Genomic DNA, 112,644 nt, shown 5'->3' with positions numbered 1-112,644 from the left:
TCGGCGGCGGACAAACCCGCCGGGCCAGAGCCGATGATTCCCACCGACAGACCGGTCTTGCGCGCCGGGCGGATCGGCTTGACCCAGCCGTTCTTCCACGCGGTTTCGATGATGAACGTCTCAACCGAGCCGATAGTGACCGCGCCATGACCCGATTGCTCGATGACGCAGGCGCCTTCGCACAACCGGTCCTGAGGGCAGATCCGGCCACACACTTCGGGCATGGCGGAGGTGGCGGAGGAGCGCTCATACGCTTCTTCCAGACGCCCTTCAGCGACCAGCATCAGCCAGTCGGGAATGTCATTGTGCAGCGGACAGCCCGATTGGCAGAACGGCACCCCGCATTGCGAACAGCGTTCGGCCTGCGCCTCACCCTGCTCCAGGCTGAAAGGCGCATAGATTTCGTCAAAGTCGGTCCGGCGCTCGTCTGCGGACCGTTTGTCCGGATAGCGCTGGTCCGTGCTTGTAAACTTCAGCACAGCCGTCTCCTCATGCCTGTCCGCGGCGTCTTTGTGGCGCTCTTTGTCCGGACGTTCTTGCTGCATTGCATCATGAGAAGGCCATCTCGCGCAAGCGTGAGCCCGTTCAATCAGACACGGCTCGCTTCAGAATCCAGTGAAACAAGGGCGTTTACACCTGATATACTTTTGACAGTCGCGCCCTCCAGATCGCCGTTGACACTCATTCGCAAGAATGGCTATGTTAATTGCGAATGATTTGCGGACACACTCGCAACCCGCATCACGGATCTGCTCCATGTATGTTTGCCTCTGCAACGCGCTGAAATGCACCCAGTTCAAAGCCGCCGCCAAAAACGGCGCGGGCGATGTCCCAAGTGCGTTCAAGGCCTGCGGCGCCAAGCCCCGCTGCGGGCGGTGCTTTGAAGAAGCGGCGCGTGTGATGGGCCATGACCGAGGGGAAGCGGCCGGAGCCGCGGCCTGAAGGGGTCAATCCTGCAACTTAGTTTCAGTGACGAACATAATTGGCCCAACCCTCTTCCCTCATTGACCGAACGCAGTAGCCTGACAGCCTGAATTCATCACGATGGAGACGGCCATGAAGGGCGATCCCAAGGTTATCGAGCACCTCAACAAGGCGCTGCGCCTGGAACTAACCACGGTCAACCAGTACTTCCTTCATGCGCGCATGTTCAAGGATTGGGGCTTCGCGAAGATCGCCAAGATCGAGTACGAAGAATCCATCGACGAAATGAAGCATGCGGACGCGCTGATCGAACGCATCCTGTTTCTCGAAGGCCTGCCGAATGTGCAGGATCTGGGCAAGGTTCTGATCGGCGAGACCCTCAAAGAGTGCCTGGAATGCGATCTTGAAGCGGAGCGCCGCGCGCATCCGGTCTACAAAGACGCCATCGCCTATTGCGAACAGGTCGGCGATTACGGCAGCCGTCAGCTGTTTGATGAAATCCTGAAATCCGAAGAAGAGCATATCGACTATCTCGAAACCCAGCTCGGCCTGATCGAGAAAGTGGGCGAGGCGCGCTATATGCAAAGCCAGATGTCGCCCGGCGAAATGGGCTGAGCCTGTCTTTAAAACCAGACGCTGAAACGCCGCCCCCTATTGGGCGGCGTTTTCGTTTTCAGACCCTGCATCGGGCTCAAGAGGCGACCTCACAGCCCAGCGCGCTTGCCCCTTTAGGTCACAGCCGCTATCAGAGTGAAACAATATAACACTCAGGTGTCCCGCTTCCGTGTCTGCCGCTTATCTCCTCACACTCAGCCTTGGGCTGACCGCCGCGCTTGTTTGCGCCCTGGCGCTCGTGCTGGTGCATCGCGCCAGCGGTTTCACGCGCGCCAACGCGCCCCTGTTCGCCGCGTTCTCCGGCGGCGTGGTGGTGACCCTGGCGCTGGTGCGGCTGATCCCCGAAGCGCTGGTCTTGCACCCTTATGCAGGATGGCTGGTGCTGGCCGGATTCGGCTTCGGGCTGGTGCTGCACGTCCTGGTGGGCGCCACCATGCAGACGCAGACAAGCGCCGGACGCATGCGGGCGCTGGCGCCCGTTCTGGCGATCGCCGTGCATTCCACCTTGGATGGGACCGTCTACGCCGTCACCTCCGCCATGGATCCCTACACGGCGATCAGCACGGCGACCGGACTGATCCTGCATGAGATGCCCGAGACGCTGATCTGCTTCTTGCTGCTTCAGCGCGGCGGCTTTTCAGACCGCGCGGCGACTGTGATCGCATTTCTGGCGGCGGGCGCGACCACCCTTCTGTCCGCCGTCATTTCAGGTCCGTTCGCCCTGAGCGTGGATCCGGCCTTGCTGGGCATGCTGTTCGCTGTGGTCGCGGGCCTGCTGTTGCAGGTAGGCGCGTCGCATCTTTTGGGCGAAACCGCGCAGGCGGGCTGGCTCAAAGGCTTGAGCGCCGTCTTCGCCGGCGCCGCCGTCGCCGCCGTCATGACGCTGGGTCATTCAGACGGCCATTCGCATGACTCCCATGGACATGCGGCGTCTATCCTGCCTGACTTTCGTCATTCCCATCCCGAAGGAGACCGCTGATGCGCCTTGGTATCGTCTGCCTCACCGCCTGCTTTCTGTCTTCCCCCGCTCTGGCTCAGAATGCGGACCCGATGCGGCAGCTGGGCGCGCATGTGCACGGCGCGGCCCAGCTGGCGATCGCCGCGGACCCCGAGGGCGCCGTTCTGGCCGAACTGACAACCCCCGCCTTCAATCTTTATGTGTTCGAGCACACGCCCGAAACGCCAGAAGAGCGGGCCGTGGTCGCGCAAGCGGCGCGCACGCTGGCCAGCTCCTCCATGATCGCCCTGTCCAGCGCCGCACAATGCACGCTCACACAGACGCAAATGGGTGGCGGACCTGCCGACGCGTCAAGCGAGCATCACCATGACCATGAATCTGAGCATGAGCACATGCATGAGGATGCATCCGCCCACCATGATCAGAATGACCACCATGATCATCATGATGATCACGGCGACCATGGGGACCACGACGACCATGCCGGTCACGGCCATGCCGATGTGGTGGTGAGCTGGACGTTTGAGTGCGCCCGCCCCGAGCGCCTCTCTGACATCGATCTGTCAGGCCTGTTTGAGGCGTTCAACCAGTTTGAAACGCTGGAAGTGCAGTATTTTGACGGTGCACGCGCCGCGGCCCAGGATCTCAGCCCGGCCCGGCCCGTCCTGCGTCTGGACTAGGACGCGCACTCTTTTCAGCCTCGTAACTTGCGCTTGAGCATCGGCGAGCGCATTTTGCGAGGCATGATGCGCAAACTTCTTCTCTCCGCCTTTCTGGCTGGCGCCGCGCTGACCGGCGCGACCGCAGCCTTTGCCACGGACAGCGCCGAGGCGCAGTCCACACCCCAATTCCTGGATCTGTCCTGGGCTGATCTGTTGCCCGAAGGCGAAGCCGAGCGCATCGCCCAGCTGCAACAAATGCAGGCGGTGCAGAACGGCATGGACCATTTCGGCGCCGAGCGGATGCCGCAGGTGCAGACTTTCAATACGGTGGATGCGCTGGACGGCCAGATCGTGCGTCTTGGCGGTTACGTCCTGCCGTTTGACTTCACCGGGTCGCGCGAGATCAGCCGTTTCTTGTTGGTGCCCTATGTGGGCGCCTGCATTCACGTGCCGCCGCCCCCGCCCAACCAGCTCGTCTATGTGCATGCCGAAGAGCCGATCCAGATCCAGGGTTTGTGGGATCCGGTCTATGTCAAAGGCGTGATGCACACCGATCGGCATGACAATGATCTGGGCGACACCGCTTATACGATCGAGCTGACAGAACTGCTGCCTTACGAAAGCTAGAACGCACGGTTTCGTGTGCGCTTGTCCTATTTTCGGCGCCGTGTCGAACAGTTCCGGACACAGAGTTTCGCGAACGTGTATTGGCTGAGCTGCACGCTCTTTGCGTGTACCAGCTTGGGGCTCGTCTTGCGTGTACCAGCGCGGCACACAATCGTCAGAGGGGGGCGATCGAAGCCTGCGCGACCGCTCGGCGGGTCCCACCCGCGCCTGCTCTGTCACGCAGTGGCGGGCCGGTCCCTCCAGTACAGCGTCACGGGCGTTCCGCCCAGATCCGCCGTCTCCGCTCGCCCGAAACCCAGCTTCTCCGCCACACGGATCGAGGCAAGATTCTCGTCCTGGATAATCGCGCAGGTCAGCGGCGCCTTGAGCACGTCATCCGCCCAGCCCATCACCGCCCGCATGGCTTCAGTCGCGTAACCACGGCCGTGAAAAGCCGGCGAGAACACGTAACCGGCATCGGGAACGCCTTCGATGGACGGGGTCATGTCGCGCTTGAAATCAGCCAGCCCGGCCTGGCCCACAAAGCGGCCGGTTTCGCGCTCGATCACGGTCCAATACCCATAGCCCAGCAAGGCCCAGAGCCCCGGAAAGCGCAGCAGCCGCGCCCAGCTTTCACTGCGGCTCGACGGCCTGCCGCTGATATAACGCACCACGCTGTCATCGCCCCACAGCGCCGCGCTGGGCTCAAAATCCTCATAGAGGGTCTCGCGCAGGATCAGACGCTCGGTGGTCAAAGTTGGGCAAGCGGTCGCGGTCATAGAGGTCAGCTCCGGGACTGGCGGACGGTGAAGAGGAGAACAAGCGGGATCAGCCAGGGGAAGATGCGCTCGAACGGATCGCCGGGCACGCCAGAGAGACGCGACAGAAGCGCCGGAAGCCCCCCCATGGCGGCGCCATCCACCTGCCCGAACACATAAAACACCACCGTCAGCGCAAAGCCGGTCACGATCGAGGCCAGAATGGCCAGCCCGCGCGGCTCTACTCCGCAGACGCGCATTAAGATGACAGGCCCGAAGGCGGCGCCCAGCGCCGACCAGGAGAACAGCACCCGGTCAAAGATTGAAGCGGGCAGGCTGAGGGTGAGCGCCACCGCCAGCGCGCATAAAACAGACATCACCGAGCGGCTGATCAGCATTTCGCGACCCGGAAACCGCTGCGCCAGACCCAGATCATTCACCGCCGCCGCCGAAGCTGCGATCAGCAGCGAATCCACCGTGCTCATCACCGCAGACAATACCGCGGCGATAACGATGCCCGCCAGCACCGCCGGCAAGACCATGGCGGCGATCTGGTAAAACAGCGCCTCGCCATCCGCGGCGTCCATGACGAGCGCCCGCCCCGAAAGCGCCAGGATGGCCATGCCGGCGTGGACAATCACGCCCCAGCCGATGGCGATTGCGAAGCCGCGCTTGCGCGCCGCGTCATCACGCACCGCCATCAGACGCGCCAGCAGATGCGGCTGGCCCAGCGCGCCCAGTCCGATCGAAGCGAGCCCGGTCGCAAAGCCGATAAACGCGAACAGGCCGCGCCCGCCCATGGGATCCAGATACGCGGCGGGCATGGACGCGGACAGCGTTGTCCAGACGCCGTCAATCCCGCCCGCGCTGATCAATGCCAAAAGCGGCAGCACCACCGAGATCACCGCCATCACGCCCGCTTGCAAGGTGTCGGTCAGCGACACCGCCCAAAACCCGCCCATCAGCGCATAGATCAAGATGACCCAGGCGCCCAGCAGCACGCCTTCCCAATGACTGATGTTGAACTGGCTCTCAAATGCGATCGCCGCCGCGCCGAACTGGGCGGCGATATAGACCATGAAGGTGAGCAGCACGAGCAAACCCGCCAGGCTCCGCACCCAGACTTTCCAACGCCCCGCGCCCGCCGCCATGTAATCGCTGGCGGTGATGTGCTTGTCCTTGGCGGACGCCGCCCGCAGGCGCGGACCGAAAAACAGCCAGATGACCGCATAGGCGCCCAGAATGCCCGGCACCATCCACAGGGCCGACACCCCCTGATCATAGACAAAGCCGGTATAGCCCAAGAGCACCCAGGCCGAAGAGGTGGAGGCGGCGTAGGACAGACCCGCCACCCACGGCCCCATCTTCCGACCGCCCAGAAAGAAGTCGGTTTCGTCATGGGTGAAGCGCGACGCCAGGACGCCGATCAGGATCAGCCCCAGCTTGTAGGCGATCAGTGTGATCAACACGACGCCCGCGGTCGCTCCAAGGTCATCCATGCGTGTTCCCCATGCCTGAGCATCGACTATGCAAACTCAAAGCGTTATCGCACAGCCCTTTTCTGAGTCGCGCGCACGATCACAAAACTGGACAAGCTTGCCAATGGTCCAGCAAATGGCTCGATCTGATTGCGCTCACTCTTTGTCCAGGCGTTCGCCTATGCCGCTGTCTTCGTCTTCGCGCCTGCAAATCCCCGGTGTCGCCGTACTGGCGGTCAGCGCGGCCATTCTGGGCTTCGCCTCCATCCTGGTGAAAGCGTCAGACCTTGGCCCGCAAGCCATCGCCTTCTGGCGCTTGTCGCTGGGATTGCCGCTGCTCGCGGCGCTGCTGGGCCGACGCCTCTGGGCCAGGCGGCGCGCAGGCGAACCGTTCGCACTCAAACCGCCAGGATGGCGCGCCCTGGCGCTGGCGGGCGTGTTCTTTGCGGGCGATCTCGCCTTCTGGCACGCCGGGATCAAGATCACCACCGCCGCCAACGCGACCTTGCTGGCCAATCTGACGCCCATTCTGGTGGCGATCGCCGCCTGGTTCCTGTTTCAAGAAAGACCCACGCGCGGCATGTTCATTGCGGGCGTGCTGGCGATTTTGGGCGCGATTTGCCTGGCGGGCGGCAATGTACGCTTCGCGCCAGAGCGGGTCAGCGGCGACATTCTCTCCGCGCTCACCGCCGTCTGGTACACCGGATACATTCTCAGCATCCGGGCCGCACGCAAGGCGGGCGCCGCGACGGTCGAGGTGATGTTCTGGTCCACCTTCGTGGCCACACCCATCGCACTTCTCGTGGCGACCGGTTTTAACGAACCGCTCATGCCGCCCGATCCGTCGGGCTGGTGGCCGCTATTGGCGCTGGCGCTGATCGTCCATGTGGGCGGACAGGGCGGGGTCGCCTACGGGCTGGGCCATACGCCCGCCGCCCTCGCCACCTTGATCATCCTGATTCAGCCCGTGGTCTCCGCCTTTGCGGGATGGGTCTTGTTCGGTGAAGCCTTTACGCCTTTGCAATGGATCGGCGCCGCGCTGGTGATGATCGGCGTTTACGCCGCACAACGCGCTGGCGTTCAAGTCTCGACCCCGGGCGCAGGCGCGGCTAAACCCGATCCATGACCGACACCGCCGCTCCCGCCTCCGCCAGCGCCCAAGGCGCCTCGTCCACGCCCAAGACCGGCGACGATCCGTTCCGCGCTTTGGGCGGCCCGCTGATCCGCGACATCTGGTATGTGGCGATGACGTCTGACGAGCTGAAGGCCGGCAAGCTCTACAAGAAAAAATTCCTCGGCGAGCCCATCGTCATGGGACGCGATGGCCGCGGCGCGGCGTTCGCTCTGCGCGATCTGTGTCCGCACCGGGCCGTGCCTTTATCTTCAGGCCAGATGCTGGACGCGCCTGATGGCGGCAAGACCGTGGAATGCCCCTATCATGGCTGGCGCTTCCGCACCGATGGCGGCTGCGCGCATATCCCGTCTCTCGTCGAGGGGCAGCCCTTTGACCTCAGCAAGATCCAGGTGCGCAACTACGCCCTTCGCGAACAGGACGGGCTGATCTGGATCTACATGCCTACCGACCCGGCGGGCATGCCTGACAGCGATCCGCCGCGTTTTGAAAACATGGTGCTTCACAAAGGGCAGAGCGAAGGCAAGGTGAAGTTCGTCCAGCGCGCCGAGCTGGCCTGTCATCAGGACCACGCCGTGATCGGCTTACTGGATCCAGCTCATACACCCTTCGTGCACAAGAGCCCGCTCTGGCGCAGTTCCAAGACGCTCAAGGAAAAAGAAAAGCATTACGCGCCCAGCGAAATGGGCTTCACCATGCTCTCTCACAAGCCGGTCAATTCCTATATCTACAACATTATCGGCGGCGAGATCCGGGTGGAGATCCAGTTCCTGCTGCCGGGCCTGCGCTCAGAATCCATCCGCAACGAGAAATACGGCTTCATCGGGCTGGCGGCGATCACGCCGATTGATGACACTCTGTGTGAGATCCGCGAGATCATGTACTGGGACGTGCCGATCCTGAACCTGGTCAAGCTGATCGCGCGCCCCTTCACCCACGCCTTCTTGCAGCAGGACGCCCGGATCATGAAACTCCAGGGCGAAGGCCTGTCCTATGATCCGCCGCTGATGCAGATTCCGGACGCAGACACTTTGATGGTCTGGTACCGCCGCCTGAAGCGCGAATGGATGAGCGCGAAGGCGGAAGGTCGGGCGTTCAAGAACCCCGTCAAACCCGCCGTGCTGCGCTGGAGAACCTAGGCGTCTAGCGCGTCAGGATTCCCTCGATCACCAGACGGACGCGCTCCTCGAGAGAGACCATGGGACGGTCTTCGTATTCGCTACGGCGTTTGGCGCGCATCGCCCCCAGAAACTGATCACTGAGAACGGCGATAATCGTGTCAGGATTAGCATCCTGTCGCAATTCGCCAGAGGCGATGCCGGATTCAATCACGCGCCGGATAGGCCGCCAGGCCAGTTCCATCTGATCAAATGCAGCTTGATACGTGGGATCAGCCACCATCCAGCTATGGCCGACAGCGGCGGCGAACAGCTCGCTATTGCGCGACTGAGCTTCAAGCATGATCTGCAGCAAAGCGATGATCCGGTCCGTCAAACCGCCCGATAGCGCCGCTTCCATCTGCTCGACGGATTCTGCAATGATCTCGACTTCATTGCTCAAGATCGCCATGAGCAAAGCGGCTTTTGAAGGCTCGGCGTTCAGCACGGTGCCCGGAGACACGCCGGCTTCATCGGCGATGGCCTTAATGGTGGCCCCTACATAACCTTGAGACAGGAAGACTTTTTCAGCCGCTTCAAGTACGGCGGCTTTCGTCGCTTCACGCCTCATATCACGGCGCGTCACGCGGCCTCCGGCAAGATCACGCATTTCGTTCGTCCTGGCGTTAAATGCATTCATCGATTCGCGGAGTATGAGGGCTTTCCATTTAGATGAACAGGTAGCGCATTCATTATGCTCGCAAAAGGCGAGTATAATTTATCCTATCGCGGAGGTAGTGCGGCTTTCTGGCGGGTCTGAGGCCGCGCCATTGCCTCTCCTGACCTTCCAGCCTAAATGAGCGGCATGATCACATTTGTCGATATTCTGCTCTACGTCTTGCTTGCTGTTGTCTTCGTCGTCCTGTGCGTCGGGATTTTCTCGCTGTTCAAGGGCGGCGATTTCGGCCGATCCTGGTCCAACAAGCTCATGCGGGCGCGTGTGGCGATTCAGTTCATCGCCGTTCTGGTGCTGGTCGCCGGCTTTTGGCTGAAAAACCAGCTGGGCGCCTAAGGCGTCTCCCCTTCCAGCATTTGCGACAGCGCCTGCCCCAGCACCGGCGACATCTGCTGGATGCGGCCATCATTGACGACGGCCGCCGCGGCGCGGCCTTGCACCGGATCGATCCGCGCCCGGATCAGCCACATGGTGTTCGAGCCGCTATGGCCCAGCGCGCCCTCTGAGGTGACGCCCCAGCCCATGGCGTAAGCTTCCTCGCCCACCGGTCGATGCAGGACTTCCCAGCTTCGAGCGCTCAAGTAGGATGCGTCTTCAGCGTCCAGATGCACCTGAAGAAAGTCCAGCACGTCATCAAGGGTCATATGCGCCCGGCCTGCCGAGTTCAGCACAGGCGGGTTGTCCGCTCTCTCATCCGGCTCTCGCGCTGACAGACCGCCAAACAGGCCCGCGCCATGACCGCGCGGCTGGTCGTTCGCGCCCATTTCGCCCGGCGGCCCCCAGCCCGCGCTCTCCATGCCCAAAGGGGAAAACACCTCTTCGCGCATCAAGGTCTCGTAGGACCGGCCTGCAGCCTGCTCCATCATCAGAGCGGCGATGACATACCCGGCGTTGGAATACACGAACGCGCCGCGAGACTGGGCCGGTTCTTGCGCCAGAAGGATTTCGGCGTAGCGCAAACGGTCCACCTGAACGTCGCGGCTGTCATCTGAGCCCAGAAAGCGGATCGTGGAGAACCGCCCCAGATTGGCCGGCAGTCCGGACCGATGGTGCAGCAGGTCCGCCAGCGTCACCGGGATGAACTCAGAGCTGATCTCAATCCCCAGCTCTGACAGCGCCTCGCCCAGCGTGGTGTCCCAATCGAGCACGCCCGCTTCCACCAGACGCGCCGCAAGCGTCGCCGTCATCGCCTTGGTGTTCGACCCCAGATGCCAAAGATCATCCGGCGTCACTTCATCGGGCGCGTCCTGACGGCGCACGCCTGCGACCGCGACGCTGCGCGCTCCATCACGCGACACCCGCGCCACGCCTGCAGCCGGAGCGCCGCTTTCCGACAGGACCGAATCTGCAACGGACTGCAGCGCCGTCAGGGGCTGCGCCTGGGCGACCGACAGACAGGCCAGCGCCGCCGTAGCAAACAGAACTTTCATGTCAGGCTCCTCAGAAAGGTTACGCAAAGGTGACTTTTTGAGTTTTGCCAGCCTGGATCGAACCCGTCAAGAGTAACTTCAAGGTGACACCGCAAGGCGACAGCTCGCCCATTGTCCAAGTCGGGTCGGCTCGATAGTTTGCCCATTCAATCAAAGGAGAGCGCCATGGTCCGGCTCACGAAAATCTACACGCGCACCGGTGACACGGGCCGCACCCGGCTGGGCGATATGAGCGAGACCGACAAGCACGACCTTCGGGTCGAGGCCTATGGCGCGGTGGACGAGCTGAACGCCGCGTTGGGGCTGGCGGTTTGCGGCGCGGGCGAGAACCACCCGCTGACGCCCGAGCTGACGCGCATTCAGAATGACCTCTTTGATCTGGGCGCCGATCTGTGCGTGCCCGATCGAGGCGAAAAACTCGACTGGGAGCCATTGCGCATGACGCCTGCGCAGACGGACTGGCTGGAAGCGCGCATCGACGCCCACAATGAAAAGCTCGAACCGCTAGACAGCTTCATCTTGCCCGGCGGCGCGGAATTGTCCGCGCGGCTGCATCTGGCCCGCACGATCGCCCGCCGCGCCGAACGCCGGACCGTCGAGCTGGCGAGCCGGGGCGACATCGTGGGCGCACCGGCGATCACCTATCTCAATCGGGTGTCTGACTATCTGTTTGTGGCGGCGCGGATCGCCAATGATAATGGCGCGCGTGATGTGAAGTGGGTTCCTGGCGCGAACCGCTGACGCTCTTTACCGCCGCCCGCTCACCCTCTCGTGAAGCGTTTCCATTCCGGAAACAACGAAATTCACGCCTGACGGGTAGCAAAGTGCGGGCGCCCCTCCCTATGTATCAGCATGCGGCCTGTCGCCGCAGTTTCGCCGTTCACAATTAGGGACAGAGCATGATGAAGACCGCATACGCCGCCGCCTCGCTCGCGGCCTTCCTGGGCGCCGCCGCCCTCACCCCCACCGCTTTCGCCGATCCGGTCGAGTACGAGTTTGACAAGACCCACACCGCGATCCGCGCCACCTGGACCCATCTGGGCTTCTCCCATCAAGCCATCCAGTTCACCGACTTTGACGGTGTTCTGATGCTGGACTTTGAAGAGCCTGCGAACTCCACCGTGGACGTGACGTTCAACCTTTCAGACGGCTTCTGGGTCGGCGCCGATCAGGACCGCTTCGTGGGCCATCTGAGCTCGCCGGACCTGTTCAACATCGCCGAGCATCCGACCGCGCGCTTTGTCGCCACAGGCTTTGAAACCGAAGACGGCGAGACCGGCCAGATGATGGGCGATCTGACGCTGTTGGGTCAGACGCATCCGGTGACATTGGACGTGACGCTGAACCAGCGCGGCCCGAACCCGTTCTCGCAAACCCCGACCGCGGGCTTCACCGCAACGGGCGAGATTTTGCGCTCGCAATGGGGTCTGGGCTATGCGGCCCCGGCTGTCTCCGATGAAGTCCGCATCGAGATCAACACCGAGCTGACGGTCGTCACTGAAGAATAATCAGCCAGACGCCACATGTTTCTGATGGCGTGATCAACGGCCGGCCTCCATAGCGAGCGCCGGTCGTTTTCATGTCCGCTCCCCGCAGGTTGAGGCGGCTGTCGCAGGTTCCAAGTGCTGCGCTGCACCGCCTTGTCCGGACCTTGCCGCATGCCGCGTTGACTTATGGGGGTGGCAAGGGCAGTTTCCGCGCCTAAGTTCAAGCCTGACCATAGTCGGCGCCAGGTTTCGGGAGCAATCGGCTCCCTCGCGCCGAACAGTTCAAACGAAGAGAAACCGGAGCCGTCGATGAAGATCCTCGTCCCCGTCAAACGGGTAGTCGATTATAACGTGAAGGTCCGCGTCAAACCGGATCAGACCGGGGTCGACCTGGCCAACGTCAAGATGAGCATGAACCCCTTCTGCGAGATCGCTGTCGAAGAAGCGATCCGCCTGAAGGAAAAGGGCGTCGCTGAAGAGATCGTCGTGGTCTCCATCGGTCCGGCCCAGGCTCAGGAAACGATCCGCACTGCGCTCGCCATGGGCGCGGATCGCGGCATCCACGTGACCACGGATGCGACGGTCGAACCGCTCGCCGTGGCGAAAATCCTCAAAGGCGTGGTGGAAGCGGAATCCCCCGAGCTGGTCCTTCTGGGCAAGCAGGCGATCGACGACGATTCCAACGCCACCGGCCAGATGCTCGCCGCCCTGATGGGCTGGCCGCAGGCCACCTTCGCCTCCGAAGTCGAGAAAACCGACACAGGCTTCAACGTCACCCGCGAGATTGACGGCGGCCTTCAGACCCTCGCCATCCCGGCCCCGGCGATCATCACCACCGATCTGCGTCTGAACGAGCCGCGCTATGCGTCTTTGCCCAACATCATGAAGGCCAAGCGCAAGCCGATCGACGCCAAGACCCCGGACGATTTCGGTGTGGACATCACGCCGCGTCTGGAAGTCGTGAAGGTCTCCGAGCCGCCCAAACGTGAAGCCGGCGTCAAAGTCGAGACCGTGGCCGAGCTGGTCGACAAGCTGAAAAACGAAGCGGGGGTGATCTAAAATGACTGTTCTGGTTATTGCTGAGCACGACAACGCGGAACTTAACGACGCTACGCGCGCCGCTGTGACCGCGGCCTCGAAAATCGGCGGCGACATCCATGTGCTGGTCGCCGGCAAGGGCGCGAGCGCTGTTGCTGACGCCGCCGCCAAGCTCGACGGCGTTGCCAAGGTGCTGCACGCGGATTCCGCTGACCTCGAGAAAAAGCTCGCCGAAGCCATGGAAGCCGTCGTGGTCTCCATCGCCGGCGATTACGACGCCATTCTGACCCCGGCCACGACCGTGGGTAAGAACTTCATGCCGCGCGTCGCCGCCAAGCTCGACGTGATGCTGATCTCCGACATCACCGCTGTTGAAAGCGCCGACACCTTCGTGCGCCCGATCTATGCGGGCAATGCGATGCTGACGGTGAAGTCCAACGACGCCAAGAAAGTCATCACCGTCCGCCCGACCACGTTTGAAAAGGCGGGTGATGGCGGTTCGGCCTCTGTCGAGAGCCTCGACGCGCCTGCGGCTTCAGCCAATTCCGAGTTCGTCTCCGAAGAGCTGTCCAAATCGGACCGCCCCGAGCTGACCGCCGCCAAGATCGTCATCTCCGGCGGTCGCGGCATGGGCAATGGCGAAAACTTCGCCATTCTCGAAAAGGTCGCCGACAAGCTCAACGCCGCCGTCGGCGCCTCGCGCGCCGCTGTGGATGCGGGCTTCGTGCCGAACGACTATCAGGTCGGCCAGACCGGCAAGGTCGTCGCGCCTGAGCTGTACATCGCCGTCGGCATTTCCGGCGCGATCCAGCACCTGGCCGGCATGAAGGACTCCAAGGTCATCGTCGCGATCAACAAGGACGAAGAAGCGCCGATCTTCTCCGTCGCTGATTACGGCCTGGTCGCGGACCTGTTCACGGCCGTGCCCGAGTTCGAAGCCGAATTGGGTAAAGTCGGCCTCTAAGCCGCCTTCCGACCGAATAGAGAAAACCCCGGAAGCCGTGCTTCCGGGGTTTTTTTAATGGCGCGCTTCGAACGCGCGCTCGACGGGCCAGTCCTCGGTTTCTGACCGCCAGGCGAGGCTCGCGACCTTCCACACCCCGTCCTGCCGGGCCAGCACAATGGTGTTCACGCCGGTCGCAATCGTTTCGCCCGTATCAGCGCGCGTGGCTTCATAGGCGCTGAGGATCGTGGCGAGGCCGCCATAAATGTGGGTCTGACGACGGGTTTCGGCTTCGGTGAAGCCCATCTGCGATAAACGCTCGCTGTTACGCTCGACATAATCCTCGACGGTCAGGGTCACCACGCGCTCCTCGCCTTCGGGCGTGGGCGCCAGCACGGTCATCTGCGCGCCCTCAAGGAACATCGCCCGAAAGCGATCCCAGTCCCGCGTCTCGCCCACCGGACCGGAGATGACGTCATAGAGCGCCTCTACGGCCTCGCCCGGCGTCTCCTGAGCGTGCGCAGGCATGACCCAGCCCAGTGCGGCGGCGCCCGCGCCAGCGATCAGCAGATATTTCATGACAGCGTCCTCCCCAGACTGAAAGCCGCATTGGGGACGCTCTATCGCGTAAAAGGCAAGTGAAGCCGCGTTAATACCGCTCCAGCGCCGCCTCGATCAGGGCATAGGCGTCCGGGCTGTTCCACTCGGCCTCACCGGCGACGCGGCCGATCTCGATCCCGTTTCGATCATAGAGAATGGTCAGGGGCAGACCGCGATTGGCGCTGCCCATCACGCCAAAGGCGATGCTCATGCCCGGATCGAAATAGAAGTTCAGATGCTCAAGATCGTGCTCTTCAAAAAAGGCCTGCGGCTCTTCGATCCGCCGGTCCATGGAGATCGTCACGACTTCAAACTCGTCCGAGCCATACGCCCCTTGCAGGTCGTTGAGATAGGGCATCTCCACCACGCAGGGCGCGCACCAGGTCGCCCAGAAGTTCACCAGTAGAATCTTGCCGCGCATATCGGCCAGGGTGATCTCTTCGCCCTCGCCGGTGATCAGCGTATTGCGTGGCTGCTCGGGCGCTTCGGGCACGGTGCGGAACTTTGACATGGCGCCAACGGCGTAACTGTCGAGTGGACCATGAGTGGAACTGACAAGGGCGCTGGAAATGACGTATAGGATTCCCAGCACGCCAATCGCGCCGACTGTGAGAATGCCTGTTTTCAAACTCGGCGCTTTCATAGCGACCCTCTTTTCTATCGGTTCCGCTCCAGAACCCCGCCCAAGGACGCATCGCCCATGACCGAAGATGTAAAATCCCAGAACGCAAAAGCCAGCGGCATCTGGGGCGGCCGATTTAACGCCGGACCTTCCGCCGTGATGCAAGCGATCAACGCGTCTGTGGACGTGGACAAACGACTTTTTGAACAGGACATCGCCGGATCCCTCGCCCATGCCCGGATGTTGGCCGCTTGCGGCGTGATTTCAAGCGAGGACGAGCATGCCATCTCGTCCGGCCTTATCGCCATCCGCGATGACATCATCGCGGGAGAGTTTGAGTGGAAGCCCGAGCTTGAAGACGTCCACATGAATATCGAGGCGGCGCTGCGAGAAAAGATCGGCGCGCCCGCGGGACGCCTTCATACCGCGCGCTCGCGCAATGACCAGGTCGCGACCGATTTCCGTCTCTGGCTGCGCGGCGCGCTCGATGACGCCGCCAAGGGTTTGCGCGCCTATCAAGAAGCGCTGGTCAAACAGGCTGAAACCCATGCCGACTGGGTGATGCCAGGCTTCACCCACCTTCAGACCGCGCAACCGATTTCGCTGGGACACCATCTTTTGTGCTGGGTCGAGGCCGCAGAGCGCGACCGGGGCCGGCTTCTGGACGCCCGTGATCGTCTGAATGAAAGTCCGCTGGGCGCTGCGGCGCTGGCGGGCACCGCCTTTCCGATTGATCGCAGCATGACCGCCGCCGCGCTTGGCTTTGACGTGCCGATGGCGAACTCGCTGGACGCGGTCTCCTCACGTGATTTCGCGCTGGAAGCGCTGGCGGCTGCGACCATCACGGCGGTGAACCTGTCGCGCTTCGCCGAAGAGATCGTGCTGTGGACGTCGGGCCGGTTCGGCTTCGCCCAGCTGACCGACGCCTTCTCCACCGGCAGCTCCATCATGCCGCAAAAGCGCAATCCGGACGCCGCCGAGCTGGTCCGCGCCAAGCCGGGCCGGATTTCAGGCGCGCTGCAAGGCCTGATCATCGTCTGCAAGGGGCTGCCGCTCGCTTATTCCAAGGACATGCAGGAAGACAAGCAGCTCGTCTTTGACGCGTTCGACGATCTGGCGCTCGCTATTGCGGCGATGAGCGGCATGGCGGCCGATCTGAGCTTTAACCGCGAAACGCTGGAAGCGGCGGCGGGGGAATCCTATTCTGACGCCACAGACCTCGCCGACTGGCTGGTGCGCGAGCTGGGCATGCCCTTCCGCGACGCCCATCATGTGTCCGGGTCTGCCGTCAAAGCCGCCGAAGCCAAGGGCGTCCCGCTCAAGGATTTGCCGCTGTCAGACTATCAGGCCATCGAGCCGAAGATCGATGACCGGGTTTTCTCGGTCCTGTCCGCCCGCGCCTCCATGGAAAGCCGCACCAGCTATGGCGGCACCGCCCCGGTCCGGGTTATGGAACAGGTCAAAGCCTGGCAGGAGCATTTCGAATTCGAACTGGACCTGTATGACACGGGCGATGATGGAGAGATGGCATGAAACGACTGACCCTCGCCTTTCTGGGCTTCGCGGCGGCTCTGGTGCTGTCAGGTTGCGGCATTCGTGGCGACCTTGAACGCCCGCCGCCGTTCTGGGGCGCGGATGAGCGCACCGCAGACGAACGCGCTTTTGAGAGCGAAGAAACCACGCAAGAGACCGAAGCCGAGCCCACTGCAAGTGAGCAAACGCGCTAGGCCATTCCCCCGTGCAAAGCCGCCTCTGACGGTCTAGCTTTCATCACATGCGACGCGCCACCGCCTTCTTTCGAGCCCGCGCCGCGCTTTTATGGGAGCGCGCCGCCCCGGTGCTGATCGGCCCGGCGGCATTGCTGGGTCTGTATCTGACCCTGGCGGTGTTTGGGGTTTTCGAGCGTCTGGGCGATCCTTGGCGGCTGATCAGCCTGGCGCTGACCCTGGGCGCCGCCGCCGCCTTTATCCGCTGGCGCCTGCCCGCCTTTTCCTGGCCCGATCAGACCGAAATCGAACGCCGGATCGAAGATGATAGCGGCCTGACGGACCGTCCGTTCGAAGCGTTGCGAGACGTCCCTGCTTCGGGGGACCCCGCCCTGTGGGACGCGCATATCACCCGTATGCAAGCCCGACTCGCGCACGCGACAGCGCGCCGGCCCAAATCGGCCTGGGGCCGACTTGATCCTTATGGTCTGCGCGCCAGCGTGATCCTGGTGCTGATCACCGGCGTGTTCCTGTCCGGCGAGCTGGCGGGCCCGCGCCTGTCGGACGCTTTTGCGCCGCGCCTTTTGGCGGGCGGCGGACAGGATGCGCGCGTGGATCTGTGGGTCGAGGCGCCAGACTACACCAATCGGCCCGCCTTGTTCCTGCGTGACCGGCGCAGCGCTGAAATCCCTGAAGGCTCGGTGCTGTTCGCCCGCATCGCAGGTCTGAACCGCCCGCCCAGCATTTCCGGCGCGCCGTCGAGCACCGAAACCCTCTCTGACGGCGTGCAACTGGCGCGCATCGAACCGCAATCAGATGGCGTGATCAGCCTGCGCGCCGGGCGCTTGCGCGACAGCGTGGACCTGACCCTGATCGAGGATACGCCGCCCCATCTGACCTTTGCGGCGGAACCCGAGGGCGATGCGCAAGGCCGACTCAAGCTCGAATTCGTCGCTGAAGATGATTACGGGCTGGAGACGGTTTATCTTGAATACGCCGAGGCGCCGGACAGCGAAGACGCAAGCGTGTCAGACTTCAAGCGCTACGAGATCAGCCCCGGCCAGATCCGCCCCTCCGAAGAGGACGGTCTGAGCCTGGCTGAGATCGACTTGTCGCGCGACCCGTTGGCGGGCGAGCGCGTGGTGATCCGGCTGGCGGGCGTGGATGGCGCGGGTCAGCGCGGGCAAAGCGGCGAGATGACGATCACCCTGCCCCAGCGCGTGTTTCTGGACCCGCTGGCCCGCTCGGTCGCTGGCGAACGCCGCCGCTTTCTTCAGGTCTCAAATGATTATGCGGCGATGCCTGATGGTCCGCCGCGCAATACCGGCTTTCTCGACGACCAGCCCCGTCGCCGTCTCGAACGCGCGCCCAATGAAGTCCAGCGCCTGGCGCTGGCGCTCAACGCCGCCAGCGACGCCCCGCCGCGCTATTTTGACGACCCCGTTGTCTGGATGGGGCTGCGCACCGCCTTGATGGAACTGCGCCGGGCGCGAGAGCTGGGCGATCTTGAACATCTGGAGAGCGATCTGTGGGAGATCGCCTTGCGCGCGGAGCTGGGCAGTCTGGCGGATGCGGAAGCCGCCCTCGCCGCCGCTGAACGCGCTCTTGCGGACGCGTTGGCGCGCGGGGCGGACCAGATCGAGATCTCCGCCCTGCTGGATGCGTTCGAGCAGGCCATGGACCGCTATATGCAGCTTTTGATGCGTGAAGCCGCTGAAGCGGGCCGCTTCGCCGAGGGCGGCGGAGGCGGCGGCATGAGCGCGGACATGCTCGAACAGCTGCTTGAGGCCCTACGCGAAGCGACGGAGCTGGGCGATACGCAAGGTTCACGTCAGGCCCTCGCCATGCTCGCGGAGCTTCTGCGCAACATGCAGGTGACCCTGGGTCAGGGTGATGGCGACGGCGAAGGGGAAAGCGCTGCAGCGCAGGCCTTGCGCGAAGCTCTGGAAGAGCTGAGCGACACCATCACCGAGCAACGTGGTCTGATGGAGGATACGTTCAACGCCCAGCGTGACAGCCAGCAGGACCAAAACGGCGACTCCGGCCGTGATCCCCTGTCTGACCCGCTGGCGCCGGGCGAGGCCGAGCCAGGCGGATCTGTGGATGACGGCGAACAGAGTTTTCAACGTCAGGACGATGGCGCTGGCCCGAGCCTGCGCGATCTGGCTGACCCTCAAGAAGATTTGCCCGGCGGTTTAGGCGATCTGGACGATGCGCTGCCCGGCGGCGAGGCTGGAGAAGAGGCGCGTCAGGCGCTTGATGACGCCCGCCGCGCCATGGAAGGCGCCGCCCGCGCCCTGCGCGAGGGCAATGGCGAAGACGCCCTGGCCCTTCAGGATGATGCGCTGGATGGGCTGCGCAGCGCCGCCCAGTCCGCTGCTCAGGCGCTGGAAGACGAGTTGAGCCAGGGCGAGGACGGCGACGGCTCAGATCCGCTCGGCCGCGGCGCCGCCGAGGGTCAGGACACGAACCTGCCCAGCGAAAGCGAGCGCCAACGCGCCCGTGACATCTTGGAAGAATTGCGTCGCCGCGCCGCTGAACGCGGCCGCCCCCAGGAAGAGCTCGATTATATCGACCGCCTGCTGGAGCGCTTCTAGACTTTAATGATGCCCCGTTGCATGCGGCTCGGCTTACCGAGTCTCACCATGCTCTGAGGCGTCATGAGCGTCGTCATGAGAGGGCGTTGTGTGATCAGTTTCCTCCGCGGCAGGAGCGGCAGGACTGTGATTCGCAGACACATCCTCTTCCGCGATGATCACCTCCACCCGGACCGCGCCTTCGGGGACGGCCTCGAGATGAGTGTAGAACCGCTCCGCACCGCCGGCAGGCAGGGCTGCGGATTCCAGCTGCACCGGCCAGCTGTTCAGAACAGCGCCTTGGGCGTCAAGCACACGGGCGTTGAGCGGCACGGTCGGGCGTTCCCCGCCTGTAATGTTTTCCAGCACGCCTTCCACATACAGTCCGCCGTCTTCAAAACTGGCGGTCAGCATGCCCACTTCCAGACCATAGGGATTGATGTCCAGGCCCACCGCCGCATAGGCGCCGGCGGTGCGCGGCCAGGTTTCAACGATATTGACGCGAAAAATCACCGCGCTGATCAGGGCGACCGCGACACAAGCGGCGACGCCGGCCCAGCCCGCGCCTTCAACGGCCATGGCTTTCTTGCGGCGCTGCTGCTCGGCGCGAGCGCGCACAGCGGCGGCCGGCTTCTCCCGGATGGAGGGCGCAGGGTCTTCTTCAAACTCGGGTGCAGACGGCTCCGGCGCGACTTCATCAGCCTCAAAGCTCGGCTCCACAGGTTCGTTCAGCGTCAGACCTTCATCTTCCACGACCCAGGAGTGTGCGCAGGCGGCGCACTTCACCTTATTGCCGCGCGCGGCCAGGGCTGCTGCATCCACGCGATATTTCGCCTCGCAGCTGGGACAGGTCACGATCATGGACGGACGCCTCGCTTGTCCTGCATAGTCGAATTCAAATTCTCGCCAAGCTGCGGTACGCCAGACCCATGAGCTCAGACCCGAACGATATGACGCCCGAAGCTCAAGCCAATGAGACGACGGTGCGCTTTGATTCCGTGGGCATGCGCTATGGTCGGGGGCCCGAAGTGCTCAGCGACCTCAGCTTTGATTTACCAAGCGGAAGTTTCCATTTCCTCACCGGTCCGTCCGGCGCGGGAAAGTCTTCGCTGTTGCGACTTATTTATCGCGCTGAGCGCCCCTCCCGCGGGTTGATCACTCTGTTCGGTCGCGACGCCTCGGTCTTGCCGCGCGATGCGCTCCCCGCCTTGCGTCGGCGAATCGGCGTGGTGTTCCAGGATTTCCGGCTTCTTGACCACCTTACCGTGTTTGACAATGTCGCCTTGCCGCTGCGCGTCGCAGGTCAGGCGCGCTCCGCCTATGCCGAGGATGTGGCGGAACTGCTCGCCTGGGTAGGGCTGGGCGACCGTATGGACGCCTTCCCCTCGACCCTGTCAGGCGGCGAACAACAGCGCGCCGCCATCGCGCGCGCCGTCATCTCAAAGCCGGACCTGCTGATCGCGGACGAACCCACCGGCAATGTCGACCCTGAAATGGCGCGCCGTCTGCTGCGCCTGTTTGTCGAGCTCAACCGGCTGGGCGCGACCGTGCTGATGGCCACCCATGATCTGACCCTGGTCAACAGCCTGAACGCCCCGGTGCTGGAGCTGTCAGATGGACGCCTTGTGGGCAAGGTGCGCGCCGCATGAGTGAGAAGCAGAACAAATCCCCGCGCGTCGCCCCCTTGCTGCCCCCTGATTCGGGGCGGGATCGTCCCTTGTTTGCGGTGGCGGCCATTCTGGTCTTTCTCGCCTGCCTGTCCGCCTTTGGCGCGGCGGGCGCCTGGCGCGCCGCGGATGGCTGGACGGATCAGCTGACCGCTGAGATCACCGTCCAGATTCTGCCCGGCGATGGGCGGGACGCAGATGCGGACGCCGTGGCCGCTGCGGAGGCCATCGCTCGCCTGCCCGGCGTGACCGGGGTCACCGCGCTGGACCGGGCCGAAGCCGAGCGCCTGGTCAGCCCCTGGCTCGGCTCGGCGGATTTACCTGAAGACCTGCCGATCCCGCGTCTGGTGGCGGTTCAGATCAACGCGGAGGCGCCGCCGGCCACAGGCGCGATTGAAGCGCTGCTGTCCGATGAGCCCTATGAAATACTGGTCGATGACCATCAACGCTGGGAAGATGCGGTGCAGCGCGCCGCCAACGCCGTGCGCTATTTCGCTCTGGGTCTGGTGCTGCTGCTCACCGTCGCCGCCGCCGCTGTGGTCGCGTTCGCCGCTCGCGCATCGCTCGCCGCGCGCTGGGATGTGGCGGAAGCCCTGCATTTGGTGGGCGCGCCAGACCGCTATGTCACCGGTCTGTTTCAGGAACGGTTTTTCTTTCTCGGCCTGAAGTCGGGGCTGGCCGGCTCGGTCGCCGCAGCGCTCGCAGCGCTGGGCTTGGCGCAAGCCGGCGCGGCGTCAGGCGGTTTGTTTTTCGTTCCCACGCTGGAGCTGGGCTGGAGCGCCTTGCTGATCCCGCCGCTGGCCGCCTTGATTGCGGCGCTGATCGCCGCCCTGGCGGCGCGCTCCGCGGTCTCAAGCGATTTGAAGGCGCGATGGATATGAGCAGTGGCCGGTTTTTGCGCCTCACAGCGTTCATCCTGCTGACCGCCTTTGTGGTCGGCTTCGCCCTGTTTGTGCGCCAAGCGCGCACCTTCACGCCCGACCTGACGGTCAACGCAGAGGCCATCGTGGTCCTGACAGGCGGCCCGAACCGGGTCAGCACCGCCACCGCTCTGTTGCGAGACGGGTCAGGTGACCGCCTGCTGATTTCCGGGGTGAATCCTGACAGCCCGCCCGCCGACATCGCCGCCGCCGCCGGCGCGTCCGAAGACCTGTTCGCATGCTGCGTGGATATCGGACTTCAGGCGGCCGACACCATAGGCAATGCCGCCGAGACCGCCGCCTGGGCGCGGTCGCACGGCTATGACCATTTGATCGTGGTGACCAGCGATTACCATATGCCGCGCGCGCTGCTGGAGCTGCAGGCGGCCATGCCGGATGTGCGCCTGAGCGCCTATGGCGTACCGGCGCCGGCGCCCTGGAGCGGCGGCCATGAAGCCCGGCGCTGGATGGTTGAGTATGTAAAATACGCCGCCGTCTATGGACGCGAGCGCTTTCGCACGCTTTAAGCCCTTCTGAACCATCAAGGAGATGTTTGTGGCCGCACTCAGGTCTGCGATCTTTGTATTCTGGATGTACGGGCTGATGCTGGTGATGGGGATTTTATGCGCCCCGTTCCTGCTGGGTCCGCGCGCGGGCGTGAAGGCGTGCATGCGGCTCTATCTGGCGCTGGTGTTCGGCGGGCTCCATTGGATCTGTGGCATCCGCTACGAAGTGCGCGGCCGCGAGCATCTTCCTGAAGGCGGGGCGCTGATCGCTTCCAAACACCAGTCCATGTTTGAAACCCTGGCCTTCTGGGCGATCCTCGACGATCCCGCGATCATCTTGAAAAAAGAGCTGTCCTACCTGCCCGTCTTCGGCTGGTACGCGATGAAGCTCAAGAACATCAAAGTGGACCGCGCCGCCGGGGCCAAGGCTCTGCGCAACATGCTCAAACAAGCGCGGGAGCGGGCGTCTGAAGGTCGGCAGGTGGTGATCTTCCCGCAAGGCACCCGACTGGAACCCGGCGAGCACGACACCTACAAGCCTGGCGTGATCGGACTGTACAACGCCATGAAAACGCCTTGCGTGCCGGTGGCGCTCAATTCGGGCCTGTATTGGCCGCCCCATGGCTTTGTGCGCAAACCCGGCCTGATCATTGTCGAGTTCCTGCCCGCCATCGCGCCAGGGCTGGGCAAAGACGCCTTCATGGCCGAACTCCAAACCCGAATTGAAACAGCGTCTGACGCGCTGTTGGCGGACACCCCCAGGAAAGACGCAGCATGATCGGCAAACCGGCCAATGACACACCGCCGACAAGGCTTGGCCTCTACGTGCCTTTCGGGCTGCTGGCGGTCGCCATTCTCGTGCATGCCCTCTACTGGGTCTTGATGTCCGGCCAGATCCATCAATCGGCGCAAACCTGGATCGAAGACAAGATCGAAGCGGGATACGCGATCAATTACAGCGCAATGACTGTGCGCGGCTATCCGTTCCGCTTCACCCTGCATCTGTCAGACAATGAAATCGCCGCGCCGGCGGACGCCGGCGGTTGGCGCATCGCCGTCGATCACGCCACCGCCAGCGCCCAGTTCTACAATCTCAACCATTGGATCGTCAGCCTGAACGAGCGCGTTGTGCTGGACACAGCCGTCGAAGGAGAGCCTGCGCAGTACGAACTGCTAAGCGAGCAGGCTCGGTTCAGCCTGATCACGCGCAACGGCGTCACCCGCCAGATAGGCGCTGAGATCACTGCGCTCCAGGTGCTAGCGCTGTCAGGCCCGCAACCGCTCGCCTCGGCGATTGAGCGGGTCGCCATGACCGGCCGCATCTCGGAAACCGGTGAATTTCTGAGCGGGATCATCGTGGAAGGCTTGCACTTTGACGACTCCCGGCTGGACAATCCGCTTCAGGCCGCATTTGGAGACACCGTCCAGCTCTATCAGCTCGACAGCGTCCTGACCGAGTTTGACACCTTGTCGCTGGCGGGCGATCCGCTGGCCTGGACCCGTGCGGACGGACGCCTGATCATCCGCCAGACGCGTCTGGACTGGGGCCCGGCTGCGCTGACAGGGGCTGGCGAAGTGGCCCTGGATCGTCAGATTCGCCCGGCCGGACGGCTGAGCGTTGTCGTGTCGGATCCTGAAAGCCTGATCTCGGCGATGGAAGACGCCCGGCTTGTCTACGACGAACAAGGCGCCGCTTTGCGCCTCGCCGCGATGATGGCGCCGCGGCGGGATGACGGCATCGCTCTGCCCTTCCTGCTGCAAGATGGCGGTCTGTTCCTGGGGCCGGCCCGGATCGGTGATCTGGGCGCGCTGGACTAGGCGTCACCGACTGTGCTCCATAAAAGAACCCCGGACGGCGACCGTCCGGGGTTTTTTGCTGGATCAGGGATGATCGCCTAGCCCTTCGTGAAGGCCTCAAGCGCCTCCACCACGGCGCGGTTATGCTTGTCCAGACCCACCGAGATCCGAAGGGCGTTCGGCAAGCCATAGGGCTGCACGCCGCGCACGATCAGGCCTCGCTCAGCGAGAAACTGGTTGGCGTCTTCGGCGGTCTTGCCCGGCGTTTCAGGAAAATGCACCAGCACGAAATTACAGACCGACGGCGTCACGTCGAAGCCGAGCCCGCCTAATTGCTGGGTCAGGAACGCCAGCGACTGGTCGTTATGGGCTTTTGATTTCGCGACGAACTCAACATCCTGGATCGCCTCAACGCCGGCCTCGATCGCGGGCAGGTTGACGTTGAACGGGCCGCGGACGCGATGGATGACGTCAACGACCTCTTGAGGGCCATACATCCAGCCCAGACGCAGGCCGGCGAGCCCGTGAATCTTCGAGAAGGTGCGCGTGACGACCACATTTTCGTATTCGCTCACGAGCGCCAGCGGATCTTCATAGTCAGGCGCATCGACAAACTCGCCATAGGCGCAGTCGACCACCAGCAGCGTGGAATCCGGCAGGCCTTCGCGAAGACGGCGGATTTCCGAGCCCGGAATCCAGGTGCCGGTAGGATTGTTGGGGTTGGCCAGGAAGACAATCTTGGCGTCGTCGCCCGCCGTCTCGATCAGCGCATCCACATCCGCCGTGTAATGCTTTTCCGGAGCCGAGACGATCTCGGCGCCCGATTGCATCGCCACCAGGCGATAGACCAGAAAGCCGTATTGGCTTTGAACGACCTTGTCACCGGGCGCCAGATAAGCCTTGCCGATCAGTTGCAGCAATTCATCAGAGCCAGCCCCGCAGACGATCTGCTCCGCCTTGATGTTTTCCACCTTGGCGATTGCGTCGCGCAGCGCGGTCGCGCCGCCGTCGGGATAGGTGTGCAGGACGCTCGCTGAGGCCTTGAACGCTTCGGCGGCTTTCGGACTGCACCCTAGCGCGTTCTCGTTGGAGGACAGCTTCACCGCTCCCTCGGGCGCAGCGGCGCCGGGCACATAAGGTTTGATGTCGAGAAGACCGGGACGGGGCTGAAGCGTCATGATGCGCCTTTCTGCTCATCTGAATGCGACGTCGTATCTGAGCGAGGAGATAGCGCGGGCCTTGTCGCACCTTCAAGGCTCTTTCTGCGCACACGCTGCGTCGCGCCGCCCGGGCGCACCGCGCCCACATGTTTGACCGCCTCACTGAGGATCAATCCGCCAAAGGCCGGCCACAGCCGCTCGCCCGTCGATTCGAAGGCGCGCACGGTCTTCGGGCCGCAAGCGAACCGCCAGGGCGGGGCGTAGAGCGCGCGCGACCAGGCGACCGGCTCAAACAGAGCATCGCTCAGCAAGCCCCCAAGCTGGCTGCGCGAGAACGGGCGGCCATGCCCGAACGGGGTCGAGTCCACACGCGACCACAGACCGGAGCGATGCGCGGCGATCACCAACAATCGCCCTTCCGGGGCCATGACTCGCCACACCTCACGCAAAAGACGCGCGGGATCAGCCGCTTCTTCAAGGGCATGCACCAGGATGACGCGGTCAAAGAGGGCCTCTTTGAAGCCAAAACGCTGTTCATCGCCCAGCATGGTCAGCCCGCCCTTGCCGACGCCCTGGGACGGCCAGGGCACCGCGCCCTGAGCGGCGGGCATGAAGGCGATGGTGCGGCGCGCGCCATCTCTGAAAGGCTCAAGGAAAGGCGGCGCATAGCCGAAACCGAGCATGTCCAGCCCATCCACATCGGGCCAGAGCGCCTGGATCCGACGCTGCACCATATCGCGCGCCGCCCGACCGGGGGGCGTGCGGTAAAAGCGGGCGATGTCCAGCGCGTCGGTTCGCATCAGTCAGCTCATGGAAACACGGTTCAGCCCCATGCTAGGCTGTTCCTTTGATCTGGGTAAGGCTTGGCTCCATTCAAAGAGTCCAATCTGTGAAAGGCGACGTCATGGCGCTCGAAATCCGTCAGTTTCCCTGCCTACAGGACAATTACGGCTTTCTGGTCCGGTGTTCTGAAACCGGCGAAGTCGCTGTGATCGACACGCCCGAAGCGGCGGTGATCCTTGAAGAGGCTCAGACGCTGGGTTGGCCCATCACGGCGATCTGGAACACCCACCACCATTGGGATCATGCCGGCGGCAACGCGGCCATCGCCAAAGCCAGCGGCGCACAGATCGTCGCGCCACGCGCCGAACAGGCCACAATTGGTCATGTGGATCAGCCGGTCAGCCCCGGCGACACGGTGATGCTGGGCCATGAGCGCGCGCAGGTGATTGATGTGGGCGGCCACACGCTGGGCCATATCGCCTACTGGTTTGAGGATGCGGGCGTGGCCTTTGTCGGCGACAGCCTGTTCGCCTTGGGCTGCGGACGCATGTTTGAAGGCACGCCCGAGCAAATGCAGGCCGGGCTGGCGCGGTTGCGCAATCTGCCGCCGGAAACCGTGATCTATTGCGCCCATGAATACACTCAGGCCAATGCCCGATTTGCGTTGAGCGTCGACCCCGACAATCAGGCCTTGCAAAGCTATGCGCGCCGCGTGGATGCCCTGCGTGAAGACGACCAGCCGACCATTCCGACCGTTCTGGCGGCGGAATGCGAGGCCAATCCGTTCCTGAGATGGGATGATGAGGGCTTGCGCGACCGGCTTGGTCTCAAATCAGCCAGCGATGCGCAAGTCTTCGCTGAGCTTCGTCGGCGCAAGGACGCTTTTTGATCAGGCCGCCTTTGCGTGCGGCTCCAGGCTCAGTGCGGCGTCGAAATCCTCAAACAGGCTTCGCGCTTCGGCGACCGGCAGGTCGGCCGGTTCCCGGTCTCCGACCCAGAACCGCCAGGAGGCGCACACATGCTGGATGCGGCTCATATCCTCACCCATCTCCACAAACATGTCCGGCGCCATGATCAGAAATTGCGACAGGGCGGCGCCGTCGCCATCCTTGATGAAGCGCGAAAACTGGTCGTGGTATTGTGACAGACGGTTTTGCACCCGCGCCCAGCGCTGCCCCGCCAACTGGGCGATCCCGCCCATAGCCTGGCGATACTCATCGCGGTCACCGGCGTTCAGCTGTCCCAGATTGAGCTGCTTGAGGGATGCGATGAACTCGGACAATTCCCGATTACAGCTGCCCGCGCGCCAACAATAGTACAGCGTGCCCTTCCAGCCGTTGACGCCGTCACGGTACTGTTCGGGCGACATATTCAGCGCCAGGCGCAACACATCGAGCCTGGAGGAGGTATGATCTTCAAACAGGGTCGACGCCAGTTTGCGCGCCTTGGCCAAAGAGCCGTCCTGGTCTGAGTTCATCGCCCGGCGAACCAGAAGATTGATCTGGCCGGCCACAAACTCGCTGATGGCGCCGAGCTCACGCTCGTTCATCTCAAAATAGGCGTCAGACACCGGCCGTTTCGCCAAACGGAAGTGATCAAACAAGAGATAAGGGTCAAAAGACGGCAGCTTCGCCAGCTCGCGCAGGCGCGTGATGTCATCGCGGAAACGCGGCAAGGCGCGTGATATGCCCAGATGGCTGCTCAGTTTCTCATCAAGCGCCGGGTCCTCGACGAAAATGCTGTGCCCGCCCGTATCCAGATTGCATTCGGAAATCGGGATGATGATCTTGGTGGCCGAAATGCGGGCGCCGCTCAGCTGTTCTCGCTCCCAGGGCCGCAAAGTGTGTTTCACAATGAAGCTGGTGTTGAGGCGTTTGGTGTTGAACATGGCGGTCTTGCTGGTCATGCCCAACGGGCCGGCGCGTTCATAAACCGACAGCAAATCCATCACACGGCTTGTCGAGCCGCCTGATTTGAGCAATTTCAATTTCCCAAACATGTTTTGGGTCATGGACCAGCACCTGTTCTACTGTGAGAACGTTTTGCAAAGTTCAGGCCAAAAGGAAGTGCATCATGACTCCAACCGGCGATCTGGGCGTGAACGAGATCATTCGCGTGCTCGGCATGGCGCCTCACCCTGAGGGCGGCCATTATGTCGAAACTCATCGCGCCGCGCCGGGCCCGGATGGCCGATCGCGCTTTACGGCGATCTATTTCCTGCTCGCCGCCGACCAGGTTTCGGCCTGGCACAAGGTCGACGCGGCGGAAACCTGGCTCTGGCAGGCGGGCGCACCCTTGTCTTTAAGCTGGAGCGAAGACGGTGTCAGCGCTCGCAATCTCAGGCTGGGCCCCAATCTGAGGTCCGGAGAACGCCCGCAACTCGTCATTCCTCCCCACGCCTGGCAGACAGCGGAATCCCTGGGCGCGTGGACGCTGGTGAGCTGTCTGGTCGCGCCGGGATTTGAATTTGAGGGGTTTGAAATGGCGCCGAAGGACTGGCGTCCCGGCCCGGACGGCGCGCCCTGACACGCTGTGTTAGCGGGCCTGGCTTTCAAAGCTCTGACGGATCAGGGCCGAGCTGGGCCGGCCGCCATAGCCCATGGACGGGGTGATCGAGATGTCCAGAACCTGTCCGTCATAGGTGACGCGCGGGCGCTCGCCCACGCCCAGCCGCACCACTTGCAAGTCACGGACACTGCGCCGCGGCGCCAGGTCCGCGCCCCGCTGCACCATGCGCATGGCGTCCGCCATATAGGCGTTGCCTTCAGGATCGAGCGCGGTCAGCTCAGCGCGCACTTCATTGCGCGACAGCTCGGCGAGCGCTTGCGCCATGTCGGTCGCAGCGCGTTCCAGCGCGGTGTCCTCTACAGGCTGGGCTTCAAATCCCCGCGCCTGCCCGACCGGTTCCACGATCACGCCATCGGGTCGGTCGGAGGGAAAATAGGTCCAGCCGCCCAGATTGGACTGACGCAACATCACGCGACCCGTATCGGTCAGCCAGACTTCGCCGCCGCCCGCTGCGCGCGCCTGATGCACGGCCAGCACTTCATCATCGCTGTCCGACTGGATCAGCGGCATGCGCGCCGAGCGATCAAAAATAAAGCCGCCACGACCGTCAGCGCGCTCGAACCATAACGAGCGCTCCACGGTCTGTATGTCCTGCCCCAGCATCCGCCGGAACGGGTTGGGTTGAGCGACGCCTTCCGCAGTCCCCAGCGCAAAAAGTCCGGCGCTGACGGCAAGAAGGCCAAAAATACCACGTTTCATGGCGATGGAGTGTAAGCCGCTTCAGGGCGATTTCGAGGCGCAAGCAAGGTGTGTCTGCGACTGATCACAGTTAGACCAAATACTGGCCGCCATTGGCCGTCAGCGTGGAACCGGTGATGAAACCCGCATCGTCAGAGGACAGAAACACCACGCAACGCGCGATCTCTTGCGCTTCGCCCAAGCGCCCCACAGGAATAGTGGAAATGATCTGGTTGCGCACATCCTCAGGGACCGCCATCACCATTTCAGTGGCGATATAGCCCGGGCAGATCGCATTGACGGTGATGCCCTTACGCGCGCCTTCCTGAGCTAGCGCTTTGGTGAACCCAATATCGCCGGCCTTGGCGGCGGAGTAATTGGCCTGTGCGAACTGGCCTTTCTGGCCGTTGATCGAGGAGATCGTGATGATCCGTCCAAAGCCGCGCTCTCGCATGCCCGGCCACACCGGATGGGTCATGTTGAAGACGCCGCTGAGATTGGTGTCGATCACCTCTCGCCATTGCTCGGGCGACATTTTGTGAAACGGCGCGTCGCGGGTGATGCCGGCGTTGTTGACCAGCACGTCCACAGGGCCGAGCTTGCCTTCAACCTCTTTGATCCCCTCCACGCACGAGTCGTAATCGGCGACTGACCATTTGAAGCTTGGAATGCCGGTCTCTTCGGTAAACGCGGCCGCCACTTCATCATTGCCGGCATAGTTCGCGCCGACAGAGTATCCCGCCGTTTTTAGCGCAATGGAAATTGCGCGCCCGATACCCCGCGTCCCACCTGTCACCAAAGCTGTTCGGCGCATCACGAATTCCCCTTTGTCCTTCAGACCCAAACCGGGTTATGCTGCGCAGCATAACTATGTGGCGCGCGCAGCAATCCAGCTGTGACCGTCACACTCCGACCCCCGGCGCCGCCCCTTTGATTAATGACGTTGAATTGCAGCTGAGTCGAGCCGGATGTTGTGGGACCATCGGAGTATTAGAGGGATCTTAGGGAGGACACCGCGTGACCGAGACCAAGAAGTCTGACGTCGTAACCATCAAGAAATATGCGAACCGCCGCTTATACGACACGTCCGCAAGTCGGTATGTGACGCTGGACCATCTGCGCGAACTCGTACGGGAAGGCCGTGACTTCAAGGTCATAGACGCCAAGTCAGGAGATGATCTGACGCGCGGCGTTCTGGCCCAGATCATCTTCGAAGAGGAATCCAAGGGCGAGACGCTGCTGCCGGTGGAGTTCCTGCGTCAGTTGATCTCGTTTTATGGAGACTCGATGCAATCCATGGTCCCCAGCTATCTCCAGATGTCCATGGACACCTTATCGCGTCAGCATCAAGCCATGCGCGAGAAGATGACGGGCGCCATGGGGGATGCGATGGGCGGCAATTCCATGGCCATGCTGGAAGAACAGACCAAGCGCAATATGGCGATGTTCCAGCAGGCGATGTCGATGTTCACCCCCTTCTCCACCGGCGCCGCCATGGGCGACATGCCCGCCGCTCCTGCATCCGACGCCCCGCGCAGCGATGATGTGCAGTCCTTGCGCGACGAGCTTGAAGCCATGCGTCAAAAGCTTGATCAGCTGGCGAACAAGAGCTGATCCGTTCCATTTTGAAACGCGATCACGGTTAATGACGCGTTTAGAGACGTAAACGAAGCGTTAAACCTGGCCTGGACCTTGCTCGGTCCAGGTCATGTTTGTTTCTGGCTCCAATTCACCGCGCCGTCTGGCGCTGCCCGCGCCCGCCGCGTCCCGCGCTGATCAGGTTCAACCTGTCACGCCAGGCGCGCCAAGCCGGCGTGAGGATCGCCGAACAAAAGGCCGACCCGACCGCCGCACATCCCGTGACGCAGACCCGGCGCCTCACCCCGCCATCTCGCGCGCTACCAGCGCCATGGGCGTTCAGGTCCAGGCGGACTTCCCCCATCCCCGGCGCGGCCTGCGGGCGGACGCCAGTGAGCGAACCCGGTATGCCCGCGCCTATGATAGCGCCCAGCAAGGCCTCATGCGCCAGCCCGCCGCACGCGGTGAGGAGCGGTCGGCATGAGCGGGCTTTACACCCTCAAAAACCTGCAGGACCGGTTCAGCCCGCTCTGGGATGGGTGTTGGGTGCTCACGCTTTTGTTCGTGATGATCTGAGCTCGTATGAATTCAGGCAGGCTGTGTCTGGCCTAGCGCCAGAACCGCGTCGGCTTTCCGGTCCGCCAGCCATTTGAGAGCGTCAGCGTCTAGCGCATGCTGAGCTTCAATCCGCAGCGCTGTGAGATCGGCCTGGTACTGAACGGCCAGCTGAGCCGGATCGACCTCATCTGACATCTCACCGGCGGCTTGAGCCTTTTTGAAACACTGCTCGAACTCAGACCGCATGCGCCGAAGGTAGATCTGCGACTGTTCGTGCAGCTGCGCATCCTCATCGGTTGCGTTCAAGGCAGTCTTAACAATGATGCAGGCGCGAGCGCGCGCTTGTGGGGACTTCACCGCGCCAAAACCGCGCAGATAGCTCGCCAGGCCCTCAAGATAAGAAGGAGCTTGCGCGACAGCATTGCTGAAATCGTCCAGGCCCGCGTGAAAATAACGGTCCAGGCACGCCAGATAGAGTGCTCGCTTGCTCTTGAAGGCGGCGTAGATGCTGCCGGGCTTCATCGACAACGCCTGCTCCAGATCCTTCAGCGATGTCGCGTGATAGCCCTTGCGCCAGAACAGGTCCAATGCGGCCTCAAGCGCCAGGTCACGATTATAGGGGGTTGCGCGTTTCATAGCTCAAATCTGGTTCGCGACCGGTCTCTGACCAGGCCTTCCAGAGCGAGTATAACTCACATTTGAGTGATTGCTCAAACTACGTATTGAGTGATCACTCAAAGATACCTAGATGTCTCGTCATCGCAGCCCCGCGACCAGACACAAGGATATCAGCATGACCGAGTTTACCCTCCACGACGCCTCCACCGCTCCTGACGCGTCCAAGCCGCTGCTTGATAACTCACTCAAAGCGTTTGGCATGGTGCCAGGCCTGCATGCGGTGATGGCGGAATCCCCAGAATTGCTGGAAGCCTATCAGCGCGTGCATGAGCTGTTTCAGAACTCCAGCTTTGACGCGGATGAACTGACCGTGGTCTGGCAGACCATCAATGTGGAAAACAACTGCCATTATTGCGTGCCTGCACACACCGGCATCGCCAAAAGCATGAAGGTGGATGACGCGATCATCGACGCCCTGCGCGATGAAAGCGCGCTTCCTAATGCGCGCCTGGAAGCCTTGCGCACCTTCACCCTGCAGCTGGTCCGCCAGCGCGGCGAACTTGATGACGCCGACGTTCAGGCGTTCCTCGACGCTGGCTTCACCCAGCGCAATGTGCTCGAGGTCGTTCTGGGCTACAGCCAGAAAATCATGTCCAATTACACCAACCACCTCGCCAAGACGCCCGTGGACAGCGCGTTCCAGAAATTTGCCTGGACGCCGAAATCCTGATCCCAAGAGGTCGCCGGAATCAAAAACGGCCGGTTCGAAATCGAACCGGCCGTTTTCATGTCCAGAGGCGGCCGATCAGCCGGCGCCAAGATCGCGTCGGGCCGAGATGGCCGTGACGGTGAAGCCCGCCACAACATCCAGCAAGCTCATCACGATGAGCAGGAAGAAGGTTGAAGTGGCGAAAACCGGCGCCAGCAAAAACAGCAAAATGCCCACCAGCAAGGTCGCCATCGACAGGCCGTGATTAAGCAAGGACGACGTGCCCGAGCTGGCTGATCCCACCATTTCGATAAACAGCATGACCAAAGCCAGCGTCAGGATCAGATCCGAGGCGGACACCGCCCATTCCCCGCTGGGCAGGCCCAGGGTGAACAGCGGATTGGTCAGCATGGATGCGCCCTCGCCGCCAAAAAAGGCGTCGCTATAGGCGACTAGGGCGTAAACCGCCATGGGAATGAGTAGTTTCGGAAAAATCGTAAACACGTTGAGCCCCCCGCTCTGTTGAACCTGCGCTTCAGAGCTGGCGAGCCCCACTGCGACACCTGAACCCGTCGGACCGGTCATGACCGTTCTCCTATCCCCGTCGCCCGTCCACCACCGGCGCCGAAGATTTCGGGCGCCGGATCAGGCCTCGTCCCAGCCGCCGGGCTGACGCGCACGACTGTTGAGCCACATCATACCTAGCATATCGCTCAAAGAGGCGAAAAGACGTCCCAGGTTGGTATATTTCGATTGGCCGGCGGTGCGTGGCCTGTGGCCCACATCCCGAAAGCCCACTTCAAAGCCTTCACGCTTCATCAAGGCGGGCAGGAATCGATGCTGGTGATCAAAGAAGGGCAGCAGCAAATATGCGTCGCGCCGGAAGGCTTTAAGGCCGCACCCCGTGTCATCGGCGTCGTCATTGAGCAAGGCTTTGCGCACGCCATTACCCAAGCGTGAGGCGGTTTTCTTCCACGCACTGTCCTGGCGTCCCACCCGGCGTCCCGCCACCATGCCGGTGGTCTCCGGCGCCGCCATCAGGGCGTCGACCAGGGTCGGGATGTCGGCGGGCGGGTTCTGACCGTCGCCATCCAGCATGCAAATCAGCGGCGCCTTGGCGGCCAGCACGCCAGTGCGGATCGCACGTGACTGACCCGCGTTATTGCGATGCGTGACGACCCGCAGTGTGGGGATGGCGTCTTTCGCCGTCAGCAGCTCGGCCAACGTCTCATCGGTGCTGGCGTCATTGACCAGAACGATTTCGTGCGACCGGTCTTTCAGAACGCTATAGATTTCTTCAGCAAGACGCGCAGCATTACCTGCCTCGTTATGCATGGGCGCGATAATGCTTAGCTCTGGGCGGGGATCAGTCATGAAACGCTTCGTCTTGGACGGACTTGCTTGAAGAATATCTTGCCGCGTTTCATACCGATTATTCACACAGACGCACGACCTTTTTCTTTTTTCTCTGCGCCCGGGCCGTTCATGTCGTTGCAAGATCGCCTGATAAACACCGAACGGGCCAGCCTGTTCATCGCCGGTCTGGCCCTGATCGCCAGTCTTCTGGGGGTGTTTACCCTGCCGGTTCTGGACCGCGATGAAGCGCGCTTCGCCCAAGCCAGCGCGCAAATGCTCGAGAGCGGGGATTTCGTCGAGATCCGGTTTCAGGACGAGCCGCGCCACAAAAAGCCCATCGGGATTTACTGGCTGCAAAGCCTGAGCGTCGCTGTGACCACCGGGCCGGAGGCGCGTGAGATCTGGGCCTACCGCCTGCCGTCGGTGCTGGGGGCGATGCTGGCCGCGCTCAGCGCCTTCTGGGCGGGACGGCGCCTTTATGATCACCGCACCGGCGTCTTCGCGGGTTCGCTGGTGTCCGTCACATTGTTGCTGGCGTCTGAAGGCGGCATCGCCAAGACCGACGCCCTGCTATGCGCCATGACCGGGCTGAGCTTTCTCGCCTTTGTCGAGGTCTGGCTGGCGAAAACGGATTCTCGGCGCCGCCGCTGGGCGGTTTTGATGTGGGTGTTCGTGGCGCTGGGGGCGCTGATCAAGGGCCCTGTGACGCCCGCCATGATGGGACTGGCGGTGGTGACGCTGTGCGCGCTCGAACGCCGTGTGACCTGGCTCAAGGTATTTTTCTACTGGCCCGGCCCGGTGCTGGCCGCCCTGATCCTTTTGCCCTGGCTGATCGGCGTTCAGATCGCGACGGACGGCGCGTTCCTGTTCGACGCGCTGGGCGGCGACATGGCCCCCAAGCTCACCTCCGGCCATGAAGGCCATGGCGCGCCGCCGGGCAGTCATTTTCTGTTGCTGCCGATCTTGTTCCTGCCCGCGATCGTCAGCCTGCCCACGGGGCTGGCGAGCCTGATCAAGGATTGGCGCGACCAGACGCCGGACGCCCAGGCGGCGCGCCTTCTGGTCGCCTTCATCGCGCCCGCCTGGCTTTTGGTGGAGCTGATCCCCACCAAGTTGCCCCATTATCCTTTGCCGATCTATCCCGCCCTCGCCGTCATCGCCGGGCTGGGCCTGGCGCGCTGGGGACGGGTGGAGCGCCGCTGGCGCCTTTTAGGGCTGGGATTGCTGGGCCTGGGCGTTCTTGCAGCCAGCGGTCTTCTGATCGCGCTCGCCTGGCGCTTCTCCGGGGCGCAATGGGCGGCGTTTTGGGCGACCGGGATCATGGTGTTTTGCGGGCTCGCTGCAACCTTCGCACTTTATATGCGGCGCTATGATCTGGCCTTGATCGGTCTGGTGGTGATCGGGCTGAGCTGGCACGGGCTGGGCCGCGGCGTGGTGGCGCCGTCCGCCGACATTCTGTTCCCCTCCGCTTCCGCCGCAGCGGAAGTCGCCGACATGCGCGCGCTTGTGGGAGATGCAGAGCTCGTGTCCACCTATACTGAACCCAGCTTTGTCTTTTTGTCGCGCGGGGCTGTGCAGTTACGTGATGCGGATGAGATCGCTGCAGATCTGGCGGCGGGGCGCCTCGATTTCTCCACCCCGCGACTTTACGTATTTGATCTGAGCCGCTGGAGCGATAACGCTGCGGAGACCCTGCGCCCGTTTGTGCAGCGCGCCTGTGCGGTGCGGCTGGTTGACGGGTTCAATTATTCACGCGGCGACGACACGGTTTTGCTGATCGCCGCCACCGGCTGCGACGCAAGCGCCGACGAAACCTCTGGGAGCCGACCATGAGCCGTTCTATCGAAATCGTTGAAGTCGGACCGCGCGACGGCCTGCAGAACGACCCGGTCCTGCTTGAAACCTCGGTGAAGCTCGACTTCATCGACCGGTTGATCGACGCCGGGGTGAAGCGCATGGAAGCGGCGAGCTTCGTCAATCCCAAAGCCGTGCCCAAAATGGCCGATTCCATCGCCGTGATGGAGCAGCTCCCGCGCGACAAGGGCGTGTCCTTTATCGGGCTGGCGCTCAATGAGCGCGGCATGCGCCAGGCGATCGAATCGCGCTGTGACGAGATCAATTACGTCATGGTCGCCTCTGAAGGCTTTGGAAAGCGCAATCAGAACGCCACCCCGCAAGACACCGCCGACCTTCTGGACCGCATCGCGGTGCTGGCCCATGACGCCGGCATCCCCCTCTCCGCCACCATTTCTGTCGCGTTCGGCGACCCGTTTGACGGTGAGGTTGACCCGGCGATCCTGGGCGAGTTGGCTGGACGGGCCGCCGCGTCGGGCGCGACCGAGATCGCGCTGGGCGACACCATCGGCGTGGCGACGCCCTGGCAGGTCAGCAAAGCTTTAGAGATCGTTCGTGAGGCCGCGCCGAAAGCGCGCCTGCGCCTGCATTTTCACAACACCCGCAACACCGCCATCGCCAATGTCTACGCCGCCGTCGAAGCGGGCGTTGATGTGATCGACGCGTCAGCGGGCGGGATTGGCGGCTGTCCGTTCGCACCGAAAGCCACGGGCAATGTGGCGACCGAGGACGTGGTCTACATGCTCGAACGCGGCGGGTTCAGCACCGGCATTGATCTGGACAAGATGATCGAGACGGCCCACTGGCTAGAGCAGATCGCGCTCAAACACCCCATCGAATCCGCACTCAGCAAGGCGGGACCGTTTCCGCCGCGTTGAGCAATAAGCGGACATCAGAGCGTGCAGACCGGAATCTTTAGAGATCCGCCGCCGGCGCTTCGGCGCCAGTACGAGCCTGCAACCGCGACACCAGCGTCCGCGCGAGCGCGCCCAACAGGAAGACCGGCCCTAGCACAAAGCCCTGAACCGGACCGATCAGGCCGCCATGCAGGGTGAAATAGCGCGCCAGCCCCAGCGCCTTGAAGATTTCCACCTTCACCTGGCTGATTTTGGAGGTTGAGCCCACATGGGCGATCTCCACGCGCGGTTCGAACACCACCTCGCCGCCCGCATCCCGGGCGCGCTTGCAGATGTCGATATCCTCCACATGGAGGAAATAGCCCTCGTCAAACCCGTCAAGCGCCTCAAATCCGCGACGGGTCATCACCATCGCTGCGCCCGAAACCGTCGGCATCTGAACCGGTTGGCTGGGCAGCGGCTCATGCTCACGGTGGAAGGCGCAAGACAAACCCAAGAATCCCGTAAAGGCGGATCCCAGCGTCAGGGCGCCGCGGCGCGCGCCGCGCTGTTCCTTGCCGTCAGGGCCAATCAGACGCGCGCCGATAATGGCGGGCTCGGCCCGCCCCTGAAGCGTCTCTCGCAGACGGGCTGCGTCGCCCGGTTTCAGAACCGCATCCGGGTTCAGGAACAAGAGGACATCGCCCTGAGCCGACTTCGCCCCTAGATTACAGCCTCGGGAGAAGCCCAGATTGGCGCCGGTGTGAATCAACCGCAGCCGCCCGTCATGACGGGCGCGCTGTTCGAGCTTGTCGACCATGTCAGCGGGGTTGTCGTGATTGACGAGCACGAGCTCGTCCACATCCGGCGCAGCCAGCACGGAATCCACGCACTCAAGCAGGACGTCACCCGTACGGAAGGTCACAATGACCGCCGAGATGCCTGATCGGACTGGTTGATCCACGTCCGTTCCCCCACTCATTCTCGATCCGGCGCTTCACCCGCCGGATGTATGTAGCCCCGCCTGTCTGGCACTGGCCCCTCGCGCAGCGCCCAGACTTTCCACCACGCCGTCTTCGGGCGCGGCTCGGGAGCCGGATCATAACCCCAGCTGCCGCCTGGACGGCACCGAAGCACCCGTCCCGCCGCCAGCCAGGACCCACGCCACAGCCCTTGTTCACGCACGCAATCGGTTGCGTAGTTTGAACAACTGGGCTGATGTCGGCAACGCACGCCAAACGCGTAAAGAATCGGAGACAGTCCGATTTGATAAGCGCGCAGCAATACCAGTCCAACGCGAGTCGGCAAGCGTTCAAATCCAGCTCGTCTACACATTAGAAGCCCAGTTCCGCGCGTGATCAATCCAAAACTCGTTTCGAAGGCGTCTATTCAGCCTGACTGTGAGCAATTGCGGCCTCAAAAGCCTCCACGGCCGCGTCAAACGCCAGCAGGATGGATCCATGACGCTGGCGATAGGCGGCGGCGGGCTGAAGGGACACAAGGGCTGAAAACCGGCCTCTCGGCGGTTCAGCACCATCCTTCAACATCGCCTTAAGCGCTTCGCGTGCCGCACGAATCTCGTCCTGATCCGCCCCGATCGCCGATCGGGCGAAGACGCTGGCGCTCGCCTGGCCCAACGCACAGGCCTGAAGCTCGAGCCCAAGCTCGCAAATGCGGCCCTCATCCAGCTGAAGGTCCAGCGTCAGCTCGGACCCACAAATGCGCGACACTTTGTGGGCGCTGCCATGAGGGGCGCTCAGGCGGCCGACATGAGGAATATCGGCCGCCAGTTCGAGCAGGTCATTGGAATAGATGTCGCTCATGAGCGTTATGTCCGCTCCCAAGCGGTCGATTTCAAGGCGTCAGCCCTTCAGACGCCAGGTGGCGCCTTCGGGACCGTCATCCACCTGAACATTTTTCGACGTCAGGATTTCGCGGATGGAGTCCGCCTTGGCGAAGTCCTTGGCCTGGCGCGCTTCAAGACGCTCGGCGAGCAATTGGTCGATCTCCGCACGCAAAGCTTCATCGACCGTATCGAGGCCAAACCAGGCGTCCGGATCCTGATCAAACAAACCCAACAAACGCCCCGCCGCGAGCAATTCGCCCTTGGCTTGCGCCTGGTCATGCTCGCTCTCGGCCTTGTTGGCGCGGCCGGCGATTTCAAACAGGGCCGCCAGCGCCTTGGGCGTGTTCAGATCATCACACAGCGCCTCGATCACGGCTTCAGGAACCTCGACCTCCGCCGCTTCAACGGCCTTCAATCGACGCAGGACGCCATACAGACGATCCAGCGAGCGCTGGGTGACCTCAAGCAGCTTGGCGTTCCAGTCCAGCGGGGCCCGGTAATGGCCCGTCATCAAGGCATAACGAATGGTCTCGCCCTTCACCCCGGCCTGCAGCAGATCATTGGGCTTGATCACATTGCCCAGAGATTTGGACATCTTCTCGGACGCCATGGAGAGGAAGCCGTTATGCAGCCAGTAATTGGCCAGGGCCGCGCCGCCATGAGCGCAGACAGATTGGGCCACTTCGTTTTCATGGTGCGGGAAAACCAGATCGCCGCCGCCGCCGTGAATGTCGATGGTCTCTCCCAAAGTCGCCTCGATCATCGCCGAGCACTCAAGATGCCAGCCGGGACGCCCGGCCCCGAAAGGCGCCTCCCATTCCGGCTCACCCGGTTTGGAGGGCTTCCACAACACGAAATCAGCGGGATCGCGCTTATAGGGCGCGACTTCCACACGCGCGCCCGCGATCATGTCGTCCAGATCACGCCCCGACAGCTTGCCGTAATCGTGATACGCGCTGACGGAAAACAATACATGCCCCTCAGCGGCGTAGGCGAAGCCGTCCGCCATCAGCTTTTCGATCATCGCGATCATTTGCGGCATGTGTGCGGTGGCGGCTGGTTCCAGTGAAGGCGGCAGAATGGCCAGAGCGGCGCTGTCCTCGCGATAGATCGCGGTGTATTTGTCCGTGATCACGGAAATATCAACGCCAGCCTCAGCCGCCGCTTTGTTGATCTTGTCGTCCACGTCCGTGATGTTGCGCGCATAGACCACATGGTCCACGCCATAGACGTGCCGCAGCAGACGAAACAGAACGTCAAACGCCACGGGCGGGCGGAAATTCCCGATATGGGCCTCAGAATACACCGTCGGACCGCACACATACATCGTCACCCGCTCTTTATTGATCGGGACGAAGTCGCGCTTTTTGCGAGCGGCGGTGTCATACAGTCGAAGGACGGTCATCTGAGCTTTTCCAAAAGTCTGAGCGCAGCGCAGGGATTTGCGTTGCACCAGTGCGCCGGTCTACAACGTCGATCGCTTTGGAAAAAGACTTCTTACGGCATTGGACATTCCAATTACCGAAACTAACTAAGCGCTGGAGGCGGTGATCACCGCTTCCCGGAGGAAACCATCTAGACCCGGCACGCGCCTGCGGCTCTGACCGTCACGCCCTTGCTGGATCCGGAAACCGGTACTTCGTCGTCGTGTCTTGTTTGACGCGGCGGCGCCCGTCAACGAAAGGATCCGCCACTCATGGACGCCATGACAGATAAAGAAAACCTGGTGAACATCACCGACGACGCCATCGTCCGCCCAACCCGCGAAGAAGCTGAAGACGCCGTGCGCACCCTGTTGCGCTGGGCCGGCGATGATCCGCGCCGTGAGGGCCTTCTGGAAACGCCCAAGCGCGTTGTGAACGCGTATCAGGACTGGTTCCGCGGCTATGACGAAGACCCGCACAAAATCCTCGGCAAACGCTTTGAGGACGTGCAGGGCTATGACGACATGGTCATGCTGACCCATATCGATGTGGAGAGCCATTGCGAGCACCATATGGCGCCGATCCTGGGCACGGCCTGCGTGGCGTATCTGCCCGACCGCGCCGTGGTGGGCATTTCCAAGATCGCAAAGGTGGTCGAGGCCTTCTCCAAGCGCCTTCAGACGCAAGAGACCATGACCGCCCAGATCGCCGATGCGATTGAGGACGCCATGAGCCCGTTGGGCGTGGCGATTTTTGTGGACGCCAAGCACCAGTGCATGACCACACGCGGCGTGCACCATCCGAACGTCTCCACCATCACAACCATGTTCCGCGGCGAGTTCAAGGCGAACGCCGAACTGCGCCAGCGCTTCATGAATCTGTGTGAGCAGTCCAAGCGCTAGGCTCAGGCTGAACCGCAATCAGAAAAGCCCGGGAGCCATGCTCCCGGGCTTTTTCTTGGCCTTTTCAGCTTGCCGAGTATGCTGTCGTCGATCGCGCGGGAAACATGACATGGGCTTCAATATCGGCTGGATCGGCGTTCGGTCGCCTGAGAGATCAGAAATCCTGGACCTGCTTGGTGTTCAGGACACGTATGTCCATGACGAAGTGAATGAAACGCCGATGAGCTGGGCCCATCTGCCTACCGGTTGGACTATCCTGTTTTTCAACACGCCCGATGAGCGCTTTGAGCAGGCCTATACGGCACTGGCCCAGACTTCTGACGTGATCGCCTGCGTCGCGCTGGAAACCACGATGGATTGCCACGTCCTTAGCGCTTGTCGTGGCAAGGCCCTCTGGAGCTTGCTCTATCAGGCCGAGCAAAAGCATCTTGGCGTGCAGGTTGGAGGAACGCCCCCTTCCTGCTTTCAGTTAATCCAGCAGAGTTTGGGTGAGGCTCAGGCTGTCTCTGATGCAAACGGAGACGATGTCGACCATCTGTTCGAGGTCCCTCTACAAGTCGCCGAGCAGGAAACAGGCTATGCGTATGGTCGTTCGCGTTTTGACTGGGGCGAACCCCGCTTTACCGAGCTTCGATAGACGGCAAGCAAGACGGCCCGGCTAGTCTGCCGGGCCTGTCTCTGGCTCAAAGGCTCGCCCCGAGAGCGCTAGCCCGCTCCAGCGCCGCCTGCATGGACGCCTGAAAGCGGTCATCGGCAAACTCCTGATACTCCACGCCCACATGCTCGACCCGGTCCGCGCCCAGATAGCCCGAGACCGCCTTCACATGACCGACTAGATGGCCCTGCCCGTCCCGCACGCCGCCCGGCTCAAAGCCGAACTCGCCCCAGGCCGTGGCCAGCACGAGCGTCTTGCCCGACAGGATGGGTTTCAAGGGAAAGTCGCCGCGCGCCAGATCAAAGGTGAAGGTTTTGTCCTTGCGCACGACGCTATCCACCCAGGCCTTGAGGCCCGCCGGCATGCCGTAATTATACATGGGGGCTGTGATCAGGATGATCTCCGCCTCGCGAAGCTCGGCGATGGCCTGGTCACTGGGCGCCAGAAGCTGAGACTGCGCGGCGCTTCTGTCGTCTTGGGGCGTAAAGGCGGCCGCCACCCAGTCGGATGTGATGATGGAGGGCGGGTTCAGGCCCACATCGCGTTCGGTCAGTTTGACCGCGGGGTGAGTTTTCCGGAGCGCCTCCATAAAGGCGTCACCAATTTTACGGCTCAACGAGCCATCCTTTCGAACGCTCGCATCCACTCTCAAGACATGCATAATTTTCACCTCTAAGACCTGCAGGATTAAAAGAGGCTTTTGAATTTCCCCATATCTCATCGATGCGCTATAGAGATGACTTCAGTCAGAGATGAGTATTTCTCATGTCAGCTCATATCTCACACCGCGCGTTACGGGCATTTGAGGCTGCAGCGAGGCACGGAACCCTGGCGCGCGCTGCTGAAGAGCTGGGGGTAACGCCCACCGCGCTGTCACATTCCATCAAGGCGCTGGAGGCGCAGCTGGGCCTGCCCTTGCTGATCCGGTCTTCGCGCGGCGTGAGCGCCACGGCCGAGGGCGAGCAGCTGGCGCAACGTCTGGCCGGGTCCTTCCGCCAGATCGATGCAGCGCTCTCGGCGCTCGAACCCCAGTCAGGACGGATCACCCTGGCCGTCACGCCCGCCTTCGCCAGCCTCTGGCTGGCGCCCAGATTGGCGCAGCTCGAAACGGAGCTTCCCGATCTCAGCGTCCGGATCGAAACCTCCTATGCGCCAGTGGATCTGAAGCGCGCAACCCAGATTGATCTCGCGATCCGCTATGGACCGGTGAACGAGGACGAAGAGACACTGGTCGAGGATGAGTTCGGCGCCTTCGCGACCCCCTCCCTCCGCGACAAGGCGCTGGCGGGGCGCAGCGTGGATTTGCTCAGCCCAAGCTGGCGCATGCCGATCGGCGCGGCGCCCGGATGGTCTGACCTGTCAGCACAGACGGGCTCGCCTCTCAATATCGCGCAGGAGCGCGCCTTCGAAGACGAACAATTCGCTGTTCAGTGCGCGCTGGCGGGGCAAGGCGTGCTCTTGGGAAGCCCCCATCTGTTAAGCCTTCTGATCCAGCGCGACTTGCTGGTTCCGGTCGGACCGGTGCTCCGGCTGAAAGGACCCGCCTACAAGATCGCCGGTCGGGAAGAGGCTCTACAGTCCCTCAAAGTCCGAACGTTTCTGAAATGGCTTCGCGTGCAGTTTGAGCGCTGAACACAAAAAGGCCCGGCTGATCCAGCCGGGCCTTCTCGTTTCAGGGGTGCGTCAGCCTATTGGTTGATGCGGAAGGCGTTGCACTCCACGCAGCTGGCGTAAACGCCATTGGGATCGTTCATCATGTTGATGGTTTCGATCTCGTCCTGCGCGTCGCGGGCCATATCGCCCAGCCACCCCGAACCCAGCAGCCCGTCGCCGAAGACGGCGAGACGGGCGTCCTCACCGAGCATTTGCAGGATCTGGGCGAAGGGATCGACCTCATCGCGGAATTCCACAACCCGGTAATCGCCCTCTTCCAGGCCTGCACGCTCAGCAGCGGCGGCGATGGCGTCGTCATAGCCGCCAAGCGAGTCCACAAGGCCCCGGTCAAACGCTTGCTGACCGGTCCATATGCGACCCTGTGCGACCGCATCCACCTCGTCACGGCTCATGTCGCGCGACTCCGCCACGATGGACAGGAAGCGCTCATACCCCGCCTCGATGGAGCTTTGCAGCACGGTGTCCCATTCCTCGGTCACGCCGCCAGTCAAAGAAGGCTGACGCGCGGTCGCAGACGTCGCGACACCGTCTTCATAGACGCCGATCTCGGCCAGAGAGTTTTCAAAGGTCGGGATGAAACCAAAGATGCCGATCGAGCCGGTGATGGTGGTCGGCTCCGCCCAGATCTCATGGGCCGGCGTTGCGATCCAATAACCGCCCGAGGCCGCCACGCCGCCCATGGAGGCGATGACGATCTTGCCTTCAAGGCGCGCCATTTCCAGCTCTTCGCGGATCAGTTCGGAGGCGAAAGCTGAGCCGCCGCCTGAATCAATGCGCAGAACGATGGCGCGGACATTGTCGTCCAAACGCGCCCGACGCACCAGTTCCGCGTGCTGATCGCCGCCGATCACGCCGCCATCGCCATTACCGTCCACAATGCCGCCCACAGCCTTGATCACGACGATCTTGTCCGCCGGAAGCAGCTGGAACTCGCGATTGGCTTCCACATAGTCAAAGAAATTGCTGGCGACGATGCCGCCGGTTTCATCATCCCGGCCATAACGTTCCACCAGCAGGTCGCGATAGGCGCCCCGACCGATCACATGGTCCACGAGACCGGCGTTCAGGGACACGGCCGCCGTATCGCCGCCCTCAGCCACCAGCAAATCCGGGAAGCCGTCGGCATAGGATTGCAAAGCGCCGCCGGGCAGGCCGCGCGCGGCCTCGACACGGTCCTGATACGCGTTCCACAGATCGCCAAAGACGTAGAGGTTCGCCTCGGCGGCGGGTTCCGACATCTCATCGCCCAGATAGGGTTCAAGCGCGGATTTGAACGTGCCGACGCGATAGACGTTGAGCGTCACATACAGACGATCCAGCAAGGAGCGGAAGAAGGTGCGATAGACTGCATAGCCGTTGACGCTCGCGCCGCCCATATCATGCAGGTAGACTGAGCTGGCGTGCGCCGCCAGGAAATAGCCGCTCATCGAGAAGTTATCGCCATAAACGATGATCTCTTTGCCCGCCTCGCGGAAGGCCTCCATCTCGTGGGCGACTTCATGCAGGGCTGCGGGATAGCCGCCGCCAAAGCGCTCCAGATTCATCACGATGGCTGTGACGTCATCATCCTCGGCAGCCTGGCGGAAGCCGTCGACAACATCACGCAGAAGCACTTCCTCGCCCGGGCCGCCGCCCAGCAAAGACGCGGTGAAGGCGTCATTGGGCGACAGGGTGGTCGGTTCCTCGACAATCGGACCTTCGGGCGCGAAGATCAGAACGCCGTTATCGGCCATGTCGAACTCGTCGCTGGAGAACAGGCTGCCGATGAAGGCGATCAGGAAAAACGCGATCACGAAGATCCCGAAGACGCGCAAAATCCCGTGCTGGAACGCGCCGATATAGCGCCAGATGCGCGCCACAATGTTTTCGTCAGACGACATGGGAACCCCTTATTTCACCCCCGAATGAACCGTTAACCTGACCTACGGTCATGCCCCTGTCTAGGCGCATGCGCCTTAAAAAGACGCAACGCTAAGTCAGACGCCGTCCAGTCGCTCGACCGCTGAGACGGCGCCGCCTGAAGCGGGCGTCACGCGCCAGCGGCTGTCCAGCCCCGCTTCAAACGCCGTATCCTTGATGGTGGAGACCGTAACAAAGTCTGCGACCGCTTCGTCCGGCGTCAGGGTAAGCAAGACAAAGCCCTTGGCGTACACGCTATGGTGGAGAATGTGCGGGTTGGCCTGCAAGGTCATCTGACCGAAATCCACGCTTGGCGCATTGACGAATTCATAGTCGGACGGGCTGGTGACTGACGTCACGCCAAACTCGACGCCGACCCGTTCGCCGGCGTCCGTCTTCAAGTCCACGGTCCAGAAATTATGGCTGTCGCCGGTCAGCACGATGAAATCGGCGTTGGCGTTCCGAGCCGCTTCGAACAGACGCTCGCGCTCCGTCGGGAAGCCGTCCCAGGTGTCCAGCGTCATCGGTACGCCAAACTGGGTCTGGCGCGCAAAATCCCAGATGTCGCCGCCCGCGATCCGCATGCCCCAGCGCAGCCAGAAGGGAGTCTCACGGGTGAAATCGGGCGCGGTCGCCGAGCCCATCAGCACCTGATTGGCGAAGATGCGCCATGGTTTGCCGGCCACGACGGACTGCTCAAGTGTTCGGATGACGAAATCAAACTGCTCGGCGCCCAGCAAGGTGCGGTCCTCGCCGCCGACCGTTTCGTCCAGCCAGGCTTGCACTTGCGCCTGCACCTCGGGGTCCTCAGGGTCTGAATCCAGCGGGATGGGGAAGCCCTCCATGGTCATTTCCTGTGATCGCGCCAGCAGCCGGCTTTCCAGGAAGATCAAGGTGGCCAGGTCGCCGATCTCCAAGGCGCCATAACGCGCCAGGCGATTGTCAGGCTCACGCACAGGCAGCCAGCCATAATAGGCGCGCATGGCGTCGTTCACCCGCACCGGCCAAGGCCCCTCGCCTTCATCGGGATCATGATTTTCAGCGCCGGTGACATGAGCGTTATTCGCCGTCTCGTGATCATCCCAGATCGTCAACCAGGGCGCGGCGGCTTTGAGCGCCTTGAGGTCCGGGTCGGCGTTATACTGGGCGTAACGCAGCACATAATCTTCATAGCTGACGATCTCATGAGCGGGTTCGACCACCCGTCCCAGACGCTCATCGTCCTCCATGGCGTATCCGCCGCGACCATATTCATAAAGATAATCGCCCAGATGGACGACCAGATCGACATCGCCGCGCTCGGCGGCGGCGCGATAGGCGTTAAAGAAGCCCGCCGGATAGTTCGAGCATGAAAACGCGGCGATCTTGAAGCTGTCCACCGCGCCCTCAGGCAGGGTGCGGGTCTGACCGGTTTCGCTCAACGCTCCACCAAAGGAAAAGCGGTACCAATAGCTCCGACCCGGCTGCAGCCCGTCCGCCAGCAGTTTGAACGGCGTCATGGCGCGCACGGGTTCTGCGGCGGGCGCCGCTTCGGCGTCGATCAGCACCGATTGAAACTCGGGGTCTTCAGCCAGCTGAACGCGCACCGGGGCGTCAAGGCTGTCAGCGGTGATCGCCGTCCACAGCATGATCGAGCTCTGATCGGGGTCGCCGCTGGCCACACCGTGCTTGAAAGGCCCCTCTGCGGGTGGGCGCGGCGCAAAGCTGGGCGCGGAATCCTCGCGGCTGCAGGCGGTGGCCGCCAACCCCAGACCGGCGACGCCCGCCAGCGCCGCCCGGCGCGTGAGTTTCATCTCGTCAGACATGGTCTTCCCCCCGATTATGCTCGCCCGCGACGAGTCACGGAAAAGTAGAGAACAAATAAGAAGGCCGGCGCAAGGCCCCTCTCCTTGCGCCGGCCACAGCCCCGTCCCCCCAGACGAGCCGTTTTCAGTCCGCCCGACCTAGAAGGTCGCGCCGACGCGGAAGCCGTAAGTCAGCGGCGCACCCGGGATGAAGGTCGGAAGACCAAAGCCGGCGCCGGTATTGCCAGCGTCGATCAGGAATTCTTCATCCGTCAGGTTGTTGCCGTAGACTTCCGCGAAATAGCCCTCATCCACGCTTTCATAGCGCACACGGGCCCGCAGCAGGCCGTAAGCGTCCTGACGCACGCCGACGAAACGATCATTGTCGTTGTCGGTGAAGACATGGGACTGCCACGAATAGCTCGGCAGCACGGTCAGAATGCCCCAGTCGCCCGCGGCCACTTCCCAGCGTGCGCCCAGCGCGACCGAATGCTCTGGTGCATAACGGAAACGGTTGCCGCCCAGCGCCTGCGGCTGGCCGCCCGACGTGTCGTTGAATTTGGCCATGTTGTAGGAATAGCTGACCATCAGATCGAACGTGTCGGTCAGGTTGAAATCGCCTTGGAATTCAGCGCCGGTCTGGGTGGCTTCACCATTGTTCTGCGGGGTGAAGGTCGCCGTCAGCGGATCAAACACTGAGGTCCGGAAGTTCTCATACTCAGACCGGTAGACCGAGGCCGTCAGCGTGCCGCGATCGAGCGTGATGAAAGCGCCCGCCTCCAGTGAGTCGACAATCTCGGCCGGCGCGGTCGCGAAGAAGGTCGGCGAGTTGCTGTCGAGAGACAGAAGGTCGGGGCTGCGGCCGCGGGCATAGCTGACCCAAGTGTTGATGCGGTCGGTCAGCGTGTAGGCCGCGTTCACACGATAGGTCCAGGCGTCGAAATCCGCGCTTGCGTTCACGGCTGCAAAGCTCGGCGTGCCGGTCAGGATCAGCATCGGACCGAAGGTGACGCGGTTCGGCCCCATATCGGTGCCGCCATAACCGGATGACTGTTTGCTCTCGTCAGTGTAGCGCACGCCGGCGGTCAGGGTCAGGCGATCGGTGACGGCGTAAGAGGCATCGGCGAAGAAATCCAACGCTTCGGTGGACCCGGCGTTAGCCGCTTCCTCGGTGTAGTTGGGGCGCAGCGGGAGCGCCACACCGCTTCCGAGGAGACCGGCAATCGAGTACGGGAACGGATTTGTGACGTCAGCCAGATCTTGCGCCGAGACTGGCGAACGCAAAATCTGGCTAATGCCGCCAGCAATGATATCCAAGGGTGTTACTCCTTGTCTCTTTTGCTCGTCGGTCAGAGGCGGCACGAAGCCATCGAAACTTCCAGCACCCGCAAAGAAGGCTTGAACTGCGGCTTCGTTATAGATGCCCGGAATGCGCTGCGTGTTGGCTTCGTAGAAATAGGTGAAGCCGCCGAACGCGGTGAGCGGGCCGCCATTATCAAAGCTGAGGCGCATTTCATGGCTGGTCTGACGGCCGGTGGCGTCTTCGGCAAAGTTCAGAAACTCGATGCCGCCGCCGATCGGGTCAAAAATCTCAAGAGAGTCATACGCGCGGTAACCGGTCACGGTGGCCAGGTTCCAGCTGTCGTTGATGTCCCAGCTGGTGAGCGCGGTCAGACCCCAAACCCAACGGTCCAGGCCCAGCGGTTCGCCGTTGAGGAAGCCGTCGATCAAGCGCAGATCCGCCGCGCTGTAAGGCGAGGTGTCGCCGCCCACGGGTGCCAGAACGCCGGACTTGAACGAGGTGCCGGGGCCGTTGTCTTGCTGCCAATTGGCGATCAGGTCGAAGCTGAAATTGCCCATCGGCTCGCCAGACAGAACCAGACGGCCAGCCAGGACGTCACGGCCCTGAAGGTCGTCGCCGTCACCGAGATTCTCGATAAAGCCGTCGCGCACGCGGTTCACCGCGGCGAAGCGCAGGCCGTAATTGTCCGCGATGGCGTAGTTCACATGGCCGCCCACTTCATAGGCGTCGTAATTGCCCAGACCGGCGAAGACGCTGGCGGAGTTTTCAAACTCGGCCTTGTTCTGGATGATGTTGATGCCGCCGATCAGCGCGCCGCGACCAAACAGGGTCGGCTGCGGGCCTTTGACGACTTCGAGACGTTCGATGTCGAACAGCTCGACATAAGAGCCGCGCGAGCGCGAGATGGACAGGCCGTCCTGGAACATGGCCACGCGCGCTTCAGCGGTCGCGACGCCGCTGTCGGTGGTGATGCCGCGCAGGGAGTAGCCGGTGTTGTTCGGGCTTTGCTCTTGAATGACCAGGCCCGGGGTGAACAGGGCCATGTCTTCGAGATTGCGGATGTCGAGACGCTCGATCAGCTCTTCATTAAACGCCGAGACATTGATCGGCACATCGGCCAGAGACTGTTCGCGGAACTGGGTGGTCACCGTGATCACGTCAGTGACCTGGGAATTGACCTCTTGGGCGAAGGCGGGTGCGGAAGGCGCAAGCGCAACAAGCGCAGCGCACGCAGACATGCGAGCTTTGAACGTCATTGTGGGACCCCTGAACTTTTACATAGCGATCATCGCGATGAACGCTGACCGGCTGCTGTTAGGGGCGAAGTGTGACGCTTCGCTAACGGCTTTATCAAAGAATAGTGTCGCGGCGACGCAATGCAGGCGATGTCACCCAAAAGCCACTCAGTATGCATAAACAAATGGGCTCATTCATTTGAAACTAGCCCCAATACACACACAGAACAGCTCACCTCAGGGGAGGCGCGGCTAGAAGCTCGCGCCCACCCTAACGCCCGCCATGCGGGGCGAGCCGGCGATGAAGGTTGGAATGCCGAAACTATCGCCGGTATTGCCTGCATCGATGATGTAAGCCTCGTCCGCCAGATTATTGACGAAAACCTCGCCATAGACCCGCTCATTGGGCAGATCCAGTCGCGCCCGGACATTGATCAGGCCGAAATCGCCCTGGACTTCGTCCTGAACGGCGTCGGTCAGATCGTTATCATTGTTGAAAAAGACCTCTGACTGCCACGTCCAGGTCGGGATCAGCGATAATCGGCCAAAGCTTGCGTCGAACTCGGCGAGCACGCCCACCGACACCGCATGATCAGGCGACAGGCGAAAGGTGTTGCCAGCGAATTCTTGCAGATTGCCGCCTGAGTCCGTGTCGTCAAATTCTGAAATATTGTACGCGTAGGTCGCAAAAACCGACAGGCCGTCAGTCATTTGGTGATCGACCTGCCCCTCAAATCCGTACTGCGTCGCGCTTCCAGCGTTATCTACGATATAGGTTGCGCTTTGCGGTTCCAGGCGACCGCTCTGGAAGTTGTCGTATTCGGAATAGAACACGGAGGCCTGGATGTTGGTGGAGTCCAGCGTCCAGTAGCCGCCGACTTCGTAACTGTCGACAATTTCAGCCGGAGCGATCACGAACTGGCCGTCTGAAAAACTGATCACGTCCGGACGGCGACCGCGCGCATAGGACGCAAACAGGTTCACCGCCGCATTGAGATCGTACTGACCGGTCAGGCGCCAGGTGTAGTCGTCAAAGCTGCGTTCGCCAGACTCCAGCATCACGCCGTTGGGCGTGGCGGGCAGGAAGACGGTCGGGGCCCCCGTGACGCGGTTCGGCGCATCATAATGCCAGCCAGAAATCCCGGCCTCCTTGTCTTCATGCGTCCAGCGCAGTCCGGCGCTCAGCGTCAGTCGATCCGTCACCGCGTAGGAAAGGTCCGCAAAGACATCAAAGGCGGTGGTCTCGCCGAAATTGGTGGTGCCTTCGCGATAATAGCTCAGCGGCGCGATCTGTCCGGTCGTGAGCAGGCTGGGGACGGACAGGCCCAACGGATTGAGCGGATCGTCAAACCCGCCCGCATTGGGGACGCCCTGCAGCGCCAGCAGAGCCTCCACCTGCGCCACAGTCAGGCCGGCGCCCGCCGCCAGCTGGGGCGCCAGCAAAGCCTGAACCGCAGCTTCATGACTGGCCAGCGCAATGCGCTGCTGGCTACGCTCATAGAAGTATGAGACGCCGAAGAAGCCGGTCAGGGGGCCGCCCGCGTCATAATTGAACCGGATTTCCTGGCTCCATTGGTGACCGGAGCCGTTCTCTCCGACCGCCAGAAGTTCGGCGGCAAACCCGTCCGAATCCAGGATTTCGCGGGTTTCCAATGCGCGCCAGCCCGTGATGGACGAGATCGACCAGTCATCATTGAGGATATAATCCCCCAAGACAGTGACGCCGTAGACTTTTCGGCCGATCCCCAGTGGAGCGCCGTCCTCAAGCACCGGCAGGGTGTTCAAAGCAGCGGGGTCCCAAGGCTCGAGCGAGACGCCCGGCGCCGGCGCGTACACTCCGGATTTGAACGATGTGCCGCCTTCCGGCGTGTCGTCCTGATAATTGGCGATCACGTCCAGACGCAATGCGTCGGTCGGCTCCCAGCGGGCGGAGACGCGATAAGCCACCAGGTCGACCGCATTCATCGCCGGCCCGCCCAGCACATTGTCTACATAGCCGTCGCGCGCTTTATGAGCAGCGGCCAATCGCAGGGCGACCGTCTCACCAAGCGGCAGGTTCACATGAGCGCGCGCTTCAACGCGATTATAATCGCCCAGAGTGAAGGACGCTGCGCCGGACATCGCATCGTCCAGCTGGGCCTTGTTCTGGATGATGTTGATGCCGCCGATCAGCGCGCCCCGGCCAAACAGGGTCGGCTGCGGGCCTTTGGCCACTTCCACGCGCTCGACATCATGCAGCTCCACAAACGCGCCGCGGGCGCGGGAGATCGGCACGCCGTCCTGAAACACGGCGACCCGTGCTTCACCCGTCGCCGTGGTGTCGTCAGACGTAATGCCACGAATGGCGAAGCCGGGCGTATTGGGCGACTGTTCCTGAATTTCCAGGCCCGGCACGAAATCAGACAGTTCATCGAACTGTTCGATACCCAGGACTTCAAGGCGCCGGGTGTTGTACGCGGTCAGATTGATCGGCACGTCCGTGACAGACTGCTCGCGTTTCTGCGTGGTCACGGTGATCACGTCCGTGATCTGTGACTCACCGTGCTGAGCAAAGGCGGGCGCGACGGGCGACAGCGCGATCAGCGCAGCGCACACAGACAAGCGAGCTTTGAACGTCATTGTCAGGATCCCTGATCTTGCGGCATAGCGTCCAAGATGATGAACGCGAACTGGAAGCGGATAGGGACGCAGTACGACCTTTCACTTACCACTTCCTCAAAGACTTGAGGCTGAGTGAAGCGGCATTGCAGATGTTACCGCAATGCCACTCCCTTCCATGAACGAAGAGGCGCAGTTATTTGACCGGGCAGGACACACCACGAGAGCACATCGCACCCCTTGAGGACGCCGGCGCGCGACTGGATCGCTGGATGGCTGCGCTGTGGGACGACCTCTCCCGCTCGCGCTGCAAGGCGCTGGTCGAGCAAGGTTGCCTGTCGGTGGATGGCGAGGTGTTGACCGATCCCTCCGCCAAGGTGCGCGAAGGCGCGACCTACCGTCTGGACGTGCCCGCCCCCGTGGAAGCGACGCCGACACCTGAGGACATCCCGCTGGACGTCCTGTTTGAAGACGAGCATCTGATCGTTCTCAACAAGCCCGCCGGCATGGCGGTGCACCCTGCGGCGGGTCACTGGACCGGTACGCTGGTGCACGCGCTGCTGTTTCATTGCGCGGGATCGCTCTCGGGTATTGGCGGGGTGGAGCGCCCCGGCATCGTGCATCGCCTGGACAAGGACACCTCTGGCGTCATGGTGGCCGCCAAGACCGACAAGGCGCATCAGGGGCTGTCCGAGCAATTCGCGGCCCACACGGTGGAGCGCGCCTATCTCGCCTTCACCCGGTCCGCGCCCCATCCCAAGACGGGGCGGATCGAAACGCGATTGGCGCGCTCCAGCCATGACCGCAAGAAAATGGCGGTGATCGACAGGCCGGGTTCAGACGCCGGCAAGCACGCGATCACCAATTACGAGACGCTGAAAACCTTTGGTCAGGAGCCCGGCAAGTCTGTGGGCCATCCCATGTGCGCTTTGGTGCGCTGCCGTCTTGAAACCGGGCGCACCCACCAGATCCGGGTGCACATGGCCCATATCGGCTGTCCTCTGCTGGGCGATCCGGTCTATGGCCGGGGCCGCTCCTCCCCGCTCGCCAAACTCGATAGCGGCAAGGACTTCAAGGATTTCCGCCGTCAGGCGCTGCACGCCGCCGTTCTGGGGTTCACCCATCCGGTGACAGGCGAGCCTGTGCGGTTTGAAACGGACCTGCCCAAGGACATGCAAAGGCTCGAAGGCTTTCTGGAGCGGATCTAGCGCGCCATCGCCCGGGCGCGCACCGCCGCTTTCGACCAGCGCCGCGCCCACAGGATGAACACGCCCGCCGTGGCGAACATCATCAAGCCGTAGATCGCGGCGGGCATGGCGTAGTCGATATCGCCCAGCAAGGAACTCGCCACCACAATGGCGAGCGTGGCGTTCTGCAAGCCGCATTCGAGCGTCAGCGCGATCCGCTGGCGCATCTTGAACGCCATCCAGCTCGACACCGCGAACGCCACCGCCATGGCCGCCACATTCAGCGCCAGCGACACCGCGCCCGCCTGGGTCAGACGGCGCAGGGTCTCGCCCACCCCTTCATTGATGATGGTCGCCAGAACGACCGCAGTGAACACCAAAGCCGACATGAAGCGTGAATTGCGTTCGAGCGCGAGCGCGACACCTGGCGCGACCTGTCGCAACACCATGCCCAGCGCGACCGGGATGACCGTCAGCGCGAAAATCACCACGCCCGTCGACACCATGCCCACGTCTGGCGCATCCGGGCCCATGAACAGAGCCAGCGCCACCATCAACACGAGCGGCACCGTCACCACAGACGCCAGCGAGGTGACCGCCGTCAGAGAGACCGAGAGCGCCACATCGCCACGCGCCATATGGGTAAGCAGATTGGAGGTGGTCCCGCCCGGACAGGCCGCCAGGAGCACCACGCCCACTTTCACGATGGGCGGGATGGGCAGGAACGCCACCAGCACAATCGCGATCAGGGGCAAGGAAATGAATTGCAGCGCCGTCCCCACAAGAAAGGCCTTGGGCTGCAAAGCGATGCGTTTGAAATCGGCCGGCGTCAGCCCCACGCCAAGCGTGAACATGATGAAGGCCAGGGCGAGCGGCAGCAGGACTTGCGCAAAGAGACTTTCCATACCACCACCCTAAAGCGCTTAAGAGAGCGCATAAAGGCATATTTCAACTATGGTTTTTGTGGTTCTCCGTGGCGCGCTCAAACCTTCAGCGCCAGCACCCAGTCATCATAGACGCGCCCGCCTACATCGAACTGGCGCGTCCCGATTGTCTCAAATCCCATGCGGTCATAAAAGGCGAGCGCGCGGGTATTGTTCTTGTAGACGCCCAGCAACAGACGGTCGGCGTCGACTGCGCGGGCATGATCAATCCCCGCCTGCAGAAAACGCCGCCCCAAACCCGAGCGATGCAGGCTCGCCAGCACATAGATGCGCTTGATCTCAAGATCGTCAGCGCGCGTTTCAACCGGCAGATCAGGCGCGGTCAGGTGCAGATAGCCCACCGGCGCCGCGCCGGGCGCTTGCTCGGCCAGCCAGAGCGCCTGGCCGGACGTGTCCAGCGCCCGTGCATAGACGTCCGGCGTGTGACGCTCGGCGCAATGGCGGATGATGGCGCCCCCGTCCACGATTCCGGCATAGCTTTCCAGAAATGTCGCCGCCCCCACCAGAGCCAGGGCGTCCTGATCGCCCGAGCGGGCCTGTCGCACTGAAATAGTCATGCAGTGAGTTTTCGCGGGGCTCGTCCGTCAGGGCAATACATTCTTTCCGCGCCAGGCCTTAATCCGGGCGCCGTTTTCTGTTCTATTTTGCTGGCCCGAAGGATTGTGTTTCAGCCTCACCGGCTTGTGACCCCTGTTAATCTGGAAATGGGCTACCTAAATGAACGCGGCGCTGCTCATCCTGTCGGCGCCAAGGCTCGCTGGGGAGTGACACATGGCGAATATGAAATCAGCGCTGACAATGTCGCCGGAAGCCGGTCTGTCGCGATATCTCGCGGAGATCCGCAAATTCCCCATGCTGGAAAAAGACCAGGAGTTCATGCTGGCCAAACGCTGGCAGGAGCATGAAGACTCAGACGCCGCGCACCAGCTGGTCACCTCTCATCTGCGCCTCGTCGCCAAGATCGCCATGGGCTATCGCGGCTATGGCCTGCCGATCGCGGAAGTGATCAGCGAAGGCAATGTGGGCCTGATGCAGGCGGTGAAGAAGTTTGACCCCGACAAGGGCTTCCGCCTGGCCACCTACGCCATGTGGTGGATCCGCGCCTCGATCCAGGAATACATCCTGCGTTCCTGGTCGCTGGTGAAAATGGGCACCACGGCGGCCCAGAAAAAGCTGTTCTTCAATCTGCGCCGGATGAAAAGCCAGATGCGCGCTTTGGAAGAAGGCGATCTGCACCCCGATCAGGTCGAGCATATCGCCACCAAGCTGGGCGTGACCGATGACGACGTCATCTCCATGAACCGGCGCCTGTCCGGCCCCGACGCCTCGCTCAACGCGCCGATGCGCGCGGATGGCGAAGCGGAATGGCAGGACTGGCTGGCCGATGACGATGCGGACGACGCCGAAGAAGAGCTGGCGGAATCTGATGAATTCAGCACCCGCATGACCCTGCTTCAAGAGGCCATGGGCGCGCTCAACGAGCGTGAGCAGAACATCATCCAGGAACGCCGACTGACCGAAGACCCGAAAACCCTCGAAGACCTGGCGCAGGTCTATGGGGTCAGTCGCGAACGCATCCGCCAGATCGAGGTGCGCGCGTTTGAAAAGCTGCAAAATGAAATGAAGCGGCTCGCTGAAGAACGCGGCCTGATGCCCGCCTAGGCGGAAACATCCGTGTTCACAGTCTGAGCTTGAGCCCCGGCCCTGGCGCGCACCACGCCGAGGGTCAGGCACAGCTGCGCCGCGTAATAGGTGACCCAGACAATCACCCCGCCCCAATCCAGGCCGTCTTCAAAGACCAGCACATCGCGGAACCAGCGCATGGCCAGCACGGAATCCGACACCACGAACAACAGAGCGCCGATGACGATCAGATTGGTCCCCTGCACCAGGCCCGCCGCCATCGCCATGACCAGAATGATGCCCAGATAGACGCTGACGGGCACGGTCAACGCCCCCATGCCCGGGCTGAGCCAAAGCCACATGGCGACGCCGAACACGAACAGCCCGCCCGCCAGAACAAGCCCCTCGCGCTTGAGGCCGCCGCCCATCACCATCAGGGCGAAAATGACGATATAAGTGAGATGCGCAGCCCCGAAAAACCCGATCCCGGCCTCGAGCTGCGGCGGACTCATCGCCAGCGCATAATCGCCGCCCGCCGACAGCATCAGGGCCAGCGCCAGCACGGGCGCCCGCTTCAACAGCGCGTAAACACCCAGCAAGATGATCCCCAGCGCCTTGGTCAACGCCAGGCCCGGCATGGAATAGGTGGTCAGGTCCAGGCCCAGATAAATCACCGAGGCCGCCACCGAGACCCACAGATAAATGGGCGCCGCCCAGTCCGGAAACAAAGGCTCGGTGCGAGCGTAGCGATCAGCGACAGGGTCGGTCATAAACAGTCTCGTCATGTTTGGGCGCCATTCAGGTCAAAGGCGTGCCGCTTTCCTGCGCAAGCGTCAAGTCGCCGGGCCATTTTGCAGGCCCCAGAGATTTGTCACATTTCGTCTGATGTGGTTGATATCCCGCCCTTGTCTGGAGTCTTTCGCCGATGATCTTGCCCGCTCTCGCCGCCTCAGCGCTCGCCCTGTCTCCGGCGGAGGGGCTGGAGCCGCCCTATCAGGCATTGCTGACGGCGGCGGCGGCCGAAGAAGACGACGCAATTTTCACCAACGCAGTGAGCGTCTTGGCGCTGACCCGGTCTGCGGAGCGCATTGCCGCAGGGGCCGCGCGGATCTCACACCGCCATGGCGTGACCGCCCGTCGCATTCTGGGCTTGCCGATGGCGCCCGTGACCCCGGCGCCGGAGCCGGCCGTCATCGCCGTCGAGACCGACGCGGCCAGGGACACGGCGCTGGCCGCCAAGCGAGACCCGTTCTGGATCGCGGCGCCGGCCAGCGCCGTTCAGCTGATCAGCCGAGCACACTCTGAACTCTGGACAGGCAAGGTGCGTCTGGGCGTGCGCGCGGATAGCGGCGATACGGAACGTCTGGACTACACGTTGGGTCTGGGCGCGGAACGCGAACTGGTGGGCTGGGGGTTTGAGACCAGCGCGACCTATTCCTATTCCGAAGTCGACGATAATGTGGGCCGGGACGAATTGATTGTGAAAGCCCGCGGGGAACGCGAAGCAGGCGAGCGCTGGACCCTGTTCAGCAATACCGAATGGGAGCGGGACCAGGTGTCGGGCTTTGACTGGACCGGTTTTCTGGGCGTCGGCGCCGGCTATCGCGCCTTACAAGGCGAGAAGGTGGAGTGGACGCTGCGGGCCGCGCCCGGCGTGCGCTATATCAGTGAAGTCGACAATGGCGACTATCTGGAAGGCGCGTTCGACCTGTTGTCGGACATGGAGCTGCAGCTTAGCGGCAGTATGCGCCTGGAATCCGAGACCCGGCTTTTGGCTTCCAACAGCGCACGCGCTGACCAGCTATTCCGTCTGAACACGGATTTGGGCGAGCTTTGGTCCTTGGAAGTGCGCTATCGCTATCGCTATGAATTTGATCCCGAACCCGGGTTTGAGGCCGGTGACAGCCGCACCGACCTCGCCCTGATCCGGGAATTCTAGGCGCGCCCTATTTCTTGACCGGTTCGGGCTTTCCAGGCTTGCCGGGCCCTTGCAGCCGCAAACCGCCATTGCCGATGCGACCGGCCGCGAAATCCTCAACCATCGGCGTCCAGCGGTCTGATCGCGCGGCGATATAGATGAAGGGGCCGTCGGGATTGGAGCGAAAATTTGAATCCGTCGCCACAATACGCCATTCGCCATTGCGCTCGGTCATGAAGGGCGAGCCGGAATCGCCGCGCGTGGTGTCGCAATTATGCGCCATCGTATTGTCGTCAAAGACTTCGATGATGCGGCAATCGAGATTGCCTGACAGGTTTGTGCCGGTGTCCCACGAATAACCCGCCTGACGGATCGGCGCGCGCAAGGCGGCGCGCGATCCTTGATCATCGATCAGCGCTTCATAGCCCACATGGCCCAGCTCCGCGCCCAGCGGCTGGTCCAGACGCAGCAGCGCCCAGTCCGTGCCATCCAGCTCATCGCCCGCGCTGAACGCCGCCTCGTCCCAGTTCTCATCCATCAGATAGTCGACCACGCGCGCGGAACGCGGGCCGTCTGGCAGGTTTTCGCCCGTGCGGAACACGCCAGCGGCGTCGATCCGACTGTTGTCAGAAATGCAATGCGCCGCCGTGATCAGCACATCCTCGCCAATCAAGGTCGCCGTACAGGTCCCGCCGGCATCAAACTCGATATACCCCACCACGCTCCACGGAAACACGCCGGTATCCATCAAAACCCGGTCATCATTACCGAAATAATGATCCTGAATGCTCATCGGGCGCTCGCGGCCAATGCAATCCGCGCGATCAGAGCGCTCTTCACACGCGCCATTGCCGACGCCGGGCTCCTCACAGATTCCGTTAAAAGCCGTGTCGCACTGGTCATTGCGAAAACGCAGCTCGATCAGCGGGCCGCAATCGGTGCGGTCGGTGGCCTGAACGCAGGCGCCGGTGCCGAAGCCCGGCTCATCGCACTCGCCATCATTGGCCCATTGGCAGGAATCATCCTCGACCCCGGCCATCAGTCGCCAGCAATCAGACCGGTCGGTGCCCGCTGTACACGCGCCAGTGCCCAGTCCCGGCTCGTCGCATTCATTGTCATTGGCGTAGCGGCAGCTGTCGTCGCCGGCTACGGCGCTGGCTCCGGCGACAGGGTTGGCGCCCGGCTTGGTCACCTGGTGCAACAGGCGCTGATAATCACGGCTGGAGAACGCGTCAGCCGCGCCTTGCGGCCAGTCGAGTTCCTGAGCGTGCGCGGCGCCCGCAAGCATCATGAGGCCCGCCGCGGCGGCCAAAACGGATTTGATCATATGGTGGTCCCCAGTACGTCTGCGGCGCGCCCCCATGCGCCTTTGACCGACACTATCATTCATCTGGTTGAATAGAACATGAAGGCATAGCCCAGCCCGCGTTCAGGTGCGATCCCCCAAAGTGCTCCCATCAGGCCGCCAGGCCCACGATGAAGGAGAGACACCATGCATATGTTCGCCAAGCTTGCTGCGGCCGCCGCCTTCGCGGGACTGGCCGCCACCGTCGCCCCCTCCGCCGCAATGGCTGAGACGGCGACCGCAGCGACCGCCTCAACCGCGACCGCACAGGGGTATGGCCGCAATCGCGGATATGAACCGCATCATCGCCGCGGGCGCTGGAACGGCCCGGAAGGCCATTTCGTCGTTTACGCCCGCACTTGCCCGGATCTGCGCGAAGATCGCCGAGATCGCCGCTATGACACCGGCTGGCGCGACCGCCGTGAAGACCGCCGCGATCGCCGCGTCATCGACTGCCCGGCGCGTTCATGGGAGTACGTCCCCAGCCGCCGCGAATTGCGCCAGGGCCGCACGGGCGAACGCCTGCGCCCCGACCGCGCCTATCTGGACCGCCGCTCGGGCGAGTTCTTCGCAGAAACCCGCTGGGGCCCGGTGCCTGTCCAAGTCGTAAGAGTCCGCCACGGCCGGGATCGCCATGATCGCAGACGCGGTCACGGATATGGTCGCCACTAATCCACGCTAGATCCGGATCACGCCGTCCAGATACCGTTTGGCGGATCCGACCAGCAACACACGGCCCGCAGCTCCGGCGCGCACGTCCAGCGCGCCCGGGCGCGGGCCGACTTGCCGAGCCTTCAGCGCCGTTTTTCCCAAACGATCAAACCAGTATGGCGCCAGCGTACAATGCGCAGAGCCCGTCACCGGGTCTTCATCCACGCCGCTGGCCGGCCCGAAAAAGCGCGACACGAAATCAGACGCCCGCCCCGGCGCAGTCGCGATGACATTGGTGCGCGTCGCCGCCAGCGCCTTGATGTCGGGATTGAGCCCGACCACCACAGCTTCATCCGCATAGACCAGCATCTGGTAGCGATTGCCGTGCACCCGCTCGATCTCGTAGACGGCTTCTGGCGCGGTCTCGCCCATGGCGGCGATGACAGCGGCGTCGCCCTGCCCCGGCTCGAATCCGATTTGCGGGAAATCCATCTGATACCGGCCAGCCTCCAGCGCGGTGACTTTCAAAAGGCCCGACAGGGTGTGAAAGCGCGCCTCGGGCCCGATCACCCGCCCGGTTTCAAACAGCCAGGCGGCCGAGGCGAGCGTCGCATGCCCGCACAGCTCCACTTCCAACCCCGGCGTGAACCAGCGCAGCGCCCATTGGTCCTTCTCGCCCATGGCCTTCAGATACGCGGTTTCAGACAGATTGTTGGATTGCGCAACGCCCAGAAGGTCCGCATCAGGCAAATCGCGATGCAGCATCACGACGCCTGCCGGATTGCCGGTGTGGGGGGCCTGTCCGTCGGGAAAGGCGTGTATCTCGGCGTAGGGAAATTCCATTAGGGCTCCACCCTGTAGCGTTGCAGGAAGCGGCCATCGAGCCAGCGTTTGAGTGTCAAGGCCGGCTTGCCCTGAAACGCCAGATCGCCATAGCGCGCCAGTCCTGTGCCGTCGCCCACATCCAATATCGACAGCCAGCGCGATTGCGGCGTGTACTGTCGCCGCGCCGGACGCCCCATCGCGGCGTTGATCAGGTTCTGGATCAGAATTGGCGCGGCGCGCACCCCGAACACGCCCAGCTTGGGCCGGGGATGTTTCACCATGCACGCGCAATCGCCAATTGCGAAGACCGCAGCGTCCCCAGTCCAGGATAAATCCGTGTTGATCGGCAAGCCAGTGTCTGGCGCGTCCAGCCCGTCAGGAACATTGGCGCTGAGACCGGTCGCCGCCACAAGTATGTCCACGGGCGCGACCTTGCGCTGCCCGAAATGTACCAGGCCCAGCGATAGATCCTGAACGCGATGGGAAACATACTCCACGCCGCAGCGCGCCATCGCCTCCAACGCCAGACGTCGCGCCCGCTCCGGCCAGCCCGGCATCAGATCAGGCCCGGCGAGCAGGGTTTGCGGCCGTGCGCCCAAGCGCCGCTGCAGACTGGCCATGGACAAGGCGATCTCGACGCCCGTCGCGCCAGCGCCCGCCACAGCAAGCCGCAACTGACCGAGATTGGCCTCCAGCGTTGCGCGCACCCCTGCGAGCGTACTGACAGGTTTGGCCGGTATCGCGCCCGCCGCCAGCAAGGGCGTCTCGGCGATGCGGCTGCCCGTGTTCAAGGACAAGACGTCATAGGCGCGACGCTCGCCGTCTTGCAGCGTCACCGTCCGCGCGTGCGGATCCACCGAAACCACACGCTGGCGCACATGATCAAACGGTCCCTCGAGATCGGACGGATTCAGGCGAGCGGCGTCCGGTTCCAGCGCCCCTGACAATACGCCGGTGGCGGCGCCGGAATACCAGAAGGCGCCCGGATCGATCAGGGTCAGAGACAGACCGGCGTTGGCGAAACGGCGCGCCTGCCTCAGCGCCTCCATATGGGCGTGCCCCGCACCGACCAGCACCACCTGGCGTGTCATGGGGCGTGCGCCTCGGCGTAGACGGCGAGAAAGTCGGCAAATTCCTGCGGGCGGCGCGAGCGGGCGGTGCGCCAGTCATACGCGCCGCCGGGATTGATCACCCGGCCATCGCCATCCGCCACGATAATGGCGGGCGCGCCTTCAACCTTCTCCAAGCCATAGCTGGCCGCCAGATCGATATTCTTGTCATACCGGCCCACATCGATCAGCACCACTTCATAACGCTCGCTCAGAAAGTCCTGCAGTTGCGGCAAAGCGAGCACGCTGGCGAAGCGGCGTGCATCCGGGCACCAGTCCGCGCCAAACACCGCCAGCACGCGCTTGCCCGAGCGGGCGGCGTATTCGGCGTTTCCCAGCGCGCCCCTGGGATCGGGCGCCGAGCCATAAGGCGTCGCCATATCCGCAATTTCAGTCGCGTCAGGTAAAATTGGGCGGTTCATCGGGGCGCTCCGGACTACAGCGTCAAAATCTGTGTCCAAACCTGCGCCCTTCAAGTGGAAAGGTCCAGATTGAGACGGCGCCGCCTGTCGTCACACCTGTGCCAGACGCTGAAAATCACAGTGAAGACGTTACGCCTTGCTTGCCCGCTGGTCGCTCCCTCCGCTACCACCCTCGGCCATGAACAAAGACAGGCCGTCGGCCCGGCTGGCCTTGGGGCCCGTGACGGGCCATATAAGGCTCAAAGAGACGAAGAAGGATATCCCCATGGCGGCGAAAGACACCGGCCTCAGCTTTTCCTGGGAAGACCCGCTGCATCTGCAGCAGCAGCTGAGCGAAGACGAGCGCATGATCGCCGACAGCGCCCGCAGCTATTGCCGCGAAAAGCTGTTGCCGCGCGTGGTCGACGCCTATCGCGAGGAGAGCTTTGATCGCGCCATCATGACCGAGATGGGCGAAATGGGCCTTCTGGGGGCGACCGTGGCCGAGGAATACGGCGGCGCGGGCCTGTCTCATGTGGCCTACGGCCTGATCGCCCGCGAAGTAGAAGCGATTGATTCCGGTTATCGCTCGGCGATGAGCGTGCAATCCTCCCTCGTCATGTATCCGATCGAGGCGTTCGGCACCGAAGAGCAGAAACACAAATACCTGCCCAAGCTCGCCAGCGGCGAATATGTGGGCTGTTTCGGCCTGACCGAGCCCGATGGCGGCTCTGATCCGGGCGCAATGCGCACCACCGCAAAAAAGGTCGATGGCGGCTATGTGCTCAATGGCGCGAAGATGTGGATCACCAACTCGCCGATCTCCGATCTGGCGGTGGTCTGGGCCAAGCTTGACGGCGAAATCCGCGGCTTCATCGTCGACAAGGGCACTAAAGGGTTCGACTGCCCCAAGATCGAAGGCAAGCTGAGCCTGCGCGCCTCCATCACAGGGTCGATCTCGCTCAATGACGCGCTCGTGCCTGAAGAGAACCTGCTGCCGCATGTCAAAGGCCTGCGCGGACCGTTCTCATGCTTGAACAAGGCGCGCTACGGCATCGCCTGGGGCGCTATGGGCGCGGCGGAATTCTGCCTGCACGCGGCCCGCGATTACGCCATGGACCGCGTCGTGTTCGGCAAGCCGATCGCCGGCACCCAGCTGGTGCAAAAGAAACTCGCCGACATGCAGACCGAGATCGCGCTGGGCTATCAAGGCGCGCTGCAGCTGGGACGGCTGATGGATCAAGGCGCCTGGCTGCCCGAAGCCATCTCCATGATGAAGCGTAATAATTGCGGCAAAGCCCTGGCCATCGCCCGCGAGGCGCGCGACATCCATGGCGGCAACGGCATCGCAGAGGAATACCATATCCTGCGCCACGCCATTAATCTGGAGACGGTGAACACCTATGAGGGCACCCATGATGTGCACGCCCTGATCCTGGGCCGCGCCATGACCGGGCTTCAGGCGTTTTCCTGATCCAGCCAATACCTTCGCAACAAAAAACCCCGGCGCCGAAGCGCCGGGGTTTTTTTATAGGGTCTGTCCGAGGATCAGCGCTTATGAGCGCGTTTCCCAGTACGGACGCCGTCCCGTCAGGTTCAACGCCAGCGGATCCGGCCGTGTCAGCCGGCCAGTAGCGAACAGGACGACCAAAGTCAGCGCCATGCCGACCAAGGCCAGAAGGCTTGTCACTTCTGCAGACGCCAAACGCGGCGCCAACACAGCAAAAGCCAACCAGGCGGCGATCAGACCCACACCAACAAGATGAGACATGTGGACCTCCATTGATTGCTCACCGTTATAAAACTGTCACTTTACAGCGCCGGTGTCAAGTTTTTGACAGAACACGGACAATTTTTCGCCCCCGGAGACATTACGCCTCACCCCTAATTTCTTGACGATTAACTGTAATCTGACGCAAGAAACACTTCAGTTTGCAAGACGTTCCAGGGCAAAACCATGCACGATGAACCGGTCTATCTCACCCGACACGACGCGGTCGCGTCCCTGGTGCTCAATCGGCCCGCCAAGCATAATGCGCTGACCGAAGCGATGTGGCGGGAGATTTCCGAACTCTTGGCGGAAGCCGAAGCTGACAGCGACATCCAGGTTCTGGTTGTACGCGGCAAAGGCGGCGCATTTGCGGCGGGCGCGGACATCTCTGAGTTTGAAGACGTTTACGCCACGCCAGAACGGGCCGAAGCCTATTCACACGCTATCGGCGCCGCGCTGGATGGTCTCGCACACTTTCCCAAACCCACGATCGCATCCATTGAAGGGGCCTGTGTGGGCGGCGGCTGCGCGCTCGCGCTGGCCTGTGATCTGCGCTTCGCCGCCCAGGGCGCGCGATTCGGCGTCACCCCGGCGCGGCTGGGGCTTGTGTACCCTTTCAACGACACACGCCGACTGGTGAACGCGGTCGGGTCTGCAGCCGCCAAGGATTTGCTGTTCACCGCGCGGCTGATTGATGCGGAGACCGCCCTGCAGATCGGCCTGATCAACCGGCTGACACCGCCGGCAATCCTCAAGGAAACCGTCAAGGACTATGCCAGCCATATCACCCGCGCCTCCAGCCACACCGCCAAGGTGACCAAACAGATGATCGCCTTGATTGAGGCCGGGCAGGACCAGGATTGCGAACAGACGCGGGCGCTGTTTCTGGAAGCGTTTTCAGGCGAACATTTTCAGGAAGGCTACAAAGCCTTTCTGGACAAACGGCATCCGGATTTTCCCAAGCCCTGATCCTCGTGTTGCCCTGCACCATGCAGGCGCGCCTCGCATTCCTGGATGCAGCGATTATGTTAGCGCGTCTCTTCAGACGGGAGAATCCTGTGTCCGATCATTCAGGCGTAGAACCGATTTCCAGCGCGCCGCGCTATATGACGCTGGCGGAAACCCTTCGCTCCGGGATCGCATCCGGTCATCCGGCGGTCGGCGAGCTTTTACCCACCGAGCACGCGCTCACCGAGCAATACGGCGTCTCACGTCATACCGTGCGTGAAGCGCTGCGCCTGCTGGCCGAGGCGGGTCTGATCGCGCGCCGCCGCGGCGCCGGCACCGTTGTCGTCGCCTCCGAGGCGCGCGCGGGTTTCGCCCAGCGCCTGGGCAGTGTGGACGATCTGATGCAGTACACGCGTGCGGCGCGTCTGAAACCGATCCGTCAGCATACCGGTCCGCTGGACCCCGCGGTCGCGCGCGCCTTCGGCGTGGCGCCGGGCAGCGATTATCTGCATGTGCATGGCTTGCGAGGTCAGCCTGATCGCGCGCCGCTCGCCCTGACGGACATGTATATCCGATCCGATCTGGCGCCGCCGGTGGACGTGTTTGTCGAATTGAATGGCGGCGTTACTGAATGGATGGCGACCGAACGTGGCGCGCCCACCGCCCGGATCGAGCAGACGATCTCAGGCGGGCTTCTGACTGATACTGAAGCTGAAGCGCTCGACGCGGAAGCGGGCACTGCGGTGCTGCGCACCATGCGGCGTTATTACGACAAGGGCGGGCGCATCATCGCCCTGTCCGACACCGTGCATCCGGCGGATCGTTTCACCTATGAAATGACCATGCAGCGCGAAGTGGACTAGCCTATTCCGCCGCCTGATCCCCATGGGAATCTGACAGCATTTCATCGAGAATGGCGCGCGTATCCTCGCCCAGCTTGGGCGCGCGGCGCGTCGGCGTCGGCGCGCCGTTGATCCGGAAGGGGTCGCGGATCATTTTCAGCCCGTCAGGCTTGTCGGGATGCGGCACGGTCTCGATCATATGGCGCGCCTGGGGCGAAGACAGCGCGCACGCCATGGAATTGACCGGCGCCACGGGCGCCACGCCGCCTAAGATCGTCATCCATTCCGCGGTCGTCCGCGTCGACAAGAATGCGTCCAGCTCCTCTTGCAGCTTCGCCCGGTTCACCCGACGCGCCGCCATATCGGCATAGTGCGGATCGTCCAGCAGATCAGGCCGCCCCACCGCTTTGCAGAACGCGCCCCAGAATTTGGGAACCTGGCACATCACAAAAATCCAGCCATCCGCGGTCCGGAAGAGCTGGCTGGGAGCCACCGAAGGGTGGGCGGAGCGTTCCAGCCGCTCAGCGCACTTGCCCTCGTTGAGGAACCAGGTCGCTGAATAGGAGAGCTGGTGCAGGGCCGCGTCAAACAGCGACACGTCCACATCACAGCCCCGGCCCGTGCGCTGGGCGCCCAGCACCGCAGAGACCAGACCCAGCGCCATCATCGTGCCGCCCATATAATCAATCATAGACATGCCAAAGCGCGTGGGCGGCGTGTCCGGCTCTCCGGTCATCGCCATCAAACCCGCCTCGGCCTGCATCAGATAGTCATAGCCGGGCCAGTGCTTGCGCTCGCCCTGCCGGCCATAGGCGGACAGGTGCGCACAGACGATATCGGGCTTCACTGCGCTGAGATGGGCGTAATCCACTTTCAGTTCTGAGGCCTGGTCACCGCGCAGATTGTTCGCGCAGGCGTCCGCGCTCATCACCAGCCGGTCAAAGATCCTGCGATCACCGCGATCCTTGAGATCGAGCGCCATGGAGCGCTTGCCCCGGTTGAAGGTCTGGAAGAATTCGCTGTCATGATCGCCAAGAAAATACGGCCCCGCCAGGCGCGCGCTGTCCCCGCCGACGGACGGGTTTTCGATCTTGATCACGTCCGCCCCCAGAGAGGCCAGCAATTGGGTGCCGTAAGGCCCTGCGCCGTATTGTTCGAGGGTTAGAATTCGAAGACCGCTCAAAGGCTGATGCATGGGGAACCCACAGTCTCACTTTCCATTTCCCGAAAATGTTAACGGAAAGACAGAACGTGGCCAAGCACGTCTACGACTTTAGCGTGAATAGTCTCGAAACCACACGCGCTAACAAGGACTTCGCGGTCCGCTGCAGATGGACACGAGGTCGCATTCCCCTCTCAATTCCCGCCTGCGAATGTGGGTATAGACCCAATCACCGGGAGGAGACCGAGATGAACCATAAACATCGCAAAACCCTGCACGCCCTGTTCGCTCACCCTGAGCCCGCCAACCTCTCGCCGGCCGATGTCGAGCATGTTCTGGTGGAGCTGGGCGCCGAGATCAATGAGCGGTCCGGCGCAAAATTCGCCGTCACTCTGGGCGGCCATACCGCGAATTTCCATCACGCCTCTCACTCCCTGCCCAAGGATGAAGTCCGGCAGATGCGCAAATTCCTGGAATCGGCTGGCGTGGATCCCGAACGCGATTACCCGCTTTAGAGCGGCATGGTTGGACTGGCCCTGCTCGGTGCAGGGTCAGTCCGCCACTAAACGCCTGGGCCCGGCGCCCTGTTTGCTCATTGTGTCGTCGGGATTGTAGAGCTGGCAGGTTTCAAGCGACAGGCAGCCACAGCCGATACAACCGTCAAGCCGGGACCGGATTCGCTCCAGCTCCGCCATGCGCGCATCCACACGCGCCTTGATGCCCGTCGAGATGCGCGCCCAATCCGCCTTGTTCGGCGTCCGTCCTTCAGGCAGTTCATCAAGCGTGCTGCGTATCTCCTCAAGGCTCAGACCCAATTGCTGCGCGATGAGAATAAAGGAGACGCGCCGGATATCAGCGCGCGCAAATCTCCTTTGCCCGGCATTGGTGCGATAGGCATGCACCAGCCCGCCATCAGCGTAATAGCGGATGGCGGACACGGCCACGCCCGTCCTCGCGGACAGCTCTCCAATGGTGAGAAGTTTTTGACGCGGCGCCATCAGATTGTTTTTCCTTGATTTTAAAACCTTGACCTCAAGTTAGCTTGAGAAATTACGATTGCCAACATCACGAGTTTGAGTGTTGGAGCCCCCCATGACCGCCGCCCTTGATTGCCCGCAACCGCATGTCCGCAGCTGGCACGCAGATCGCGCCTTGTCCCAGGCCGCTGGAAGCGCGCTGAAAACCCGCCCCGATTATCGCCATCATGACGCCGCGCTCGAGCGTCTGGACGCGCTCTCACCTGTGCTCACCAATGGCTATTACAATCATGCGCCCATGGTGGTGGAAGCCTTGAGCGCCACGGGGCAAGGGCGCGAAGCGCTGGCATGGCTCGAGCGCGAAGCAAACAGCTTCACCCCGGTCGAAGCCGAGACCAGCCCTATCGATCCAGACGACTGGCGCGGCCTGATCGCCGCCCGCGGCCGCTATGCCGACTGGCGCGCGTACTTTCAGGACGCCCTGGAGACCCAAGCCTGGCGAGACGTCGTCGCCATCTGGGTGAACCGGCTGGCGTTCGGCTTTTCAAGCTCGGCCGCACATGGCGTGCTGCAGACCGCGCACGCTGTGCGCGCCGTGCAGTCTGACGCGACGCCCTTACGCTTGCGCGCGCTGGCAAACGCGTTGGCGGGATGGGCCAGCCTCCATAGCTCGCTCCCCATCAAGGACCAGCCAAACCAGGGCGTTCTGGACGTGTCTGCGGCTTTGAGCTGGGTCAAGCCGTTAAGCGATGACCATGCGCCGGGCGAAGGCGCGATCACCGCCGGATACGCCCAACTGGTCCACGCGCCAGGTTTCGCCGAGGAGGTCAGCCTTGTGGACCTGTCCGGCGATCTGGACGCCCGATTTGACGCGCTCATGACCGAGATGGCGAAACTCTTTCTATCGCTGGCGCGCACGCCCTACACCGTCATCGTGTTCACCCATGCGGTGACCGGGACCGCCGCGGCTCGAACCCTGTCACAGATCGTGCCTGACGCTGTCGGTCGGCACCTCCTGTTCAGGGCCTTTGAACATGGCGCGGCGCTGAAAGCGGCGTTCACGCCACTCGCTCTAAAAAGCGAAGCTCCGCGCAAGGCCCTGCCCCCCGGCGATCCCGCCCGGCGCGCCGCCCGGCATGGCGATGATCACATGATCAAGCTGACCGAAGCTGCACTGGACGCGTACAAGCGCACCCATAACCCTGTGTTTCTGGACGTGATCGCCCAGGCGTTCGCAGTTCTGCCGGCGCCGGACACACACTGACCTGCCGCCCTGACTTGGCGAAAGGGCGTCAGAAGGGGATAAGGCGATATGTCCGCTGTCCTCAGCCCTCTTCTGACCCTGATCTTGCTGGGCGCCCTGATCACCTTGTCGGTGATCGACGCCCGGCGATTCATTCTGCCTGACCGGATCACCTTGCCGCTGATTGCAGGCGGGGTGATCGCGGCGGCGCTTCTGGGCGCCCCGGTCTGGCTGCATGCGCTGGGGGGGATCGCGGGGTATTCCGCGCTGGTGCTGATCGAGAAAAGCTATGAGCGCTTGCGCGGACGGCCCGGGCTGGGGCGGGGTGACGCCAAGCTGTTCGCCGCCGCCGGAACCTGGTGCGGCGCGCTGGCTTTGCCCGCCGTCTTGTTGTTTTCAAGCCTGGCCGCGCTTGTATACGCGCTGAGCCTGAAGCTCATTCTGCGTAAACCCGTCACGGCTGACAGCATGATCGCCTTTGGCCCGTTTCTGGCCTTCGGGATCGGGCTTGTCTGGCTGTTGCAGCGCAGCGGTCTGTCCGGTCCCGCCGGGTTCTAGAGCCGGGACGCAGCGATGCGATCCGATCCCTGACGGCACGAATAGACGCCGCCCAAAGGCCGAACCGTTTCAGAGCCATCGCTTTCGCGCACCCGCAACAAGACATTGGTCAGCCTCGGCCCGGACCCGGTCTCCTCGGCCACCTCGCCGTTCAGGGTGAAGGTCTGCGCGCTGGTAGAGGCCGCATACACCCGGGAAAAGCTTTGCCCCATAACGAAAGCGCCCGATTGGGCCGCCAGCTGCAGCTCGTACACGGCGCCGTCATGAACGATCAGGGCGCGTCTTTCACGTTCGTTTTCAAACACTACAAACGGATGACGCTCGCCGACGCCAAACAGGAAGACGCCGCATGTCCCGTCCGGCAGCGATTGCGGCGGCAGGCTGGTCACCCGCTCTGGCGCGCTCTGAGCCGGGGCAGGCGCCGGGCCGGGCTGAAGGGCGGTCGAGGCGCAAGCGCTCACCGCCAACGCACTCAGACCTGCAATAATCCACCGCATGCTCATCCCTCTCCCATCGCGCCGCTCTCGGCGATCCAGTCCGCGCCCTCAGCCTGAAAGCCCAGCAAGGATAACACCGGACCTGCCGCCGGGTCATGCGGCGTCGCCCGCAACCGATAAGACGGCTGCGGCGCGCTCAGCACGATCCTGCCGTCCAGATCCAGCGTCGGGCCTGATCCTGTCAGACTGAGCGCCACTTGCTCGCCTGCGCAAGACAGCACCATGTCGACGATCGGCAGATCCACATCATAGCGTACGCCCAGATCAGCGAGCGCCGGGCTCATCATCGCGCCCTCCGCCGACAGGCATCGCCCCTCATGATCGAGGCTCACAGACACCCCGTCCAGCTGAACGACGGCGTCACCCGCCAGGGTGAAAGCCGGGATGGCGGCAAGGCCCGGCCAGGCGGACAAGGCGACCACGCCCTGCGCGTCCGCAATGTCGATTCTGTTCGACCCCACACCGATGACGGCACGCCCCTGAACGCGCGGGTCCATGATCTCGGTCTGCACGCGCATCCGGCCAGACAGGAGCGCGCCGGGATCAAGCGCGGTCTGCACCCGCTGAAGCTCCAGATCGCCAACACGCACGCGAAGCGCCTGACCGTTCCAGACATTGCCCTGCACCAGCCCGGCCTGAACGCCGGAGGGGACAAGCGCGTCATAGACCAGACGCGCCGGCGCAGACATCACCAGACCGGCGATCAAAGCGATGACGAACAGCACACCCAGCAAAACGCGCATCAATTCGCCTCGCTTACGCGCCGCAGCGTCAATTGCGCCCGCACCCGCTCATCAGCTTCGCGATCCAGGCTTATCCGTTCCACCACCACGCCCTGCTCGCGCGCCAGAGCGTCTAGCCAGGCCAGCACGGCGTTGGCGTCCGCCTGCTCCATCCGGACGCCCAGACGGCCGTCTTCAAGGGGCTGGACGCGGCTGATCGCCAAAGCGCGCTCGCGCGCCGTGCGATCCGCCAGTGTGCGCAAAGGCTCTTGATCCTGCGGGGCTGTGACTTGAGCGGCCAGCGCGCGATACTCCTCGATCTGGACCAACAGGGTTTCATAGCCTTCCGCCGAGCGGGAGAAGGCCCGCAGAGCATCAGAGCGCCAGCTGATCACCGGCCCCAGAATCCCGAACCAGATCACAGTCAGCGCCAGCAAGGCCGCAAGCCCCGCCAGCAGGATCTGCTCGCGCACGGTCCGCGCCAGAAAGGCCCGTCGCACAGGCGTTAAAACATCTTGCCCGGTCATGGCAGCCTCACCGTAAATTCAGCGGATACGCCCGCCGCGCTCTGACGCGCGCCGCCATCTTCCAGCACCACCCCGCGCGCTTCAGCCGCGCTGCGCAAACGCTCGAAATCACCAAAGCCGGAATAAAGCGCGCTCACCGACAACTCGCCGCGGCTGGCGTCATAGCGCACCGAATCCACCCGCACCTCGTCCACATCGCGCATCATATCCGCCAGCGCGGACGCCAGGGGCAGAAACCCGGTCCCGCCCTCTGCGCCGCCGCGCATCGTATTGAGCGCCTGACGCATTTGCGTTGAAACATTGACGATGCGCGCATCGGGAAACAGCGTGCGAAACGCCTCTGCCTGCGCAGCCTCATAGCGTTCGGCGCGATCATCCAGATAGGCCGCCTGCACCGCCATCAGGGCGGTCGCGCTGATCAAGGCGGTCAGCGCCAGTCCGGCCGCCCAGCGCCAGGGTTTGAGCAGCCCCGCCCAATCAAGGCTAGTGGCGAATTCATCGCCCAGCACGCGCGGCAGGCTTTCAAGCTGTGAGACGGTCAGAGCCGCGGCGGCGAACCGCAGATCCGGCGCCGCTATGCGCGTGATGGAGACCGACGCCTCGCCCTGCGCCACAGGACTGAACTCCAAATCATCACTGATCAGAACACGACGTGGATTGAGGCGGCGTCCGACGCCGGACAGGACCGGAGTCAGAAGGTGCGGCTCGATCGCGCCGCACACCGGATCAGACAACGCCGCATCAAGATCCCGCGCCGGCGCGCTCTCGGCCCCGGCCAGATCGCCCGTCCGCGTCTTGAACACGATCCGATCGCCATAGCTCATCACCGCCAGATCTGCGTCCTGACCATGAAGCGCCAGGGCGTCGCTCAGCGCATACACCGGCTTGACCCAAACCCCCGCGAGCATGTCGCGCCATGTCTTCAGCGCGGTGCGGTCCACCGCCGTCAGCCAGCGTGCGCCATCAGCGCCGACCGGCCCCAAAGCGACTTGCACGTCTTCAAGAGATTGCGCGAGATGATCTTCTATCAAGAAGGGCGCCGCCCGACGCGCATCCCGTTCAGACTGGCCCGGCACCGGCAGTCGGCGCACGAACACATCTTCAGCCGGCAGCAGCACGACCGCATGGTCGATCTGCGCTGACTGGGGCGGCTCCAGCACCTCGCCCGGCGACAGAACGCCTTCTGCGATCACCGCCCCCGACCGGATCACGCTCCAGCGCAGACCTGGCTGTTGCGCACTGGCGCAGGGCGGCTGAAGGATCAGCACGTCAGTCATCAAAAGGCTCCAAAGCGCTGGCTGCGGCGGCGCAGATCATTGCTGTCGCGCAGCTCGGCCAGCTGCTCAAGTTGAAATTGCGTATCGGCGAGACGCACGCTCACCTCCATCTGAAACCATTGGCTGCGCAAGCCCAACCGCGTCTTCGCCGCATCGCTCAGCTCCAGCGAAGCGATCAGAGGGTCAGCCCAGACTTCCTCCAGGCTCTCATACCCGGCGGGCGGGCGGCGAAACAGCACAGTCTCTGCGTCGCCCGGGGTCAGGCCGGCATCAAGCAGCACCGCCAACAGCACAGCGCGCTCCAGCGACACGGTGTTGACGTTGAGCGGCGGCTGCTCAGACACGGGCAGGACGCACAAATAGGGTTGGTAGAGCGCATACAGCTCTGGCGTCATAACCGGCAGGGCGCGCAATTCCTCCAGCTCGACAAAGCGCTGATTGGCGGCCCGATAAGGCGGCGTGAATGCGGCGTAAGCGCGATCTTCCGCGCCGCCCGGCTCTGTGGAGCCATCTATGTCCATCCAGTCTATGATCTGGGCGAGCACGCTTTCGGCCTCGCCCGGCCGAACGCCGATTTCAGTGGACAGACGCAGAAAGCCCTGACGCAAACGTTCGGTTTCCAGCTGCGCCGCCTCGGCTTCGAGCGAGTCCAAGCCCGAGGTTTCAGGCCGCACCAGAGCGTTGATGTTCAGACAATTGTTGTGATCAAAGACCTGCCCGACCACCTGACCGGTCTCCAGCGGGAACACCACCGGACCCGCCAGCCATGCCTCGTCAGGGCGCATGACGGCGCGGCCGGGCTCACCGGCGTTCAGGAAAGCCGCTTCGGCCAGCTCCCGGGCGCCGCGCGCCGTCCACAGGGCCTGGGCGCGCTGGTCGATCTGGGCGGTCCTGAAGGCCGTAAAACGCGTCACATCCATCAACTGCACCGCCACCGCCGCCATCAGCGCGACCAGCAACAGAGCGGCGATGAGCGCCGTGCCGCGCTCTGAGCTTGGGTCTGTCCGCCGCGCGCTCATGCGCCCCGCTCCGCTGTGGGCGACAAGACCACATGCTCCATCGGTCCGAGCTCGGCCTGCGTATAAGACAGGCGCAGCGCGCGCGGGCCCTGGCTGGTCCCCTCACTGTTTGGAACAGGCCGAACCTGGACGATATCGGTCCACACCGCGCCCATCAGCGCTGACAGGCGCAAATCGGAAACGCCCGACGCGATCAGCTGGCGCACCGGAGTCGCGCCGCGCGCCTGATCCGGATACGCGCCCGCTTCACGCCAGAGCTCATCGCCGTCATAAATCCACGCCACGCGCTGCAGCCCCGAACGCGGCTGAAGACCGCCCGGATTGGCCCAGCCCGTGCGCGTCAGAACCAGAATTTCCCGCGCTTCGCCCTCACGCGCCGGCGCCAGCGGATCGGCGCCCGCGATATCGAGCGCGAACAGGCGCGGATCAGTCAGGCCGTCTTCATCGCGCGCCGTGCGCATCACCATCTGGCCCACATCCTCGGCCATCAGCGCATGAATACGCTGCACCGCCGCCAGATCAGACACTACGGCTTCAGACGTCTCCTTCGCGCGTAAAGACGTGGTCAGAAGGCCAACGCTGATCGCACTGATCAGGGCGAAGACCATGACGGCCGCCAGCACTTCGACCAGCGAAAACCCGGCTTCACGACGCCCGTTCATGACGTCCTCCGCAGGGTTTCAAGCGCCTGATAGACGGCTTCAGTCTCAGGGTCGGAGATCACCAGTCGCAATCGCACAAGATCGGGCTGGCCGGTGGATTCAATCTCCAGCGCCCAAGCGAAAGCCTGCCCGCCCAGCGCATATTCGCCGCTACGCTCGCGCATCTGGCCGGGGTCTGAATCGAGGATCTGTTCGCTGAGAAGGTTCTGCGCCGCGATTTGCGCCAGCGTCATCTCCCGCGCCAGGGCAGCGGAGCGCGTGGACGTGGTCAGCGCATTCATCAACGCCACGCCCGCCAGCGCCAGGATCGTCAGCGCCGCCAGCATTTCAATCAGCGAAAACCCCGCTTGCAGACGCTCGTTCATGATGGCGTCTCCGGCGTTTGAGGATCAACAAGGCTCAGATGCCCCTGCCCGTCCCGCGCAATGCGGCGCACGCCCTGCGCGCTGCGCAATTCATAGGCGAAGGGTTGGTCAAAGCCCGTGGGATCAAACCAGACCTCAGGCATGGCGACGTCCGGGCCGCCGGTGGACAGACCGGACTCGCCCCGCCTCGCGATGGCGCCGGACTGCACGCTCAGCATCAGATCAGGATCTTCAAACCGGTGCGCGTCAAAGGCCGGATGGTCTGTGCGCACGCGCCAGAGGTCGCCTTCGAACTGGAAGAACTGATAGCCGCGCCCGTCGGGGCGCGCCGCAAAGCCCACATGCCGCCCCGTCACCAGCGCATCCTGCCGCGCTTCATTGAGCGCCCGCACCAGCGCCTCGCCCTCAATCTGTTCGGGCGCGTCTTCAGGGCGCAGCATCACCACGGCCACGCCCGTCACCAGCGCGATGATCGCCAGCGCCGCCAGCGTCTCCACCAGCGAGACGCCCGCCTGACAGGATCGGGGCGCAGTCCGGGTCACTACGTCTCTTCAGTCCAGTTGCCGATATCAGCGTCTTCGCCCTCACCGCCTTCACGACCGTCCGCGCCATAGGTCCAGACGTCAAAACGGCCATGCTCGCCGGGATGGAGATAGAGAAACTCATTGCCCCAGGGGTCTGTCGGCAAATTGTTGATGAAGCCGCCTTCGGGAAACCGGGTCGCCAGACGGGCATCAGACGGCGGGGTCACCAGCGCGTCCAGCCCTTCGTCGGTGCCGGGATACCGCCCCATGCGCAGACGATAGGTCTCCAGCGCCTGCTCAAGCTGGCTGATCTGGGTGGTGGCGGTCGAGGAGTTCGCTTGGCCGAGCATGGGGAGGACGTTCATGGTGATGATCGTGGCCAGGAGCCCGATGATCACCACCACCACCATCACCTCCACCAGGCTCAGCCCGGCTTCGTCATCCTCGAGACGGCGCGCGTCATGATCTTTGAGCAGCATGTCTCAGTCTCCTTGCTGGCCGCGCTATCCCAGCGCAGCGGTGTTCAATTGCAGGATCGGCAACAGGATCGATAGCACGATCCCGACCACCATCACGGCCATGGCGATGATGATGCCCGGCTCCAGAAGGCTCAAACCCACTGTGATGGCGCCGTCCACATCCGCTTCCATATGTTCAGCGGCGCGTTCAAACATCTCCGCCAGCCGCCCCGAGCGTTCCCCGGCCGCGACCATGTAGACCATGAGCGGCGGGAACCAGCGCGCCTGACGCAGCGCATCCGCCAATCCCTTGCCGGTCTCAACCTTGTCGATCACGTCGCTCATCATATCCTGAAACGGCAGATTGTCAGACGCCCGCCGCGCCGCGCGCAAAGCTTCGGGCAGCACCGCGCCGGCATTGATCAAGATCGCCATGGTACGCGCAAACCGCGCCGCTTCCACCTTGCGGGCGAACCCGCCCAGCCCCGGCAGCCCCAGCTGCGCGCCTTGCACCGCGCGCTTCACCGGCTCGCGCCGGATCGCGACCGCATAGGCCAGCCCGGCGCCCAGAAGCAGCAGCACCAGGACCGGCCAGCTCGCCTGCAAGCCATTGGACAGCGCGATCATCACCCGCGTCAGCAGCGGCAGGGTCATGTTCATGGTGTCAAACTGCTCGGCGATCTTCGGCACGATGGCCACCAGCAGCACGCACACCACCAACAGCGCCACAGCGCCCAGAACGCTGGGATAGATCAGCGCCGCGCCGACCCGGCGCTTCAAGGCGCCGGCTTTTTCCAGATACTCCGCCAACCGGTCGAGCACGCGGCCCAGACCACCCGCGCCTTCGCCCGCCGCGACCATGGCGCGATAAACGCCGGGGAAGCTGTCAGGATAGGCGGCCATGGCTTCAGACAGACGTTCGCCTTCGGTGACTTTCTCGCGCACCCCCATCAGCACGCGTTCCACCGGCGCCTTGTCCGCCTGACCGCCGACCAGCCCAACGGCTTCCTCAATCGGCATGCCGGCGTCGATCAAGGTGGCGAGCTGGCGGGTGACGCCGGTCAAATCGTCTTCAGACAGGCCTTTGGGCTTGAACAGAGTTTTGAGTACGCCGCTCTCTGAGCGATCACTGGCGCGACCGACCGACAAAGGTGCGAGCCGACGGCGACGCAATTCCTTGCGCGCGGCGGTTTCAGAATCCGCCGACAGCATGCCTTTGGTGCGCTTGCCCGCCGCGTCCAGGGCTTCGTATTCAAACGCCGCCATCGCGCTCGCCATCCTCGCGGCACACCCGCATCACTTCAGCCAGGCTGGTCTCACCGGCCTTGGCCAGCTCAACGCCGGACCGCCACAGCGTATGGCGGGTTTTGAAAGCATGACGCGCAATCTCGTTCTCGCGCGCATCTTCATGGATCATGGAGGCGATGGCGTCATCCACCACTAAAAGCTCATAAACGCCCCGGCGCCCGGAAAAGCCCGAGCCGCCGCAGGCGTCACATCCTTTGGGCCGATAGATGATCGCGCGCTCGCCCTCGCCAAGCTCCATCATGCGGCGCTCGCCCGCGTCCGGCTCATAGGCCTCCTTGCAGGACGGGCATAGCCGGCGCACCAGACGCTGGGCCACCACCGCCTTGATCGTGGTGGCCAGCAAATAGCTCTCAACGCCCATATCGCGCAGGCGCGTCACCGCGGCGGCGGCGGAATTGGTGTGCACGGTGGACAGAACAAGATGGCCCGTCAGGGACGCCTGAACCGCGATTTCGGCGGTTTCCACATCGCGGATTTCGCCCACCATCACCACATCGGGATCCTGGCGCAGGATCGCCCGCAAACCAGCGGCGAAGGTCATGCCGACCTTGGTGTTGACCTGGGTCTGGCCCACGCCCTCAACGGCATATTCCACCGGGTCTTCCACGGTCAGAATGTTGCGGGTCTGATCATTGAGCAGATTGAGCCCGGCATAAAGCGTCGTCGTCTTGCCCGCCCCCGTGGGGCCGGTCACCAGCACCACGCCATTGGGCTGGGCCAGCACGGTCTGGAAGTCAGCGAGCTGGGCCGGTGACATGCCCAGCTGATCGAGGGTGAAGCGCGCGCTGTCCTTGTCCAGAAGACGCAAGACCACTCGCTCGCCATAGCGTGACGGCAGGGTCGACACGCGCACATCCACGCCCTTGCCCGCCAGCGTCAATGTCAGTCGCCCGTCCTGGGGCACGCGTTTCTCGGCGATATCGAGCCGCGCCATCACCTTGATGCGGCTGGTCAGCGGCGGCGCGAGACGCCCGCTCAGCGAGACCATTTCGCGCAAGACGCCATCGACGCGAAGCCGCACCGACACCCGGTCCTCAAACGGCTCCACATGCACGTCAGACGCGCCCGACCGCACGGCCTCTGCAATCAGCCCGTTGATCAGGCGAATGATCGGCGCGTCAGACGCGCTATCCAGAAGGTCTGCGGTCTTGGGGATGTCATTGATGATGTCAGACAGGCTCTCGCCCGCTGCATCCTCGGCTGTGTCGGACATGGAATGCGCCAGACCGTCAAAGGCGTAGATTTCTGACAAGGCGCGATCAAAGGCGCGCGCATCCAGCGTGCGCATCTCAAGCGCGGCGCCCGCCGCCCGTCGCGCCTCCAGAAGCGCAAGCGGATCGAAATCCTCGCGCAGCAAGAAAGCCGGGGCGTCCCCGGTCTGGAGCGCCACGCCGCGCTCGCGCGCAAACCCGTAGTTCAGAGGCTTCAAGACTTACTCCTGCCCGGCATCCGCGTCCGGCAGCGGACGGGCGAAGGGATCGCCGCCGCCCATCATCATGTCGACGATGGATTCAAGGCTCGACGCGCCGCCCGTGGCGTCACGCTGCTGGCCGACCGCATAATCATAGCTCGTCCGGGTGACGTCGCGCATGCTGGCTGCGTCCCGCACAATGGTGGGGCGGATGAACACCATCAGATTGCGTCGCGTGGTGGAGCGGCTGTCATTGCGGAACAAACGCCCTGCGCCGGGAATACGGCTCAGCCCCGGCACGCCGCTTTCCGCTTCCTGCTCATCGGTCTCGATCAGACCACCCAGCACGATGATTTCACCATCATCAGCCAGCACTGTCGTCTCGATCTTGCGCTGATTGGTGATCAGCTCAACGAAATCTGCGCTGACAGGCCCCGCCACCGAGGACACTTCCTGACGGATCTGAAGCCGGATGGCGTTGCCGTCATTGATCTGGGGGCGGACATAAAGCTGCACGCCGACGCTTTCGCGTTCGATCTGACGGAACGGATTGGAATTGTTCGAGCCTAGCGTCTCGCCCGTGGTGATCGGGATTTCCTGACCCACCATCAGATTGGCTTCCTCGTTATCGAGCACCATCAGCTGGGGTTTGGAAAGCACGTTGGAATCTGAATCCGTGTCGAGCGCATTGACGATGACGCCAAACAGCGAACCGTCATTGAGCTCACCACCAAAGCCGAACGCGCCGCCGCGGGCGTTCACCAGCGAAGACAGCGCCAGATTGCGCAAATTCACATCTGTGCTGCTGGTCGTGTCGCCGCCATCCGATGTCAGCCCGCCGGTCAGAAGCGCGCCCGTCAGCGCCAGAAGATCCGGCTGCCGGGTCGAGCCATAACGGGTGTAGGCGAAGGGGGTGGCGTCATCGCCATCGCCCGCCAGCAGGAACTGGACGCCCAGATCGCGCGCAGTCTGGTCTGAAATCTCGACGACAATGGCTTCCACCTGCACCTGCGGGCGGCGCACATCGAGGCGGCGGATGACCTGTTCAAGGTCGCGCAGCACGTCCGGATCGGCGTTCATGATGATGGCGTTGGTCGCGGGATGGTGCGCGATGGAGACAGGACGCCCGCCCGTGTCAGACGCATTCATGGATTCAGTGAACTGCTCGAGGATCGGCAGCAGATCATCACCGCGGGCATGGTTCAGCGCCACCACGCGGAAGGTCTGGTTGGAGGCGCTGACCGCATCAATGCGGCGCACCAGCGAGACCATCTCGCCCACGGCCGCAGGCTCGCCTCGAAGCAGAAGCGCGTTCGAAGACGACACCGCCGCCAGCGTCACATTGGCGGGCGCGTCGCCACCCGAATTCTGGGACTGCACCTGCAAGCGCCCAATAATGTCCGCCATTTCTTCGGCGGGGATGTTCTCCAGCGTCAGCATCTCGACTGTGGAGGTATCGCGATCCACTTCGCGCAACGCCGCCTCGATGGCGCGGACATTGGAGGCGAAATCGACGATGACAATCAGATTGCCAGAAGCGATGGAGTTGGCCGCGCCATACTGGCTGAGCATCGGAGCGATCGCGCGCACCGCGTCCAGCGCCGCCGTGTTTTGCAAGCGATGCACGGAGCTGAGGATGACAGAGTCCGAGCCCGAGGCCGCCAATGGCGCGCCCATACGCACGCTGTCCGTTTCAGGGACGATCTGATAGACGCCCGGCGCCATCGGCAGGGCGGTGTATCCGTTCACCCGCAGTGTGGAGAGAAACACCTGAAAGGCTTCATCAGACGTCAAAGGCGTCTGCGAGACGATGGACACCCGACCCCGCACCTCGGGATCCACGACGAAGGTATAGCCGGTCATCAGGGCCATATCGTCGATCACCGCGCCGATCTCGGCCTCGCGGAAATTCAGGGTCTGGCCAGTGGATTGTCCATAAGCCGGCGCCAGGGCCGCGACCGCGAGAACCACCGCTGTCGCGATGCCGGAAAATGATGTCATGATCGCCTGCATGATGCTTGGCTTTCCCCTAGAGCGCCGCTAACGCAGCGACGTTTCCACAGTGATGTCTTCGCCGTCGCGCCAGAGGCGCACCACCGCCATATCGGCGGATTCCAACAGCGCGAAAGCGCGCACAGCCGCCGCTTCGCTGGTGAGCGGCGCCGCGTTCAAGCTCAGCACCACATCGCCGGGTTCAAGCCCCAGATTTGCAAGCTGAGCGGTGTCGCCGCTGACGCGCAATCCGCGTACGGCGCCATTCGCATAATCCGGCTCAAAGTTAAGCCCTGTCAGCCAGCCACGCGCCATCTGCCGTTCGCTCATCTGCACATTGGCGCCGACGGTCTCAAGTGGCGCCGCTGCGGCCTCGGGCGCGGCGCCGGACTGGGCGCGGCGACGGCCCGCATCGGTCAGAAACAGGCTTTCCAGCACGCCGCGGCGATTGATCACCACACGGTCGGCGTGAACTTCTTCCAGCACGATGTTCGCACTCAGGGTTTCACCGGCCGCGACCCGCAGCTGACCTTCGCCGGGAATGTCGATGATGGCGGATCCGTCACCGGGCGTCGCGCCTACTCGCACACCGCGCAATGTGAAGCCGAGCCGGCTTTCCGGAGCGACCGGCGCCGTATTCTGGGCGAGCGTGGCGAACACGCCGCTCAGATCGCCGATTGATTGCGGCGCTGATGCTGCTGATCGGGCTGCGCCGCCCGACGGGCTGACATCCGCGCGCAAGGCGTCAGAGCCGTACAGTGCGAACCAGATCGCTTGCGATACGACCAACGCAATCATAATGACCAGCGCAGCCTCCACAGCATGACGCAGCATCGCAAGCCCCGAGATCGCCTCGGGTCTGCTGGCTGCGGTCTTGCTGGCGTGCGCGGTAAGCATCTGTGCGGTCAGGCCTCTACGGAAGGGTGGTGCATCGTACACGGACGTTGGATCGGCGCGAACCCATGATTTCGCGTCCCGCTTGTGCGGCACGCTCTGAAAGCAGAGACAAGCGCGCAGACCCCAAGGTCCGCCCGCTTGCATCTGTATTAGGTCTGCAATGGCGTAACGGGGCGGCGCAACGCCGCCCCGTCAGTCATCCTAGAACCGCGCTGTCAGGCTGACAGACACGGAGCGCCCGCGGGCGTAGGTGTTGAACTGAGTCTCACCAATGCCTTCGCTGACCTGATACTCGATATGATCTTCATCGAGCAGGTTGCGCGCATTGATGCTCAGCGACAGGCCCTCATAGATGTAGTTGAGGTCCCGGCGATAGGTGGCGTCCAGGATCACGCCCGGATCTTCCATCACGTCGGGAAGCTCGGCGCCCGGCTGGCTCAGGCCACGTTGCAGAACGCGGTCATCCACCCAGTTGAGCAGCAGGTTGAATTCGTCCTGATCACTCGCCCAGCCCAGCTGTGCGTTGATGATGTTCTCAGGCGTGCCCTGCAGCACCGAACCGTCAAGGTTATAGGTCGCAGCCGGCTGCAGGCTCTGGCTGATCGGATCAAAGATCAGATCGCCGGCGCCCGCTTCAACTTCTGAGTCGGTGTAGGTGTAGTTGATGCCGAAGCGCCAATCCCGATCCGACAGGAAGAAGATGTCGCCAGGAATGTTGAACTGGGTGCGATATTCCAGCTCGAGGCCCTGAACGACAGCCTTCGGCGAGTTGATGAAGGTGGTTTCGAACACGAAGGTCGAGGTCGAGAACTGCACTTCTTCAATCGGGTTGGTCAGTTCTTTGTAGAACACCGCGCCGGTGATGAACTGATCGCGGCCCAGATAGTATTCCACACGCGCGTCATAGTTCTTGAACTCGGTGTCCACGAGGCCCGAGTTACCGCGATAGGCGCGGCCGGATTCAGGATCGAAATAGCTCGAACGCGCCAGTTCACGGAACTGCGGGCGTGCGATGGTTTCCGAATACCCGACCCGCAGCTGAAGATTTTCAGCGAAGGTCCAGGTGCCCGTGAAGGCCGGCAGGGTGTAGTCATTTTCAAGGTCGACCGTCCCTGCGCCCAGATTGCCGAAGCGATCAAAGGTTTGCACGGACTGGGTCGCTTCTTCACGACGCACGCCGAAGGTGGCGCGGATGAAGTCGGTGAACTCTACGTCGGCCTGGGCGTAATAGGCGTCCACGTCCAGCTCGCCGGTATAGGAGTCGTTGGTGGTGGAGAGTTCTTGCAAGATGAACCGCGTCGGCGCGATGTTGTCCGGCGAGAACAGGAAGTCAGGACGCGCCACGCGAACATCGTCCGGCAGCGAGTTGCCGCCCACGAAACGGAAGGCGTACAGATTGTACTCGCGTTCGGTGCTCGACGTGTCGAAACCGGCCGAGAGAACCGTGTCCCAACCCATCAGGTCGAGATTGTAGAGCGCGTCGCCGCCAAAGCTGGTGGCTTCATCGGTCAGATCGCTGAAGCGGATGTCGTAGCTGTTGGCCACGAGATAGCTCGGCTGACCCGTCACCGGATCGATCAGACGGCGCAGCGTACGCTCATAGGGCGCGTCGCGGGTGGATTCCGCATAAGCGCCGCGCCAGCTCAGCTCAAGATCGCCGAAGATGTGCTCGCCGTTAAGCTGGAACATGGTGAGCTCGCGCTCGTACCAGCCGGTCTGCTCGTCATGAATCTCACCCGTGGCGCCCGGTGCGTTAAAGTCGGTGCCGGTGGTGATTTCAGAGCGCTTGTCGGTGTCATGCGAGTAAAAGACAAGGCCCTGGACTTCATGGTTGTCCAGACCCGCAGACAGGGCGACCAGAGCGTTCGTGGCGGCTTCAAAACGACCTTCAGCAGCCGTCTGGTCGTTACCGATGATGCCGCCCAGCACGCGCTGGCGGCTGGCTTCGCGGTATGACCAGTCGCTGTCATAACCAGCGGTCGCCACAACGCCCAGTTCAAGCTGGCCCAGCATGTGCGAGGCGCCGGCTTCGAAGCTGAACGAACCGGTCGGCAGGTATTCGGTGTTCTGGATCACGTTGACCGGCGAGTTGGTCAGGCTTTCACCAGCGTTTTCGATGTAAGCATCGCTCTGGCTGTTCAGCGGCGTGCGCGTCGCGATCAGATCCGTCAGCGGAGACGGCATGCTGCGCAGGCCATCGTCATAGCCGGTCCAGTCCTGGTCGGCGCCCGAATGGGTCAGACCATCCTGGAACGTGGCTTCGCTGTTATAGGAGACGCCGGCCTTGAGGCTGAAAAAGTTCTCATCCGGGCGACGCACGGTGCTCATATTGATCAGACCGCCGCCGAATTCGGCCGGCAGGTTGGCCGAATAGGTTTTCTGGACCTCGATGCCTGACAACAAATCAGACGGGATGAGATCCAGCGGCACGGTGCGGCGAAGCGGTTCGGGGCTCGGGAGCACCGATCCGTTCAGCAAGGACGAGGAGTAGCGATCCCCGAGGCCGCGCACATAGGCGAAACGGCCGCCGACAATGCTGAGGCCGCTGACGCGCGCCAGAGCGGCGGCGGCGTCTGAATCGCCCGTACGAGCCAGGTCTTCAGCCGACAGAAAGCTCGCAACCTGTGCGGTGCGACGCTGGGGTTCGGGGACGTACTGGTAGCGCACGACCACCACGTCTTCGACTTGATTGGAAGCGGACGCGGCCTCCGGGTCCGCCTGCTGCGCGAAGGCAGCGGACGGGGCGAGGAGGACGCTCGAGGCGAGCAGCGCTCCACGCATGAGTTTCATCGTATTCATCATCAGAACCTTTTGTCAGGTCATCACCAGCAAGCTGCAGGAGGCGGGGCCGCCGACGCACTGCGCCGACGGCCCGCGCTCAAGTGCGCTTAGCAGGGAGAGGACGCTTCCAGGCCGCAAGACCAGCCCGCCCACCAGCGGTCAGAGCTGTTCTCGACGGCGCCGATATAGGTGACCGGCTCGAACCAGGCATCCAGCGTGGTCGGGTCGAACACCGGACGCGCATTCTCAGCGGTCCCGTTGACGAACGTGCCAGACAGCGTGGCTGCGGTGGCGGTGGTGTTGTTCGAACCCTGATCCACAGCGCCTTGTGCAGCGGCGGTGTCAGAACCCGAGCGAGCCAGACCGGCGTCACAATCAAACAGAACCGAGTCAAAGCGCGGATCGTTGTTGATGTCGTAGCCGGCGACGCCGTCACCAGCGCTGTCCTGCCAGCGGAAGCATTCCTGGCCGTAGTCGACCACACCGTTGACATAGCGGCCGACGGTGCCGGTGTTCAGGCGGAACGCGTTCGAACGGTTACCGATGAAGGTGAAGTTCGACAGCGTAGCGTTGGACAGCGGCGTGACGCCGTTACCCGCGCTGGAGGCTTCCACGATGTTGTCACCCAGCTGATCGTTCTGGACCACGATCGCGAACTGGATGTTGCCCTGATAGCCGTTGTCGGTGTCGATGGAGTCGTCTTTGTTGCCGGTCAGGACCAGGTTGCGGACGTTGACGTTGCCGCCGAAGAATTCGACGCCGTCATCTTCGTTGTTGTGAACCTGGACGTATTCCACCGTGGTGCCGCGACCGATGCCGGCGAAGGTGATGCCGTTCAGTTCGTTGCCCGCAGTGTTGATGGCGAAGCCGGCATATTTGAGCTGCATGAAGCGCAGCGCGCCGGAATTGTCGTCAGCGTCGTTGCCGCCATAGATCGCATCCGGGTTGGTCACGCCTTCCACGATGTTCTGGCAGTCGCCGCCTGCGACCGAACCGGTCGAGCAGCGGTTGATCGGCGCCTGGCCGAGCAGCACCAGACCACCCCATTCCGCGGTGGCGGTGTCGGGATCAACCTGGTTGCCGGTCAGATCGTTTTCAGAGGTGAAGATCACCGGGTTTTCGCGGGTGCCGTTGGCGAAGATCTGAGAGCCGCGGTTGACCACGATGTAGTCAGCGCCGCTGTCGCCGAACAGGGTGACGCCCGATTCGATGGTCAGCACAGCCGGATCAGCATTCGCTGCCGTACCGTCAGCGCCGGCATCGATGCCAACGTCCACGCGACCGGATATCTCGTAGACATTGCCGCGCGTCAGGCGCAGATCGTCGGTCAGAACGCCGGAAACACGGCAGATGGTTTCGCCGTTCAGCTCAAGACCGGTGTCCGCAGTGCCGGTCGGGCAAGCGGCTTCCGGGAACAGGCCGAAGGTCCAGCCGGCCGCCCAGTTGGACGTCTCGGTTTCAGCCGAGCTGAAAGCGCCGGCATAGCTGGCCGGCTCGAAGAAGGGGTCCAGCGTGGTCGGATCGACCGCGGTGACGCCCTGCTCGACCGGACCCGGGAACAGGCGAGAGGCCAGCGAGTTGGCGCCGACCAGATTGTTCGGATCCGCAGCAACGGCTGCAGCCGGAACGCCAGCGACAGAGTTCGAGGAGGCCAGGCCGCCGTCGCAATCAAACACGACAGAGCGGAAGCTCGGGTCGGTCGCTGCGTTGAAGCTGGTGTTGCCGTCGCCAGCGCTGTCCTGCCAGCGGAAGCATTCCTGGCCGTAATCGACCACGCCGTTGACATAGGTGCCGACGGTGCCGGTGTTCAGGCGGAACGCGTTCGAACGGTTACCCACAAAGGTGAAGTTGGAGATCGTCGCGTCAGACGCCGGCAGGGCGCCCGGAGCCAAGCTGGAAGCTTCGACGATGTTGTCGCCGATGTCGTCATTCTGAACAACGATCGCGAACTGGATGTTGCCCTGATAGCCGTTGTCGGTGTCGATGGAGTCGTCTTTGTTGCCGGTCAGGACCAGGTTGCGGACGTTGACGTTGCCGCCGAAGAATTCGACGCCGTCATCTTCGTTGTTGTGAACCTGAACGTGATTGACTTCGGTGCCTGCGCCGATGCCGGCGAAGGTGATGCCGTTCAGCTCGTTGCCTGCGGTGTTGATCGCAAAGCCGGCGAAGCGAACCTGCAGGTAACGCAGAATGCCCGAATTGTCGTTGGCGTCGTCGCCGCCATAGATGGCGTCAGGGTTGGTCACGCCTTCCACGATGTTTTCGCAATCGACAGAGCCCGGAGCCGCCGCAGCGCTCAGGCAGCGGTTGATCGGCGCCTGGCCGAGGAGCACCAGACCACCCCATTCCGCGGTGTTGGAGCCGCCCAGGTCGGAAGCGTCAGCAGCGCGGCGCTCAATGTCAGCCTGGCTGGTCATGATGACCGGCTCAGAGGCGGTGCCCAGCGCTTCGATCTGCGAACCGCGGTTCACGACGATGTAGTCAGCGCCCGATGCGCCGTAGACGACTGCGCCCGACTCGATGGTGAGGCGTGCGGACTGGCCGCCCGCCTTGTTGCCGTCTGCGCCGATATCCGCGCCGACATCGATCCGGCCGTTGAGGCGGTAAGCGACGCCGTCAACAGCTTCCAGGGTCAGGTTCGACAGGATCTGGCCGCTGACTTCACAGGCCGTGAAATCGCCGACAGAACCGGTTTGGGTGAAGCCGGTCGGGCACGACACCGTGCCGCCACCGCCGCCACCGCCGCCGCCGCCGCCGCCCGGAGGCGTGCCTGGGGCTGACGGGCCAGGAGAAGCGATATCGGATCCTTGCGAACACGCAGCGATCACGGCGAAGGACGCACCTGCAAGCAGCAGTTTCAGCTTGGACATTTGAACTTTCATCAGAACCCCCCGAGGGACTTTATGTGGCGCAACACTCAAAACACGCCGCACTGGCTGTTAGCGCAGGCGGTCGCTCGGGGTGTGAAAAGACAGCAAGAATGTTACGCGAGGTTCTCAATTGCGTGACGAAGCCGTGACACGCCATCTGCGCGAGGCTTGCTTATGCGCCGCAAGCGCCATCCGCGCTTCGGACGCAGTTGGATTCGCCAGTCCTCACTGATCCTGACGCAGGTGTGGCGCCGGTGCACATATCATTAAGGGTTTTGTGAAGTTTGGATGACGCACACGGTTTTCACCTGTGACGACATATGTCTCAGGCTCGAGATCCGTAACGAGCCTCGAACACGTTGCGAAACGGCGACAGATCCTGTCCTGCCCCGCGCGCCAGTGCGATAATCTCATCCGCCGGGCGGTCTTGCGACTGCGCCAGCGCCCATCCCAGCATCGAGCGCGCGCCTGACCGGCAAAAACCCAGAACCTTGCCGGACGCCTGCTGCGTCACCGCATGAATACGAGCGATGTCAGACACACTGATCTGCGCCCCCTGCATGGGGGCATGCAGATACTCCAGACCCGCAACACCAGCCGCCGCCTCGATCACAGCTGAAGAGGGCTGCCCCGGCTCTTCGTCATCAGGCCGGTTGTTGATCAACGCGGCAAAGCCCTGATCGGCGAACGCTTGCACCTGATCGGGCGTGATCTGCCCCGAAATGAAAAAGTCAGACGTTACCGGAACACAGACCATGGTCTCGCTCCTAAAGCGCGTCGAAGGGGATTTTCAGATAATGAACGCCATTATCCTCGGCGGGCGGCAATTCGCCGGCGCGCATATTCACCTGCACGCTGGGCAAAATCAGATTGGGCATGGCCAGCGTCGCGTCACGCCGTTCGCGCATGGCGACAAAGCTGTCTTCATCAACACCGCCCCCGACATGGATGTTGGAGGCTCGTTCCTCCGCCACCGTGCTCTCCCAGGCGTATTCATCCCGGCCCGGCGCCTTGTAGTCATGGCACATGAACAGGCGCGTCTCGTCAGGCAAGGCGAAGATTTTCTGGATGGAGCGATACAGCGTGCGAGCGTCACCCCCGGGAAAGTCACACCGCGCCGTGCCAAAGTCCGGCATGAACAAAGTGTCGCCGACAAAGGCCGCATCCCCGACGACATAAGTCATGCAGGCCGGCGTGTGCCCCGGCGTGTGCAGGGCGCGCGCTTCGAGTTCGCCAATGAAGAAGCGCTCGTCCTCTTCAAAGAGATGATCAAACTGCGAGCCGTCACGCCGGAACGCATCCTCGGCGTTGAAGACGTCGCCGAACACCGACTGGACGGCGCGGATATTGGCGCCGATCGCCAATTGTCCGCCCAGCTGGGCTTTCAGATAGGGCGCCGCGGACAAATGATCGGCGTGAACATGGGTTTCCAGCACCCAATCCACGTCCAGCCCGTGCTCTCTCACATAAGCGATGACGGCATCCGCGCTTTTATGAGCGGTGCGTCCCGACTTGGGGTCGTAATCAAGAACGGAATCAATGATCGCCGCTTTCGAGCTGGCCGGGTCTGAGACCACATAGCTGACCGTGAACGTGTCCGGATCAAAAAAGGCTTTGACCGTCGGGTTCAGAGTTGAAGCAGGGCTTGCCATCTTTAAACAACGCCTCCTTTGGGAGCCTGGGGGCCGAAGGCCTGGCACAAGGCCGACACCAGTTTTTGGATGCGCACATCCGCCAGGCTGTAATAGACGTGCTTGGCGTCCCGGCGTGGCGTGACAAGACCGGCATCACGCATGCGCGCAAGATCGCGCGACAGATTGGGCTGGCGCACGCCTGTGCGCGACTCGATCTCAGAGACCGAACACTCGCCTTCCATCAGCTCGCACGCCACCAGCAAACGCCCCGGATGAGCGAGAATTTTCATCAGGCTGGCGACTTCATCCGCGCGGTCGCGCAACTCAACCAGATCTAGTTCGGCGCCCATGGATCGGGACCCTTGTCTATTCAATTTGAACTTACGTGTTTTGATAATTGAAATCCTGACCGCTAGTGACAAGTCTTCCTCACAGTCAAACTTTCTGTTCCTATGACACAGGCGAGCCTCGCGTTCGCGTCACTGACGCATTTGCTGTGACCGGAGGTCGCCGATCTGATGAACCCCATGCTTCTGCTCGCTCTCAATCTTGGCTTTGTTTTATTATTGTTTTCAGCCCTTTGGGCGCTCGCCCAGATCAACCGGGACCCCAGTTTCATTGACGCCTTCTGGGCGTTCTCCATCGTCCTGATCGCGGTTCTGAGCTTCACCCTCAGCCCTGGCGCGACATGGCGACACATGCTGATTGTCGGGCTCACGACCTTATGGGGGATGCGGCTGGGCGTTCATCTGTTGATGCGCTGGCGGCATGAAGGCGCAGACCGGCGCTATACCAAATTGCTCAGTGATGTGCGCGAGAAGCGCGGCTGGAGTTATGCGCGGACCACGGCGCTGTTCGTTTTTGCGCCCCAAGCCGTTCTGTTGTGGCTGACCAGCCTGCCGGTCCAGCTGGGCCAGGCGTTCGCCAGCGAAGCGTCGTTGGGCGCTCTGGGCTATGCTGGCGCCGCGTTGGCCCTGTTCGGCATCGGGTATGAAACTCTGGCCGACGCCCAGCTCAGCCGATTCAAACACGACCCGTCCAAGCAAGGTCAGGTGCTTGATACAGGTTTGTGGGCGTGGAGCCGGCATCCCAATTATTTTGGCGAAGCCTGCGTCTGGTGGGGGCTGTGGCTGATCGCGGCGGAGACCGGCTGGGGCGCACTGGCCCTGCCTGGCCCGGTCTTTGTGACCTTTACGCTGCTCAAACTGTCCGGCGTCACGCTCCAGGAAGCGAATATCGAAGACCGGCGTCCGGATTATGCGCGCTACAAGGCAAGAACCTCAGCGTTTGTGCCACGTCCGCCCAGGTCAGAGTCATAAATCGAGTGATCAGGTCCGGCGCGTAGGCGGAATACTGAAGCCGTCAGGCGCGCTTTCAAGGAAGCGCTCCACAAAGCGCATGGCGTCTTCCGCCCGGCCTTGCGACATATCAGAACAGAACCCGTAGAGTGCAGTGCCGCTCAGTGCGAGACTCAACAGACCGACGCTCGCCATCACTACTATTAGCCGCATATCGCCCTCCCCGGCGCTTACGAGGGAAGACTAACATTACGCGATGTTCATTAACAAGCGGAAAGGTTCGGGTCAGACCGAATCCCGGTCGGCTTCTTCAAACATGTCGCTGGCAGACGGCGTGGCCATGGCGGAGCTGGCGCTCTTGAGCGCTTGTAAGGCTTCCTGGACGCTCGTTTCCATCAAGGCCGCAGCGCTTTCCACGCGCTGACTGGCGGCGTCATAGCGGTTTACGTCCAGCTGGCCGACCGCAGCTTCAATCCGCTGCGCCGCTCCATCAACACGTTGGCCGATTTCACCGGATAAGGTTTCCAGACCCGCCCGGAAATCCGACAGCGCCGCATCCATGCCGCCCGAGGGAATGGACTGGGCGATCGTTTTCATCTCTTCACGGAACGCGCTCAGTTCAGCGGCGATATCGACCTGACTTCCAAGGCGGGTCTCATGCAGCGCCGAGGCCGCAATGTCATCAATATCAACCGTGTCCGCACTTTCATCCCAGATGCGCGACGTGGCGTTGATCTCGTCGAGCGCATCTTCCAGCACGTTGGCGAGTTCGGCGTCCGGCGCCGACGCGTCGAGATCCGCTGCGCCGTCTTGATCCTCCAGCGCCAGAACAAAGTCATCATCATCGTTCTGATCAAACGATTCATGAGCGTCTTCCGACGCGTCTACAGCGACCGTATCCTCGTCCGCGCCCACCTCGTCCGCACTGTCGTCAGCCGTGACGGCCAGCTCAAACTCGTCTTCGGCGTCAGAGCGCTCTGCCCCGTCTGCGTCGGTTTGATCGTGATCGTCGAAGTCAGCCTCCACCGGGGTCAGAGACGCGTCCGGAGTCTCTGTCTCAACCACAGCCTCAGTTTCAGCTTCAGCTTCAGGCTCCGTGTCTTCAGGGCCTTCATCAAGGATCACGACCGGGTCTTCATCTATGGGTTTGACGAGATCCCAGTCATCCTCTTCAGACGCGTCGAACGCATCCAGATCAACCGTCGCATCATCCAGATCAAAGTTGTCGTCATCGGGGGCCGCCGCAGGATCAGCGCTCTCAGGCTTTTCGTCGAGATCCCATTCGTGTTCAGCCAAATCCTGCATCACCGCTTCGCCCTCTTCATCAGACAGCGCCTGATTCTGGATGCGGTAATCTTCCTGTCGGGGCAGGTCTGGCTGTCGCGCCAGATGGACGGCTTCGCTCGTGGGGTCGCCGAACAAGGTGCTGGCCAGCTCATCACAGGCGGCGTCCACATCGTCCACATGGTCTGTCGGCGCGCACAGCGCCCAGGTCAGAGCGCCAAGCGGGGAAAAGCGCACCCGGTCGCTGACCGCCCGCTCCAGGAACAAGGAGGTAAAGCGCTCAAGTCCCGAAGCCAGCGCGTCCGCATTCGCGGTTTCCGGCGGTCGCAATTGCAGAATGAACGCGGCCTCGCCCTCGCGGGGTTGAACAGCATCTGCGGTGGCGAGCTCCATGAGTCCCTTCCCGGAGCGAATCACCCCGGTCCCTGCGTCAGTTAGACTGACACCAGATCGCACTCACCTTGCGAAGGTCTTAACATAGCGTGACATGGATTAATCGAAGCCTATGGCGCTGGGCAGGCCCTGACCGCCAGGTGACATCGCCACCCCGTCCGCGTGAATGATCGCCACGGGGTTTTGTCCCAAATGGGCTCCGCGCATGGAGGGCGCATCATCAATGGCGTGCACCACCAGACCTGGCGCAAAGCGCGGCTCTTGCCGGGAAGTCTCCGGCGCGATTTCAGCGCGCGACACCTGCAACAAGGTCAGGTTGGACAAGGCCCGCACATCCGCATCCACCCCGGCGCCGTTTTCGATCACCAGCCGGTCCGCATACACCCGCAAGGGCGCCTGCGCATTCAGGGGTGTGTTGTTGATCGCCAGGAAGGGACGCTCCACGGGGCCGGAACGGCCATTATCCGTGCTGGAGAACACATAGGCGAGCGGGGCGTTCGAGGGCGCGAACAAGGCCAGCGCATTCGCCGTCACACGCGCCATGACCAAACGCTGGGCGGCGCTCATCACATCCGGCAACCGCACTTCCACACCGTCGGCAAACCGCTCGGGCAAATGGGTGAAACCCTGACCGGCCTGCGCGCTTTCAAACAACAGCGCGCTGTCGCTCGCCAGCTGGACCGGATAGCGCTGCTGGGAGATTTCACACCCGCCATCATCGCGCTGGCGCTGCAAGGCTATGGCGACATCATTCACAAGACCCTGCCGGGCTGTCGGCAAATCCACGCGATAACGGTTCTGGCCAGAACCGCTGAGCCGGCGAGAATCAATCAGTTCACCGTTCAGCGCCACATGAGCGACGGTGGTCACCCCTGTCGGACCGTCCGGCAGCCGAAAATCAAGACCTACAGCATCAGCGACCCGGCCTTGCGGCGACTCCGCCAACACGTAGCTGAAGCGCCATTCGCGACGGTCAGCAACCTGCTGCACGCTGGTGTCCACGCCCAGCCGGTCAAGGGTCAGCACCGACGGGCCTTCACCCGACAGGAATTGGACTGGATTGACCGAGATTCCACGGGCGATGGCAGACAACTCGCTGGTGAGAAAGCGCACAGTGTCGATACGCTCCGCATCCGTGACGGCGACCATGGTGTGTCCGGCGCGCCGCCACAGGCTGGCGCCCGCAGGGGCACGTTCATCCACTGACAGAAACCCTGCGCGCTGCAGGTTTTCACGCGAGCCCGCCAGGATCACGCCTTCCGCGCCTGCTTCCACGACCGCCGACGCGTCAGCGAGGTTGATCATGGTGACCGAAAAACCGTTCCGATTGAGCCGCGCGCCCAGCCGGGTCGCGATCTCGAACCAGGCCTCGCCGTCATCCATGGCGATCACCACCTGGCGCGGGGTCAAGGCCAGCACGTCGCGCACCGAGGTGAGCGGGCCCTCAAGCTCGATCTCCAGACCGGAAGTCGGAGCCAGGCTGAGCACCGCGCCCATGGAGCGGTCCGAATGGCAGACCTGGGCGGATACGTCTCCAGCCAGCTGCACGCCGACACGCGCATCCGCGGCGCCTTCAAGCTGTTCGGTCAGGTCGAACACCCAGGTGAAATCCCGTTGGCCTGGCGCCAGCACCCGCTCCATCACGCGTCGGCCATTCACCGTCACCCGCAACGCCGTCACGGCGTCCACGCTGACATCCTGACGGCCGCTCAGAACGAGCCGGACCGCACGCGATCGCTGATCGCGCACCAAAGGCAGGCTGGCGGAGGCGTAAGAGGGATATCCAGACACGACGAGGCCGTCTTCATGGCCCGCGTCCGCCAGGCTGACGTCATAAAGACCATCACGGCCAAGCGCCGCCTGCGCGCTGGTCATGCGATCAAAGACCTGGCGCACGAACAATCCGAACTCGCCCTGTCCGGCGTTCAGCTGTCCCGAGACGAAGAGCGTCGCCACGCTGGCGAGCGCGACAATGCCAAGGGATGCAGAAAACCAGGGAAATCTGCGCTTGTACTCACGATTGGTTTTCATGCTGGATTAGCCCCGGACCTGTCGCCGCCCCCGCAGCGATAAAACGCTTCACGACAAGACCTGTGAGCCTTCGACGCGTTTCTTACCCAACCTTTAAAGACGTCAACTCGGGCGGCGTCCCGGCGATACTGTGTCATCATTGTGGTGACCGTTCATATCCGGAGAGAAAAACCGGCGCGGAAGATGGCGCCGCCATAATCGCGGGTCTGGATGTTGGACTCATTGTCCAGATACCCAGCCGCCACAAACGCGCTGACCCGCTCTGCAATCTGGCGCTCGTAACGCGCCTCGATCTCAAAGCGCTGATCTGAACGCGCGACCGGCTGAAGCGCCGAAAAGGCGCCGTCATAATCGCGGTCACGATAGTCAGCGACCAGCGCGGCCGAGCTTTTGTCATCAAGCGACCAGATGACTTCGCCCCGCAGACGGGCTTCCTCAAAGGAAAACCGCTCTTCTTCGGCGTCGGCCTGTTCGAAATAAGCCGAGATGCGCATCACCAGAGTGTCATCCGCAGGCCTGAAAAACTGCTCGAGACCGACCCGCACCCGCTCTGAGTCCAAGCCCTGAAGATCGGCGCGCTCGAAATCATAGGCGTTGGCGCGCACGCGGAAGACGGTTTCAAGTCGCTGATCGCCTTGCGGGCGCCAGCGCAGCTGCGCCTCGGCTTCCGGACGCGTCCAATGAGCGCTTCCATCCCGGCTCAGCGCGCTATAGCCGGCCGCCAGACGAACCTGCAGGCGGTTATCAGCTGTGGTGTTCCAATATTGCCCCCGCGGCGTGACCAGCACCGAATTGAGTTCGTCCCGATCAGCGTATCCGCGCACGCGCAGCTGCCCCTCGAAACGGAGCACCTGTCGGCCTGCAAGCGGCTGTACGCGGCGGAGCCAGGTATTTGAGTCAAAACTTGTCTCAAGATCGAACACCGCCGGCCCTGCGGAGGCCAACGCCTCATCGGCTGAAAACGGATCAGACCGAGCGATCATGTTGGTCGATTGAAGCTCGAAACGCCCGTCAGCCTGGGCGGCGCCCGCGCTCACGACAGCCAGCCCAGCCGCCAACATGCTGGTACGCATGGAATTCGCCATCATGTCCCCCGTCTTCACCCGTCAGTCCGGATGAATTGCCCTTCCGAATTCCGACTGTTAATGCTTCGTTAAAAGCCACAGTCAACCAGTACGCGATCAAATCTGAACGCGCCATGAAGCGGTAAGGCGTCCCGACCATGCTCAAAGACACCGACCCGCCCCTTCGCAATCCCTCTCGCAAAGCGCATGCCGCAGATGCACAGACCGAGACGGTCCTGAAACGAGACACTGCGAGAGTGCGCCTGGATGATCAGGGCCGCAAGGCGGACTTCTTTCGCTCTGTGGATTCTGCGCCTGTCGGCGTCTCCGTCGCGCGTCCCAGAGAGGTTCAGGACTTCGCCCTCGCCGCGTTCGCCTTTTTCTCCATCATCCTTCTGGCGCTGCCCGAGCTGAGCCGCGCATTGTTTGATGTCGCCATACCGCGAGACTACGTCGGCTTCACCGCAGACCGAATGAATGCGGTTCTGCCGGTCCGCACCTTCCTTCTGAGCTTCTTTCTGACTTATGCGCTGTTCGCCTACGGCACGCCGGGCAAACGGGTCGTGCTGGCGATGAGCTTCATGCTCAAGCTTGCGCTGGCCTGCATCGTGATCGACCTGGCCGCCTGGCTGAGCTGGCGATGGGCCAGCGCGGTCTGGCCGGTCCATTTCCAGCAATTTCTCGCCGGCATGGCTGGGCTTATCATCTTTCCGCACACCCTGATCAGCCAGGCGCGCCTGCCGACTGCTTCAGGAACTGCGGTGCTGCGTGACGGCAAGCTGTACGAATACGGCCTGTTGTTCGTCACGGGCGGCGTTGCGGCGATCGTCGCCATTCTGGTGTCGTCCGTTTTCCAGCCTGAAGCTGATTATCTGCGCTCGATCGCGCTGCTGGGCGGTATGGGACCCGGCGTCTTCCTGGCCCAACAAGTGATGGGGGTGCAGCTGGCTGTTCTGGGATGGGGGCGCAACCAGATCTCACGCCGCCGCGCCTTTTCGCCCCCGGTCGCGGTGATGATTCCGGCGCACAATGAAGCCCACCAGATCCGCGAAACGCTTCTGGCTGTGGATGCAGCGGCGGCGCACTATGACGGCGATGTGCGGGTGATCGTGATGGAGAACTGCTCCCATGACGACACGGCGCAACTGGCGGAGACGACCCTGGCGCGGTGTGAAAACCTGGCGGGCTGGATCGTCGACACGAGCACGATTCCCGGCAAGGCCCGGGCGCTCAATCGCGGCCTCGACCTGATTGAGGAAGGCTTTGTCGTCCGCATCGACGCCGACACCGTGATTGCGCCCGATACGCTGAAAACCGCCATGCGCCATTTCGCCCGCAACGCAGTGGGCGGCGTCGGCGGTCTGCCTCTGCCCCATGCGGATGAGGGGCTGTTGTCCAAGGTGCGCGCCATCGAGGTGCTGATGCGCCATGGCTTCGTTCAGGTGGGCTTCGGCGCGTTCGGCGGTGTCTTCGGCTTGCCCGGCATGTTCGTGATCTATCGCAAATCGGCGCTGGACGAGGCGGGCGGCTTCACCGAGGGCATGAATGGCGAGGACACCGACATCACCTTGCGCATGACCTCGCTGGGTTATCGCATGGTCGCCGACCCCAAGGCCAAATTCTACACCGAGACGCCCGACACGCTGGCCTTCTTGCGCGAGCAGCGCACGCGCTGGTTCCGTTCGCTCTACCATGTCACTGCGCACAACCGGGATATGCTGTTCCGCAATGGCTCGGTGATCGGCAATGTCGCCTTGCCGTTCACCCTGCTCAACGGCGCGCGGCGGGCGATGATGACGCCGCTGCTGATCTACGGCCTGATCGTGTTCTTCCTGTTTGGCGGCGTCTATGGCCACCCCAGCTTCGCAACCGTCGTGGCCGTTGTGATGGGCATGCCCTTTGTGCTGGCGCTGTTCGTGCTGATCGTCTGGAGACGGCTCGACCTCATCCCGATCCTGCCGCTTTACATGGGCTTCCGATTCCTGCGCTCGTATTACACGCTGGGCTCGACGCTTTCGCTGATCTTCCCAAGCGGCAAGGCCGAGCGCGCCTTTGACGCGCCCAAGCCCCGTCAGAAACCGCCGCTTGCCGGCTAGGCCGTCACCTCGTCATCCTTGATCCTGAAGAACAGGGCGTACAAGACCGGCGTCGCGATCATGGTCAGGATCGTTGCGAAGGCCAGACCGCAGATAATGGTCACCGCCATGCCTTGGAAGAAGGCGTCAAAGATCAAAGGCGTCATGCCCAGGATCGTCGTGCCCGCCGCCAATAGCACCGGTCGCAAGCGGCTGACCGAGCCCATGAGGATGGCGTCATAGCGCGGATCGCCGCGCGCAATGCGTTGGTCCACCTCGTCCACCAGCACGATGGCGTTCTTGATCAGCATGCCCGACAGGGACAACAGCCCTAAAAGCGCGGTGAAGGAGAAGGCCACATTGGTCGCCAGAAGCCCCATGCTGACCCCGCAGATCGACATCGGAACAAGCAGCCAGATGATGAGTGGCTGCCGCACGCTCTGGAACAGGACGAAACTGATCACCAGCATGACCAGGAAGCTCAGCGGCAACACGCCGCCCAGCGATTCATTAGCTTCGCTGGAGGCCTCGTATTCTCCGCCCCACTCGACCGAATACCCATGAGGCAGGTCAATGCCGCTGACGATTTCAGCAAAGCGGGGGAACGCTGAGGCCGCCGTGGTGTCATCAGAGGCGGGATTGCCCTGCACCGTCAGAGTGCGCACGCGGTTGCGACGCTGAATCAGGCTTTCATGAGGCTCAACAGCAAACCCGCTGACAACCTGGCTGATCGGCACATAGGCGTCCTGGGACGGGCTCCAGATCAACCGGTCCGTCAGGCTGTCGGGTTGAGCGCGTTCATAATCGGGCGCCCGCGCGATGATCGGGATCAGCAGATCGCCTTCGCGGAACACGCCCACTTGCGAGCCCGAAGTGGCGTAGCTGAGCGCATCCGCGACATCCGCCCGGGTGACGCCGATAGTTCTAGCGCGATCAGGTTGGATTTGCGGCACAAGCACCAGCTCGCGATTGCGCCAGTCCGTCCGCAAGTCTCGGAACTCGCCCGCCACGCTGAGCCGTCGTAACGCCTCCTCGGTCAGAGAGCGCAGCACCTCTGCGTCAGGCCCCATGAAACGCGCTTCAAGCTGAGCGCCGGAGGGCGGACCAAACACGATCCGCTCGGACCGGGCTTCGAGTTGAGGATACGTCTCGGTCACATAGGCCATGATGGCGTCCGCCAGCGGCGGAATCTCGTCCAGCGTTTCCGTCTGGACGATCAATTGACCATAGGCGGGATTGGGCTGCTCGCTTGTATAGGTCAGCATGAAGCGCGTCGCGCCCCGGCCCACGAACGCATCCACAGAACGGGCGTTGTCCTGTTCGCCGGCGAAGCGCGCCACATCGCGGATCACCTGATCGGTCGCCAGGATGTCCGAGCCCTGGGGCATGGTCATGTTCACGTAGAACATCGGCGTGTTTGAATTCGGGAAGAAGGCCTGTTTGACCGAGCCGAACCCGATGATGGACGCGATGAAAACCACCACCAGCGCGAGCACTGTCAGGATGCGGTGCTTCAGCGCGGTCGCCAGCATATTGCTGTAGAGTCCGTAAATGCCGCGGCCATGCGGATCGTCTGATCTGGCCTTTTCGCCCTTGAACAAATGATACGCGATCATTGGGGCGACCGTGATCGCCAGCACCCAGCTCAGTACCAGCGAAATCCCGATCACGGCGAACAGGGAGAACAGGAACTCGCCGGTCGAGTCCGGCGACAATCCGATCCCGGAAAACGCCATGATGCCGATGACTGTCGCGCCCAGAAGCGGCCATTGGGTTGAGTTGACCGCGTCTTCGGCCGCTTTCATCCGGTCATCGCCGCGCTGAACAGAGACCTGAATGCCTTCGGTCACTACAATGGCGTTATCCACCAGCATGCCCATGGCGATGATCAGCGCGCCCAAAGAGATGCGCTGCATGGTGATGTCGAACGCGTTCATGAAGAACAGCGTGCCCAGAACCGTCAGCAACAAGACAACGCCCACCGTCACGCCGGCGCGCCAGCCCATGAACAGGCACAACACCCCGATCACAATGCCGACCGACATCGCCAGATTGACCAGGAAGCCGTTCGTCGCTTCAGCCACGACGGTGTGTTGCTCATAGATGGGCTTCAGCTCCACACCGACCGGCAGGTCCTGTTCAAGCTCAGCGAGCCGCGATTCCACCGCTTCGCCCACATCCACGATATTGGTGTCTTCAAGCCCTGAAACGCCCAAGGTGAAGGACGGTTCGCCATTGTGATAGATGTAGACGTCCGCCCGCTGGACCGGCGCACGGGTCACAGTGGCGATGTCGGACAGACGCAAGGTTTGACCCGCATCGCGTGGCGAAATCAGAAGGTTTTCAATGGATTCAACGCCGCCGATGGATTGGGGCATTTCAATGCGCAAAAGGCGGTCACCCGAGGGCGACTCACCGGCAGAGACCACGGCGTTTTCATTGGAGAGCGTCGACAATACGGCTTCCACCGGAAGCCCCAGCCGCGCCAGGTCCTCCTGAGAGATTTCGATGTAGATGCGTTCATCTGTGACACCGGCGACTTCGACCTTGGAAACGCCTTCAACGACCAGCAATTCGCGGCGCAGATCATCGGCGATATCGCGGATTTCACGATCCGAATAGCCCGGCGCCGTGACCGCATAGAGAATGCCGTATACATCGCCAAAATCGTCGAGAACCTGAGAGGCGCCAGCACCGGGCGGCAAGGTCGGAGCGGCGTCCCGGACGCGTTTGCGCAACTCGTCCCAGATCTGCGGCAATTCGCTGCCGTCAAACTCGTCGCGCATGCGCACATGAATTTCACTGACGCCGGGCGCACTTTCCGAATACACCTCATAAAGCTGGCTCATCTGCTGAATGGCGGTTTCCAGGCGTTCGGTGACCTCGTCTTCCACCTCTTCGGCGGTCGCGCCGGGATAGGGCGTGACCACGATGGCTTCCTTGATGGTGAAGGACGGGTCTTCCAGACGCCCCACCGACATGAAGCCCTGGATCCCGCCAAACAGGCAAAACAGAATGACAAGCCAGGTCAGAACCGGGCGCTCGATGGACAGCCGGGCAAGATTGAACTTGCCGCCGACCGCAGACTGGGCGGTTTCGGTCATGGTCAGACGCTCCGTGTCTCGGTCGATCAGCGGTTGGTGGAGGTGATGGGACGCACGAGCATGCCTTCATACAGCGCGTTCACGCCAGCTGTGACGATTTCGTCCCCCGGCTCCAGCCCCGTATGGATGACCACCTGGCCGCCCTCGATCGGGCCTGCAAGCACGGATTGACGGCTTACGGCGCCGGACTCCGCATCAAAGACCCACACCGAGAAACTGCCGTCAGGATTGGACGCCAGGGCCGACAGCGGCGCCACAACGCCTTGCGCCTGGTTGGACAGACTTTGCGGCAGGTTGACCGTCACCGACGCCGTCATCCCCGGCAGAATATTGGCCGGCACGGAGTCCGGCAATGCAAACAGAGCGGTATAGGTCTGGGAGGCCTGATCCGGCTCTGCCACCAGTTCGCGATATTCCAGCTGGAAGCTCTGGTCGGGCAAGAATGGGAAGCGCGCCACCATTTCCGGCTCGTCACCGCGATCCACCTGAGCGATCAGGCTTTCGGGCACCTGAATGGCGACCCGCAACTCGCTGACATCCTGAATGCGCACCACTGGCTGACCTGCCGAGACGGTGGTGTAGTTGTCGACAAGCCGGCGGCTGATCAGCCCGTCAAAAGGCGCGTTGATCGTCGCGTACTCCAGGTTCTGACGGGCGGTGTCGAGCGCGACGGCGCGCAGATCGTAAGCTGTCTGCGCGTCTTCCAACGCAGCGTCCGATGCGATGCCGCGCTCATTGAGCGTTCTCTGCCGGTCCAGGTTTTGACGCGCCTGTTGCAGCTGAACCTGCGTCTCGCGTCGGGCGCGTTCGAAATCCTGGGTCTCAAGCCGGGCGACCAGGACGCCCTGCTCGATCAGCTGGCCCTCGGAGACCGGAAACTCCGCAAGTCGACCGCCGACCTGAAAGGACAGGTCGACAGTGAGCCGCGCTTCCACACGCCCCACAAACTCACGCTGGTTCGAGGTCGCCGCCGCCTGTACGGCTTCAATGCGCGCCGCTCTCGGGGGGGCCTGCTCTTCAGGCTCTGCTGGTGAACATGCGGCCAGAACGCCAAGGGCGCTCGCCGCAAACATCAGATTACGAACAGTCATCGGGGAGGCTCCGTCACAAGAGCGATGAGGCGGGCTTCTATGGCTCCACGCTCATCTGGCGAACAGGTTTCAAGGCCCAGGATCTCAGAGAAATGCAGGCCATCCGCGGCCAGCATCACGATCCGGGCGACGTAAGGGTCAGAGGCGTGGGTCAGCATGTCTTCGCGAATTTGCTGGTGGACACGCCGGATCGGTTCAATCAGCTCAGGGCTTTCCGCCAACGCCGCCAGCAGGCCCATATGCACCTGCCGATCCACATGCTTGTCGTCAAAAAACGCCGAGATCAGAGCCGGTAGAAGCGGAGCGTTTTCAGCGACGGCTTGCACCTTCGCAGTCTCGTGCCGCTCGAGGAAACGGTCGGTCATGCGCTGAATCATGCCTTCGATCAGCGCCTTCTTCGACGGGAAATTGTAAAGAACGCCACCCTTTGAAAACCCGCTTTCCTTGACGACAGCGTCAATGGTCAAGCTGGCGCCATCGCGTGCGACCACGCGTTCCGCCGCGTCCAGAATGAGCTCGGACGTGCTCGGCTTTTCTTCGGATTGGCTTGCAGTAGGAGTGTGGTTCAAGGGCCGCGCCTCACGCTCTGACAGTGTTTGCTGCACTGCATCTATACCGTCTGGACGGTTTTACAACCCCTAACCGACCAGACGGTACACACTTTGTTACAAAGAACGCCCCTACGGCCTCTCATGTGACAGAATCTTGAAAAAGACGGCTCCAGCCGATGCTTTGACTTCCCGCATCGCCTCGCCCTTGCTATCGGGTGGCGCACAACAGCGCTCCGGCGCTGCGAGGGGCCTGAACAATTAGGATATGATCTCATGGCGGATCTTGGTCAGCTGGGCGTTTTCGGGGTCCCGCTATTTGCGTTGATAGGCTTCATGTTCGCCGCCTACGCCATTGTGGCGAACGATGTCATCCAGACGCTCGGGACTTTTCTGGCGTCCAACGCCAAACGTCCCTGGCTGGTTCTCTGGGCTTTCGCCGCCTCCATCATCGTTGCGGTGATGCTTTACGGATATTTCGGCCAAGACGGCGATATCGCCTTCGGACGCCTGAACCGCATCCCCTATCCTGAAACCGGCATTCAATGGTGGCATATCCTGCCGCCGCTTGTGTTGCTGATCCTGACGCGGTTCGGCATCCCGGTCTCCACCACCTTCCTCGTTCTGACCATTTTCACCTTGACCGGCGGCTCCGCCACTGCGGGCGTGCTGGGCAGCATGATGATCAAGTCCTTGCTGGGTTATCTGGTCGCCTTCGGTGCTGGTGCGCTGCTCTTCGCGCTGATCTCGCGCATGTTTGAGACCTGGGTGTTCAAGACCGATGTCGAGGACCACGGCACGCCGAACTGGCATATTCCAATGGTCGCCGGGCTGACCGCGCTTCTGGTCTACCTGCTGGTGAACGGGCCGAGCCTGCCGGACCTCGCTGACGCCAACTGGATCGCCACGGGTCTCGTCATCGCTGGCAGCGTTGTCGTCGCGATCGCCACCCATCGATTCAACACCTGGTTCGTACTGCAATGGCTCTCGACCGGCTTTTTGTGGTCGCAATGGCTGATGCAGGATTTGGCGAATATTTTCGTCTACCTTCCCCGCGAGACCGTTGTGGACCCGGTGTCCGGCGATGTCAGCGTTACCTTCTCGTTTGGACTGTTGGTCTTCGCGACCTTGCTGATGCTGGGCCTGCACGCCCTGATCTTCGCGGCCCGCGGCGGCGAGATTCAAAAGATCGTTTTGTCCAAAACCAACACCGTGGATGTGCGCGCAGCCACCGTCGTCGATTTCGCCTTCGGCATCATCTTGATGTATTTCAAAGAGATCAACGACATCCCCATGAGCACGACCTGGGTCTTCCTGGGCCTGCTGGCCGGGCGCGAACTGGCCATTTCCTTCGTCGCCAAACTGCGTGGCGTCAAAGATGCGGCTTTTGACGTGACCACTGACATTATCCGTGCGCTGATCGGCCTTGTGATTTCAGTGGCCATGGCTCTGGGGCTGCCCTTCCTGGCCACGGGCAATCTGCCCAATATCGGTGAGGCCCTGGGCTTCGCACAGGTCGAGCCGGTCTCGTCTGATGTGTCTGACCTGGCTCAGTCGTCTGACGCGAATTCTGATACGCGCTAACGCACCGCTTAAAACTTACATTTCAAAGACCCCGTCGTCCCGGCGGGGTCTTTTTTGGCGCAGCTTCTCCTCAGAGCTGTAAAAAACGCCATTCAATGATGGCGGGTCCGCAGGTCCGTGCTAAATCCGTTGTGGGCAGGGTTTATTAAGGGGATTGGTTGGGCATGCAGACCTCGACCAAACAGGATGGGGCCGAGCCGGAGAAATCAGGCTGGGTCGGCTGGATACAGATCGCCGTGATTATTGCGGTCATCGTACTCGCGATGATCATGACAGCCGTCTTGTCGTCTGGCGGCGGGCGTGAGCCCCAGGCCGCTCCTGAACGCGCGGCCACACCCGTACAGATCATCCGCCCCACGCAAGCCGCCCATCAGGTCGAAATCGCTCTGACCGGATCCGTCGCCTCTCCGTCTGACGTTACGTTGACACCGCAAGTCGGCGGGCGCGTCATTGAGGTGTCGGAGGCGGTGCGCGCCGGCGCTCATTTCGAGCCGGATGAGGTGTTGTTTCGCATCGACCCGCGTGACTACGAAGTGGCGGTGTCTCGCGCACAGGCCAGCCTCGCCGATGCACGCAGCGCGCTCGACCAAGTTGAGGCTGAAGCTGAGATCAATCGCGCGGAATGGCGCCGCGAATACCCCAATCGAGAGATCACGCCCCTCGCCGCCCGCGAGCCGCAACTGGCCGCCGCCCGGGCGCGTGTCGCCTCCGCCCAAGCCGACCTGTCCCAGGCCCGCCTCAATCTTGAACGCACCGCGATCAGTTTCCCCTTCCGCGGCCGTGTGATTGAAAGCCGCGTCGAAGCGGGGCAATTGGTCAGCGCCGGTCAAAATTATGGCTCGGTCTATGACATAGCCCGCCTTGAGATCATCGCTCCGATCGCCCCAGCCGATCTGGAACGCCTAACCCCGGCTGTGGGGCGTCTGGCCGACCTCTCGGTCGGAGAAAGCGCCTTGAACCTTCAAGGTGAGATCGTTCGAGAGGGCGCCAGCTTGAACGCGCGCACCCGCTTCATCGACCTGTTCATCGAGCCGGCGTCTCCAGACGCCCTGCGCCCCGGGCAGTTTGTTGATGTTCGGGTCTCTGGACCGGATCTGGAGGAGAGCGTCGTGACGCCCGCTTCCGCACTCGCAGGGCTGAACCAGGTCCGGATCGTGCGTGACGGCCGCATCGAGGAGATCGAGGTCGTCGTGCTGGATCGCGTCGGCGACCAGGTCTTTCTCCGCCCCTTCGATTTCGGGCAGGGCGTGATCATCACCCCCGTCCCTGAAAACGCTCTGGGACGCCGTGCTAACATTCTTACCGCTGACGGGGCGGCTCAGTGACCGAGCCAGCTCTGCCCCCTTCCGCGCACTCAACCTGGCCCGGCAAAGGCTTGATCACCTGGTTTGTCCGCAACCCCGTTGCGGCCAACCTTTTAATGGTCCTGTTTCTTCTGGGCGGCGGCATTACAGCCTTCACCCTGCAGACAGAGGTGTTTCCCACCCTTCAGCCCCGCAATGTGCAGGTGGCGGTCATCTATCCCGGCGCAACGCCCGGAGATGTGGAAGACTCCATCACCCGCCGCATCGAAGAAGCCGTGATCGGGCTGGAAGGCGTGGACCGGGTCCGCTCGGTCGCCTCGGAAGGCCGCGGCACGGTCACCATCGAACTGCAGGACTTCGCCGACGCCCAAGTGGTCAAGGACGATGTGGAGACCGCCGTTTCCGCCATCGCCGATTTTCCGCCCGCTGACGCCGAGCAGCCCCAGATCCGTGTGCCTCAGCCTGTCACCACCATTCTCACCTTCGCGCTGACCGGCACTGTGGATGAAGCGTCCTTGCGTGAAGCCGGCTCGCGCATCGAGCGCGACATGCTGGCCGCTGACGGCATCTCCACCGTGCGTTTGCGCGGCGTACGGGCGCTGGAGATTTCCATTTCAGTCTCCGAAGACGCCCTGCGCCAGTACGGGCTGACCTTCTCGGAAGTCGCGAACGCCGTACGCGACGCCTCCGTAGACCTGTCGGGCGGGGAAATCCGCACACAAGCCGACGATATCCTTTTGCGCACCAACGCCCGGCGCGAGACCGGCGCAGAGTTTGAAAACATCATCCTGCGCTCGTCTGAAACCGGGGCGCGGGTCCGTCTGGGCGATGTGGCCGAAATCAATGACGGGTTTGAGGAAGACCCGCTGATCTCGCGCTTCAACGGTCATCCCGCAGTCTTCATTGATGTCCAGACCCAGGGGTCTGAAGATCTTCTGGGCGTGCGCAACACCGCAATGGCGTTCGCGGACGCCCTCGACTTGCCGCCCGGCGTGCAGATGGAGCTGGTGGTTGATCAATCCCAGATCTTCCGTGACCGGATTTCACTCTTGGCGCGCAACGCCATCATCGGCTTCACACTGGTGTTCCTGCTTCTGGTTCTGGTGCTCGATTTGCGCCTGGCCTTCTGGGTGTCCATGGGCGTTCCGATCTCGTTCCTGGGCGGATTCGCCCTGTTCGGAATCGCCGGGGTCACGATGAATTTCATCACGACGTTCGGCTTGATCGTGGTGCTGGGGATCGTGGTGGATGACGCCATCGTGGTGGGCGAGAATACCGACCGCGAACGCCAGAAAGGCCGCTCTGACGAAGACGCCGCCATCGCTGGGGTCACCGGTGTCGCCGCACCGGTTCTGGTCGGGGTTCTGACCACCATGGCCGCGTTCGGCCCGCTGATCTTTTCAGGCGGCACGTTTGGCGAGATCACGCGCCCCATTCCGATCGTGGTGATCTCGATCCTGGCGATCTCGCTGGTCGAGGCCTTCTTGATCCTGCCCTCCCACCTGGCGCATGGCGGACACTGGTCGCGCGGACCGCTGGCGCGGATTCAGGACCGGGTGGCCCGACTTCTCACCGCCTTCGCCGATGGAACCGTCAGCCGCTGGGCGCGCTTCGCGGCGCGCATGCGCTGGCTGGTGGCGGCCGCCGGCATCGCCATCCTGGTTCTGGTGATGTCTCTGGCCTCGTCAGGGATCGTCCGGTTCGTGTTCTTCCCGGCGATTGAATCTGAACAGATCACCGCCGATATCAGCCTGCCCGACGGGGCGCCCTTCGCGGCCACCCGTGACGCCGCCGAACACATGATCGCCGCCGCGGAAAGCATCCAGCGCGAATACGCCGAGACCGGCGAACCGGTCTTCAAATCCATCGAAGCGACAATCGGCGGCCGCACCAGCCTGTTCGGGGGGCCGGGCTCCAGCTCGACCACGACCATCGCGTCCAACGCCGCCCAGATCCAGGTCCAGCTGACCCCGTCCGCGGATCGGACCACCAGCTCGTCCGAACTTGAAGCGCTCTGGCGGCAACGCACCGGCCAGCTGGCGGGCGTAGAGCAGCTCTCCATCATTTCCTCGGCTGGTCCGCAAGACTCAGATATCGCCTATGAATTGTCCCACCCTGACACCCCGTCTCTGGAAGCGGCGGTGCGCCGACTCGCAGAGTCTCTCGCCCAGCTCGACGGCGTGTCCGAGATCGAGGATGGGCTCGACATCGGCAAGCGCCAGCTCAACTTCACCCTCACCCCTGCGGGCGAGGCGGCGGGCCTGAGCCCGCGCGATGTGGCCCGGCAAGTGCGTCAGGCCTTCTTCGGTGAAGAAGTGCAGCGCATTCAGCGCGGCTCAGACGAGCTGCGGGTCTTTGTGCGCTATCCCGAAGACGAGCGTGTGGGCCTGTCGGACCTGACCGATCTGCGCATTCGCACCGCTGACGGACAGAGCCTGCCGCTCAGCGTCGCCGCCACGCTCACCGAAAGCCGCAGCTATACCCAGATTGAGCGCATTGACGGACGCCGCATCGTGGAAGTGACCGCCGATGTGGATGAAGCACGCCTGACCCCTGGCGAAGCCCGGGCGCAGGTCGAAACCGTCATGTTGCCGCAACTGGTGGAGCAATATCCCGAGCTGCGCTGGACGCTGGCGGGCGCCGGGCGCGAACAGGCTGAAGATTTCGCCAGCCTGGGCCAGGGTCTGCTGATCGCCATCGTGATCATGTACGCTCTGCTCGCCACGCAGCTGCGCAGCTATGTGCAGCCCATCATCATTCTGATCGCCATTCCGTTCGGCATCGGCGGCGCGATCCTGGGGCATTTTATCCTTGGATATCCGCTGTCCTTCCCGTCCATTTTCGGCATGGTGGCGCTGTCCGGCGTGGTGGTGAACGCCTCGATCGTGTTGATCGACCGCTATAATATCAACCTGGCTGAACGCAGCATGTCGCCTGTGGACGCGATCGCCGAGGCCGCGGGTCGCCGCTTTCGCCCGGTCCTGGTGACAACGCTGACCACCGCATTGGGCCTCTTGCCGATCATCGCCGAGCAAAGCCCGCAAGCCCAGTTCCTGGTGCCCATGGCGGTGTCGCTGGGTGCGGGCCTGGTCTTCGCCTCGATCTCCATCCTGATGCTCTTGCCTGCGCTGGTGCTGATCATCGACGATCTGCGCGGCGCGCCGCTCAAGAGCCTGGCGGGGATTGTGGGCCTGGTTGTGGCGCTGGTCCTGATCAATATCGCCGGGCTGATCGGACTGATCGTGCTGGCCGCTATCGGCGGGTTTATCGGCTGGCGGGTCTTGCGGCGTCGACGCCTTAGCGCCTAGCGCTGACGAGCTCCAGGGCCGCCTCTAATGCGGGGTCTCGCCCCTCAAGCCAACTTTCATAGGTTTCTGGAGCCAACACATCAGGATTGAACCCTTGGCCAAACTCTGGATTCTGCATGGCGCTGCGCTGGTATAACCACGGTACGCGGACAACGATTCCGCTATTGGGCAAATTCAAGAACCAGATGACGCCCGCTGTAGGCCCTTCCTGGCTCCCCCCTGTTCGTTCACCAACCAGGGTGACACGGGATTGTTCCGCCAGAACGCCATATAATTGGGTCACCCCTGAGGCGTTTCGCCGACTGGTCAGGATAATCACCTCGCCTTCAAAGGCATCGCCGGCGCGAGCGAAGCGATTGGTCTGATTATTGGCACGCGCACTAACATCGCGACGTCCGTCAGGTCGTTCAGGGTACCAATCGGGATTCGGCGACAAGGCGTTCGGATCCCATGTCTGGATATGATCGCGCAATCCTTCAAAGTCGATCGTCGTCACCCAGATCTCGGACGTATGCTGAATCGGCGTTTCCGAGCTGAGATAAGAGAGCAGGCTTTGCATCACCTCGGTTGAGCCGCCACCATTGCGACGCAAGTCAACGATCAGGGTTTCAACCCCATCTGCGTTCAGCTCAGAAAAGATTGGCTGGAAGACCGAATAGGGACTGATAGGCGTGCGGTAGTTCACAAACGTTTCCACGCTCAGCACCGCGACGCCGTCTGCCGGTCGCTCAATACGAACGGCATCCGGGTCGGAAAAATTGCGCCATCGTGCTTCTCCACCCAGCGCCCGGAACTGTGCATAACCAATACGGGGCAGCGTTATGGTGCGGGCGCCAGGCTCTCCGGGGCGCCGAACTTCAAGCACGACCTGATCATCATCAGGATTCAGCAAGGCGTCGAAATGATCAAAGCCCGAGCCCAGGAATTCACCGGATCGTTCAAGTTCCGCATCCCGCACATGATCAGTATACCCATCGACGGGCATGAACCGGCGCGCAGCCTGCAACCGGTCTGAGACCGGGTCGCCATCAATGCGGAGCACTTCATCGCCGCGCTCGAGCGCCACCCCCTCCGCGAAATGCTCCACATACATCCGGCCCTCAAACAGGCGCATGCGGATCGGCAGATAGGTGGGCGCTGTTTCTCGCGACTGCTCAACGCTGTCAGGCAACTCCGCCTTGGTATGATCACACCGGATATCGGCCAAGAGCGCAGAGAGCCCCAGATACAGTTCTGGTAAATCCGCCCCGTCTTCCGCAGCACGCGCCATAGCGGCCCAATGGGCGTCCAGCTCAGCGCGCTCGGTATAGCGATCATACCCAGGATGCAGACGTTCCAAAGCTTCACGCGCCAGGGCCAGGTCTTCGCGGACCTCTTCTGGTGCGAACTGCGCAAGAGAAGGCTCAGCTTGACTGACAGCAAGCGTCAGAACGGCAAGTGAGAAGAGCATGGCGACCTACAAATAAGAACTTTACGAAGCCCAAACTATACGGCGGCCATGAGGTCTCAGATCATTACAAATGAAAAACGCCGGCCCGAGGGCCGGCGTTTTCATGTCTGATAGAGCGACTTGCGCCTATTCGGGTTTGGGCAGATCAGCGCGGACTGATTGCTCCTTGGCGATGCGGGCGATCAGATCGTCGACCTTCATCGTGCCCAGATCGCCATGATCGCGGTGACGCACGGCCACTTCGCCGTTTTCCGCTTCCGCGTCGCCGACCACCAGCATGTAGGGGATCTGGCGGTTCTGGGCGTTACGAATTTTCTTCTGCATCCGCTCGGAGGCGAGATCCACCTCGACGCGGACGCCGGTGTTTACTGAATCCACCTCGGCGAGGAACAGCTTGTCCTTCACCGCTTGCGCATACTCTTCATGGCGATCGGCAATCGGGATCACCACCGCCTGGGTCGGGCTGAGCCAGGTCGGGAACTTGCCCGCATAATGCTCGATCAGGAAGGCGGTGAAGCGCTCATGGCTGCCCAGCGGCGCCCGGTGGATCACATAGACCGGCTTCTTGTCGCCATCGGCGGCGGTGTATTCCAGCTCAAAGCGTTTGGTGGCCATGAAGTCGAGCTGGTTGGTGGAAATGGCGTATTCGGTGCCGACCACCGACTTCACCATGAAGTCGACTTTCGGGCCGTAAAACGCCGCCTCACCCTCAACTTCCTTATACGGATAGCCAGACTCGTCCATGGCCTGCTTGAGGATATCGAGCGCCGTCTTCCAGCCCTCGGCGTCATCGACATATTTGTCGAGATCTTCCATGTCCGGCAGGGACAGGCGCATCCAGAAATCATCAATGCCGAACAGGCGGTAATAGTCCGCGTGCATGTGCATCACGTCCAGGAACTCGTCCTTGGCCTGGTCGGGACGGCAATAGATGTGCGCATCGTTCTGGCAGAAACCGCGCACCCGCATCAGGCCGGACAGACCGCCCGACGCTTCATACCGATAAACCTGTCCGTATTCTGACAGGCGCACCGGCAGATCGCGATAGGACCATTGGTCGTGCGCATAAATCATGTGGTGGTGCGGGCAGTTCATCGGGCGCAGATAGTATTCCTGCTCGTCGATCATGATCGGCGCATACATGTCGTCCGCATAGAACGGCAAATGCCCCGAGCGATGATAGAGCTCGCCCTTGGTGATGTGCGGGGTGGAAACCCGGCGATAGCCGGCGCGATGCTCGGTGATGCGGGCGAGCTTTTCCAGCTCGTCGCGGATCACATTGCCCGCAGGCAGCCACATGGGCAGACCCGCGCCGACCTCTTCCACCAGGGTGAACAGGCCCAGCTCCTTGCCGATCTTGCGGTGATCGCGCTTGGCCTGTTCTTCAAGGCGGGTCACTTCCGCTTCAAGCTCGTCCTTGGTCTCGTACGCCAGAGCGTGAATGCGCTGCAGCTGGGCGTTTTTGGCGTCGCCGCGCCAATAGGCGCCGGCGATGGAGCGCAGCTTGAATTCGCCCACCTGGCCGGAATGCTCCACATGGGGTCCGCGGCACAGATCGATGAAATCGCCCGTGCGGTAGAAAGTGATCTCGTCCAGGCCTTCGCCCGCGACGGATTCATCACCCGTCTCCTTGGCGATGGCGGTCGAGCCCTTGTCACGCAGCAGTTTGAGAAGCTCGACTTTGAAGTCCTGGCCTTCCTTGGCCATGTAATCGATGGCCTCGTCGATGCCGTGCGCTTCGCAGTAGAACTTTTTCTTCTTCTTGCGCAGCTCTTTCATGCGCTTCTCGATCTTGGGCAGATCCTCGACCGTCAGCGGCTCTTCGAGCTGGATGTCATAGTAAAACCCTGTGGCTGTCGCCGGACCCACGCCAAACTTGGCGTTCGGCCAGAGGTCCTTGATCGCCGCAGCCATCAAATGGGCTGCGGAGTGACGGCGCGTCTCTACCGGGATGTTATCCTGCGACATGATTTTCAGGCTTCTATGACAAATAAGAGGTTGGGATGAACGTAAGAACATTACGCTCATCTCCGTTTAAATCCTCACTTCGGGCCTGTCCATAAAGCCTGCTGCGCCGCACGCCTTCAAATTCCTAGACCGAGACCGAATGCCGGGCTTCGCTTGACGCGAGATAGCCGTCAAACGCCGCCGCCACGAGCCGCGCCAATGGACGGTAAGCCGGGTTGACCAGGATCCGGCCGCTCTCAATCGTCACCACGCCTGAAGCAATTAAATCCTCAAGGTCCGCTTGGGGCGCAGGCAAGCCATAGCAGGCCGCCACCGCATCTGGATCCACGCTGAGATAGGTCATCACCTGTTCGATGATCGCGGCGCGCATGGCGTCCTCGCGGCTCACCGCAACGCCCTTGCCGACAGGCAGGCGTCCGGCGTCCACATCGAGCATCCAGTTGCGGACATCCGCCTTGTTCTGCACATGGCCCTGTGGCGCCTGGCCGATGGCGGACGCGCCCAGCGCGATCAGCGTCTCGGCCTTGTCCGTGGTGTAGCCCTGAAAATTCCGGCGCAGGGTTCCGGTTTCAAGCGCCCGCGTCATGGGATCATCGGGGCGCGCATAATGGTCAATTCCGATCAGGGCGTAACCGCACTCGATCAGGGCGGCTTCCATGGCGTCCGCCTGTTTCAGGCGCGCCTTGGCGGCGGGCAGATCCTCATCCTTGATCAGGCGCTGGTGCGCTTTCATGTGCGGCACATGAGCGTAGCCGAACACCGCCAGACGATCCGGGTTCAACGCCGCAGCGGCTTCTGCGCTGGCGCGGGCGCTGTCTTCGGTCTGAAGCGGCAGACCATACAACAGGTCCGCGTTGATCTTCATCACACCGGCCTCGCGAAGCCGATTGAACGCCGCCTCCACCAGCTCATAAGGCTGGATGCGGTTGATCGCGCGCTGCACGGCTGGGTCGAAACTCTGCACGCCCGTAGACGCGCGGGTGAAACCGTTGCGCGCTAGGCCCTCGGCGTCATCACGGGTGAAATGACGTGGGTCGATTTCGATGGCGAGCTCGGCGTCCGCCTCAAAATCAAACCGGTCGCGGATCGCGCTCATCAGGCGGTCCATTTGCTCCGGGTTCAGAATGGCGGGCGTGCCGCCCCCGAGCGCCAGATGCGACACGGTCATCCGGCCCGGCAAGCGATCCGCGACCAGAGTCAGCTCTTTCAGCAAAACCTTCAGATAGGCCTCGACCGGGCCGTCCTGAGTGGTCGCGCGGGTGTTGCAGCCGCAATACCAGCACAGGGATTTGCAATACGGCACGTGAAGATAGAGCGAGATCGGCTTGCCGCGATCCAGCGTATCCAGCCAGTCGCCATAGACCGCCGCATCGACGCCCGTATGAAAATGCGGCGCGGTGGGATAGCTGGTGTAACGC

The 112,644-nt window shown here is 62.6% G+C and carries 107 protein-coding genes (2 of these 107 only partly in view); 44 read left to right on the top strand and 63 right to left on the bottom strand.

Going from position 1 to position 112,644, the window contains the following annotated elements; all coding sequences use genetic code 11:
• On the bottom strand, nt 1–545 hold the start of the coding sequence (locus ACQ66J_RS09545) for an NAD(P)-dependent oxidoreductase (RefSeq protein ID WP_430431437.1). It extends 961 nt beyond the left edge of the window; 545 of the gene's 1,506 nt are visible here — the first part of the coding sequence; the start codon lies at nt 543–545; its stop codon lies beyond the left edge, outside the window.
• 511 nt (nt 546–1,056) lie between these two features.
• On the opposite strand from ACQ66J_RS09545, the gene bfr reads away from it, so the two are divergent.
• From bfr to ACQ66J_RS09525, 4 genes are all read left to right on the top strand, one after another.
• Nucleotides 1,057–1,539: a bacterioferritin gene (gene bfr, locus ACQ66J_RS09540; RefSeq protein WP_375549994.1), complete on the top strand. Its 483-nt coding sequence runs from the start codon at nt 1,057–1,059 to the stop codon at nt 1,537–1,539.
• Between the two features lie 169 nt (nt 1,540–1,708).
• Nucleotides 1,709–2,518: a ZIP family metal transporter gene (locus tag ACQ66J_RS09535; protein WP_375549995.1), complete on the top strand. Its 810-nt coding sequence runs from the start codon at nt 1,709–1,711 to the stop codon at nt 2,516–2,518.
• On the top strand, nt 2,518–3,177 hold the full coding sequence (locus tag ACQ66J_RS09530; protein ID WP_430431436.1) for a ZrgA family zinc uptake protein: 660 nt from the start codon (nt 2,518–2,520) through the stop codon (nt 3,175–3,177). Before ACQ66J_RS09535 ends, ACQ66J_RS09530 begins: the two co-directional genes overlap by 1 nt.
• 66 nt (nt 3,178–3,243) lie before the next feature.
• Complete coding sequence (locus tag ACQ66J_RS09525) at nt 3,244–3,786, top strand: DUF3299 domain-containing protein (RefSeq protein ID WP_430431435.1); 543 nt, start codon at nt 3,244–3,246, stop codon at nt 3,784–3,786.
• Between the two features lie 215 nt (nt 3,787–4,001).
• On the opposite strand, the gene ACQ66J_RS09520 is transcribed toward ACQ66J_RS09525, so the two are convergent.
• Nucleotides 4,002–4,544, bottom strand: coding sequence for a GNAT family N-acetyltransferase (locus ACQ66J_RS09520; RefSeq protein WP_430431434.1), 543 nt, complete (start codon nt 4,542–4,544; stop codon nt 4,002–4,004).
• Between the two features lie 5 nt (nt 4,545–4,549).
• Nucleotides 4,550–6,022 (bottom strand): sodium/proline symporter, encoded by a 1,473-nt coding sequence (locus ACQ66J_RS09515; RefSeq protein ID WP_430431433.1) that lies wholly within the window; start codon nt 6,020–6,022, stop codon nt 4,550–4,552.
• 160 nt (nt 6,023–6,182) lie between these two features.
• Between ACQ66J_RS09515 and ACQ66J_RS09510 the strand changes: the two genes are divergently transcribed.
• Nucleotides 6,183–7,127: a DMT family transporter gene (locus tag ACQ66J_RS09510; RefSeq protein ID WP_430431432.1), complete on the top strand. Its 945-nt coding sequence runs from the start codon at nt 6,183–6,185 to the stop codon at nt 7,125–7,127.
• Nucleotides 7,124–8,272: a Rieske 2Fe-2S domain-containing protein gene (locus ACQ66J_RS09505; protein ID WP_430431431.1), complete on the top strand. Its 1,149-nt coding sequence runs from the start codon at nt 7,124–7,126 to the stop codon at nt 8,270–8,272. The genes ACQ66J_RS09510 and ACQ66J_RS09505 overlap by 4 nt, the downstream gene beginning before the upstream one ends.
• Before the next feature lie 4 nt (nt 8,273–8,276).
• Here the strand turns inward: ACQ66J_RS09505 and ACQ66J_RS09500 are convergent, their stop codons facing one another.
• Entirely contained in the window at nt 8,277–8,900 is a 624-nt protein-coding gene (locus ACQ66J_RS09500) for a TetR/AcrR family transcriptional regulator (RefSeq protein WP_430431430.1), read from the bottom strand.
• 195 nt (nt 8,901–9,095) lie between these two features.
• Here ACQ66J_RS09500 and ACQ66J_RS09495 point away from each other — a divergent pair, with 195 nt between their 5' ends.
• A complete protein-coding gene (locus ACQ66J_RS09495; RefSeq protein WP_375550003.1) occupies nt 9,096–9,302 on the top strand; it encodes a twin transmembrane helix small protein in 207 nt (68 codons plus the stop codon).
• On the opposite strand, the gene ACQ66J_RS09490 is transcribed toward ACQ66J_RS09495, so the two are convergent.
• On the bottom strand, nt 9,299–10,396 hold the full coding sequence (locus tag ACQ66J_RS09490; protein ID WP_430431429.1) for a serine hydrolase domain-containing protein: 1,098 nt from the start codon (nt 10,394–10,396) through the stop codon (nt 9,299–9,301). The two genes, ACQ66J_RS09495 and ACQ66J_RS09490, sit on opposite strands and share 4 nt — an antisense overlap.
• Nucleotides 10,397–10,561: 165 nt before the next feature.
• Between ACQ66J_RS09490 and ACQ66J_RS09485 the strand changes: the two genes are divergently transcribed.
• From ACQ66J_RS09485 to ACQ66J_RS09470, 4 genes are all read left to right on the top strand, one after another.
• Nucleotides 10,562–11,137 (top strand): cob(I)yrinic acid a,c-diamide adenosyltransferase, encoded by a 576-nt coding sequence (locus tag ACQ66J_RS09485; RefSeq protein WP_430431428.1) that lies wholly within the window; start codon nt 10,562–10,564, stop codon nt 11,135–11,137.
• Between the two features lie 158 nt (nt 11,138–11,295).
• Complete coding sequence (locus ACQ66J_RS09480) at nt 11,296–11,904, top strand: YceI family protein (protein WP_430431427.1); 609 nt, start codon at nt 11,296–11,298, stop codon at nt 11,902–11,904.
• A gap of 288 nt (nt 11,905–12,192) precedes the next feature.
• Complete coding sequence (locus ACQ66J_RS09475) at nt 12,193–12,942, top strand: electron transfer flavoprotein subunit beta/FixA family protein (RefSeq protein ID WP_375550007.1); 750 nt, start codon at nt 12,193–12,195, stop codon at nt 12,940–12,942.
• Nucleotide 12,943: 1 nt separating this feature from the next.
• Nucleotides 12,944–13,885 carry an electron transfer flavoprotein subunit alpha/FixB family protein gene (locus ACQ66J_RS09470; protein ID WP_375550008.1) on the top strand — a complete coding sequence of 314 codons (942 nt, stop codon included), beginning with the start codon at nt 12,944–12,946 and terminating at the stop codon, nt 13,883–13,885.
• Nucleotides 13,886–13,939: 54 nt separating this feature from the next.
• Here ACQ66J_RS09470 and ACQ66J_RS09465 read toward each other — a convergent pair whose 3' ends face one another.
• Nucleotides 13,940–14,443 carry a hypothetical protein gene (locus ACQ66J_RS09465; RefSeq protein ID WP_430431426.1) on the bottom strand — a complete coding sequence of 168 codons (504 nt, stop codon included), beginning with the start codon at nt 14,441–14,443 and terminating at the stop codon, nt 13,940–13,942.
• A gap of 70 nt (nt 14,444–14,513) precedes the next feature.
• A complete protein-coding gene (locus tag ACQ66J_RS09460; RefSeq protein WP_430431425.1) occupies nt 14,514–15,107 on the bottom strand; it encodes a TlpA family protein disulfide reductase in 594 nt (197 codons plus the stop codon).
• 57 nt (nt 15,108–15,164) lie between these two features.
• On the opposite strand from ACQ66J_RS09460, the gene argH reads away from it, so the two are divergent.
• The 3 genes from argH to ACQ66J_RS09445 are packed head-to-tail and all read left to right on the top strand — an operon-like array spanning nt 15,165 to nt 19,389.
• The gene (gene argH, locus ACQ66J_RS09455) at nt 15,165–16,619 is read left to right on the top strand and encodes an argininosuccinate lyase (RefSeq protein WP_430431424.1); all 1,455 of its coding nucleotides are present in this window, start codon (nt 15,165–15,167) and stop codon (nt 16,617–16,619) included.
• Nucleotides 16,616–16,813, top strand: a complete 198-nt coding sequence (gene lptM, locus ACQ66J_RS09450) for an LPS translocon maturation chaperone LptM (protein WP_430431423.1) — start codon at nt 16,616–16,618, stop codon at nt 16,811–16,813. The genes argH and lptM overlap by 4 nt, the downstream gene beginning before the upstream one ends.
• 47 nt (nt 16,814–16,860) lie before the next feature.
• Nucleotides 16,861–19,389: a DUF4175 domain-containing protein gene (locus ACQ66J_RS09445; protein WP_430431422.1), complete on the top strand. Its 2,529-nt coding sequence runs from the start codon at nt 16,861–16,863 to the stop codon at nt 19,387–19,389.
• Between the two features lie 33 nt (nt 19,390–19,422).
• Here the strand turns inward: ACQ66J_RS09445 and ACQ66J_RS09440 are convergent, their stop codons facing one another.
• Nucleotides 19,423–20,229: a zinc-ribbon domain-containing protein gene (locus ACQ66J_RS09440; RefSeq protein ID WP_430431421.1), complete on the bottom strand. Its 807-nt coding sequence runs from the start codon at nt 20,227–20,229 to the stop codon at nt 19,423–19,425.
• A 68-nt stretch (nt 20,230–20,297) separates the two neighbouring features.
• On the opposite strand from ACQ66J_RS09440, the gene ftsE reads away from it, so the two are divergent.
• The 5 genes from ftsE to ACQ66J_RS09415 are packed head-to-tail and all read left to right on the top strand — an operon-like array spanning nt 20,298 to nt 24,279.
• Complete coding sequence (ftsE, locus tag ACQ66J_RS09435) at nt 20,298–21,017, top strand: cell division ATP-binding protein FtsE (protein ID WP_430431420.1); 720 nt, start codon at nt 20,298–20,300, stop codon at nt 21,015–21,017.
• Nucleotides 21,014–21,916: a cell division protein FtsX gene (locus ACQ66J_RS09430; RefSeq protein ID WP_430431419.1), complete on the top strand. Its 903-nt coding sequence runs from the start codon at nt 21,014–21,016 to the stop codon at nt 21,914–21,916. The genes ftsE and ACQ66J_RS09430 overlap by 4 nt, the downstream gene beginning before the upstream one ends.
• The gene (locus ACQ66J_RS09425; RefSeq protein WP_430431418.1) at nt 21,907–22,482 is read left to right on the top strand and encodes a YdcF family protein; all 576 of its coding nucleotides are present in this window, start codon (nt 21,907–21,909) and stop codon (nt 22,480–22,482) included. Before ACQ66J_RS09430 ends, ACQ66J_RS09425 begins: the two co-directional genes overlap by 10 nt.
• 28 nt (nt 22,483–22,510) lie before the next feature.
• The gene (locus ACQ66J_RS09420) at nt 22,511–23,239 is read left to right on the top strand and encodes a lysophospholipid acyltransferase family protein (protein ID WP_375550017.1); all 729 of its coding nucleotides are present in this window, start codon (nt 22,511–22,513) and stop codon (nt 23,237–23,239) included.
• Nucleotides 23,236–24,279, top strand: coding sequence for a DUF2125 domain-containing protein (locus ACQ66J_RS09415; RefSeq protein WP_430431417.1), 1,044 nt, complete (start codon nt 23,236–23,238; stop codon nt 24,277–24,279). The genes ACQ66J_RS09420 and ACQ66J_RS09415 overlap by 4 nt, the downstream gene beginning before the upstream one ends.
• Nucleotides 24,280–24,356: 77 nt before the next feature.
• On the opposite strand, the gene hisC is transcribed toward ACQ66J_RS09415, so the two are convergent.
• The gene (hisC, locus tag ACQ66J_RS09410; RefSeq protein WP_375550019.1) at nt 24,357–25,436 is read right to left on the bottom strand and encodes a histidinol-phosphate transaminase; all 1,080 of its coding nucleotides are present in this window, start codon (nt 25,434–25,436) and stop codon (nt 24,357–24,359) included.
• Nucleotides 25,433–26,218: a class I SAM-dependent methyltransferase gene (locus ACQ66J_RS09405; protein ID WP_133724021.1), complete on the bottom strand. Its 786-nt coding sequence runs from the start codon at nt 26,216–26,218 to the stop codon at nt 25,433–25,435. The genes hisC and ACQ66J_RS09405 overlap by 4 nt, the downstream gene beginning before the upstream one ends.
• A 104-nt stretch (nt 26,219–26,322) precedes the next feature.
• On the opposite strand from ACQ66J_RS09405, the gene gloB reads away from it, so the two are divergent.
• Nucleotides 26,323–27,090 carry a hydroxyacylglutathione hydrolase gene (gene gloB, locus ACQ66J_RS09400; RefSeq protein WP_375550020.1) on the top strand — a complete coding sequence of 256 codons (768 nt, stop codon included), beginning with the start codon at nt 26,323–26,325 and terminating at the stop codon, nt 27,088–27,090.
• Here gloB and ACQ66J_RS09395 read toward each other — a convergent pair whose 3' ends face one another.
• Nucleotides 27,091–28,212, bottom strand: coding sequence for a hypothetical protein (locus tag ACQ66J_RS09395; protein WP_430431416.1), 1,122 nt, complete (start codon nt 28,210–28,212; stop codon nt 27,091–27,093).
• Between the two features lie 62 nt (nt 28,213–28,274).
• On the opposite strand from ACQ66J_RS09395, the gene ACQ66J_RS09390 reads away from it, so the two are divergent.
• Nucleotides 28,275–28,727 (top strand): cupin domain-containing protein, encoded by a 453-nt coding sequence (locus ACQ66J_RS09390; RefSeq protein WP_430431415.1) that lies wholly within the window; start codon nt 28,275–28,277, stop codon nt 28,725–28,727.
• 9 nt (nt 28,728–28,736) lie between these two features.
• Here the strand turns inward: ACQ66J_RS09390 and ACQ66J_RS09385 are convergent, their stop codons facing one another.
• Both ACQ66J_RS09385 and ACQ66J_RS09380 read right to left on the bottom strand, forming a co-directional pair.
• Nucleotides 28,737–29,468 (bottom strand): DUF4908 domain-containing protein, encoded by a 732-nt coding sequence (locus ACQ66J_RS09385; RefSeq protein ID WP_375550023.1) that lies wholly within the window; start codon nt 29,466–29,468, stop codon nt 28,737–28,739.
• Between the two features lie 70 nt (nt 29,469–29,538).
• The gene (locus ACQ66J_RS09380; protein WP_375550024.1) at nt 29,539–30,261 is read right to left on the bottom strand and encodes a beta-ketoacyl-ACP reductase; all 723 of its coding nucleotides are present in this window, start codon (nt 30,259–30,261) and stop codon (nt 29,539–29,541) included.
• A gap of 203 nt (nt 30,262–30,464) precedes the next feature.
• Here ACQ66J_RS09380 and phaR point away from each other — a divergent pair, with 203 nt between their 5' ends.
• Nucleotides 30,465–31,061, top strand: a complete 597-nt coding sequence (phaR, locus tag ACQ66J_RS09375; RefSeq protein WP_375550025.1) for a polyhydroxyalkanoate synthesis repressor PhaR — start codon at nt 30,465–30,467, stop codon at nt 31,059–31,061.
• 94 nt (nt 31,062–31,155) lie between these two features.
• Complete coding sequence (locus ACQ66J_RS09370) at nt 31,156–31,509, top strand: hypothetical protein (RefSeq protein ID WP_375550026.1); 354 nt, start codon at nt 31,156–31,158, stop codon at nt 31,507–31,509.
• A 104-nt stretch (nt 31,510–31,613) separates the two neighbouring features.
• On the opposite strand, the gene ACQ66J_RS09365 is transcribed toward ACQ66J_RS09370, so the two are convergent.
• Entirely contained in the window at nt 31,614–32,219 is a 606-nt protein-coding gene (locus ACQ66J_RS09365) for a TetR/AcrR family transcriptional regulator (protein ID WP_430431414.1), read from the bottom strand.
• 157 nt (nt 32,220–32,376) lie between these two features.
• Between ACQ66J_RS09365 and ACQ66J_RS09360 the strand changes: the two genes are divergently transcribed.
• Complete coding sequence (locus ACQ66J_RS09360; RefSeq protein WP_375550028.1) at nt 32,377–32,931, top strand: carboxymuconolactone decarboxylase family protein; 555 nt, start codon at nt 32,377–32,379, stop codon at nt 32,929–32,931.
• A 75-nt stretch (nt 32,932–33,006) separates the two neighbouring features.
• Here the strand turns inward: ACQ66J_RS09360 and ACQ66J_RS09355 are convergent, their stop codons facing one another.
• Together ACQ66J_RS09355 and ACQ66J_RS09350 are read right to left on the bottom strand one after the other, a co-directional pair.
• Nucleotides 33,007–33,495: a hypothetical protein gene (locus ACQ66J_RS09355; RefSeq protein WP_430431413.1), complete on the bottom strand. Its 489-nt coding sequence runs from the start codon at nt 33,493–33,495 to the stop codon at nt 33,007–33,009.
• Nucleotides 33,496–33,555: 60 nt separating this feature from the next.
• Complete coding sequence (locus ACQ66J_RS09350; RefSeq protein WP_430431412.1) at nt 33,556–34,284, bottom strand: glycosyltransferase family 2 protein; 729 nt, start codon at nt 34,282–34,284, stop codon at nt 33,556–33,558.
• 111 nt (nt 34,285–34,395) lie between these two features.
• Here ACQ66J_RS09350 and ACQ66J_RS09345 point away from each other — a divergent pair, with 111 nt between their 5' ends.
• Both ACQ66J_RS09345 and ACQ66J_RS09340 read left to right on the top strand, forming a co-directional pair.
• Nucleotides 34,396–36,099, top strand: coding sequence for an ArnT family glycosyltransferase (locus ACQ66J_RS09345; RefSeq protein WP_430431411.1), 1,704 nt, complete (start codon nt 34,396–34,398; stop codon nt 36,097–36,099).
• Nucleotides 36,096–36,998 (top strand): hydroxymethylglutaryl-CoA lyase, encoded by a 903-nt coding sequence (locus ACQ66J_RS09340; protein WP_430431410.1) that lies wholly within the window; start codon nt 36,096–36,098, stop codon nt 36,996–36,998. The genes ACQ66J_RS09345 and ACQ66J_RS09340 overlap by 4 nt, the downstream gene beginning before the upstream one ends.
• Before the next feature lie 37 nt (nt 36,999–37,035).
• Here ACQ66J_RS09340 and ACQ66J_RS09335 read toward each other — a convergent pair whose 3' ends face one another.
• The 4 genes from ACQ66J_RS09335 to cysS are packed head-to-tail and all read right to left on the bottom strand — an operon-like array spanning nt 37,036 to nt 40,207.
• Nucleotides 37,036–37,920 carry a glycosyltransferase family 2 protein gene (locus ACQ66J_RS09335; protein WP_430431409.1) on the bottom strand — a complete coding sequence of 295 codons (885 nt, stop codon included), beginning with the start codon at nt 37,918–37,920 and terminating at the stop codon, nt 37,036–37,038.
• Between the two features lie 14 nt (nt 37,921–37,934).
• Nucleotides 37,935–38,291 (bottom strand): membrane protein insertion efficiency factor YidD, encoded by a 357-nt coding sequence (gene yidD / locus ACQ66J_RS09330; RefSeq protein ID WP_430431408.1) that lies wholly within the window; start codon nt 38,289–38,291, stop codon nt 37,935–37,937.
• Nucleotides 38,292–38,341: 50 nt separating this feature from the next.
• Nucleotides 38,342–38,779, bottom strand: coding sequence for an iron-sulfur cluster assembly scaffold protein (locus ACQ66J_RS09325; RefSeq protein ID WP_430431407.1), 438 nt, complete (start codon nt 38,777–38,779; stop codon nt 38,342–38,344).
• Between the two features lie 39 nt (nt 38,780–38,818).
• On the bottom strand, nt 38,819–40,207 hold the full coding sequence (cysS, locus tag ACQ66J_RS09320; protein ID WP_430431406.1) for a cysteine--tRNA ligase: 1,389 nt from the start codon (nt 40,205–40,207) through the stop codon (nt 38,819–38,821).
• A 291-nt stretch (nt 40,208–40,498) separates the two neighbouring features.
• On the opposite strand from cysS, the gene folE reads away from it, so the two are divergent.
• On the top strand, nt 40,499–41,128 hold the full coding sequence (gene folE, locus ACQ66J_RS09315; protein WP_430431405.1) for a GTP cyclohydrolase I FolE: 630 nt from the start codon (nt 40,499–40,501) through the stop codon (nt 41,126–41,128).
• Nucleotides 41,129–41,237: 109 nt separating this feature from the next.
• A complete protein-coding gene (locus ACQ66J_RS09310; protein ID WP_430431404.1) occupies nt 41,238–41,765 on the top strand; it encodes a hypothetical protein in 528 nt (175 codons plus the stop codon).
• A gap of 46 nt (nt 41,766–41,811) precedes the next feature.
• Here the strand turns inward: ACQ66J_RS09310 and ACQ66J_RS09305 are convergent, their stop codons facing one another.
• Nucleotides 41,812–42,444, bottom strand: coding sequence for an FMN-dependent NADH-azoreductase (locus tag ACQ66J_RS09305; RefSeq protein WP_430431403.1), 633 nt, complete (start codon nt 42,442–42,444; stop codon nt 41,812–41,814).
• A 104-nt stretch (nt 42,445–42,548) separates the two neighbouring features.
• Between ACQ66J_RS09305 and ACQ66J_RS09300 the strand changes: the two genes are divergently transcribed.
• Nucleotides 42,549–43,415, top strand: coding sequence for a LysR family transcriptional regulator (locus tag ACQ66J_RS09300; RefSeq protein ID WP_430431402.1), 867 nt, complete (start codon nt 42,549–42,551; stop codon nt 43,413–43,415).
• 56 nt (nt 43,416–43,471) lie between these two features.
• Here ACQ66J_RS09300 and sppA read toward each other — a convergent pair whose 3' ends face one another.
• From sppA to ACQ66J_RS09280, 4 genes are all read right to left on the bottom strand, one after another.
• On the bottom strand, nt 43,472–45,337 hold the full coding sequence (sppA, locus tag ACQ66J_RS09295) for a signal peptide peptidase SppA (RefSeq protein WP_430431401.1): 1,866 nt from the start codon (nt 45,335–45,337) through the stop codon (nt 43,472–43,474).
• Between the two features lie 96 nt (nt 45,338–45,433).
• On the bottom strand, nt 45,434–47,161 hold the full coding sequence (locus tag ACQ66J_RS09290) for an alkaline phosphatase D family protein (RefSeq protein WP_430431400.1): 1,728 nt from the start codon (nt 47,159–47,161) through the stop codon (nt 45,434–45,436).
• Between the two features lie 138 nt (nt 47,162–47,299).
• Nucleotides 47,300–49,699 (bottom strand): TonB-dependent receptor, encoded by a 2,400-nt coding sequence (locus ACQ66J_RS09285; protein ID WP_430431399.1) that lies wholly within the window; start codon nt 49,697–49,699, stop codon nt 47,300–47,302.
• 231 nt (nt 49,700–49,930) lie between these two features.
• Complete coding sequence (locus tag ACQ66J_RS09280; RefSeq protein WP_430431398.1) at nt 49,931–52,297, bottom strand: TonB-dependent receptor; 2,367 nt, start codon at nt 52,295–52,297, stop codon at nt 49,931–49,933.
• Nucleotides 52,298–52,506: 209 nt separating this feature from the next.
• Here ACQ66J_RS09280 and ACQ66J_RS09275 point away from each other — a divergent pair, with 209 nt between their 5' ends.
• Nucleotides 52,507–53,484, top strand: coding sequence for an RluA family pseudouridine synthase (locus ACQ66J_RS09275; protein ID WP_430432246.1), 978 nt, complete (start codon nt 52,507–52,509; stop codon nt 53,482–53,484).
• On the opposite strand, the gene ACQ66J_RS09270 is transcribed toward ACQ66J_RS09275, so the two are convergent.
• Both ACQ66J_RS09270 and ACQ66J_RS09265 read right to left on the bottom strand, forming a co-directional pair.
• The gene (locus ACQ66J_RS09270) at nt 53,481–54,368 is read right to left on the bottom strand and encodes a bile acid:sodium symporter family protein (RefSeq protein WP_375550044.1); all 888 of its coding nucleotides are present in this window, start codon (nt 54,366–54,368) and stop codon (nt 53,481–53,483) included. The genes ACQ66J_RS09275 and ACQ66J_RS09270 overlap by 4 nt on opposite strands.
• Nucleotides 54,369–54,445: 77 nt before the next feature.
• Nucleotides 54,446–54,964 (bottom strand): GNAT family N-acetyltransferase, encoded by a 519-nt coding sequence (locus ACQ66J_RS09265; RefSeq protein ID WP_430431397.1) that lies wholly within the window; start codon nt 54,962–54,964, stop codon nt 54,446–54,448.
• Nucleotides 54,965–55,178: 214 nt separating this feature from the next.
• On the opposite strand from ACQ66J_RS09265, the gene rpoH reads away from it, so the two are divergent.
• Nucleotides 55,179–56,069 carry an RNA polymerase sigma factor RpoH gene (rpoH, locus tag ACQ66J_RS09260; protein WP_430431396.1) on the top strand — a complete coding sequence of 297 codons (891 nt, stop codon included), beginning with the start codon at nt 55,179–55,181 and terminating at the stop codon, nt 56,067–56,069.
• Here the strand turns inward: rpoH and ACQ66J_RS09255 are convergent.
• On the bottom strand, nt 56,066–56,800 hold the full coding sequence (locus tag ACQ66J_RS09255) for a lysoplasmalogenase (protein ID WP_430431395.1): 735 nt from the start codon (nt 56,798–56,800) through the stop codon (nt 56,066–56,068). The genes rpoH and ACQ66J_RS09255 overlap by 4 nt on opposite strands.
• Nucleotides 56,801–56,955: 155 nt before the next feature.
• Between ACQ66J_RS09255 and ACQ66J_RS09250 the strand changes: the two genes are divergently transcribed.
• Nucleotides 56,956–57,969 (top strand): DUF481 domain-containing protein, encoded by a 1,014-nt coding sequence (locus ACQ66J_RS09250; protein ID WP_375550047.1) that lies wholly within the window; start codon nt 56,956–56,958, stop codon nt 57,967–57,969.
• Nucleotides 57,970–57,976: 7 nt separating this feature from the next.
• Here the strand turns inward: ACQ66J_RS09250 and ACQ66J_RS09245 are convergent, their stop codons facing one another.
• Nucleotides 57,977–59,275: a trypsin-like serine peptidase gene (locus tag ACQ66J_RS09245; protein WP_430431394.1), complete on the bottom strand. Its 1,299-nt coding sequence runs from the start codon at nt 59,273–59,275 to the stop codon at nt 57,977–57,979.
• 165 nt (nt 59,276–59,440) lie between these two features.
• Between ACQ66J_RS09245 and ACQ66J_RS09240 the strand changes: the two genes are divergently transcribed.
• Nucleotides 59,441–59,965: a hypothetical protein gene (locus ACQ66J_RS09240; RefSeq protein ID WP_430431393.1), complete on the top strand. Its 525-nt coding sequence runs from the start codon at nt 59,441–59,443 to the stop codon at nt 59,963–59,965.
• Between the two features lie 6 nt (nt 59,966–59,971).
• On the opposite strand, the gene ACQ66J_RS09235 is transcribed toward ACQ66J_RS09240, so the two are convergent.
• From ACQ66J_RS09235 to ACQ66J_RS09225, 3 genes are read right to left on the bottom strand one after another with little or no spacing between them, the layout of a single operon-like run.
• Nucleotides 59,972–60,787 (bottom strand): PhzF family phenazine biosynthesis protein, encoded by an 816-nt coding sequence (locus ACQ66J_RS09235; RefSeq protein WP_430431392.1) that lies wholly within the window; start codon nt 60,785–60,787, stop codon nt 59,972–59,974.
• Nucleotides 60,787–61,860, bottom strand: a complete 1,074-nt coding sequence (locus ACQ66J_RS09230; protein ID WP_430431391.1) for an NAD(P)/FAD-dependent oxidoreductase — start codon at nt 61,858–61,860, stop codon at nt 60,787–60,789. The genes ACQ66J_RS09235 and ACQ66J_RS09230 overlap by 1 nt, the downstream gene beginning before the upstream one ends.
• Nucleotides 61,857–62,300 (bottom strand): thioredoxin family protein, encoded by a 444-nt coding sequence (locus tag ACQ66J_RS09225; RefSeq protein ID WP_430431390.1) that lies wholly within the window; start codon nt 62,298–62,300, stop codon nt 61,857–61,859. Before ACQ66J_RS09225 ends, ACQ66J_RS09230 begins: the two co-directional genes overlap by 4 nt.
• Before the next feature lie 265 nt (nt 62,301–62,565).
• Between ACQ66J_RS09225 and ACQ66J_RS09220 the strand changes: the two genes are divergently transcribed.
• The gene (locus tag ACQ66J_RS09220; protein WP_375550053.1) at nt 62,566–63,753 is read left to right on the top strand and encodes an acyl-CoA dehydrogenase; all 1,188 of its coding nucleotides are present in this window, start codon (nt 62,566–62,568) and stop codon (nt 63,751–63,753) included.
• 81 nt (nt 63,754–63,834) lie between these two features.
• On the opposite strand, the gene ACQ66J_RS09215 is transcribed toward ACQ66J_RS09220, so the two are convergent.
• Nucleotides 63,835–64,050, bottom strand: coding sequence for a hypothetical protein (locus tag ACQ66J_RS09215; protein WP_375550054.1), 216 nt, complete (start codon nt 64,048–64,050; stop codon nt 63,835–63,837).
• 186 nt (nt 64,051–64,236) lie between these two features.
• Between ACQ66J_RS09215 and ACQ66J_RS09210 the strand changes: the two genes are divergently transcribed.
• Nucleotides 64,237–65,019: an enoyl-CoA hydratase/isomerase family protein gene (locus tag ACQ66J_RS09210; protein ID WP_430431389.1), complete on the top strand. Its 783-nt coding sequence runs from the start codon at nt 64,237–64,239 to the stop codon at nt 65,017–65,019.
• A gap of 89 nt (nt 65,020–65,108) precedes the next feature.
• Nucleotides 65,109–65,861, top strand: coding sequence for a GntR family transcriptional regulator (locus tag ACQ66J_RS09205; RefSeq protein ID WP_022701278.1), 753 nt, complete (start codon nt 65,109–65,111; stop codon nt 65,859–65,861).
• Nucleotide 65,862: 1 nt separating this feature from the next.
• On the opposite strand, the gene ACQ66J_RS09200 is transcribed toward ACQ66J_RS09205, so the two are convergent.
• On the bottom strand, nt 65,863–67,035 hold the full coding sequence (locus ACQ66J_RS09200; protein WP_430431388.1) for a CaiB/BaiF CoA transferase family protein: 1,173 nt from the start codon (nt 67,033–67,035) through the stop codon (nt 65,863–65,865).
• A 215-nt stretch (nt 67,036–67,250) separates the two neighbouring features.
• Here ACQ66J_RS09200 and ACQ66J_RS09195 point away from each other — a divergent pair, with 215 nt between their 5' ends.
• On the top strand, nt 67,251–67,517 hold the full coding sequence (locus tag ACQ66J_RS09195) for a hypothetical protein (RefSeq protein WP_375550057.1): 267 nt from the start codon (nt 67,251–67,253) through the stop codon (nt 67,515–67,517).
• 36 nt (nt 67,518–67,553) lie between these two features.
• Here the strand turns inward: ACQ66J_RS09195 and soxR are convergent, their stop codons facing one another.
• Nucleotides 67,554–68,000, bottom strand: a complete 447-nt coding sequence (gene soxR, locus ACQ66J_RS09190; protein WP_430431387.1) for a redox-sensitive transcriptional activator SoxR — start codon at nt 67,998–68,000, stop codon at nt 67,554–67,556.
• 94 nt (nt 68,001–68,094) lie between these two features.
• On the opposite strand from soxR, the gene ACQ66J_RS09185 reads away from it, so the two are divergent.
• Complete coding sequence (locus ACQ66J_RS09185; protein ID WP_430431386.1) at nt 68,095–69,243, top strand: questin oxidase family protein; 1,149 nt, start codon at nt 68,095–68,097, stop codon at nt 69,241–69,243.
• A gap of 48 nt (nt 69,244–69,291) precedes the next feature.
• Nucleotides 69,292–69,780: a prepilin peptidase gene (locus ACQ66J_RS09180; RefSeq protein ID WP_430431385.1), complete on the top strand. Its 489-nt coding sequence runs from the start codon at nt 69,292–69,294 to the stop codon at nt 69,778–69,780.
• On the opposite strand, the gene ACQ66J_RS09175 is transcribed toward ACQ66J_RS09180, so the two are convergent.
• From ACQ66J_RS09175 to ACQ66J_RS09090, 18 genes are all read right to left on the bottom strand, one after another.
• On the bottom strand, nt 69,777–70,277 hold the full coding sequence (locus ACQ66J_RS09175) for a hypothetical protein (RefSeq protein ID WP_430431384.1): 501 nt from the start codon (nt 70,275–70,277) through the stop codon (nt 69,777–69,779). The two genes, ACQ66J_RS09180 and ACQ66J_RS09175, sit on opposite strands and share 4 nt — an antisense overlap.
• A 2-nt stretch (nt 70,278–70,279) precedes the next feature.
• Complete coding sequence (gspN, locus tag ACQ66J_RS09170) at nt 70,280–71,020, bottom strand: type II secretion system protein N (RefSeq protein WP_430431383.1); 741 nt, start codon at nt 71,018–71,020, stop codon at nt 70,280–70,282.
• Nucleotides 71,020–71,526 (bottom strand): type II secretion system protein GspM, encoded by a 507-nt coding sequence (gene gspM / locus ACQ66J_RS09165; RefSeq protein ID WP_430431382.1) that lies wholly within the window; start codon nt 71,524–71,526, stop codon nt 71,020–71,022. Before gspM ends, gspN begins: the two co-directional genes overlap by 1 nt.
• Nucleotides 71,523–72,803, bottom strand: coding sequence for a type II secretion system protein GspL (gene gspL / locus ACQ66J_RS09160; protein ID WP_430431381.1), 1,281 nt, complete (start codon nt 72,801–72,803; stop codon nt 71,523–71,525). Before gspL ends, gspM begins: the two co-directional genes overlap by 4 nt.
• Complete coding sequence (gene gspK / locus ACQ66J_RS09155) at nt 72,803–73,822, bottom strand: type II secretion system minor pseudopilin GspK (protein ID WP_430431380.1); 1,020 nt, start codon at nt 73,820–73,822, stop codon at nt 72,803–72,805. Before gspK ends, gspL begins: the two co-directional genes overlap by 1 nt.
• The gene (gene gspJ / locus ACQ66J_RS09150) at nt 73,819–74,484 is read right to left on the bottom strand and encodes a type II secretion system minor pseudopilin GspJ (RefSeq protein ID WP_430431379.1); all 666 of its coding nucleotides are present in this window, start codon (nt 74,482–74,484) and stop codon (nt 73,819–73,821) included. Before gspJ ends, gspK begins: the two co-directional genes overlap by 4 nt.
• Complete coding sequence (gene gspI / locus ACQ66J_RS09145; protein WP_430431378.1) at nt 74,481–74,849, bottom strand: type II secretion system minor pseudopilin GspI; 369 nt, start codon at nt 74,847–74,849, stop codon at nt 74,481–74,483. Before gspI ends, gspJ begins: the two co-directional genes overlap by 4 nt.
• On the bottom strand, nt 74,846–75,391 hold the full coding sequence (locus tag ACQ66J_RS09140; protein WP_430431377.1) for a GspH/FimT family pseudopilin: 546 nt from the start codon (nt 75,389–75,391) through the stop codon (nt 74,846–74,848). The genes gspI and ACQ66J_RS09140 overlap by 4 nt, the downstream gene beginning before the upstream one ends.
• Entirely contained in the window at nt 75,391–75,852 is a 462-nt protein-coding gene (gene gspG / locus ACQ66J_RS09135) for a type II secretion system major pseudopilin GspG (protein ID WP_375550069.1), read from the bottom strand. The genes ACQ66J_RS09140 and gspG overlap by 1 nt, the downstream gene beginning before the upstream one ends.
• A gap of 24 nt (nt 75,853–75,876) precedes the next feature.
• Nucleotides 75,877–77,097, bottom strand: a complete 1,221-nt coding sequence (locus ACQ66J_RS09130) for a type II secretion system F family protein (protein ID WP_430431376.1) — start codon at nt 77,095–77,097, stop codon at nt 75,877–75,879.
• Entirely contained in the window at nt 77,084–78,568 is a 1,485-nt protein-coding gene (gspE, locus tag ACQ66J_RS09125) for a type II secretion system ATPase GspE (RefSeq protein ID WP_430431375.1), read from the bottom strand. Before gspE ends, ACQ66J_RS09130 begins: the two co-directional genes overlap by 14 nt.
• A gap of 3 nt (nt 78,569–78,571) precedes the next feature.
• Nucleotides 78,572–80,551 carry a type II secretion system secretin GspD gene (gene gspD / locus ACQ66J_RS09120; protein ID WP_430431374.1) on the bottom strand — a complete coding sequence of 660 codons (1,980 nt, stop codon included), beginning with the start codon at nt 80,549–80,551 and terminating at the stop codon, nt 78,572–78,574.
• Nucleotides 80,552–80,590: 39 nt separating this feature from the next.
• Complete coding sequence (locus ACQ66J_RS09115) at nt 80,591–81,439, bottom strand: type II secretion system protein N (RefSeq protein WP_430431373.1); 849 nt, start codon at nt 81,437–81,439, stop codon at nt 80,591–80,593.
• Nucleotides 81,440–81,640: 201 nt separating this feature from the next.
• Nucleotides 81,641–84,241: a TonB-dependent receptor domain-containing protein gene (locus tag ACQ66J_RS09110; protein WP_430431372.1), complete on the bottom strand. Its 2,601-nt coding sequence runs from the start codon at nt 84,239–84,241 to the stop codon at nt 81,641–81,643.
• 86 nt (nt 84,242–84,327) lie between these two features.
• On the bottom strand, nt 84,328–87,102 hold the full coding sequence (locus tag ACQ66J_RS09105; protein ID WP_430431371.1) for a hypothetical protein: 2,775 nt from the start codon (nt 87,100–87,102) through the stop codon (nt 84,328–84,330).
• Nucleotides 87,103–87,415: 313 nt separating this feature from the next.
• On the bottom strand, nt 87,416–87,847 hold the full coding sequence (locus ACQ66J_RS09100; RefSeq protein WP_430431370.1) for a TIGR01244 family sulfur transferase: 432 nt from the start codon (nt 87,845–87,847) through the stop codon (nt 87,416–87,418).
• A gap of 10 nt (nt 87,848–87,857) precedes the next feature.
• Nucleotides 87,858–88,742, bottom strand: a complete 885-nt coding sequence (locus tag ACQ66J_RS09095) for an MBL fold metallo-hydrolase (protein ID WP_430431369.1) — start codon at nt 88,740–88,742, stop codon at nt 87,858–87,860.
• Nucleotides 88,743–88,744: 2 nt separating this feature from the next.
• Nucleotides 88,745–89,074, bottom strand: a complete 330-nt coding sequence (locus ACQ66J_RS09090; protein WP_375550078.1) for an ArsR/SmtB family transcription factor — start codon at nt 89,072–89,074, stop codon at nt 88,745–88,747.
• Nucleotides 89,075–89,251: 177 nt separating this feature from the next.
• On the opposite strand from ACQ66J_RS09090, the gene ACQ66J_RS09085 reads away from it, so the two are divergent.
• Nucleotides 89,252–90,043, top strand: coding sequence for a DUF1295 domain-containing protein (locus ACQ66J_RS09085; protein WP_430431368.1), 792 nt, complete (start codon nt 89,252–89,254; stop codon nt 90,041–90,043).
• Nucleotides 90,044–90,052: 9 nt separating this feature from the next.
• Here the strand turns inward: ACQ66J_RS09085 and ACQ66J_RS09080 are convergent, their stop codons facing one another.
• The 4 genes from ACQ66J_RS09080 to ACQ66J_RS09065 form a co-directional block, all read right to left on the bottom strand.
• Nucleotides 90,053–90,235: a hypothetical protein gene (locus tag ACQ66J_RS09080; protein ID WP_375550080.1), complete on the bottom strand. Its 183-nt coding sequence runs from the start codon at nt 90,233–90,235 to the stop codon at nt 90,053–90,055.
• A 72-nt stretch (nt 90,236–90,307) separates the two neighbouring features.
• Nucleotides 90,308–91,699, bottom strand: coding sequence for a hypothetical protein (locus ACQ66J_RS09075; RefSeq protein WP_430431367.1), 1,392 nt, complete (start codon nt 91,697–91,699; stop codon nt 90,308–90,310).
• Between the two features lie 99 nt (nt 91,700–91,798).
• A complete protein-coding gene (locus ACQ66J_RS09070) occupies nt 91,799–93,730 on the bottom strand; it encodes a hypothetical protein (RefSeq protein WP_430431366.1) in 1,932 nt (643 codons plus the stop codon).
• Between the two features lie 152 nt (nt 93,731–93,882).
• Nucleotides 93,883–94,803 carry a hypothetical protein gene (locus tag ACQ66J_RS09065; RefSeq protein WP_430431365.1) on the bottom strand — a complete coding sequence of 307 codons (921 nt, stop codon included), beginning with the start codon at nt 94,801–94,803 and terminating at the stop codon, nt 93,883–93,885.
• A gap of 149 nt (nt 94,804–94,952) precedes the next feature.
• Between ACQ66J_RS09065 and ACQ66J_RS09060 the strand changes: the two genes are divergently transcribed.
• Nucleotides 94,953–96,890 carry a glycosyltransferase gene (locus tag ACQ66J_RS09060; protein WP_430431364.1) on the top strand — a complete coding sequence of 646 codons (1,938 nt, stop codon included), beginning with the start codon at nt 94,953–94,955 and terminating at the stop codon, nt 96,888–96,890.
• Here ACQ66J_RS09060 and ACQ66J_RS09055 read toward each other — a convergent pair.
• Genes ACQ66J_RS09055 through ACQ66J_RS09045 form a run of 3 tightly spaced genes read right to left on the bottom strand, consistent with a single transcriptional unit; the run spans nt 96,887 to nt 101,633 of the window.
• Complete coding sequence (locus ACQ66J_RS09055; protein WP_430431363.1) at nt 96,887–99,973, bottom strand: efflux RND transporter permease subunit; 3,087 nt, start codon at nt 99,971–99,973, stop codon at nt 96,887–96,889. The genes ACQ66J_RS09060 and ACQ66J_RS09055 overlap by 4 nt on opposite strands.
• A gap of 26 nt (nt 99,974–99,999) precedes the next feature.
• A complete protein-coding gene (locus ACQ66J_RS09050) occupies nt 100,000–101,064 on the bottom strand; it encodes an efflux RND transporter periplasmic adaptor subunit (RefSeq protein ID WP_375550086.1) in 1,065 nt (354 codons plus the stop codon).
• Nucleotides 101,061–101,633 (bottom strand): TetR/AcrR family transcriptional regulator, encoded by a 573-nt coding sequence (locus tag ACQ66J_RS09045; RefSeq protein WP_430431362.1) that lies wholly within the window; start codon nt 101,631–101,633, stop codon nt 101,061–101,063. The genes ACQ66J_RS09050 and ACQ66J_RS09045 overlap by 4 nt, the downstream gene beginning before the upstream one ends.
• A gap of 255 nt (nt 101,634–101,888) precedes the next feature.
• Between ACQ66J_RS09045 and ACQ66J_RS09040 the strand changes: the two genes are divergently transcribed.
• The 3 genes from ACQ66J_RS09040 (at nt 101,889) to ACQ66J_RS09030 (ending at nt 107,808) form a co-directional block, all read left to right on the top strand.
• On the top strand, nt 101,889–103,196 hold the full coding sequence (locus ACQ66J_RS09040) for a hypothetical protein (RefSeq protein ID WP_430431361.1): 1,308 nt from the start codon (nt 101,889–101,891) through the stop codon (nt 103,194–103,196).
• Between the two features lie 164 nt (nt 103,197–103,360).
• Complete coding sequence (locus tag ACQ66J_RS09035; protein ID WP_430431360.1) at nt 103,361–104,521, top strand: efflux RND transporter periplasmic adaptor subunit; 1,161 nt, start codon at nt 103,361–103,363, stop codon at nt 104,519–104,521.
• Nucleotides 104,518–107,808: an efflux RND transporter permease subunit gene (locus ACQ66J_RS09030; protein ID WP_430431359.1), complete on the top strand. Its 3,291-nt coding sequence runs from the start codon at nt 104,518–104,520 to the stop codon at nt 107,806–107,808. The genes ACQ66J_RS09035 and ACQ66J_RS09030 overlap by 4 nt, the downstream gene beginning before the upstream one ends.
• Here ACQ66J_RS09030 and ACQ66J_RS09025 read toward each other — a convergent pair.
• The 3 genes from ACQ66J_RS09025 to hemN form a co-directional block, all read right to left on the bottom strand.
• A complete protein-coding gene (locus ACQ66J_RS09025) occupies nt 107,798–109,258 on the bottom strand; it encodes a S41 family peptidase (RefSeq protein ID WP_430431358.1) in 1,461 nt (486 codons plus the stop codon). The genes ACQ66J_RS09030 and ACQ66J_RS09025 overlap by 11 nt on opposite strands.
• A 126-nt stretch (nt 109,259–109,384) precedes the next feature.
• A complete protein-coding gene (gene thrS / locus ACQ66J_RS09020) occupies nt 109,385–111,226 on the bottom strand; it encodes a threonine--tRNA ligase (protein ID WP_430431357.1) in 1,842 nt (613 codons plus the stop codon).
• A gap of 124 nt (nt 111,227–111,350) precedes the next feature.
• Nucleotides 111,351–112,644, bottom strand: partial view of an oxygen-independent coproporphyrinogen III oxidase gene (gene hemN, locus ACQ66J_RS09015; protein ID WP_430431356.1) — the 3' portion only. It continues 50 nt past the right edge of the window; only the last 1,294 of its 1,344 coding nucleotides appear in the window; its start codon lies beyond the right edge, outside the window; it ends in the stop codon at nt 111,351–111,353.

This window comes from Oceanicaulis sp. (assembly GCF_965284345.1).
Classification (GTDB): Bacteria; Pseudomonadota; Alphaproteobacteria; order Caulobacterales; family Maricaulaceae; genus Oceanicaulis; species Oceanicaulis alexandrii_A.
The sequence above is the reverse complement of the archived record's forward strand: the minus strand, read 5'-3'. Positions and strand labels throughout refer to the sequence as shown.

Coding starts and splice junctions, on each gene's coding strand:
- ACQ66J_RS09105 (WP_430431371.1), bottom strand. CDS start 87,102: ATGAAAGTTCAAATGTCCAAGCTGAAACTGCTGCTTGCAGGTGCGTCC.
- ACQ66J_RS09525 (WP_430431435.1), top strand. CDS start 3,244: ATGCGCAAACTTCTTCTCTCCGCCTTTCTGGCTGGCGCCGCGCTGACC.
- ACQ66J_RS09195 (WP_375550057.1), top strand. CDS start 67,251: ATGAACCATAAACATCGCAAAACCCTGCACGCCCTGTTCGCTCACCCT.
- ACQ66J_RS09220 (WP_375550053.1), top strand. CDS start 62,566: ATGGCGGCGAAAGACACCGGCCTCAGCTTTTCCTGGGAAGACCCGCTG.
- ACQ66J_RS09270 (WP_375550044.1), bottom strand. CDS start 54,368: ATGGAAAGTCTCTTTGCGCAAGTCCTGCTGCCGCTCGCCCTGGCCTTC.
- ACQ66J_RS09285 (WP_430431399.1), bottom strand. CDS start 49,699: ATGACGTTCAAAGCTCGCATGTCTGCGTGCGCTGCGCTTGTTGCGCTT.
- argH (WP_430431424.1), top strand. CDS start 15,165: ATGACCGAAGATGTAAAATCCCAGAACGCAAAAGCCAGCGGCATCTGG.
- ACQ66J_RS09395 (WP_430431416.1), bottom strand. CDS start 28,212: ATGACCCAAAACATGTTTGGGAAATTGAAATTGCTCAAATCAGGCGGC.
- ACQ66J_RS09095 (WP_430431369.1), bottom strand. CDS start 88,742: ATGGCAAGCCCTGCTTCAACTCTGAACCCGACGGTCAAAGCCTTTTTT.
- ACQ66J_RS09470 (WP_375550008.1), top strand. CDS start 12,944: ATGACTGTTCTGGTTATTGCTGAGCACGACAACGCGGAACTTAACGAC.
- ACQ66J_RS09310 (WP_430431404.1), top strand. CDS start 41,238: ATGGGCTTCAATATCGGCTGGATCGGCGTTCGGTCGCCTGAGAGATCA.
- lptM (WP_430431423.1), top strand. CDS start 16,616: ATGAAACGACTGACCCTCGCCTTTCTGGGCTTCGCGGCGGCTCTGGTG.
- gloB (WP_375550020.1), top strand. CDS start 26,323: ATGGCGCTCGAAATCCGTCAGTTTCCCTGCCTACAGGACAATTACGGC.
- sppA (WP_430431401.1), bottom strand. CDS start 45,337: ATGTCGTCTGACGAAAACATTGTGGCGCGCATCTGGCGCTATATCGGC.
- ACQ66J_RS09290 (WP_430431400.1), bottom strand. CDS start 47,161: ATGTCTGACGAGATGAAACTCACGCGCCGGGCGGCGCTGGCGGGCGTC.
- ACQ66J_RS09465 (WP_430431426.1), bottom strand. CDS start 14,443: ATGAAATATCTGCTGATCGCTGGCGCGGGCGCCGCCGCACTGGGCTGG.
- gspM (WP_430431382.1), bottom strand. CDS start 71,526: ATGACCGGGCAAGATGTTTTAACGCCTGTGCGACGGGCCTTTCTGGCG.
- ACQ66J_RS09050 (WP_375550086.1), bottom strand. CDS start 101,064: ATGACTGTTCGTAATCTGATGTTTGCGGCGAGCGCCCTTGGCGTTCTG.
- ACQ66J_RS09530 (WP_430431436.1), top strand. CDS start 2,518: ATGCGCCTTGGTATCGTCTGCCTCACCGCCTGCTTTCTGTCTTCCCCC.
- ACQ66J_RS09520 (WP_430431434.1), bottom strand. CDS start 4,544: ATGACCGCGACCGCTTGCCCAACTTTGACCACCGAGCGTCTGATCCTG.
- ACQ66J_RS09230 (WP_430431391.1), bottom strand. CDS start 61,860: ATGACACGCCAGGTGGTGCTGGTCGGTGCGGGGCACGCCCATATGGAG.
- ACQ66J_RS09350 (WP_430431412.1), bottom strand. CDS start 34,284: ATGACTGATCCCCGCCCAGAGCTAAGCATTATCGCGCCCATGCATAAC.
- ACQ66J_RS09080 (WP_375550080.1), bottom strand. CDS start 90,235: ATGCGGCTAATAGTAGTGATGGCGAGCGTCGGTCTGTTGAGTCTCGCA.
- ACQ66J_RS09215 (WP_375550054.1), bottom strand. CDS start 64,050: ATGTCTCATCTTGTTGGTGTGGGTCTGATCGCCGCCTGGTTGGCTTTT.
- ACQ66J_RS09175 (WP_430431384.1), bottom strand. CDS start 70,277: ATGCGGTGGATTATTGCAGGTCTGAGTGCGTTGGCGGTGAGCGCTTGC.
- gspJ (WP_430431379.1), bottom strand. CDS start 74,484: ATGAACGGGCGTCGTGAAGCCGGGTTTTCGCTGGTCGAAGTGCTGGCG.
- ACQ66J_RS09055 (WP_430431363.1), bottom strand. CDS start 99,973: ATGACCGAAACCGCCCAGTCTGCGGTCGGCGGCAAGTTCAATCTTGCC.
- cysS (WP_430431406.1), bottom strand. CDS start 40,207: ATGACCGTCCTTCGACTGTATGACACCGCCGCTCGCAAAAAGCGCGAC.
- ftsE (WP_430431420.1), top strand. CDS start 20,298: ATGAGCTCAGACCCGAACGATATGACGCCCGAAGCTCAAGCCAATGAG.
- ACQ66J_RS09370 (WP_375550026.1), top strand. CDS start 31,156: ATGTTTGTTTCTGGCTCCAATTCACCGCGCCGTCTGGCGCTGCCCGCG.
- ACQ66J_RS09070 (WP_430431366.1), bottom strand. CDS start 93,730: ATGAAAACCAATCGTGAGTACAAGCGCAGATTTCCCTGGTTTTCTGCA.
- ACQ66J_RS09390 (WP_430431415.1), top strand. CDS start 28,275: ATGACTCCAACCGGCGATCTGGGCGTGAACGAGATCATTCGCGTGCTC.
- gspL (WP_430431381.1), bottom strand. CDS start 72,803: ATGACTGACGTGCTGATCCTTCAGCCGCCCTGCGCCAGTGCGCAACAG.
- ACQ66J_RS09500 (WP_430431430.1), bottom strand. CDS start 8,900: ATGCGTGATCTTGCCGGAGGCCGCGTGACGCGCCGTGATATGAGGCGT.
- ACQ66J_RS09345 (WP_430431411.1), top strand. CDS start 34,396: ATGTCGTTGCAAGATCGCCTGATAAACACCGAACGGGCCAGCCTGTTC.
- gspN (WP_430431383.1), bottom strand. CDS start 71,020: ATGCGCGTTTTGCTGGGTGTGCTGTTCGTCATCGCTTTGATCGCCGGT.
- ACQ66J_RS09235 (WP_430431392.1), bottom strand. CDS start 60,787: ATGGAATTTCCCTACGCCGAGATACACGCCTTTCCCGACGGACAGGCC.
- ACQ66J_RS09365 (WP_430431414.1), bottom strand. CDS start 32,219: ATGAAACGCGCAACCCCCTATAATCGTGACCTGGCGCTTGAGGCCGCA.
- ACQ66J_RS09265 (WP_430431397.1), bottom strand. CDS start 54,964: ATGACTATTTCAGTGCGACAGGCCCGCTCGGGCGATCAGGACGCCCTG.
- ACQ66J_RS09360 (WP_375550028.1), top strand. CDS start 32,377: ATGACCGAGTTTACCCTCCACGACGCCTCCACCGCTCCTGACGCGTCC.
- ACQ66J_RS09090 (WP_375550078.1), bottom strand. CDS start 89,074: ATGGGCGCCGAACTAGATCTGGTTGAGTTGCGCGACCGCGCGGATGAA.
- ACQ66J_RS09245 (WP_430431394.1), bottom strand. CDS start 59,275: ATGATCAAATCCGTTTTGGCCGCCGCGGCGGGCCTCATGATGCTTGCG.
- ACQ66J_RS09440 (WP_430431421.1), bottom strand. CDS start 20,229: ATGATCGTGACCTGTCCCAGCTGCGAGGCGAAATATCGCGTGGATGCA.
- gspK (WP_430431380.1), bottom strand. CDS start 73,822: ATGAGCGCGCGGCGGACAGACCCAAGCTCAGAGCGCGGCACGGCGCTC.
- ACQ66J_RS09380 (WP_375550024.1), bottom strand. CDS start 30,261: ATGCGCCGAACAGCTTTGGTGACAGGTGGGACGCGGGGTATCGGGCGC.
- bfr (WP_375549994.1), top strand. CDS start 1,057: ATGAAGGGCGATCCCAAGGTTATCGAGCACCTCAACAAGGCGCTGCGC.
- ACQ66J_RS09025 (WP_430431358.1), bottom strand. CDS start 109,258: ATGCTCTTCTCACTTGCCGTTCTGACGCTTGCTGTCAGTCAAGCTGAG.
- ACQ66J_RS09180 (WP_430431385.1), top strand. CDS start 69,292: ATGTCCGCTGTCCTCAGCCCTCTTCTGACCCTGATCTTGCTGGGCGCC.
- ACQ66J_RS09240 (WP_430431393.1), top strand. CDS start 59,441: ATGCATATGTTCGCCAAGCTTGCTGCGGCCGCCGCCTTCGCGGGACTG.
- ACQ66J_RS09060 (WP_430431364.1), top strand. CDS start 94,953: ATGCTCAAAGACACCGACCCGCCCCTTCGCAATCCCTCTCGCAAAGCG.
- gspG (WP_375550069.1), bottom strand. CDS start 75,852: ATGCTGCTCAAAGATCATGACGCGCGCCGTCTCGAGGATGACGAAGCC.
- folE (WP_430431405.1), top strand. CDS start 40,499: ATGGACGCCATGACAGATAAAGAAAACCTGGTGAACATCACCGACGAC.
- ACQ66J_RS09505 (WP_430431431.1), top strand. CDS start 7,124: ATGACCGACACCGCCGCTCCCGCCTCCGCCAGCGCCCAAGGCGCCTCG.
- ACQ66J_RS09200 (WP_430431388.1), bottom strand. CDS start 67,035: ATGCATCAGCCTTTGAGCGGTCTTCGAATTCTAACCCTCGAACAATAC.
- gspI (WP_430431378.1), bottom strand. CDS start 74,849: ATGAACGAGCGTCTGCAAGCGGGGTTTTCGCTGATTGAAATGCTGGCG.
- ACQ66J_RS09460 (WP_430431425.1), bottom strand. CDS start 15,107: ATGAAAGCGCCGAGTTTGAAAACAGGCATTCTCACAGTCGGCGCGATT.
- ACQ66J_RS09325 (WP_430431407.1), bottom strand. CDS start 38,779: ATGAGCGACATCTATTCCAATGACCTGCTCGAACTGGCGGCCGATATT.
- ACQ66J_RS09495 (WP_375550003.1), top strand. CDS start 9,096: ATGATCACATTTGTCGATATTCTGCTCTACGTCTTGCTTGCTGTTGTC.
- ACQ66J_RS09225 (WP_430431390.1), bottom strand. CDS start 62,300: ATGAACCGCCCAATTTTACCTGACGCGACTGAAATTGCGGATATGGCG.
- ACQ66J_RS09075 (WP_430431367.1), bottom strand. CDS start 91,699: ATGGAGCTCGCCACCGCAGATGCTGTTCAACCCCGCGAGGGCGAGGCC.
- ACQ66J_RS09415 (WP_430431417.1), top strand. CDS start 23,236: ATGATCGGCAAACCGGCCAATGACACACCGCCGACAAGGCTTGGCCTC.
- ACQ66J_RS09040 (WP_430431361.1), top strand. CDS start 101,889: ATGGCGGATCTTGGTCAGCTGGGCGTTTTCGGGGTCCCGCTATTTGCG.
- ACQ66J_RS09405 (WP_133724021.1), bottom strand. CDS start 26,218: ATGCGAACCGACGCGCTGGACATCGCCCGCTTTTACCGCACGCCCCCC.
- ACQ66J_RS09185 (WP_430431386.1), top strand. CDS start 68,095: ATGACCGCCGCCCTTGATTGCCCGCAACCGCATGTCCGCAGCTGGCAC.
- ACQ66J_RS09430 (WP_430431419.1), top strand. CDS start 21,014: ATGAGTGAGAAGCAGAACAAATCCCCGCGCGTCGCCCCCTTGCTGCCC.
- rpoH (WP_430431396.1), top strand. CDS start 55,179: ATGGCGAATATGAAATCAGCGCTGACAATGTCGCCGGAAGCCGGTCTG.
- ACQ66J_RS09445 (WP_430431422.1), top strand. CDS start 16,861: ATGCGACGCGCCACCGCCTTCTTTCGAGCCCGCGCCGCGCTTTTATGG.
- ACQ66J_RS09130 (WP_430431376.1), bottom strand. CDS start 77,097: ATGGCGGCGTTTGAATACGAAGCCCTGGACGCGGCGGGCAAGCGCACC.
- ACQ66J_RS09110 (WP_430431372.1), bottom strand. CDS start 84,241: ATGATGAATACGATGAAACTCATGCGTGGAGCGCTGCTCGCCTCGAGC.
- ACQ66J_RS09385 (WP_375550023.1), bottom strand. CDS start 29,468: ATGAAACGTGGTATTTTTGGCCTTCTTGCCGTCAGCGCCGGACTTTTT.
- ACQ66J_RS09305 (WP_430431403.1), bottom strand. CDS start 42,444: ATGCATGTCTTGAGAGTGGATGCGAGCGTTCGAAAGGATGGCTCGTTG.
- ACQ66J_RS09425 (WP_430431418.1), top strand. CDS start 21,907: ATGGATATGAGCAGTGGCCGGTTTTTGCGCCTCACAGCGTTCATCCTG.
- ACQ66J_RS09480 (WP_430431427.1), top strand. CDS start 11,296: ATGATGAAGACCGCATACGCCGCCGCCTCGCTCGCGGCCTTCCTGGGC.
- ACQ66J_RS09210 (WP_430431389.1), top strand. CDS start 64,237: ATGCACGATGAACCGGTCTATCTCACCCGACACGACGCGGTCGCGTCC.
- ACQ66J_RS09300 (WP_430431402.1), top strand. CDS start 42,549: ATGTCAGCTCATATCTCACACCGCGCGTTACGGGCATTTGAGGCTGCA.
- ACQ66J_RS09065 (WP_430431365.1), bottom strand. CDS start 94,803: ATGCGTACCAGCATGTTGGCGGCTGGGCTGGCTGTCGTGAGCGCGGGC.
- ACQ66J_RS09255 (WP_430431395.1), bottom strand. CDS start 56,800: ATGACCGACCCTGTCGCTGATCGCTACGCTCGCACCGAGCCTTTGTTT.
- ACQ66J_RS09485 (WP_430431428.1), top strand. CDS start 10,562: ATGGTCCGGCTCACGAAAATCTACACGCGCACCGGTGACACGGGCCGC.
- ACQ66J_RS09340 (WP_430431410.1), top strand. CDS start 36,096: ATGAGCCGTTCTATCGAAATCGTTGAAGTCGGACCGCGCGACGGCCTG.
- thrS (WP_430431357.1), bottom strand. CDS start 111,226: ATGTCGCAGGATAACATCCCGGTAGAGACGCGCCGTCACTCCGCAGCC.
- ACQ66J_RS09085 (WP_430431368.1), top strand. CDS start 89,252: ATGCTTCTGCTCGCTCTCAATCTTGGCTTTGTTTTATTATTGTTTTCA.
- hisC (WP_375550019.1), bottom strand. CDS start 25,436: ATGACGCTTCAGCCCCGTCCCGGTCTTCTCGACATCAAACCTTATGTG.
- ACQ66J_RS09280 (WP_430431398.1), bottom strand. CDS start 52,297: ATGACGTTCAAAGCTCGCTTGTCTGTGTGCGCTGCGCTGATCGCGCTG.
- yidD (WP_430431408.1), bottom strand. CDS start 38,291: ATGTGTAGACGAGCTGGATTTGAACGCTTGCCGACTCGCGTTGGACTG.
- ACQ66J_RS09250 (WP_375550047.1), top strand. CDS start 56,956: ATGATCTTGCCCGCTCTCGCCGCCTCAGCGCTCGCCCTGTCTCCGGCG.
- ACQ66J_RS09115 (WP_430431373.1), bottom strand. CDS start 81,439: ATGCTTACCGCGCACGCCAGCAAGACCGCAGCCAGCAGACCCGAGGCG.
- ACQ66J_RS09355 (WP_430431413.1), bottom strand. CDS start 33,495: ATGACCGGTCCGACGGGTTCAGGTGTCGCAGTGGGGCTCGCCAGCTCT.
- ACQ66J_RS09100 (WP_430431370.1), bottom strand. CDS start 87,847: ATGGTCTGTGTTCCGGTAACGTCTGACTTTTTCATTTCGGGGCAGATC.
- ACQ66J_RS09475 (WP_375550007.1), top strand. CDS start 12,193: ATGAAGATCCTCGTCCCCGTCAAACGGGTAGTCGATTATAACGTGAAG.
- ACQ66J_RS09490 (WP_430431429.1), bottom strand. CDS start 10,396: ATGAAAGTTCTGTTTGCTACGGCGGCGCTGGCCTGTCTGTCGGTCGCC.
- soxR (WP_430431387.1), bottom strand. CDS start 68,000: ATGGCGCCGCGTCAAAAACTTCTCACCATTGGAGAGCTGTCCGCGAGG.
- ACQ66J_RS09510 (WP_430431432.1), top strand. CDS start 6,183: ATGCCGCTGTCTTCGTCTTCGCGCCTGCAAATCCCCGGTGTCGCCGTA.
- ACQ66J_RS09035 (WP_430431360.1), top strand. CDS start 103,361: ATGCAGACCTCGACCAAACAGGATGGGGCCGAGCCGGAGAAATCAGGC.
- ACQ66J_RS09515 (WP_430431433.1), bottom strand. CDS start 6,022: ATGGATGACCTTGGAGCGACCGCGGGCGTCGTGTTGATCACACTGATC.
- gspD (WP_430431374.1), bottom strand. CDS start 80,551: ATGACATCATTTTCCGGCATCGCGACAGCGGTGGTTCTCGCGGTCGCG.